This window comes from Mycobacterium asiaticum (assembly GCF_001668675.1).
GTDB lineage: Bacteria > Actinomycetota > Actinomycetes > Mycobacteriales > Mycobacteriaceae > Mycobacterium > Mycobacterium asiaticum_D.
The window spans coordinates 1-84315 of sequence record NZ_LZKQ01000045.1; the positions used below are offsets into that span (position 1 = coordinate 1).

Consider the following 84315-nt stretch of genomic DNA (forward strand, 5'->3'; position numbering starts at 1 on the left):
GTGGGGGGATGTTTCCTTGGGTTGGGCAGCGACACCGCCTGTTCGATCCGCATCCCCGCGGCGCTCTGCGGCGTCGTGGGGCTGAAGCCGACCTACGGCCGGGTTTCTCGCACCGGCGTGACACCGTTTGCCTGGTCGCTAGATCATGCGGGTTCGTTGACGCGCACCGTCGAGGACGCCGCATTGGTGATGAACGTGATGGCCGGTCACGACCCGAGCGATCCGGGCTCCGTCGACGTGCCCGTCCCGGACTTCTCGGCGGGCCTGGGTCACGACGTCGCCGGGACGACGGCCGGCATCCCGGTCAACTTCTTCACCGAGCACGTCGATCCGGAGATCAGGATCGCGGTCGAATCGGCATGCACCCGGCTTGCCGAGCTTGGCGTGCGTCTTCGAGAAGTCCACCTGCCCATGGCAGATGAGGTGATGGCGACCGAGTTCGCGATCCTGCAACCCGAGGCGAGCAGCTATCACCGGCAGATGCTGCGCGAGCGCGGGGACCGCTACACCGACGACGTGCGCCAGGCACTGCTGGCCGGCTTCTCCGTCTCGGCGACGGATTACCTAGACGCACAACAGAAGCGGGAACGCTTTCGCCAACAATGGCGGAAGATCTTCGACGATATCGATGTCCTGCTGACACCGACGGTACCGGTCGCCGCAATGGACGCAGCCAAGCCGGTGGTGCGGTGGCCCGACGGGGTTACTGAAGGTCCAGTGGACGCCTATATCCGGTTCTCGGCGCCGGCGAATCTGGCTGGACTACCGGCTCTTTCGGTGCCGTGTGGCTTTACCAGCGCCGGTCTTCCCGTCGGTCTGCAGATCATCGGCCGGGCATTTGACGAGCCGATGGTCTTGCGCATAGGGCACGCGTATCAGTCCGCGCAAGCCTGGGCGACGTTGGCCCTCGCCGCCTGATCTGCTGATGACCGGTTCGGCGAAACGCCCCACATACCGCCACGGCAGTGCGACCATTGTCCGCATCACTTTGGAGGTTGGTGATGAAGGGCGAATGGCTGTATCTGATCGCCGGCGGAGCGATGGTGTTGCTCGGTGCTTGGCGGCTGGTGAAGATCTTCGTCAAGCTCCAGGTCAGCCGCAGCAACCGCGCCTGGCCGAGCGTGCCTGGCGAGGTCACCCATTCTGAGACGGTCGACACCGGAGAGGAGGAGGAGTTCCGGGTCGAATATCGCTACGAGGTGAACGGGGTCCGGCACTACGGCGACGTTCTGCAAGTAGGGCATTCGTCCGCCTCGCGGGCCAAGAACAGGGTTCTGCTGCAACAGTATCCAGCCGGAGCCGATGTGGAGGTTCACTACGATCCGGCCGATCCCTCGACCGCGGTCCTGATCCCGGGCGGCGGACGAAACATGTTGGCGCCCATCGCCGCCATGCTGGTACTCATCGGCGGCGGGATGTGGATCTCCTACGCCGCAGTCGAACGACACCTGGCGGCCGAAGCGGACCGGGCCGAAGCGGAGGCGGAACTGCCGCGCGTGCCGTTCTACGAGCTCAACGCCCCGGGCGGTGTCGCGATCGATGCCGATGGATACGTCTATGTCTGTGACGGACCGGCCACAGCCCCATCCAGCACGCCGGGGTTCCCGATCGGTCCGCCGGGCATCCCTGGATTTCCGACCACGACCCGGGCCATGCCGGGTTTTCCGGGGCCTCCCGCGTTCGATGCACCGGCCGGGCGGTTGTTGCGCTTGGACCCGGGTTTGCTCAGCGCCACCAGCCAATTGCCCCGCGTGCTGGGAAACCCCGACGGCATAGCCCTCAACGGCGCGGGAGATTTCTATATCACCGACCGGGGAATGCTTTGGGTCTACACGATGGAACATCGTGCGGACCAGGGTGATACGAAGTTCACCGGCGCCACGCCCCTTCGCGGTGTGTTGTCGGGCAGCGTCGCGGTCGACGCCGCGGGGAACGCGTACGTCACCGAACCATCCTCCGGACGGGTGTTGAAGATGGCAGCCGAAACCAAAACGGCGACCGAGGTTTTCAAGGCTCCCGACAACGGTTCGGCCGCCGATGTCGCGGTGGACCGGTCCGGCACCGTATTTGTCACCGACGCCCGCGGTAACAGAGTGTTCAAGATCGCGGTCGACGGGACGCCCACCCCGTTGCCTTTCCCGGAGCTGTCCCAACCGCAGGGGGTGGCCGTGGACGGCGCCGGCACCGTGTATGTCGTCGATGGCGGTCACCACCGAGTGATGAAATTAACCGCGAATGCGCCGACCGCGACAGACCTACTACTTGAGGGCCTGGTGGATCCCTACGATGTCGCGGTCGACAACGCGGGCAACGTGTTCGTCACCGACCGAGGTGGCCACCGGATACTGAAATTCCCGCCCGCTCAATAGTCGGGCAGGTCCACGGCCTCTGCGGTGGTGAACCATTTCCGCTCGGCGATCGGCCGAAATGGCCAGCGCTGCATGTACTTCATCACCATCGCCGTCACTCGGATGTCCGACACCGACTTCGGTAGGTATCCGTCGATTCCGTTGGGCAGCTTCTGGCACCGTTCGACATACGGCCGCATCACCTTCTGGTAGCGCTGCAACGCGGCGGGCAGCGATTGTGTGCCGAGTTCACCGGCCAGCACGTACGCCCCGACCAGCGCAAGACTGGTGCCCATGCCACTGAGCGGCGACGCGCAGTAGCCGGCATCACCGACCAGCGCGACCCGCGCGGACGCCCAATCATTCATGTGCACTTGGGTGAACGCGTCGAAGTAGAAGTCCTCGGCGTGTCGTGCCGCGTCGATCAGCGCATCGGTATGCCAGCCGGCGTCGGCGAAGCGGGAGGCAAGCAGATCGCGCTGGGCGTTGAGGTCAGCACGGTCGTAACTGAACGGTTCCGATCGGAAGGCCAGGCCCGCTTTGCATTTCGTGGGGTCGTGCGACGGCCGCATCGACACGTTCAGCCCGGGTGCCTGGTACATCAGGTACCACCCGTCGAGCCCGACGGTGTCGGGTGCGGTGAACCAGGCGTTGTAACCCCCGAGGGGCCGGACGAATTCTTCCTCCGGGCCAAAGGCGAGTCTCCGCACGGCCGAATGGGGTCCGTCCGCCCCGACCACCAGATCCGCTTGAACGGTCGTGCCATCCGACAACATTGCAGTGACGGCATTCTCGGTTTCATCGAGCTCGGTGATCCACGTGTTGAAGCGGTATTCGGTCTCGCCGGCCGTCGCCTGATAGAGCACATCGGCCAGATCGCCGCGCAGGATCTCCAGCGCGCTCACCATCCCATTGCCGTGGAACGCCTCGACCGGCATCTCCGCGCGTCGCCGGCCATCGGACTTCACCCAGGCGATGCCGCGCTGATCCAGGCTGCGGGCGCGCATCTGATCGAGCAATCCCATCCGCTCGACGACCTGCCGACCGGCGCCACGCAGGTCGACGGTCTGACCACCGGGCCGGATGCCGTCGGCGATCTCGACGACGATGGTGCGGAATCCGCTGCGGGTGAGCCAGAACGCCAGTGACGGCCCGGCGATCCCCGCGCCGCTGATCAATACGGTGGGTTTTGTCATGCTTGCAGCCCTAGCGCTCGGTAGGTGTGCCGCACGAACCTCGGTTGTGCCGTCCGAAGTTTGGCCAGCGCCGGGTTGCCGGCGACGGCCTCGGCGGCGTTGACCGTGAGGTCGGGGCAGTACTGGATCAGGTACAGCAGGATCAGGTCGGCGCTCGGGTCGGCCTGCCACCACGTCCCGTAGGCGCCGGGCCAGGTGAACGTCCCGACGCCGCCCGGGCCGAACAACGGCGTGGCCTTGTCCGGGTCAGTGACCACCGACAGATTCAGCCCGAAGCCCCGTCCCACCCAGTACGGGGACCCCAGAAAGTTGTGCCGCTTCTGTTCGTCGGTCAGCCGGTCGGTGCGCATCAGGCGCACCGACTCCGCCGAAAGCACCCGGACGCCGTCGATGACCCCGTCGGCCAGCAGCATCCGCGCGAACCTCAGGTAATCGTCGGCGGTCGACCACAGCCCCCCGCCGGCATTGCAGAACTCCGGCGGCTTGACTTGCGGCGGCCCCATCACGTCGTGCCGCAACTTGTCATGCTCGTCGTGCCGGTACATCGTCGCCGCGCGACCACGCGCCTGGGGCGTGACGAAGAAACCGGTGTCGGGCATGCCCGCTGGGCCCAGGATGTGCTCGTCGAAGATCTCGTAAAGCGGCTTGTCCTCGATTCGCGAGAGAATCACACCGAGCAGGTCGATGGAGTGGCTGTACGTCACGCGTTCGCCGGGCTGATGCACCAGGGGCAAGGCGGCAAGTTCGGCCACCCAGGCGTCCGACCCCTGGTTGAACGGCAGCCGCAGGTATGCCTGTGAGATGGGCCCGGACACGGAGAAGCCGTACGCCAGGCCGCTGGTATGCGTGAGTAGATCCTCGATCAGGATGGGACGGCGGACCGGATGCGTCCGGTCCAGCGGGCCGTGCGGGTCGTCGAGCACCCGCAGGTCGGCGAGTTCGGGAACCCACCGCACGACGGGGTCGCGCAGGTCCAGTTTTCCTTGGTCGACGAGGCTCATGACCGCGGCCACCGTGACCGGTTTGGTCATCGAAGCGATGCGGAACAAAGTGTCGCGCCGCATCGGCAGTCCCGCCTCGACGTCGCGGTACCCGATCTCGTTGACCTGCAGCAGCTCTCCGCGGTGCCATACCACGGTGACCGCCCCCGCGAGCAGACCCGCCTCGCACACCTCGCGGATGGTCGTCTGATTGCCGTCGAGATTCACCCGCCATAGGTTAGCCGCTGCTCGTCCGAGACAAGCGAAACGGGCGCTCCGCAAAGACTCTGCAGGTGCTCGCAGTACCGTCCCGGGCCGTCGACAGTTACTTTGCCGTATCGGTTTCCAGGTCCCGCGTCGCATGCTAAATTCGCGCTCTCTGGCAAACGCGAACTGGGGAACGGGCTGTGAGGGCGGCGACGTGTGATCGAAGATGTCGTTGCTGGTGAACCCAGGGTGCGGGGATGCAGTCACCGAGACCCGCTACCATGGACTGGAGCCCGATGTTCGGGTTCCGGCCATACCGTACGACGAGGGTAGCGATCCGCTGCTCACTTTCACCGGTCGGACAACTCAGCAAAGGCTGGCCATGAATGGCTTGATCTCACAAGCGCAAATTTCGCATCGACCCTTCTCCCGTCGGCCCTTTAGCCGGGTGCCTGCCGTGCTCCTGTTCGCGACAGCACTTGTCGCGACGGTCATCACGGGATGCGGGGGGAAATCCTCCACTGGTAGCTCTTCGACCTCGGGCGCGGCCGGTTCCTCCGCCGCCTCGGCCACCTCGGGTGCGGCATCCGGAACATCCGGTACCCCGTCACCAGAAGCGCAGCAGCTCGTGAACGACTCCTCCAAGGCGACCACCGGGCTGCACTCCCTGCACGTCAATCTGCAAACCACCAACATCACCACGCTTCCGATGGAGATGGTCAACGCCGACATCACCAACCAGCCCCAGGGCAACGGTCAGGCCGTCGGCGATGCGATGATCCGCTTGCAGCCGAAAACACCCGCGGTCCCGAAGCAGTTCCTGGTCTCCAACAAAACCATGTACACCAAGGACGAGACCGGCAAGTACACGTCGGTTGGTCCGGCCGAGAAGATCTATGACCCGGGTGTCGTCCTGGACAAGGACAAAGGCATCGGTGCGGTGATCGGCAAGGTCAACGGTGCGCAGTCGGCCGGAACGGAAACAATCGACGGTGTGGCCACCCTGAAGGTGACCGGCACCGTCGATCCGGCGATCGTCGACCCACTGGTCCCGCAGATCGGCAGGGACGCCAAAGGTCCGCTGCCGGTGACGCTTTACATCGTCGACGTGAAAGCTCCGAACGCGCCCGGCACGCCGCCGAGCCCGTATCTGGTGCGGATGGTGCTCGACAAGGACCAGGGCCACGTGAACATCACCCTGTCCAATTGGGGAGCGCCGGTCACGATCCCGAATCCGACGGGCTAGCAACGGCGACAGGGCAGTCCGGATGGGAACCGGCGCGTGACGAGGCCGGTTCCCATCCGTCTGACCGCATGGGGAGGCAACCGTGATGAACTCGGTGCTGCCGCAACCAGAATTCTTTGAGGATCCTCCAAGGCCGCGCAAACACTCTTGGGCCAGCTTGCCGGAACCACTGGCCGGCAGTTGATCTCACCCATCAGACACCGGAGGAACACGAATGACCAATGACCTTCCCGAGGTCCAGGAACGCGGGCCCGCGCCACGCCCTGGGCCGCCGCCGGGCGGGCCACCAGTGATGCCGGATGTGTGGGTATACAACGGGCGGGCATATGACCTGAGCGATTGGATCGCCAGCCATCCCGGCGGCGCCTTCTTCATCGGCCGAACCAAGAACCGGGACATCACCGCGATTGTCGCTTCCTACCACCGGGATCCGGCCGTGGTCGAGCGCATTCTGGAGCGGCGGTACTCGCTGGGCCGCGATGCCACACCACGCGACATCCACCCCAAACACAATGCGCCCCCATTCCTTTTCAAGGACGACTTCAACAGTTGGCGTGACACTCCGAAGTATCGCTTCGACGATCACAAGGACCTGATGCACCGGGTCAAGGCGCGGCTCACCGAGCCGGCATTGGCCGCCCGGATCAAGCGGATGGACCGGCTTTTCAACGTCGTCGTCGTGTTGCTGGCGATCGCCTACTTCGGGGTGCAGGGGCTGCGACTGGCGGAACCGCGGTATATGCCGTTGTGGGCCTTCGTGATTGCGATGGTGGTGCTGCGCAGCTCGCTGGTCGGGTATGGGCATTACGCACTACACCGGGCGCAACGAGGCTGGAACAGGTTCTTCGCCAACGCATTCGACCTGAATTACATAGCGCTGTCACTGGTCGTCGCCGACGGACACACCCTGCTGCATCACCCATACACCCAGAGTGACGTCGACATCAAGAAGAACGTCTTCACCATGATGATGCGGCTACCCCGGTTGTATCGGATGCCGGTGCACACTTTGCACAAGTTCGGCCACACCGTCACCGGCATGGCCGTGCGGCTGGCCGATGTGTGGAACATGACGCGCAAGGTGGGCGTGAAGGAGGGGTACGGCAGCTGGCGTAACGCGTTGCCCCACTTCCTCGGGTCTTCGGCGGTCCGTGTGCTCCTGATCGCCGAGCTGGTGGTTTTCCTGGCTGCCGGTGACTTTTGGGCCTGGGCACTGCAATTCGTCGCGACGCTGTGGCTGAGCACCTTCATGGTGGTGGCCAGCCACGAATTCGAGGATGAACAGCAGGCGTGCCCGGCGGCGGGCGAGGACTGGGGTGTCGATCAGGTCGAGCACGCCAACGACCTGAAGGTGGTGGGCAACCGCTATCTCGACTGCTTCCTGTCGGCCGGCCTGAGTTCGCACCGCGTCCACCACGTACTGCCGTTCCAGCGCAGCGGCTTCGCCAACATCGTCACCGAGGACGTCTTACGCGAAGAGGCGGCCAAGTCCGGTGTCGCGTGGTTGCCCGCGAAGAGCTTCCTCACCGACCGGTTGCCCAAACTCAGCCGGACCTATCTGCTGTCGCCGTCGCGCGAAGCCAGACAACGCAATTGGGGCTTGGTGCGCGAGCACCTGTCGCCCGCGGCGTGGAAGGAGAGCGTCAGCTACGTGGCGGCCGGTTTCGTCGGGATCGGTTCGGTATGAGCACCCCGCAGTACGAGGCACAGGTCGACCTGGCACAGTTGCCGCCCGCTCCGCCGACCACCGTTGCGGTGATCGAGGGTATTGCCACCGGCGCGCCGGCCCGCGTGGTCGAGCAGTCCGACGCGGCCGACCGGGTCGCCGCGCTGTTCGTCGATCCGGAACAGCGGGAACGGATCCCGCGGCTCTACCACAAGACGCGGATCAGCACCCGCCGGATGGCGGTCGACCCGCTGGACCCGACCTTCGACGTCTACCGGCGGGACCCGGGGACCATCCGGGACCGGATGAACCTGTTCTTCCAACACGCGGTGCCGCTGGCGGTCGAGGTGAGCAGGCGAGCACTGGCGGGCTTGCCCTACGGACCTGACGAGATCGGGTTGCTGGTGTTTGTCACCAGCACCGGATTCGTCGCGCCGGGGGTGGACGTAGCACTGGTCAAGGAACTGGGGTTGTCCCGCTCGGTGTCGCGTGTGGTGGTCAACTTCATGGGCTGCGCGGCAGCCATGAACGCCACCCGGACCGCTGCCGCCTACGTTCGGGCCCACCCGAGCATGAAGGCGCTGGTGGTGTGCATCGAATTATGTTCGGTGAACGCGGTTTTCGCCGACGACGTGAACGACGTCGTGACGCACAGCCTGTTCGGCGACGGATGCGGGGCCATGGTCTTGGGGGCCAGTCAAGTGCAGCAGCCCCTGCCGCCGGGACACGTGGTGATCCGTAGCAACTTCACCCAGCTGCTCGACGAGGCCGAGGACGGCATCGTGCTCGGCGTGAATCACGACGGCATCACCTGCGAGCTGTCGGAGAACCTGCCCGACTACATCTACCGCGGGGTCGAACCCGTCGTCGCCGAGGTATTGCGGGACAACGGATTAGATAGAGCCGACATCGATCTCTGGGCAATCCATCCGGGCGGTCCCCGGATCATCGAACAGTCGGCGCGGTCCCTCGGGCTGCCCGCCGGCTGTGCCGCACAAAGCTGGGACATCCTGGCCCGGTTCGGCAACATGCTGAGTGTCTCGCTGATCTTCGTGCTGGAAGAGATGGTGCGGCAAGCTGACTCGGCAAAGTCCATCTCGACTGGTGTCGCATTCGCGTTCGCGCCGGGCGTCACCGTCGAGGGCATTCTCTTCGACATCATCCGGCGGTGACCGAAATGAACCCTCAACTCCACGACCGGGTGCTTTACCGCGAGTTGATGACCGACAACTTGCGCTGGGACGCCCTGCGGCTGCGCGATGGCGACATCATCATCTCCACACCGCCCAAGTGCGGCATGACCTGGACCCAGCGCCTGGTGTCGCTGATCGTGTTCGACGGACCGGACCTGCCCGGACCGCTGTCCACGGTGTCACCCTGGCTGGATCAGACGATCCGGCCCATCGATGAAGTGGTCGCGGTTCTCGACGCGCAACGGCACCGGCGATTCATCAAGACGCACACGCCGCTGGACGGTCTCGTATTCGACGACCGCGTGACCTACATCTGCGTCGGACGCGATCCGCGCGACGCCGCCGTCTCGATGCTGCACCAAACCACCAACATGGACCGAGACCGCGTGCGTGCGCTGCATGAGGCGGCGGTCCCCGCGCAACACCGGCTGGGAGCGCCCCCACCCGAGCCCGGCTCCGGCAGCGCCCCGATCGAGGAGTTCCGGCACTGGCTGGAGGGTCCGGCCCTGCCGCCGCCCGGGGTTGGCTTCACTCCGCCCAAGGGGATCGGCACGCTGGCCAATGTCATCGACCAGTTCAACAAGGCGTGGAAGCGGCGGCACCTGCCCAACGTTGCGCTGTTCCACTACGCCGACTACCAGGCGGACCTGGTGGGGGAGATGGTGCGGTTGGCCGCGGTACTCGGGTACCAACTCAGCCAAACACGCGCCCGGGAGCTCGCCCGTTACGCCACGCTGGGTGAGATGCGTTCTCGTGCTACAGAAGTCGCGCCCAACACCACCGACGGTATCTGGCACAGCGACGCGCAGTTCTTCCGGCGGGGAGAGAACGGTGAGTGGCAGGAGTACTTCACGTACGCGGAGTACCGGCGCTACAACGACCGGATCAACCAGCTCGGGGCACCGGACATGCTGGCCTGGGCGCACGAGGGCCGTCGTGGCTGGGACCCGCAGCGCTGATCCCCGGGTTCGAAGCCGACATTTCATGACGGTTTCGGTTGCGCAAAGGTATGGCAGCTTATCGGCGGCGGAAGGGCGGATTCCGCCTGCTCGGTTATAGTGTTGGGTCCTATGAACGGACGGAGCAGTGCCGAGAAGCGCTGGCGCACAGCGTTTCACGTGACCGCATCGGCGATTGTCGCTGCCGTCCTCGGACTCTGCGGTGCCCCCGTCGCTCATGCGGCTGCGGCCACGGCGACGTTTGTGGTGGAACACACCTGGCAGACCGGTTTCATTGCCCGCTACACCGTCGCCAACGTGAGCATCGCGCCGCTGAGCGACTGGCGGCTGGAATTCGACATGCCGGTGGGGCAATCCGTCTCGCACGCGTGGAACAGCACCGTCAGCCAAGCCGGCACGCACTTCGTGGTGACCCCGGCGAACTGGAATCGCGTCATCCCACCCGGCGGTACGGCCACGGGTGGAATGCGAGGCGTGCTCACCGGCACCTACTCGCCGCCGGTGAATTGCCGGATCAACGGGATGCCCTGCGCGTAGTCCCGGCCCGCTGTGGCAAATGGTGCTGATGTGACGAAATGCCCTGCCACCATGTGAAGTCCCCGTCTCGCGAGCGCAGAGCTATCGCTGGTTCGTGTTAGGCTCCCCGGCAGTCGACATCCTTTAACGGACCGTCCAGAGAGGCGGAGAAGGAGGTCTAGTTTTTCGCATGGGTGCTGCAGCAAGCCGGCAACCGCGGGAACTGATGTCAGCGGCCGATGTCGGCCGCACCATTTCTCGCATGGCGCACCAGATCATCGAGAAGACCGCGCTGGACGGTCCCGACGCGACCCGGGTGGTGCTGCTGGGTATCCCGACGCGCGGTGTGACCCTGGCCAGCCGCCTGGCGGCCAATATCGCTGAGTACAGCGGGGTCACCGTCGAGCACGGGTCGCTGGACATCACCCTGTACCGCGACGACCTGATGATCAAGCCGCCGCGGCCCCTGGAAGCGACCTCGATCCCGCCCGGCGGCATCGACGATGCGCTGGTCATCCTGGTCGACGACGTCCTGTACTCCGGCCGGTCGACCCGGTCGGCCCTGGACGCTCTGCGTGACGTCGGCCGGCCCCGGATCGTGCAGCTGGCCGTGCTGGTCGACCGCGGCCACCGTGAACTTCCCATCCGCGCCGACTACGTCGGCAAGAACGTGCCGACCTCACGCAGCGAGAGCGTGCACGTGCAACTCAGCGAGGACGACGGTCGAGATGGCGTGGTGATCACCCGATGACTCCGAGACACCTGTTAGCCGCGGGCGATCTGACCAGGGATGAGGCGACCGCGATCCTCGACGACGCGGATCGGTTCGCGCAGGCCCTGGTCGGCCGCGATGTCAAGAAGCTGCCGACGCTGCGGGGCCGCACCGTCGTCACCATGTTCTACGAGAACTCCACCCGCACCCGGGTGTCGTTCGAGGTCGCCGGCAAATGGATGAGCGCCGACGTGGTCAATGTGAGCGCATCGGGATCGTCGGTGGGCAAGGGCGAGTCACTGCGCGACACCGCGCTGACGCTGCGGGCGGCGGGCGCCGACGCGCTGATCATTCGCCATCCCGCCTCGGGTGCGGCGCATCTGCTGGCCGACTGGACTTCCCATGGCCCGGATGCCGAGAACCGTGGCGGCCCGTCGGTGATCAACGCCGGCGACGGCACGCACGAACATCCCACTCAGGCATTGCTCGACGCGCTGACCATACGCCAGCGGCTGGGCGGCATCGATGGCCGTCGCATCGTGATCGTCGGCGACATCCTGCACAGCCGGGTGGCCCGCTCCAACGTGATGCTGCTGCACACGCTGGGCGCCGAGGTCGTCCTGGTGGCGCCGCCGACCCTGTTGCCGCGCGGTGTCGAGGGCTGGCCGGTCACCGTCTCCAACGACTTCGATGCCGAACTGCCCGCCGCCGACGCCGTGCTGATGCTGCGGGTACAGGCCGAGCGGATGAACGGCGGCTTCTTCCCGTCGGTGCGCGAGTACTCGACGCTCTACGGTTTGTCCGCGCGGCGCCAGGCGTTGCTGCCCGGCCATGCCGTGGTGCTGCACCCTGGTCCGATGCTGCGCGGCATGGAAATCTCGTCGTCGGTGGCCGACTCGTCACAATCGGCTGTGCTGCAGCAGGTTTCCAACGGTGTGCATGTGCGGATGGCGGTCTTGTTCCACGTGCTGGTGGGGGCGGAGGAAGTCGCGGCATGAGTGTCTTGATCAGGAATGTGCGGCTGTACGGCGAGGGCGACCGCGTCGATGTGCTGGTCGACGCGCCCGGCTACGAAGGCCAGATCGCCGAAATCGGGCCGGGTCTGGACATACCCGACACCGCTGACGTCATCGACGCCACCGACCAGGTGCTGCTGCCCGGGTTCGTCGATCTGCACACGCACCTGCGCGAGCCGGGCCGCGAATATGCCGAGGACATCGAAACGGGTTCGGCAGCAGCGGCTTTGGGTGGATTTACCGCGGTGTTCGCGATGGCCAACACCAATCCCGTCGCCGACAGCCCGGTGGTCACCGACCACGTCTGGCACCGCGGCCGGCAGATCGGCCTGGTGGACGTGCATCCGGTCGGCGCGGTCACCGTCGGTTTGGCCGGTGTCGAGCTGACCGAGATGGGCATGATGAACGCCGGCGCCGCCGGGGTGCGGATGTTCTCCGACGACGGAATCTGTGTGCACGACCCGCTGGTCATGCGCCGGGCGCTGGAATACGCCACCGGCCTTGGCGTGCTGATCGCCCAGCACGCCGAGGAGCCCCGGCTGACCGTGGGCGCCGTCGCCCACGAGGGGCCGACCGCCGCCCGGCTCGGGCTGGCCGGTTGGCCGAGGGCCGCCGAGGAATCCATCGTCGCCCGCGACGCCCTGCTGGCGCGGGACGCGGGGGCGAGGGTCCACATCTGCCACGCGTCCACCGCCGGCACCGTCGAGATCGTCCGATGGGCCAAGGACCAGGGCATTTCGATCACCGCCGAGGTGACCCCGCATCACCTGCTGCTCGACGACAGCAGGCTGGCCAGTTACGACGGGCAAAATCGGGTCAACCCGCCGCTGCGCGAGGCGTCTGATGCGATCGCTTTGCGGCAGGCGCTCGCCGACGGGGTCATCGACTGTGTGGCCACCGATCACGCGCCGCACGCCGAACACGAGAAGTGCGTCGAGTTCTCCGCGGCGCGCCCCGGCATGCTGGGCTTGCAGACGGCGCTGTCGGTGGTGGCGCAGACCATGGTGCAACCAGGCCTGCTGAGCTGGCGCGACGTCGCCCGGGTGATGAGTGAGAACCCGGCGCGGATCGTCCGGTTGCCCGATCAGGGCCGTCCCCTCGAGGTGGGTGAGCCGGCCAATCTGGCCGTGGTCGATCCCGACGCGACCTGGACGGTGGCCGGCGCCGACCTGGCCAGCCGGTCGGCCAACACGCCCTACGAGTCGATGACGTTGCCCGCCAGGGTGACCGCGACGCTGCTCCGCGGGAAAGTCACCGCCCGGGATGGGAAGAGCCCGGCATGAACCGCGCCAGTGACCGTGCACAGCGAAGCTGCGGGCAGGAGCGGCGCGTATGAACTCAGGCACGCTGGTGGGATCGCTGATCTTCGCAGCGGTGTTGGTCCTGTTGCTCGCGGTGGCGATCCACCTGATGATGCGCGGCTGGCGGCGACGCGCCGAACGCCAGGTAGAGTTGGTGGGCGACTTGCCGGAGCTGCCCATCGATTTCGGCGCCGCGACCATCACCACACCGGGTCTCTACGTCGGCTGCACGCTGTCGCCGGCCGTGAACGACCGGGTCGTGGTCGGAGATCTGGGATACCGAAGCAAAGCGGTGCTGACCCGTTACACCCACGGAATTTTGGTGGAACGGATTCGCGCGCAACCGATTTGGATCCCTGAGGAATCGATAGTCAATATCCGCACCGAGCGCGGTCTGGTGGGCAAGGTCGCCGCTCGCAACGGACTCTTGGCGATCCAATGGCGGCTGCCGTCAGGCACCGAGATCTGCACCGGGTTCCGGGCGAACAATCGAGACGATTACGCGAAGTGGTTAGAGGAGAAGCCGAGCTAGATGAGTGGTGTAGATGAGTCGCGTCACGACGATGCAGAGCGAAGCGGTGTGGGGGCACCTCCCGCTCGCGGGGGAGAGGAGTGGCGCCTATGAGTCGCGTCACGACGATGCAGAGCGAAGCGGTGTGGGGGCACCTCCCGCTCGCGGGGGAGAGGAGTGGCGCCTATGAGTCGCGTCACGACGATGCAGAGCGAAGCGGTGTGGGGGCACCTCCCGCTCGCGGGGGAGAGGAGTGGCGCCTATGAGTCGTGCCACGACGATGCAGAGCGAAGCGGTGAGGAGGAGTGGCGCCTATGAGTCGTGCCACGACGATGCAGAGCCAAGCGGTGAGGAGGAGTGGCGCCTATGAGTCGCGTCACGACGATGCAGAGCGAAGCGATGAGGAGGAGTGGCGCCTATGAGTAAAGCCCTGCTGGTGCTCGAAGACGGCCGCGTCTTCACCGGCACGCCGTTCGGGGCGATCGGTCAGACGCTGGGGGAGGCCGTGTTCAGCACCGGCATGTCCGGTTACCAGGAAACGCTGACCGACCCCAGCTATCACCGTCAGATCGTGGTGGCCACCGCGCCGCAGATCGGCAACACCGGATGGAACGGCGAGGACGCCGAAAGCCGTGGCGACAAGATCTGGGTCGCCGGCTACGCGGTGCGCGACCCGTCCCCACGCGTCTCGAACTGGCGGGCCACCGGCTCGCTGGAAGCCGAGTTGGTGCGCCAGCGCATCGTCGGGATCGCCGGCATCGACACCCGCGCGGTGGTACGCCACCTGCGCAGCCGCGGCTCGATGAAGGCGGGGGTGTTCTCCGGAGCGGCCCTGGCCGAGCCCGAGGAACTGATCGAGCGGGTACGTGGCCAGCAGCCGATGCTGGGCGCCGACCTGGCCGGTGAGGTCAGCACCCCAGAGACCTACGTCATCGAACCGGAAGGTGCGCAGCGCTTTACCGTGGTCGCGCTGGATCTCGGGATCAAGACCAACACGCCGCGCAATTTCGCCCTCCGCGGGATTCGCAGCCACGTGCTGCCCGCGTCGGCGACCTTCGACCAGATCGCCGAGATCAAACCGGACGGTGTGTTCCTGTCCAACGGTCCCGGGGACCCCGCCACCGCCGATCACACCGTCGCGCTCACCCGCGAGGTGCTGGGCGCCGGAATCCCGTTGTTCGGCATCTGTTTCGGCAATCAGATCTTGGGCCGCGCGCTCGGGCTGTCGACCTACAAGATGGTGTTCGGCCACCGCGGGATCAACATCCCGGTCATCGACCACGCCACCGGACGGGTGGCGGTGACCGCGCAGAACCACGGGTTCGCGCTCGAAGGCGAGGCCGGGCAGTCCTTCGACACGCCGTTCGGCACCGCGACGGTCAGCCACACCTGCGCCAACGACGGAGTGGTCGAAGGCCTGAGACTCGCTGACGGGCGCGCGTTTTCGGTCCAGTACCACCCGGAGGCCGCGGCGGGCCCGCACGACGCGAATTACCTGTTCGACCAGTTCGTCGACCTGATGGCGAGGGAGAAATGATCACCACCCCCACCGCGAGCGTGCGTGTCTGTACAGCGACACGCCGTAGCGAGTGTGCATTCGCGCACCCTCGTGCCCGGAAAGGACGGCGCTAGTGCCCCGGCGGACCGACATCAATCACGTGCTGGTGATCGGCTCCGGGCCGATCATCATCGGCCAGGCGGCCGAATTCGACTACTCGGGCACCCAGGCGTGCCGGGTGTTGCGCTCCGAGGGCCTACAGGTGAGCCTGATCAACTCCAACCCGGCCACCATCATGACCGACCCGGAGTACGCCGATTTCACTTACGTCGAACCCATCACCCCGGCGTTCGTCGAGAAGGTGATCGCCCAGCAGGCCGAGCGCGGCAACAAGATCGACGCGCTGCTGGCCACCCTGGGTGGACAGACGGCCCTGAACACCGCGGTCGCGCTGTTCGAGAACGGTGCACTGGAGCGTCACGGAGTCGAACTCATCGGCGCCGACATCGATGCCATCCAGCGTGGTGAGGACCGCCAGCGGTTCAAGGACATCGTCACCAAGGTAGGCGGCGAATCCGCCCGTAGCCGTGTGTGTTTCACCATGGACGAGGTTCGGGAAACGGTCGACGACCTTGGGTTGCCCGTCGTGGTGCGGCCCAGCTTCACCATGGGCGGCCTGGGTTCGGGCATGGCCCGGTCGGTAGAGGACGTCGAGCGTATGGCCGGTGCGGGCCTGGCCGCCAGCCCGAGCGCCAACGTGCTCATCGAGGAGTCGATCTATGGCTGGAAGGAATTCGAGCTCGAGTTGATGCGCGACGGCCACGACAACGTGGTGGTGGTGTGTTCCATCGAGAACGTCGACCCGATGGGCGTGCACACCGGTGACTCGGTCACCGTGGCGCCCGCGCTGACCCTGACCGACCGGGAATACCAGAAGATGCGCGATCTGGGCATCGACATCCTGCGCGAGGTCGGCGTCGACACCGGGGGCTGCAACATCCAGTTCGCCATCAACCCGGTCGACGGGCGCCTCATCGTCATCGAGATGAACCCGAGGGTGTCCCGCTCGAGTGCGCTGGCATCCAAGGCCACCGGCTTCCCGATCGCCAAGATCGCCGCGAAGCTGGCCATCGGGTACACCCTCGACGAGATCGTCAACGACATCACCAAGGAAACCCCGGCCTGCTTCGAACCGACCCTCGACTACATCGTCGTCAAGGCACCCCGCTTCGCCTTCGAGAAATTCCCGGGCGCGGATCCAGCCCTGACGACCACGATGAAGTCGGTCGGCGAAGCAATGTCGTTGGGCCGCAATTTCATCGAGGCGCTCGGCAAGGTCATGCGGTCACTGGAAACCACCCGCGCCGGGTTTTGGACCAAGCCGGACCCGGTCGGCAATGTCGACGACGTGCTGGCCCGGTTGGAGACTCCGACCGAAGGCCGGTTGTACGACATCGAACTGGCGCTGCGGTTGGGCGCCTCGGTGGAGCAGGTCGCCCAGGCCAGCGGTGTCGACCCCTGGTTCGTCGCGCAGATCGACGAACTGGTGGCACTGCGCGCCGAACTCGTCGATGCGCCGGTACTGGACGCCGACCTGCTCCGGCATGCCAAGCACTGTGGACTGTCTGACCGTCAAATTGCCGCGCTACGACCGGAATTGGCCGGTGAAGACGGCGTGCGGTCACTGCGGGAGCGGCTGGACATCCACCCGGTGTACAAGACCGTGGACACCTGCGCAGCCGAGTTCGAGGCCAAGACGCCCTACCACTACAGCAGTTACGAACTCGACCCGGCCGCCGAAACCGAGGTGGCCCCGCAAGTGGAGAAGCCCAAGGTGCTGATCCTGGGCTCCGGGCCCAACCGGATCGGACAGGGCATCGAGTTCGACTACAGCTGCGTCCACGCGGCAACCACGTTGAGCCAGGCCGGTTTCGAGACAGTGATGGTCAACTGCAATCCCGAAACGGTGTCCACCGACTACGACACCGCGGACCGGCTGTACTTCGAGCCGTTGACGTTCGAAGACGTCTTGGAGGTGTTCCACGCGGAGGACCAGTCCGGTGCCGGTGGGCCCGGCGTGGTGGGTGTGATCGTTCAGCTCGGCGGCCAGACCCCGTTGGGGCTCGCTCAGCGGCTCTACGACGCGGGGGTGCCGATCGTCGGGACGCCGCCGGAAGCCATTGACCTGGCCGAGGATCGCGGCGCGTTCGGTGACGTACTGACCGCCGCGGGACTGCCGGCGCCGAAGTACGGCATGGCGACCACCTTCGACCAGGCCCGGCGCATCGCCGCCGATATCGGCTACCCGGTGCTGGTCCGCCCCTCCTACGTGCTGGGCGGTCGGGGCATGGAGATTGTCTACGACGAGGACACCCTCGAGGGCTACATCCACCGGGCCACCGAGCTCTCGCCCGAACACCCGGTGCTCGTCGACCGCTTCCTGGAAGACGCGGTGGAGATCGACGTGGACGCGCTGTGTGATGGCTCCGAGGTCTACATCGGCGGGATCATGGAGCACATCGAGGAAGCCGGTGTGCACTCCGGGGACTCGGCGTGCGCGCTGCCACCGGTGACGTTGGGGCGCAGTGACATCGAGAAGGTTCGCCGGGCCACCGAGGCCATCGCGCACGGCATCGGTGTCGTGGGCCTGCTGAACGTGCAGTACGCGTTGAAGGACGACGTGCTCTACGTCCTGGAAGCTAACCCGCGGGCGAGCCGCACGGTGCCCTTCGTATCGAAAGCCACCGCTATCCCACTTGCGAAAGCCTGCGCGCGAGTCATGTTGGGCGCCAGCATTTCTCAGCTGCGTGACGAGGGGATGCTCGCCGCGTCCGGAGACGGCGCCAGCGCGGCGCCCTACGCCCCGATCGCGGTCAAGGAAGCGGTGCTGCCGTTCCACCGGTTCCGCCGCACGGATGGCGCCGCCATCGACTCGCTGCTCGGTCCGGAGATGAAATCCACCGGTGAGGTGATGGGCATCGACCGCGATTTCGGTACCGCGTTCGCCAAGAGTCAGACCGCCGCGTATGGGTCGCTGCCGACGCAGGGCACCGTGTTCGTGTCCGTCGCCAACCGGGACAAGCGGTCGCTGGTTTTCCCCGTGAAGCGCCTGGCCGACCTGGGGTTCCGGGTACTTGCCACGGAGGGAACCGCGGAAATGTTGCGCCGCAACGGCATTCCGTGCGACGAGGTGCGAAAACATTTCGAGTCGCCGGTCGAAGGGCGGCCGGCGTTGTCGGCGGTCGACGCCATCCGGGCCGGTGAGGTCGACATGGTGATCAACACGCCGTACGGCAATTCCGGGCCGCGCATCGACGGCTACGAGATCCGTTCGGTTGCGGTGGCCGTCAACATCCCCTGCATCACAACGGTTCAGGGCGCCTCGGCGGCGGTGCAAGGCATCGAGGCAGGTATCCGCGGCGACATCGGGGTGCTGTCGCTGCAGGAGCTGCACCGCTCATTCGGGACGCGAAACTCTGCCGGTGACTAGTTCCGGACCCAGCTTCGGCACCCGGCTGGCCGAAGCCAGGTCGAGTCGGGGGCCGCTGTGCCTGGGCATCGACCCGCACCCCGAATTGCTGCGGGCTTGGGACCTGCCGACCACCGCCGACGGCCTGGCCGCGTTTTGTGACATCTGTGTGCAGGCGTTCGCCGACTTCGCGGTGGTCAAGCCCCAGGTGGCGTTCTTCGAGGCCTACGGTTCGGCCGGGCTGGCGGTGCTCGAACGCGCCATCGCCGAACTTCGGGCGGACGGCGTCCTGGTGCTCGCCGACGCCAAGCGGGGCGACATCGGTTCGACCATGGCCGCCTACGCCGCGGCGTGGGCCGGCGACTCGCCGCTGGCCGCGGATGCCGTGACGGCCTCGCCGTATCTGGGGTTCGGGTCGTTGCGGCCCCTCCTGGAGGTCGCCGCCGCGCACAATCGCGGCGTGTTCGTCCTGGCGGCCACCTCCAACCCCGAGGGTCCGACGGTGCAGCGCGCCGATGCCGGCGGCCGAACGGTGGCCCAGTTGATCGTGGACCACGTTGCGGCGGCCAACGCCGACGACCGGCCCGGCTCCGTCGGCGTTGTCGTCGGTGCCACCGTGCTGGACCCACCCGACCTCGCCGAGATCGGCGGGCCGGTGCTGGTGCCTGGTGTGGGTGCCCAGGGCGGTCGTCCCGAGGCGCTGGCCGGCCTGGGCGGCGCCGCCCCAAACCGGCTGTGGCCGGCCGTGGCGCGCGAGGTGCTGCGGGCCGGACCGGACGTCTCGGCGCTGCGCGCAGCTGCTCAACAGCTCCTCGAAGCCGTCGCCTACCTGGCGTGACGCGCCGCGCGACACGCGCGACACGTCGCAAAATTCCGTGATTCACGGCACTGGCTGCCGCGGTTGGGTGCGTTCGGCGCCGCCGCGCGCCGGACGCACCGCCTTTCCGATTGTCGGCGAATTACTAAATTCGCAGCTCAGCAGGCCTATTTCGGTCGGCGTCAGCCAACCGACAGACGACGCGGGCCGACTTGCCGGGACGTCGTGAAGGTTGCTGCGGGAGACGCGGAAGGCGCCGCGGATCGCCCCGACGTGGGACTCACCTGGACAAATGACCCCGATATCGGGGGGTCGGGTTAGATTTCGTCAGGAAGCGTGAGTACGGTCGTCTGCGCTGGCTGGAGTACCCGGCCAAGACAAATAACGATCGATGGTTATCGATGAGAGACGGAGGAATCGTGGCCCTTCCCCAGTTGACCGACGAGCAGCGCGCTGCCGCGTTGGAGAAGGCTGCTGCCGCACGTCGAGCACGAGCTGAGCTCAAGGATCGGCTCAAGCGTGGCGGCACCAACCTCACTCAGGTGCTCAAGGACGCCGAGAGCGACGAAGTTCTGGGCAAGATGAAGGTCTCTGCGCTGTTGGAGGCGTTGCCGAAGGTTGGCAAGGTCAAGGCGCAGGAAATCATGACCGAGCTCGAGATCGCGCCGACCCGCCGGCTGCGTGGCCTTGGCGACCGTCAGCGCAAGGCCCTGCTGGAAAAGTTCGGCTCCTAACCCCCTGACTATGCAGGCCAACCGGCCTGTGGTGGGGGAACCGACCCAGGAGCGCCGATGAGCGCCGGCGGGGGACCGGACGGTACGACGCCTGTTGGAAGAACAGTCGTCCTGTCCGGTCCCTCCGCGGTCGGTAAGTCGACGGTGGTCCGGTGTCTGCGCGAGCGGATCCCGAACCTGCACTTCAGCGTCTCGGCCACGACCAGGGCACCGCGGCCGGGCGAAGTCGACGGGGTGGACTACCACTTCGTCACCCCGGCCCGCTTCCAGCAACTGATCGACCAGGGCGAGTTGCTGGAATGGGCCGAAATCCACGGGGGATTGCACCGGTCGGGCACCCTGGCCGAGCCGGTGCGCACCGCCACCGGCTCGGGTCATCCCGTTCTCATCGAGGTCGATCTGGCCGGCGCCCGGGCCGTCAAAAAAGCCATGCCGGAGGCGACCAGCGTCTTTCTGGCCCCGCCCAGCTGGGAGGATCTGGAAGCCAGGCTGGTCGGCAGGGGGACCGAGACGCCCGAGGTCATCCGGCGGCGACTGGACACCGCGCGCGTCGAATTAGCAGCCCAGGACGACTTCGACGTGGTGGTGGTGAATCGCCGATTAGAGTCTGCGTGCGCCGAATTGGTATCCTTGCTGGTGGGAAACGCGCCGCAGCCGGCGTAAGCCCCTTAAGTTCTTACTCGTAAACCCGCTCTATGCCGCCAGGAGAATTTTTTCGTGAGTATTTCGCCGTCCGACGCCTCGTTGGCCGCCGTCCCCGACCAGTTCGATCCCGCAGCGGGAGGGGCAGGCGCCTACGACACCCCGCTGGGCATCACCAACCCGCCCATCGATGAGCTGCTGGACCGCGTCTCGAGCAAGTACGCGCTGGTGATTTACGCGGCCAAGCGGGCCCGGCAGATCAATGACTACTACAACCAGCTCGGCGAGGGCATCCTCGAGTACGTCGGCCCGCTGGTCGAGCCGGGACTGCAGGAGAAGCCGCTTTCGATCGCCATGCGCGAAATCCACGCTGACCTGCTCGAACACACCGAGGGCGAGTAACGGACCCGGGCTGGCCATGGACGAGGAGCGCAGCAAGCGGATCCCCAAACGGGTCGTAGTCGGCGTCTCCGGCGGTATCGCGGCGTACAAGGCCTGCACCGTTGTCCGTCAGCTCGCTGAAGCCGGCCATTCGGTGCGGGTCATCCCCACCGAGTCCGCGCTCCGCTTCGTCGGGGCCGCCACGTTCGAGGCGCTGTCCGGCGCACCGGTGCACACCGGCGTTTTCCAGGACGTTCCCGAGGTGCCGCACGTGCGGCTGGGCCAGCAGGCCGACCTGGTGGTGGTCGCGCCGGCCACCGCCGATCTGCTGGCCCGCGCCGTGGCCGGCCGCGCCGACGATTTGCTCACCGCCACCCTGCTGACCGCCCGATGTCCGGTGATGTTCGCCCCGGCCATGCACACCGAGATGTGGCTGCATCCGGCCACCGTGGACAACGTCGCCACCCTGCGCCGCCGCGGCGCCGTCGTGCTTGAACCCGCCTCCGGCCGTCTCACCGGCTCGGACAGCGGCGCCGGCCGACTGCCGGAGGCCGAGGAGATCACCACGCTGGCCCACCTGCTGCTCGAGCGTCACGACGCGCTGCCGCACGACCTTGCCGGGTGCCGGGTCCTGGTGACCGCCGGCGGTACTCGCGAGGCGATCGACCCCGTCCGCTTCATCGGTAACCGCAGCTCCGGGAAGCAGGGCTACGCCGTCGCCCGCGTCGCCGCCCAGCGCGGGGCCGAAGTCACCCTGATTGCCGGTCACACCGCCGGGCTCATCGATCCGGCGGGCGTCAACGTGGTGCACGTCAGCTCGGCCGAGCAACTCGGTGACGCCGTGTCCAAGCACGCGCCGGAGGCAAATGTGCTGGTGATGGCCGCGGCCGTCGCCGACTTCCGGCCCACCGAGATCGCCACCGCCAAGATCAAGAAGAGCCCCGACTCCCAGGTTGGGCCGCCGCCGATCGAACTGGTGCGCAACGACGACGTGCTCGCCAACGCGGTGCAGGCCCGCGCCCACGGCCAGCTGCCCAACATGCGGGCCATTGTCGGGTTCGCGGCCGAGACCGGCGATGCCAACGGGGACGTGCTCTTCCACGCCCGCGCGAAGTTGCGGCGCAAGGGCTGCGACCTGCTGGTCGTCAACGCTGTCGGCGAGGGCAGGGCATTCGAGGTGGACAGTAACGACGGTTGGCTGCTGGCGGCGAACGGGACGGAGTCTGCGTTGCAGCACGGCTCCAAGACGCTGATGGCGAGCCGTATCGTTGATGCAATCTCCACGTTTCTGCACGGGGACGTCGGATAGCGTGTGTCGGGCAGCGTTGCCCGACGGAATTTGCAAACGCCAGGCATAGCCGGTTGAGTAAGACCGAAGAAATAATTCGCCTAACTAACATCTGTGGCGAGCGGGATCTGGAAGGACGTACAGGGTGAGCGAGAAGGGTCGGCTATTTACCAGTGAGTCGGTGACCGAGGGGCATCCCGACAAGATCTGTGACGCGATCAGCGACTCGGTGCTCGACGCGCTGCTGGCGGGTGACCCGCGCTCCCGGGTGGCGGTCGAGACGCTGGTGACCACCGGGCAGGTCCACGTGGTGGGCGAGGTGACCACCTCGGCCAAAGAGGCGTTCGCCGACATCACCAACACGGTGCGCGCCCGGATTCTGGACATCGGTTACGACTCGTCGGACAAGGGCTTCGACGGTGCTTCCTGTGGGGTCAACATCGGTATCGGCGCGCAGTCGCCCGACATCGCTCAGGGCGTCGACACCGCGCACGAGGCTCGGGTCGAGGGTGCCGCCGACCCGCTGGACTCGCAGGGCGCCGGCGACCAGGGGTTGATGTTCGGCTACGCCATCAATGACACGCCGGAGCTGATGCCGCTGCCCATCGCGCTCGCGCACCGGCTGTCGCGGAAGCTCACCGAGGTCCGCAAGAACGGCACGCTGCCGTATTTGCGCCCAGACGGCAAGACGCAGGTCACCATCGCCTACGAGGACAACGTGCCGGTGCGGCTGGACACCGTGGTGGTCTCCACCCAGCACGCCGACGGCATCGACCTGGAAAAGACGCTGGACCCTGACATTCGCCAACACGTCCTCGGGACGGTGCTCGAGGAGTTGGCCCACGAGACGCTGGACTCGTCGGGCACCCGGGTGCTGGTCAACCCGACCGGCAAGTTCGTGCTGGGTGGACCGATGGGCGACGCCGGGCTGACCGGGCGCAAGATCATCGTCGACACTTACGGCGGCTGGGCCCGTCACGGCGGCGGTGCCTTCTCCGGTAAGGACCCGTCGAAGGTGGACCGGTCGGCCGCCTACGCGATGCGCTGGGTCGCAAAGAACGTCGTCGCCGCCGGCTTGGCCGAGCGGGTCGAGGTGCAGGTGGCCTACGCCATCGGCAAGGCGGCCCCGGTCGGGCTGTTCGTCGAGACCTTCGGTTCCGAGGCCGTCGACCCGGTCAAGATCGAGAAGGCCATCGGCGAGGTCTTCGACCTGCGACCGGGTGCGATTATCCGCGACCTGAACCTGCTGCAGCCGATCTACGCGCAGACCGCCGCCTACGGGCACTTCGGTCGTACCGATGTCGAGCTGCCGTGGGAGCAGCTGGACAAGGTCGACGACCTCAAGAGCGCGATCTAGCTCCTTGCCGAGCAGACGCGAAAGCCCCCGACACGCCGGGCGTGCGGGGGCTTTCGCGTCTGCTCGCGCAGGCTACTGGACCACTGGCGGCAGGGGGTGGTCCGCATCCAACCCGGGCAGGCCGTCGATGCTCTGCCGGTTGCGCACCACGGTGCGCTGATACCCCTCGTCGGGCTGCTTGGCGTGATAGGTGTCGAGCACCGGCCGCTCGTCGACGAGCTCGTAGTAGGGCACCGAGAACCCGCAGGCGTCCGCGATTCGCTCCAGGTCCACCACGATGGCGGCCCGCACACCGGGATGCAGGCGGTCGAAATGTGCTCGCACCCGGTCGAATTCGCTGTCGTCCGGGCGCACCACCCGGCCGCTGCCGAACAGCCGCAGGATACGCGAGTTGCGGGTGAACGAGATGAACATGATGGTGATGCGGCCGTTGTCACGCAGATGCGCGATGGTTTCCACGCCGCTGCCGAACAGGTCGAGGTAGGCAACGGTGTGGTCGTCTAGCACGGCGAACGTGTCGCTGTATCCCTTGGGCGAGAGGTTGACTCGGCCACCCTCGGTAGGCGCGGTCGCCACGAAGAACATGGCCTGTTCAGCAATGAAGTCGCGGAGCGAGTCGTCGATTCGCGAAAATTCTTTCGCCACCGTGTGAGCGTAGCGTTGGCCGGCGACTGACCCGGCTTGAGTGCGGTCAACTCGATCCGGCCCTGATAAAAGGCAAGCACCCGGGGATCCATCACGCGCCGCCAGATCGGCGGCAGCATGGCCAGCAGCACCATCGCGCTGTAGCCCGTGGGCAGTTGCGGCGCCTCTTCCATACCGCGTAGCGCCTGGTAGCGCCGCAACGGGTTGGCGTGATGGTCGGAATGCCGCTGCAGATGGAAGAGAAAGACATTGGCGATCACCGTGTTGCTGTTCCAGCTGTGCGACGGCCGCACCCGCTCGTAGCGACCGCTGGGCAGCAGCCGACGCCGCAGTCCATAGTGCTCGGTGTAATTGACTGTTTCCAGCAGGCCGATGCCTACCACCGCCTGACCGATGAGCCAGGGCAGGACGACGGGCCGGAACCAGACGGCCAGGATGGTGAGCAGGACGGCGCTGATCAGCCAAGCGTTGAGCACCTCGTTGCGTAACGTCCAGCGTGACTTACCGAGCCTGTTCAGGCGTTGAGCTTCCAGCTTCCACGCAGAACGCACCCCGCCGAGGGCCGACCGGGGGATGAAGGCGTATAGGCTCTCGCCGAATCGCGCGCTGGCGGGGTCCTGCGGTGTGGCGACACGGACGTGGTGTCCGCGGTTGTGTTCGACGTAGAAGTGCCCGTAGCACGTCTGCGCCAACGCGATCTTCGACAGGCGGCGTTCGGTCTGCTCGCGGGTGTGGCCGAGATCGTGGGCGGCGTTGATGGCCAGGCCGCCGATCAGCCCGACCGTCAGCATCAGACCCAGTTTGTCCACGAAAGTCATTGCGACCCAACCGCCCCCGCTCCAGAGCCAGCAGGCCAGGACCACCGAGCCGTACTGGTTGGGCAGGTAGAGATAGGTGATCCAACGGTAGTAGCGGTCGTTCTCCAGCCGCGCCAGCACGCTGTCCGGAGGACTACTGGCATCAGGCCCGATCCAATGATCGAGAACGGGGATGACCCCGAACGCCAGCAAGGGCCCGACCCACCAGAACGCGCCGATACCGCTGACCTTGACCAGAAGCCATGACACGACCACCAATCCCGGCACCGCCGCTCCCAACACCCATAGATAGCGCTTGGGATCGCGCCAACTTTCGCTCGAACGCACACTGGCCTGGTTTTCCCGGCCGACGCCCCCAAAGTGAATTCACACGGTTGTAACTTCCGCACTTCTAATGTCTCCCCACCCATAGAATGTGCTATTCCCATACCTATAGTACGATTAAACCTAAGTTTGGTTAACAATGGTTGGCTAGCTTGGGGGGCGGTTATGAGTGAGGCGGATGGGCAAAAGACCCAGGGGGTCCAGCGGGTCACCTTTTCTCGGCGGCGATTTCTAGGGGTAGCCGCCGGGATCGTCGCGGGTGCGGTCGGGACCGGCGCCATCGAAGTAGCGATGCGACGCGATCAGGTCGGTGCCCGGCCGAAGGCACACTATCGGGCCATCGTGGTCGGCAGCGGTTATGGCGGCGGAGTGTCCGCCCTACGACTGGGCCAGGCCGGCATCGAGACCTTGATTCTGGAACGGGGTAGGTGGTGGGACGCCGCCGACACCGACGGAAGACGTTTCTCGCGCATGCTGCCTGCCGACAACCGGGCGGGCTGGTTCACCGACGTGCCACCCAGTCTGGTCCCGTCGTTCCGCGGCGTGTCGATGGAGCAGGTCGCCAAGCATGCGCCGTCGCAGCAGCCGGTACAGGCGGGTATCTGCGACAAGGTGGTGCACGGCGCGCACACGGTGTTCCGCGGAATGGGTGTCGGCGGCGGGTCTTTGGTCAACGCGGCCATTGCCGCGATACCCACCACGGCGCAGCTGCGCGCCGCGTTCCCCGACATCGACCCGTCCGTTTTCCTGGGCACCTACATCGAGCGCGCGAAGAACATGCTGCGCATCAGCTATCGCGACATGGACTGGTTCGAACAGACGCCCTGGTTCCAATACGCAAGGGTCGGAAGACAATACGCCGCGGCGGCAGGCTACGGCGTCGACTACAACGGCAGCGCCTACTCGTTCGATTACATGAGAAAGGAAGAGGCGGGCCAGGTTCCACGATCGGCACTCGATTTCGAACAGCAGTACGGCAACAACTACGGCCGGATCGGCAGCGTCGATCAGACCTACATCGCCGCGGCGCTGGCAACCGGCAAGGTCACCCTCAAGCCGCTGACGGAGGTCACCGGGATCCGTCGGGAGCGATCCGGTGAGTACGTGGTGTCGACCCGCGAGATCGACCGATTCGGCAAGGAGCTGCGCCGCGACGAAATCGGCTGCGATGAGCTGTATCTCAGCGCCGGGGTGCTGGGCACCACCGAGCTGCTGCTGAGGGCGCGTGAGACTGGGACACTGCCGGACCTCAGCGAGGAGATCGGCCGTGGTTACGGCAACAACGGCGACATCATGGTCGCTCACATGCTGCAACCCGCGGATCCCGCCGGCACCCGCCAGTCGCTGCTGGGCATGATCAACCTCGACGGCCGCGACGACCCGGACAACCCGGTGTATGCCAGCATGTTCTCGCTGCCACTTCCGGTGGAGACCTATGCGCTGGGTTACTACGTCATGGTCCGCACCGGCGATCGTGCCGACATCGTCTACAACCGAGCCTCTGACACGATCGCCATCGACTGGCCAGAGGACCACACCGAACATTTACGCGTGCGGGCGGCAAGAGTGTTCGACAGGGTCACCCACGCCAACGGTGTGGACTACCGGGACGACCTGTTCGAGGGAAAAGTGTTCACACCCAACACCGTTCACCCCATGGGCGGGGTGGTGCGGGGCAAGGCAACGGATAGTTACGGCCGGGTCAACCGCTATGCCAAGTTGTACGTCAACGATGCGTCGTTGTTGCCGGGCTACCTCGGTTGCAACCCGTTCATGACAATCACCGCGCTGGCCGAGCGCAATATGGAAGGGATCCTGCAGGGCCGAAAGTAAGCACTCAGGCGGTGAACCGGTAGTCGTTCAGATCGAATCGCCTGCTGCGCCAATAGGCTTCGACGGTGGTGGTAGGCCGGATGGGAACGTCACCGTTTTTGTCGAAGTAGTAGCTGTTGGCCAGCCGGCAACTGTCCTGCCAGAAGATCTGCCGATGCCGCTTGCGCATCATCTCGGCGAAATACCGGCTGTTGGCCTGCTCGGTCACCTCGACGCGGGAGGCGCCCTCGCGACGCGCGCGGCTGAGGCAGCGCACGATGTGGTGGGTCTGGGTCTCGATCAGCGCGAAATACGAGGAGCCGACGTAGCCGTAGGGGCCGAACACGGTGAACATGTTCGGGAAGCCGGGAACGCTGACTCCCTCGTAGGCCTGCAGCCGATGCTCGTCCCAGAAGCGGCTCAACGACCGGCCGCCGCTCCCGGTCACGGCATAGGTGGGCACGTTGTCGGTGTCCATCACCTTGAAGCCGGTCGCCAGAATCAGCACATCGATCTCGTGGTGCTCGCCGTCGGTCGTGGCCACCGCAGCCGGCGTGATCTTGTCGATCGGTTCGGTCACCAGCCGCACGTTGTCGCGGTTGAACGTGGACAGGTAGGTGTTGTGGAAGCCGGGACGCTTACAGCCCACGGCGTATTGCGGCGTGAGCTTTTCCCGCACCTCGGGGTCGTCCACCTGCTGGCGCAGGTAGCGACGACCCTCGGCAGCCATCCTCTTGGCCAGCGGGAACACCGTGAAGTAGTGGGCGGAGATCGGGAACGTCAACTCCACGAACGCCTGGCTGAGCAACCGCTGCAGCAGTTTGCCACCCGGTATCCGCATCGCCCAGCGGGCCGCGGTCGGCAGTGGCACGTCGAACTTCGGGAAACACCAGATCGGGGTCCGCTGAAACACGGTGAGCTGGGAGACGATCGGCGCGATCTCCGGAATCACCTGCACCGCCGAAGCGCCGGTCCCGATGATCGCGACCCGCTTGCCGGTCAGGTCTTGGCTGTGGTCCCACCGCGCGGTGTGCATGGTGATGCCGTCGAACGAGTCGACCCCGTCGATGTCGGGCAGATTCGGCACGGTCAGCACGCCGCTGGCGCTGATCAGGAACCTGGCGGTGATCTCGCCACCCGGGTCGGTCTGTATCCGCCACCAGCCGCGCTCGTCATCGAATTCGGCGGAGATGACCTTGGTGTTGAAACGGATCCGCGATCGGATGCCGTACTTGTCGACGCAGTGCTCGGCGTACGCCTTGAGTTCACCGCCGGGGGCGTAGGTGCGCGACCAGTTCGGGCTCTGCTCGAAGGAGAACTGGTAGGAGAACGACGGGATGTCCACCGCGATGCCGGGGTAGGTGTTCCAGTGCCATGTGCCGCCGACCCCATCGCCGGCCTCGATGACCAGGTAGTCGCTCAATCCCGCTTGATCGAGTTTGATTGCGCTGCCGATGCCGGAGAATCCGGCGCCGACGATGACGACGTGGTGATCGGGCGCGATAGGCATGGCGGCATCCCTAAATCGTTAGAGGTTCAACCGCAGGATACTGCGCTAGCCGTGCGCGCCTTGGTTGCCCAAGAGGATTCCGGGGGCACCGCCGTTGCCGCCGGGCCCAGCCACCGCCCCGAACCCGCCGGCTGGTCCGCCCTTGCCACCGGGGCCCCCGTCGCCAATGTGCCTGATAGGCCTGAGCGTGGCCGCCGAAAATACCCGCAATTGCCGTGGAGACTTTCATCGGCGCCCGCCGCGAGCACGCTCGTCGTCGGAAATGCCGCGGCCGCGTTCGCCGTTTCGGTTTCCGTCCGGGAATTTCGCAGAATGAACATTCAATCGGATTTATTGATGCTGAACCATATTCACGGATACAACGCCTTCTTCAGCGCGGCGAGCCCGCGATTGGTGGCCTCCGCGGCGGCCGGCACCACCAGCGCGAAACTGGCGTAGCCGTGCACCATGTTCGGCTCGTTGCTCCACTCCACGGGAACACCGGCGGCCGTGAGCAATTCCGCGTAGCGTGCGCCGTCGTCGCGCAGTGGATCGTGTTCGGCAGTGCCGATGAAGGCCGGCGGTAGACCCGCCAACTCGCCGTTGCCCGGAGCCAGATTGGTCGGCAACGTGGTGTGGTCACTCAAGTCGAGGTCGGGGATGTACCACTGCAAGAAAGCGTCGATGACGTCGCCGTCCAGGATGGGTGCGGTGGCGTTCTGGGTGAACGACGGCAGCGTCCGGTCGCCGATGCAGGACGGATACCACAGCAGCTGGAAAACCACGTTGGGCCCGCCGGCGTCCCGGGCGAGCTGAGCCATTACGGCCGAAATGTTGCCGCCGGCCGAATCTCCTGCCACCGCAATGCGATTGGGGTCGCCGCCGAGTTCGGCCGCATTCTCGCCGACCCACCGCAAGGCTGCCCAGCTGTCGTCGACGCCGGCCGGGAACGGGTGTTCGGGAGCGAGCCGATAGTCCACCGAGACCACGATGGCCTCCGCGCCCACCGCGTGAGCTCGCGCGACGTGGTCGTGGGTGTCCAGGCTGCCGAGTGCCCAGCCGCCGCCGTGGTAGAAGACGACGACCGGCAGGTCGTCCTGGGCCGCGGTGGGTGGCCAATAGATCCGTACCGGGATGTCCTGATGCTCCCCATAACTGATGCGCCGGTCCTCGATCCGCAGGTCGGGCAACAGTTCGGGCGGCGCCTTCAGCGCAGCCAGGCGTGCGCGGGCGACCTCGACGCCGTCGGCCGCGGTGAAGGTCATCGGCACCGCGTCGAGCAGCATCTTCAGCAGAGGATCTATTTCGGCTCGGTCAGACGTGGACTGCGTCATGCAATTACCGTACGCAATCCTGGTCACTGCCCGTGTAGCGCAACGCGCAACGCCGCCAACCCGCGGTCCATCGCGTCGGTGGCGGCCGGTACCACGCCGGCGTAACCAACGTAACCGTGCACCATCGTCTCCGCGTTGTGCACCTGCACCGGGACACCGGCGCCCGCCAGCAACTCGCCGTAGCGGATCCCGTCGTCCCGCAGCGGGTCGTGGCCGGCGACGGCGATGTAGGCGGCAGGCAGACCGGAGAGGTCATCGGCGCGGCCCGGTGCCATGGCAGCCGGCGGGTTGGACATGTCGACATCGCCTGCGTACCAACGGGAGAAGTCGGCGATGGCCTTGGCGTCCAGGATCTGCGCGCTGGCGTTCTCGGTGAACGACGGCAGTGTGGGATCCCACATCGTGGAGGGGTACCACAGCAGCTGAAACACGATGTTCGGTGCGCCTTCGTCGCGGGCTCGCTGGGCGATCGCCGCCGCGATCGTGCCGCCGGCCGAGTCCCCGGCCAGCGCGATACGTGCGGTGTCGGCACCGATCTCAGGTCCGTGCTCGGCCACCCATTTCGTTGCGGCCCAAGCGTCCTCGATCGCGGCGGGGTAAGGATGCTCCGGCGCCAAGCGGTAGTCGACGGACACCACGATCGCGTCGGCGCCGACGGCATGCTGGCGCGACGTGCCGTCATGGGTGTCCAGATCACCCATCACGAAGCCGCCGCCGTGGAAGAACAACACCACCGGCGAAGAGTCGGATTCGCTTGGCGGCCAATAGATCCGAATGGCAATTGGCCCGCCCGGGCCGTCGATCTTGCGGTCCTCGACCCGTAGTTCGGGATGGATCGGCCGGCGCGGCAGGTCCCGCAACCGCTGCCGAACTGCGACGATTCCCTCCTCGGTTGATAGCCGAAACGGAACCGCATCCAGTACCTTCTGCAGGATGGGATCGACTCCGGGGCGCGCATCGGCGGTGTTGTCCAAACTGGGCATGGAGGTACCGTACGCATCGCGTCTGATGGTCGGTGCATGGGTGGCTGCCTGCTGGGCCGGCATCGCCTACGGCGTGTATTTGACGGTGATCGCGCTGCGCACGGCGCCGGGGAGCGAACTGACCGGGCACTGGGTGCTGCAACCGCTGTTCAAAGCGTCGATGGCGCTGTTGCTGGCAGTCGCCGCGGCAGCGCACTCGGTGGCTCGGGAGCGGCGGTGGCTGGTGCCTGCGTTGTTGTTCTCCGCCGCCGGGGACTGGCTGTTGGCGCTGCCGTGGTGGGCGATGTCGTTCGTGCTGGGATTGGGCTCGTTTTTGCTGGCGCACATCTGTTTCCTCGGTGCGCTGCTGCCACACGTCGCGCCGTCGCGTAGCCGCATCGCGGCCGCGGTGGTGATGGTGCTGGCGACGGCCTCGATGCTGGTCTGGTTCTGGCCCCACCTGAACACCGGCAAGGAGAACCTTACGATCCCCGTTACCGTCTACATCACCGTGCTCAGCGCGATGGTGTGCGCGGCGCTGCTGGCCCGGCTGCCCACCATCTGGACCGCGGTAGGTGCGGTGTGCTTCGCGGCGTCGGACTCGATGATCGCGATCAGCAGGTTCATCCTGGGCAACGAGGCCCTGGCGGTGCCGATCTGGTGGTCCTATGCCGCCGCGGAAATCCTGATCACGGCGGGATTCTTCTTCGGTCGCGATGACCTGGCCGAAAAGCCGGAAAGCGTTCCAGACGCTGCGGAGGGCTGATTGTCGGCCGGTGCAGCTACGGTGTGCCCACATTGACTAGAAAAGTGTTGGGGTCCAGCGTGTCTGGCGGTTCACTCGGCGCCACCGCAGAGGTGGAGCCGATCGCTCGGGTGCTGCCGATGCTCTCGGTGCCCCACCTCGATCGGGACTTCGACTATCTGGTGGCGCCGGAGCAGTCCGACGACGCCCAGCCGGGTGTGCGGGTGCGGGTGCGCTTCCACGGCCGGCTGGTCGACGGGTTCGTGCTGGAGCGCCGCAACGACACCGACCACCAGGGCAAGCTCGGCTGGCTCGACCGGGTGGTATCCGCAGAGCCGGTGCTCACGCCGGAAATCCGCCGACTGGTGGAGGCCGTCGCGGCACGCTACGCCGGCACCCGCCCGGACGTATTGCGGCTGGCGGTGCCCCCACGGCACGCCCGGGTGGAAAAAGAGCAGTTCGCGGCGGTGCCGCGGCCGCTGGTGGCGCCCGTGGACCCGGCGGGTTGGGAAACCTACAACCGCGGTGGCCCGTTCCTGGCCGCGCTGGCCGAGTCCCGGGCCGCCCGGGCGGTGTGGCAGGCGCTGCCGGGCGAGCAGTGGGTCGACCGATTTGCCGAGGCGGCCGCGCAGACCGTAGCGGCGGGACGATCGGTCCTGGCGATCGTGCCCGACCAGCGCGACCTGGACACGTTGTCGCACGCGGCCGTCGCTCGGGTGGGCCAGGACAGCGTGGTGGCCCTGTCCGCCGGACTCGGGCCCGCCGCCCGTTACCGGCGGTGGCTGGCGGTGCTGCGGGGCAGCGCGCGGGTGGTCCTCGGTACCCGCAGCGCGGTGTTCGCGCCGGTCAGCGAACTCGGGCTGGTGATGGTCTGGTCCGACGCCGACGACAACCTGGCCGAGCCGCGGGCGCCGTACCCGCACGCCCGCGAGGTGGCGATGCTGCGGGCGCATCAGGCGCGCTGCGCGTCGCTGATCGGCGGCTACGCCCGCACCGCGGAGGCTCAGGCATTGGTGCGCAGCGGGTGGGCGCACGACATTGTCGCGGCCCGGCCGGTGGTGCGGGCCCGGACACCGCGGGTGGTCGCGCTGGATGACAGCGGCTACGCGGACGAGCGCGACCCGGCCGCCCGGACCGCGCGGCTGCCGTCCATCGCGTTGCGCGCCGCGCGATCCGCGCTGGACGGCGGCGCCCCGGTGCTGGTGCAGGTGCCACGTCGGGGATATGTGCCTTCGCTGGCTTGCGCGCGCTGCCGGGCGATCGTCCGCTGCCGGCACTGCACCGGCCCGTTGGCATTGCAGGAGCGGGAAACCAGTGCGGCATGCCGGTGGTGCGGCCGCGTCGACCCGGCGCTGCGCTGCGCGCGGTGCGGATCCGATGCCGTGCGGGCCGTCGTCGTCGGCGCCCGGCGCACCGCCGAAGAGCTCGGTCGGGCCTTCCCCGGCACGCCGGTGGTGACGTCGGCCGGTGACGCCGTCGTCTCGGAGGTACCCGACAAGCCCGCACTGGTGGTGGCCACGCCGGGCGCGGAACCATGCGCGGCACACGGGTACGGGGCGGCGCTGCTGCTGGACACCTGGGCGCTGCTGGGCCGGCAGGATCTGCGCGCGGCCGAGGATGCCCTATGGCGGTGGATGAGCGCGGCCGCGCTGGTGCGCTCCCGGCGTGACGGTGGCGTGGTGACCGTGATCGCCGAATCTTCGCTTCCCACAGTGCAATCGCTGATCCGATGGGACCCGGTCGGTCACGCCGATGGCGAACTCACCGCCCGCGCCGAGGTGGGTTTGCCGCCGAGCGTGCATATCGCAGCCCTCGATGGCCCCGCCGACGCGGTGACCGCGCTCCTGGACGAGGCACGGCTGCCTCACCAGGAGGGATTGGACGCGGAGCTACTGGGCCCGGTGGACCTGCCCCCGGGCGCGCGCCGCCCGGCAGGCACGGCCGCCGATGTCACGGTGATCCGGATGCTGGTGCGGGTTCGTCGCGACCAGGGCCTTCGACTGGCGGCGGCGTTGCGGGCGGCGGTCGGTGTGCTCAGCGCGAGACAAAATCAGGCGCCCGTGCGGGTACAGATCGACCCACTGCACATCGGGTGACCTTGCGCATATCGATACACCTAGGAAACAATCAATGCCTACGATAGTAGAGCGCTATTATGCTTCGCCCCGCTAGCGAAGCTCGGGGAAGGGGGCGCAAATGGTAGCCGAGAACCTGACGACGGCCGACGAGTCGCTCGACATGATCACCGACGCGTTGCTGACCGCCTCGCGGTTGTTGGTCGGCATCTCAGCGCATTCGATTGCCCAGGTCGACGACAGCCTGACCATTCCTCAGTTCCGCACGCTGGTGATCCTGTCCAATCGAGGTCCGATAAATCTGGCCACTCTGGCGACTCTGTTGGGGGTGCAGCCCTCGGCGACCGGCCGGATGGTCGATCGGCTGGTCGGTGCGGGCATGATCGACCGGCTGCCGCACCCCACCTCACGGCGCGAGTTGCTCGCCGCGCTGACCAAGCGCGGCCGCGAGGTGGTCGCGAAGGTGACCGCCTACCGGCGCGCCGAGATCGCTCGCATCGTCGAACAGATGCCGGCGGCCGAACGCCAAGGACTGGTGCGCGCGCTGACGGCGTTCACCACCGCCGGCGGGGAACCCGACGCCCACATCGGACTCGACGAGATATAGGCGCCGGGCCGCGCGCTAGCCCTTCTGGCAGGTGAGCAGCAGGTACTCCCACTCCATCACGCCGTTCGCCAGGTATTCGTCGGCGAGCTCGATGAGTTGGGCGTCCAGCTCCGCGGCCAGCACCGCGTTGCCCCCGATATTCGCGTACGCCTCGATCGTCGGGCCGTAGTTGTTCTTGAAGTAGTCGTGCACGGCCCCGGCGGTGTCGAACCGCGTGACGGCCAGCTGGCCACGCGACGTCGTGACGTCGACCACCCGATCGCCCAGCAGCCCGCCGATATAGGCCTCCCGGCCCCACAGCGCCGAGGGCGGCAGAGCCGAAGACAGGCTGGGCCGGTACGGCCGGATGGTCGCCAGCATGCGGCCGAAGAATCCTTCGTGGGTCCAGCTGATCAGCCCGATGGTCCCGCCCGGCCGGCACACCCGCACCAACTCGTCGGCGGCGCGCTGGTGCTCCGGTGCGAACATCACTCCGATCGCCGAGATCACCGTGTCAAAAGTGTTGGCGCGGAACGGTAGTGCTTGAGCGTTGGCTTCCCGGTACTGCAGGTTCAGACCCTGCTGCGCGGCCCGCGCCGCCGAGCGCTGCAGTAACTCCGGGGTGAGGTCGGTGGAAACGACTCTCGCGCCGGCCGCCGCGGCGGGCAGCGAGATGTTTCCCGAGCCGGCGGCGACGTCGAGCACCCGCACGCCCGGCCCGATGCCCGCCGCGCCGACCAGGACGGGTCCGAGCGGCGCCATCACCTCCTCGGCCATCAGCGCGTAATCGCCGAGCGCCCACATCGCCCGATGTGTGGCGGCGAGCGACTCGTCCGGATGCGTGTCGGTTGCGATTGTCATCGATCCTCCTGAAGGCTAATGTTCTATAGAGAAACAGTATGCATAGGAAACATTGCGGGAACCTGTGAATCTCACCCGCCTAGACTGTGCCGGTGCGCATCGTCTTCGCCGGCACCCCCGAACCCGCGCTGCCCGCGCTGCGTCGTCTCATCGATTCGCCCCGCCACGACGTCATTGCCGTGCTGACCAGGCCCGACGCCGCGTCGGGTCGCCGGGGCAAGCCGGAACCGTCGCCGGTGGCTCGCGAAGCGCTCGAGCGGGGCATCCCGGTGCTGCGTCCGTCGCGCCCCAACTCCCCGGAGTTCGTCGCCGAACTGTCGGAACTGGCACCGCAGTGCTGCGCGGTCGTGGCCTATGGCGCGCTGCTCAGCCGGGAGCTGCTTGCGGTGCCGCCGCACGGGTGGGTCAACCTGCACTTCTCCCTGCTGCCGGCCTGGCGCGGTGCGGCGCCGGTGCAGGCGGCGATCGCCGCGGGGGACGCGATCACCGGCGCCACCACGTTCCAGATCGAGCCGAGCCTGGACTCCGGACCGGTGTACGGGGTGGTCACCGAGACCATCCGGCCGACCGACACCGCCGGTGATCTGCTTGCGCGGCTTGCGGATTCGGGCGCCGCATTGCTGTCCACCACGCTGGACGGCATCGAAGACCGGACGCTGACGCCACGCCCGCAACCGGTCGAAGGGGTGAGCATGGCGCCGAAAATCACCGTCGAGCAGGCCCGGGTGCGTTGGGACCTGCCGGCTCAGGTGGTCGAGCGGCGCATCCGGGCCGTCACGCCGAACCCCGGCGCTTGGACCCTGATCGGGGACCTGCGCGTCAAAATCGGCCCCGTGCAATCAGATTCGTCAGCCGAGCCGCTGCCGCCCGGTGCGATCCGGGCCGACCGCAAACGCGTATGGATCGGCACCGCTTCGGAACCGGTGCGGTTGGGGGAGATTCAGCCGCCCGGTAAGAAACCGATGAACGCCGCTGACTGGGCCCGCGGGGCCCGGCTCGACCCCGCGATCCGGGCGTCATGAGGCCCGGCCAGGACAAGCCGCACCGGAATCGGCCCGACCGCAAACCCTCGCGGCAGGGCCCGCAGAACCGAGCCCGGGGACCCCGCCGCAAGCCGCTGGATCCCGCCCGGCGCGCCGCGTTCGACGCGTTGCGAGCGGTCAGCGAGCGCAACGCCTACGCCAATCTGGTGCTGCCGGCGCTGCTGCGCGAGCGCGGAATCACCGGTCGTGACGCCGCTTTCGCCACCGAACTCACCTACGGCACCTGCCGCGCCCGGGGCCTGCTCGACGCCGTCATCGGCGCTGCCGCCGGGCGGGCGCCAGACACCATCGACCCGGTGCTGCTCGAGCTGCTTCGGCTGGGCAGCTATCAATTGCTGCGCACCCGGGTGGACGCCCACGCCGCGGTATCCACCACCGTCGATCAGGCTGGCATCGAATTCGATTCGGCGCGAGCAGGTTTCGTCAACGGCGTGCTACGCACCATCGCGGGCCGGGACGAGGAATCCTGGGTGACCGAACTGGCGCCCCGCAACGATCCGGTCGGGCACGCGGCGTTCGTGCACGCGCACCCTCGCTGGATCGCCCAGGCCTTCACCGACGCGCTCGGCGCCGCGGCCGGTGAACTGGATGCCGTGCTGGCCAGTGATGACGAACGGCCGCAGGTGCATCTGGCGGCCCGCCCCGGGGTGCTCACCGCCGCGGCGCTGGCCGACGCCGTCGGCGGCACCGTCGGCCGGTACTCGCCGTACGCGGTGTATCTGCCCGGCGGAGACCCGGGCGGGCTGGCGCCGGTCCGGGACGGCCAGGCTCTCGTTCAAGACGAAGGCAGCCAGTTGGTGGCACAAGCCGTGACGCTGGCTCCGGTCGACGGGGATGCCGGCCGCTGGCTTGATCTGTGCGCCGGACCAGGGGGCAAGACCGCGCTGCTGGCGGCCCTGGGGACGCCGGCCGGGGCCACTGTGACCGCGGTGGAGCCGGCACCGCATCGCGCGGATCTGGTGGCCGAGAACACCCGCGGGCTGCCCGTCGAGGTGGTGCGGGTCGACGGGCGCGTCAGCGATCTGGAACCGGGTTTCGACCGGGTGCTGGTCGACGTCCCGTGCACCGGGTTGGGTGCGCTGCGGCGTCGGCCGGAGGCGCGCTGGCGGCGGCAGCCGTCGGACGTGCCCGCGCTGGCCAAGCTACAGCGCGAGCTGCTGGCGGCCGCGATCTCGCTGACCCGGCCAGGCGGCCTGGTGCTGTATGCGACCTGCTCGCCGCACCTGGCCGAGACGGTGGGAGTGGTCGCCGACGCGCTGCGCCGGCACCCGGTGGAAGCACTGGACACCCGGCCGCTGTTCGAGCCGGCCGGGGACCTCGGGGCGGGGCCCTACGTGCAGCTGTGGCCGCACCGACACGGCACCGACGCTATGTTCGCAGCCGCGCTGCGCCGCCAGTAGTGTGTCGCTCATGTCTGGTATGGGGGGACCGCCCCTGATCGCGCCGTCGATGCTGGCAGCGGACTTCGCTCGGCTCGCCGATGAAGCCGCTGCGGTGCGGGGCGCCGACTGGTTGCACGTCGACGTGATGGACGGCCACTTCGTGCCGAACCTGACCATCGGGTTGCCGGTGGTGGAGAGTCTGCTGACGCACACCGACATCCCGGTGGACTGCCACCTGATGATCGAGAATCCGGACCGCTGGGCGCCGCCGTACGCCGAAGCCGGCGCGTACAACGTCACCTTCCATGCCGAGGCCACCGACAACCCGACCGGGGTCGCCCGGGACATCCGGGCCGCGGGGGCCAAGGCCGGGATCAGCGTCAAACCCAAGACGCCGCTGGGCCCGTATCTGGACATCCTGCCGCAGTTCGACACCCTGCTGATCATGTCCGTCGAACCCGGTTTCGGCGGGCAGAGCTTCATCCCGGAGGTGCTCAGCAAGGTGCGCACGGTCCGCAAGATGGTCGATGCGGGGGAGTTGCGCATTCTGGTCGAGATCGACGGCGGCATCAACGAGGACACCATCGAAGCCGCGGCCGAGGCGGGCGTCGACTGCTTCGTGGCGGGGTCGGCGGTCTACGGCGCCGACGATCCGGCCGCCGCGGTCGCAGCCCTGCGGCGTCAAGCCAGTCTGGCGTCCCCCCATCTGCGGGAAGTGAGCGGCTCGTGAGCAGCGTCGAGCAGGTCAAGAGCATCGAAGAAGCCATGCGCCTCGCGATCGAGCACTCCTACCAGGTCAAGGGCACCACTTATCCGAATCCGCCGGTCGGGGCTGTGATCGTCGACCAGGAGGGGCGGGTGGTCGGTGTCGGCGCCACGCAGCCGGCCGGCGGCGACCACGCGGAGGTCATTGCGCTGCGCCGGGCCGGCGGTTTGGCCGCCGGGGGCATCGCGGTGGTCACCATGGAGCCGTGCAACCACTTCGGCAAAACGCCGCCCTGCGTGAACGCGCTCATCGAAGCGCGGGTGGGCACGGTGATCTTCGGAGTCAACGACCCGAACGGCATCGCCGGTGGCGGTGCGGGACGGCTGACGGCGGCGGGGGTACAGGTGCGCTCGGGCATCATGGCCGACCACGTGGCCGCCGGCCCGTTGCGGGAATGGTTGCACAAACAGCGCACCGGACTCCCGCACGTGACCTGGAAATACGCCACCAGCATCGACGGCCGCAGCGCCGCCGCCGACGGATCCAGCCAGTGGATCAGCAGTGAGGCCGCCCGCGCGGATCTGCACCGTCGACGCGCCCTGGCCGACGCGATCATCGTCGGCACGGGCACCGTGCTCGCCGATGATCCGGCTCTCACCGCCCGGCTGCCCGACGGTTCGCTGGCTCCGCAGCAGCCGTTGCGGGTGGTGGTCGGCAAGCGGGAAATACCGCCGGAGGCCAAGGTGCTCAACGACGATTCACGCACGATGGTGATCCGCACCAACGACCCCGTCGAGGTGCTGCGGGCATTGTCCGACCGCACCGATGTGCTGCTGGAAGGCGGCCCGACGCTGGCCGGCGCGTTTCTGCGGGCCGGTGCGATCAACCGGATCCTGGCCTACGTCGCGCCGATCCTGCTGGGCGGTCCGGTGACGGCGGTCGACGACGTCGGCGTGACCAGCATGGCGCACGCGATGCGCTGGCAGTACGACAGCGTCGAGCAGGTCGGCCCGGACCTGCTGCTCAGCCTGGTGGCTCGGTAGCGACAGACGGCTGCGGCTCGGCGACCGGCTGCTCGATGGCTTCCGGTTCCTGCTCGTCCGCGTGCTCGCCGCGGCGGCTGATCAGCAGCCCCAGCAACGCCCCGAGCACACAGATCGCCACGGTGACCGTGAAGATGTCCCCGTACATCCTTTCGAATGCCTGCCGCGACTGGTCACCCTTGAGGGCCGCCACCTCCAACGGTGGCGTGTCGCTGGGGATCTTCGGGAAGCCGGCAAGGATCTGGTTGAACCGATAGAGACCCCACGCGGTCAATGCGGCCACACCGATCAGCATGCCGGTCATGCGCGCCACGACCACCGACGCCGAAGCGATGCCGTGCTGAGCAGCTGGAACCACCCGCAGTGCGGCCGAGGACAGCGGACCGATCACCAATCCCAGCCCCAGGCCGGCCACCAACAGGTCGGTGTGTACCGCGGGCAACGAAAACAGCCCGAAGATGCTGTGCTGCTTGGACATCAGATCGCCTCGCCAGAACGAGATCAGCCAGTATCCCGCGCCGGCGATCAGCAATCCGACAAAGGCCACGATGCGGTCGCCGACGCGGGTGGCGACCCAGCCGCCGAGCAATGCCCCGATCGGTAGGGCGATCAAGAACCACAGCAACAGGCCCGCCGCGCTGATCTGGTCCATCCCGAGCACGCCCTGGCCGAACAACTCCACGTTCACCAGCGTCACCATCAGCGCCGCGCCAGCACAGACCGAGGTACCCAGTGCGGCCAGGAATGGCCGGAAGTGCACCCCGGCCGGTTCGATCAGGCGGGTCTTGGCCCGCCATTCCCAAACGAAAAACAACACTCCCACCACGACCGCGCCGATCACCAACGGGATTCCGTAGCTCGGCAGCACCTGGTGGCCATCGGGATTGGGGTTGTACAACCCGATCACCGCGAGACCCAACGCGAGGGCCAGCAGCAAGCCACCGACCACGTCGACTTTCTGCGGATCAGTGCTGCGATCGTGCGACGGCAGGCTGAAGTGGATCATCACCATCGCGATCAGCGTCAGCGGCACGTTGACCCAGAACACGTCGCGCCAGTCGTGGAACAACCACACGATGAAGATGCCGTAGAGCGGACCCAGCACGCTGCCGAGTTCCTGCGCGGCACCGATACCGCCCAGGACTCCGGCCCGGTTCCGTTCCGCCCACAGGTCGGCGCCCAGCGCCAGCGTGACCGGCAACAAGGCACCGCTGGCGATGCCCTGAATCGTGCGGCCGACGATGAGGATGTAGAACGCCCGGTTGGGATTGGGATCGACCATGTACTCGCCGAACTCCGGATTCCAGTTGCCGAGCGCCACCGACAGCGCGGTCACCACCGAGCCGACGATGAACAAGGCCAGGCTGGCCTGCAAGACGAACTTGCGCCCGAACCGGTCGGAAGCCCGGCCCAGCAGCGGCATCGCCGCGATATAGCCCAACAGATACAGCGTCACGATCCAGGTGATCCGCTGCAGTTGGTTCAGCGGGATGCCGACGCTGTTCATGATGTCGCGCATGATGGTCACCACGACATAGGTGTCGAGGGCCCCCAGCAGCACCGCGAGGCTGCCCGCGGTGATCGCGACTCTGCGTCCTGTTTGCGTGATCATGAGCCCTCCGGCTTCGTGACCTGGACCTGTTGGCCCCAGTTGGACAACGTCATCTGCACCGAATTACCCGGGGTGCGTTCCAGTTTGGCTTGTGCCAGTTGATGATCGCCGTTCTCCTGTATCCACAGCGTGGTCGGGACCGGCCCGCTGGCGCTGAACGGCGGCGCAATCGCATTGACGGCCTCGGCGCTGACCTTTCCGCTGATGCGGATGGTCGGCTGGTTGTTGATGTTGTCGCGACCCTCGCCTTTGGCGTCGGTGAAGTTCGCGAGCACGTTGGCCACACCTTTGTCCTGACTCAGGATCTGCGATGGGTCGTAGATGTCGGACGCCTTGCCGAATGGGGTCCAGTTGTTCGGCGTCAGGGCGGCGTACAGGATCCCGTCGTAGACGACGAAGTCGGCGTCGATATTGGAACCGGCGAATGTGAGCTTGACGTTCCCCTTGGCCGCGGTGGGCTCGGTGTTCAGGTCACCGGACAGCGAGTTGATGGACAGCCCCGGGATCTTCCCGTTCACCGTCAGCACGATGTGCGCGCTCTTCACCGATTTACTGGCTTCGGTGGCCTGCTTGACCAACGTAGTGGGGTCGGGAAGCGGCCCGCCTTTGGCCTTCTTGCTGATCGTGCACCCCGAGACGAGCGTGATGGCGACGCTCAGGACGGCGAGGACGGCTAAGAGTCGTCGGGGGGTTTGCATAAGTTGCATCGTAGAGGGTGAGGATCGACTGCCCTGGGAGCCAGGCAGGTGCAGGGGTGACTCAACAGTCATTAACCTGGTGCGATGTTCACCGGAATTGTCGAGGAACTCGGAGAGGTGACCGGGCGAGATGCGCTGGCCGAAGCCGCGCGACTGATCATCCGCGGTCCCGTCGTCACCGCCGATGCCGGCCATGGCGATTCGATCGCCGTCAACGGGGTGTGCCTGACTGTGGTCGAGGTCCTGTCCGACGGCCGGTTCAGCGCCGACGTGATGGCCGAGACGCTGAACCGCTCCAATCTCGGTGAGTTGCGGCCCGGGAGCCGGGTGAATCTCGAGCGCGCCGCGGCGGTGAACAGCCGCCTGGGCGGGCACATCGTGCAAGGCCATGTGGACGGGACCGGCGAGATCGTGTCCCGTACGCCCTCCGAGCACTGGGAAGTGGTGCGGGTGCGGATGCCGGCCGCGGTCGCCCGCTATGTGGTGGAGAAGGGTTCGATCACCGTCGACGGCATCTCGCTCACCGTGTCCGGGCTGGGCGCCGACCCGTATGACTGGTTCGAGGTGTCCCTGATTCCAACGACGCGCGAGCTGACCACCTTGGGCACCTCGCCGGTCGGTACCCAGGTGAATCTTGAGGTGGACGTGATCGCGAAATACGTCGAGCGGCTGCTGCAGCGCGCCAACGACTCCACCAGCGCCTGACATTCGGCGAAATCACCTGGATGAGTGGTATCGCTCACAATTCGCGTCGGGACGGCCGCGTGCAGGCAGGCTGGTCAGCCACGGGCAATAACTGGGGCCGCGCGGTGGTTCATACTGAATGCAGTAGCGGGTCTCAAAGCAAGGTGACAACGATGACGAGGTTGGACTCCGTCGAACGGGCGGTTGCCGACATTGCGGCGGGCAAGGCCGTCGTCGTCATCGACGACGAGGATCGGGAGAACGAAGGCGATCTGATCTTCGCCGCGGAGAAGGCCACCCCCGAACTCGTCGCGTTCATGGTCCGCTACACCTCGGGTTATCTGTGTGTGCCGCTGTCCGGCGAAATCTGCGACCGGTTGGGCCTGCTGCCGATGTACGCCGTGAACCAGGACAAGCACGGCACCGCTTACACCGTCACGGTAGATGCGAGAAACGGTGTGGGAACGGGGATTTCAGCTTCGGACCGAGCCACCACCATGCGGCTGCTGGCCGACCCGGCAAGTATCGCAGAGGATTTCACCCGCCCGGGCCACGTCGTTCCGTTGCGGGCCAAAGACGGTGGCGTGTTGCGGCGCCCGGGCCACACCGAGGCTGCGGTGGACCTGGCCCGGATGGCCGGACTGCAGCCCGCCGGAGCGATCTGCGAGATCGTCAGCCAAAAAGACGAGGGCTCGATGGCCCAGACCGACGAGCTGCGGGTGTTCGCCGACGAACACCAGCTCGCCCTGATCACCATCGCCGACCTGATCGAGTGGCGGCGCAAACACGAGAAGCACATCCAGCGCATCGCCGAGGCCAGGATCCCGACCCGGCACGGTCAGTTCCGGGCGATCGGCTACGCCAGCATCTACGAGGACGTCGAGCATGTCGCGCTGGTTCGCGGCGATATCGCGGGACCGACCGCCGAGGGTGACGACGTGCTGGTGCGGGTGCACTCGGAATGCCTGACCGGTGACGTGTTCGGCTCACGCCGGTGCGACTGCGGGCCCCAGCTGGATGCGGCGATGGCCATGGTCGCCCGCGAGGGACGCGGCGTGGTGCTCTATATGCGGGGGCACGAAGGCCGTGGCATCGGTCTGATGCACAAACTGCAGGCCTACCAGCTGCAGGACGCCGGCGAGGACACCGTCGATGCCAATCTGAAGCTCGGATTGCCCGCCGATGCAAGGGATTACGGCATCGGGGCGCAGATCCTCGTCGATCTCGGGGTGCGTTCCATGCGGCTGCTGACGAATAATCCCGCCAAGCGCGTCGGGCTGGACGGCTACGGGCTGCACATCATCGAGCGGGTGCCGCTGCCGGTGCGGGCCAACGCCGAGAACATTCGCTACTTGATGACCAAGCGAGACAAGATGGGCCACGACCTGGCCGGTCTGGACGACTTCCACGAGTCTGTGCATCTGCCGGGTGAATTCGGCGGTGCTCTGTGAGCGTGCGCAAATGAGCGCCCAATGAGCGGTGGTGCCGGGGTTCCCGACATGCCAGTGGTGGACGCCTCGGGTGTACGGCTGGCGATCGTGGCCAGCACCTGGCACACCCAGATCTGCGACGCACTGCTGGCCGGTGCCCGCAAGGTGGCCACCGATTCCGGTATCGACAATCCCACGGTGGTGCGGGTGCTCGGTGCCATCGAGATCCCGGTCGTCGCACAGGAGTTGGCCCGCAGCCATGACGCTGTGGTGGCGCTCGGTGTCGTGATTCGCGGTCAGACACCGCATTTCGACTATGTCTGCGACGCCGTGACCCAGGGCCTGACGCGGGTGTCGCTGGATGCTTCCACCCCGGTGGCCAACGGGGTACTGACCACCAACACCGAGGAGCAGGCACTGGATCGCGCCGGGCTGCCCACCTCGGCCGAGGACAAGGGCGCCCAAGCCGCCGCCGCGGCTCTGACCACCGCCCTTACCCTGCGTGAGTTGCGGGCACAATCGTGACGACCGCCCACGAAACCGAGACCTGGGACCTGGTCTGCCGTCCCCGGCTGACGCCGCTGTTCGCTTACGTCGCGGCCGTTGTCATCCTGGCCGCCCACATCGTGGTCGGTCTGATGCTGAAAATCGGATCCACCGGCGTGGTCTTTCAGACGGCCGACCAGGTGGCCATGTGGGTGCTGGGCGTGGTGCTGGCCGGCGCCGTGTTGCTGTTGACCCGCCCGCGGTTGCGGGTCGGGCCGGCCGGAATTTCGGTGCGAAACCTGTTGGGAGACAGGCTGGTTCGGTGGCCAGACTTGGTCGGCGTGTCCTTCCCCGCCGGTAGCCGCTGGGCCAGGATCGACCTGCCCGACGACGAGTACATCCCGGTGATGGCGATCCAGGCGGTGGACAAGGAGCGTGCGGTCGACGCGATGGACGCCGTCCGCGAGCAGTTGGCGCGCGATCGACCTGACTTACCTACCCGCTGATGCATCGGCTCCGCCGGACTGGGGCGGCCGCCGTCCTGCTGGTCAGCGGCGTGCTGGTGGGTGCCTGCAGCCAACCACGTCCGGCGGCGCGTGACCTGCTATTGCAGGACGGAGCGCAAACACCGCGACCCGGGCGCCGGCGAAGTGGCGTGGCGGGCGTTCAGCGAAGTCTCCGGCCGTTGCCCATTTTTCTGACGGTCCGGCCCGACCACTAGCCTGGTTACGTGCCAGATCCCGCTTCATACCGTCCCGCGCCCGGGTCCATCCCGGTCGAGCCGGGCGTGTACCGGTTCCGGGATACGCATGGCCGCGTCATCTATGTCGGCAAGGCCAAGAGCCTGCGCAGCCGCCTGACGTCGTACTTCGCCGACATCTCGAGCCTGCATCCACGGACCCGGCAGATGGTGACCACCGCCGCCAAGGTGGAGTGGACGGTGGTCAACACCGAGGTCGAGGCGCTGCAGCTGGAGTACAACTGGATCAAGGAATTCGATCCGCGCTTCAACGTCCGTTACCGCGACGACAAGTCGTACCCGGTGCTGGCGGTCACCCTCAACGAAGAATTCCCCCGGCTCATGGTGTATCGCGGGCCGCGGCGTAAGGGAGTGCGGTATTTCGGGCCCTACTCGCACGCCTGGGCGATCCGGGAGACGCTGGACCTGCTCACCCGGGTGTTCCCCGCGCGCACCTGTTCGGCCGGAGTGTTCAAGCGGCACAACCAGATCGACCGTCCCTGCCTGCTGGGTTACATCGACAAGTGCTCGGCGCCCTGTGTGGGCCGGGTGAGCGCGGACCAACACCGGCAGATCGTGATGGACTTCTGCGACTTCCTGTCCGGCAAGACCGACCGGTACGCCCGCGAACTGGAACAGCAGATGCACGCGGCCTCCGATCAACTCGACTTCGAGCGCGCGGCCCGGCTGCGCGACGACCTGGGCGCGCTCAAGCGAGCCATGGAGAAGCAGGCCGTGGTGTTCGGCGACGGCACCGACGCCGACGTGGTGGCCTTCGCCGATGACGAGCTGGAGGCCGCGGTGCAGGTCTTCCACGTCCGCGGCGGCCGGGTTCGAGGTCAGCGCGGCTGGATCGTGGAGAAATCCGCCGACCCCGGCGATACCGGGGCCGAGCAGTTGGTCGAGCAGTTCCTCACCCAGTTCTACGGGGAGCAGGCCGAATTGGGCGGCGCGGCAGACGAATCGGTCAACCCGGTGCCGCGCGACGTGCTGGTGCCGTGCCTGCCGTCCAATCACGACGAGCTGGCCAGCTGGCTGTCCGGGCTGCGCGGCGCCAAGGTCTCACTGCGGGTGCCGCGCCGTGGCGACAAGCGTGCGCTGGCCGAGACCGTGCAACGCAACGCCAAAGAGGCACTGCAGCAACACAAGTTGAAGCGTGCCGGCGACTTCAACGCCAGATCGGCTGCCCTGCAGAACATCCAGGAAGCGCTGGGCTTGGCCGAGGCCCCGCTGCGTATCGAGTGTGTCGACATCAGCCATGTGCAGGGCACCGACGTCGTCGGCTCCCTGGTGGTCTTCGAGGACGGCCTGCCACGCAAGTCGGACTACCGGCACTTCGGCATCCGGGAGGCCGCGGGCCAGGGGCGCTCGGACGACGTGGCCTCGATCGCCGAAGTCACCCGGCGCCGGTTCTGGCGGCACCTCAACGAGCAGAAGGGCCCTAATCTGCTGACCGCAGAGGGTAAGTCGCGCCGGTTCGCTTATCCGCCCAACCTGTACGTCGTCGACGGCGGGGCGCCGCAGGTCAACGCGGCCAGCGCGGTGCTGGAAGAGTTGGGCATCACCGACGTCGCGGTGATCGGGCTGGCCAAGCGGCTGGAAGAGATCTGGGTGCCCTCGGAGCCGGACCCGATCATCATGCCGCGCAACAGCGAAGGTCTCTACCTGCTGCAGCGGGTCCGCGACGAGGCGCACCGGTTCGCGATCGCCTACCATCGCAGCAAACGATCCAAGCGGATGACGGCATCGGCGCTGGACTCCGTGCCCGGATTGGGCGAGCACCGCCGCAAGGCACTGGTCACCCACTTCGGGTCGATTGCCCGCCTCAAGGAGGCAACCGTCGACCAGATCACCGCCGTACCCGGTATCGGCGTGGCAACCGCAACCGCCGTCCTGGAGGCCCTTGCACCGACACCGCAACCGGACCCAGCGGGAGCCGAGGAATGACGAACGAGGACGTCCCGGCCGGCATCGACGTCGTCCTGGTGACCGGTCTGTCCGGTGCCGGACGCGGTACCGCCGCCAAGGTGCTCGAGGACCTCGGTTGGTATGTGGCCGACAACCTGCCGCCCCAATTGATCACGCGCATGGTCGATTTCGGGTTGGCGGCGGGCTCGCGGATCACCCAGCTCGCGGTGGTGATGGATGTGCGGTCACGCGGGTTCACCGGAGATCTGGACGAGGTGCGCAACGAACTTGCCACCCGCAACATCCGGCCTCGCGTGGTGTTCATGGAGGCATCCGACGACATGCTGGTGCGCCGCTACGAACAGAACCGGCGCAGCCACCCGCTACAGGGCGAGCAGACCCTGGCCGAAGGCATCGCGGCCGAACGCCGGATGCTCGCCCAGGTGCGGGCCACCGCGGACCTGATCATCGACACCTCGACCCTGTCGGTGCGGGGGCTTCGGGAAAGCATCGAGCGGGCCTTCGGCAGCACCGGCGGCGCGACCACCAGCGTCACCGTCGAGTCGTTCGGGTTCAAGTACGGGCTGCCGATGGACGCCGACATGGTGATGGACGTCCGCTTCCTGCCCAACCCGCACTGGGTCGACGAACTGCGGCCGCTGACCGGCCAGCACGGGCCGGTGCGCGACTATGTCCTGCGCCAGCCCGGCGCGGCCGAGTTCCTCGAGACCTACCATCGATTGCTGTCGCTGGTGGTCGAGGGCTACCGGCGGGAGGGGAAGCGGTATATGACGGTCGCCATCGGGTGCACCGGGGGTAAGCACCGCAGCGTGGCGATCGCGGAAGCATTGATGGCGCTGCTGCGATCCGATCCCCAGCTGACGGTCCGGGCACTGCACCGGGATCTGGGTCGCGAATGAGCTCCCCGGTAAGCCAGAGCATCGTCGCGCTGGGCGGCGGACACGGCCTGTACGCGACGCTGTCGGCCGCCCGCCGGTTGACGCCCTACGTCACTGCGGTCGTGACGGTCGCCGACGACGGCGGCTCATCGGGCCGGTTGCGCAGCGAATTGGACGTGGTGCCGCCCGGAGATCTGCGGATGGCGTTGGCGGCGTTGGCATCCGACAGTCCGTACGGGCGGTTGTGGGCGACGATCCTGCAGCACCGCTTCGGTGGCAACGGCGCCCTGGCCGGGCATCCGATCGGCAACCTGCTGCTGGCGGGCCTGTCCGAGGTGCTGGCCGATCCGGTCGCTGCCCTGGACGAGATCGGACGCATCCTCGGCGTCAAGGGCCGGGTGCTGCCGATGTGCCCGATCGCGTTGCAGATCGAGGCCGACGTCTCCGGTCTAGAGTCGGATCCGCGGATGTTCCGGCTGATCCGCGGCCAGGTGGCCATCGCGTCCACCCCCGGCAAAGTGCGGCGGGTGCGGCTGCTGCCGGCCGACCCACCGGCCACCCGGCAGGCCGTCGACGCGATCCTGTCCGCCGACCTGGTGGTCCTGGGTCCCGGCTCGTGGTTCACCAGCGTGATTCCCCACGTCCTGGTACCCGGACTGGTCGAGGCGCTGCGGGCCACCGCCGCCCGCAAGGCGCTGGTGCTCAATCTGGTGGCCGAACCGGGGGAGACGGCGGGTTTCTCGGTCGAACGCCATCTGCACGTGCTGGCCCAGCACGCCCCGGGGTTCGCCGTCGACGACATCATCATCGACGCCGAACGGGTGCCCAGTGATCGGGAACGGGACCAACTGCGGCGCACCGCAACCCTGCTACAGGCCGAGGTCCACTTCGCCGATGTGGCCCGACCTGGTACACCTTTACATGACCCGGGCAAGCTGGCGGCAGTCCTGGAGGCGGTGCGGGTGCGCGGCGGCAGCCCGGCGGTGCCCCCGGTCACTGCCACCGGAGAGATGCCGATCGACGGTGGGCGTCAAGAGACTGGCGTGCAGGGAGCGGGCGGCAACGGACCGAGGGGTGACGACGCGTGGCGATGACGACCGAAGTCAAGGACGAGCTGAGCCGTCTGGTAGTCAAGTCGGTCAGCGCGCGACGCGCGGAAGTCACCTCCCTGCTGAGGTTCGCCGGCGGATTGCACATCGTGGCCGGCCGCGTGGTCGTCGAGGCTGAGGTGGATCTCGGCAGCATCGCGCGTCGGCTGCGCAAGGACATCTTCGACCTGTATGGCTACAACGCGGTGGTGCATGTGTTGTCGGCCAGCGGGATTCGCAAGAACACCCGTTACGTGCTGCGGGTCGCCAGCGACGGTGAGGCGCTGGCACGTCAGACCGGGCTGCTCGACATGCGCGGCCGTCCGGTGCGCGGGCTGCCGGCCCAGGTCGTCGGCGGCAGCATCGCCGACGCCGAGGCCGCCTGGCGCGGAGCATTTCTGGCACACGGCTCGTTGACCGAACCGGGTCGCTCCTCGGCGCTGGAAGTCAGCTGCCCGGGGCCGGAGGCCGCGCTCGCGCTGGTCGGTGCCGCACGTCGGCTCGGCGTCAGCGCCAAGGCCCGCGAAGTGCGGGGCGCCGACCGCGTGGTGGTGCGCGACGGCGAGGCGATCGGTGCCCTCCTGACCAGGATGGGCGCTCAGGACACCCGGTTGATCTGGGAGGAGCGCCGGCTGCGCCGCGAGGTCCGGGCCACCGCCAATCGGCTGGCGAATTTCGACGACGCCAACCTGCGCCGTTCGGCCCGCGCGGCGGTGGCCGCGGCGGCACGGGTGGAGCGGGCGCTGGAGATTCTGGGCGACACCGTTCCCGAGCATCTGGCCTCGGCCGGCCGGCTGCGGGTCGAGCACCGGCAGGCATCGCTCGAGGAACTCGGCCGACTGGCCGATCCGCCGATGACGAAAGACGCTGTGGCGGGCCGCATTCGCCGACTGCTGTCAATGGCCGACCGCAAGGCGAAGGTCGACGGCATCCCCGACACGGAGTCGGCGGTGACTCCGGACCTGCTCGAGGACGCCTGAGTTTCGCCCGCTGCGGGGTCGCGAGCCGAACCTGGCTGCGATTTCGGGTGCCTGATTTCGCCGTGTCGTTCGACTCGCGGCCAAGACTGGGTGGCTTCGCCGGGTGGACGAGCGCTACGGTCGGGGGATGAAACGGCTCTCGAGTGTTGACGCGGCGTTTTGGTCGGCCGAAACCGCAGGCTGGCATATGCACGTCGGTGCGCTGGCGATTTGCGATCCCAGCGACGCGCCCGACTACAGCTTCCAGCGACTGCGTGAATTGCTGATCGAGCGGCTACCGGAGATCCCGCAACTGCGCTGGAAGGTCACCGGGGCGCCGCTCGGCCTGGACCGGCCGTGGTTCGTCGAGGACGACGAACTCGACATCGACTTCCACGTCCGCCGCATCGGTGTGCCGGCTCCCGGCGGCCGGCGCGAGGTCGACGAACTCGTCGGCCGGCTGATGTCCTACAAGCTGGACCGCTCCCGGCCGCTGTGGGAACTGTGGGTCATCGAGGGCGTCAAAGGCGGACGCGTCGCCACCCTGACCAAGATGCACCACGCCATCGTCGATGGTGTCTCCGGTGCCGGGCTGGGTGAGATCCTGCTGGACATCACGCCCGAACCGCGGCCGCCCCAGAAGGAAACGGTCGGCTTCGTCGGGTTCACCATCCCGGGGCTCGAGCGGCGCGCGCTCGGCGCCCTGATCAACGTCGGCATCATGACCCCGTTCCGCATCGCCCGGTTGTTGGAACAGACGGTGCGGCAGCAGATCGCGGCGCTGGGCGTCACCAGGCCGTCGCGTTATTTCGACGCCCCCAAGACCCGGTTCAACGCGCCGGTGTCGCCGCACCGGCGGATCACCGGCACCCGCGTCGAGCTGGAGCGGGCCAAAAAGGTCAAGGACGCCTTCGGGGTCAAGCTCAACGACGTGGTGCTGGCGCTGGTGGCCGGTGCGGCTCGCGAATACCTGGAAAAGCACGACGAACTGCCCTACAAGCCGCTGATCGCGCAGATTCCGGTGTCCACCCGCACCGATGACAACCAATCGGATGTCGGCAACCAGATCAGCTCGATGACGGCGTCACTGGCGACCGACATCGACGACCCGGCCGAACGGCTGCGGGCGATTCACAAGAGCACGCAGAACGCGAAGGAAATGGCCAAGGCCCTCTCGGCGCACCAGATCATGGGGCTCACCGAGACGACGCCGCCCGGGCTGCTGCAACTGGCCGCCCGCGCGTACACCGCCAGCGGCCTGTCGCGCAACCTGGCACCGATCAACCTGGTCGTCTCCAACGTGCCCGGTCCGCCGATGCCGCTGTATATGGCCGGCGCCAAACTCGAATCGCTGGTGCCGCTCGGACCGCCGGTGATGGACGTCGCCCTGAACATCACCTGCTTCTCCTACCAGGGATACCTGGATTTCGGGTTTGTCACGACACCGGAAGTGGCCAACGACATCGACGAGATGGCCAAGGCGATCGAGCCCGCGCTGGCCGAGCTGGAGCGCGCGGCCGAGAAGTTGGACGACTAACCGACCTGACCGTTGGCTGACGGCGGATTCGTCACGTACACCCAGGACAGAAATCGGGCGACCGCGTCGGCGGCCTTGTGCGCCCGCGGCGAGCCGAAGATGTCGAATGCGTGCTGGGCGTTGGGCAACTCGGCGTAGGCCACCGGCGATTTCGATACCGCGCGCAGCTCCTCGACGAACTCCTGTGCCTCTTGGACCGGGATCAGTGAGTCGTCGGTCCCATGTAGGACGAAAAACGGTGGCGCGTCGGGCTTCACATAGCGGATCGGTGACGCGTCGACATAGATGTCGCGGTGCGTGCTGAATTTCTTTTTGACAACCAGCTTTTCGAGGATCTCGACGAATGCCGCGCGCCCCGGCGCGTCGGTGGAGAACCAGTCGTAGCGGCCGTAGAACGGCACCGCCGCCACCACCGATGTGTCGGCATCCTCGAAGCCGGGCTGGAACTTGGGGTCGTTCTCGGTCAGCGCCGCCAGCGCGGTCAGGTGACCGCCGGCCGAACCCCCGCTGATCGCAACGAAATTCGGGTCCCCGCCGTAGGCCGCGATGTTCTCCTTGACCCAGGCGAGCGCCCGCTTGACGTCCACGATGTGGTCGGGCCAGGTGTGCACCGGCGACACCCGGTAGTTCATCGACACGCACACCCAGCCCCGCGATACCAGTTGCGACATCAGGGGATAGGCCTGCGGGCGGCGCCATCCGATCATCCAGGCGCCGCCCGGCACCTGCAGCAGGACCGGTGCCTTGCCGTCGCGCTCCAGGTCGCGGCGCCGCCAGATGTCCGCCAGATTGGACCGCCCGTGCGGGCCGTAGCGGACGATGTTCTCCTTGTCGACGAACCGGCGTCGCGCCATGGTGGTGCGCAACGGCGGATTGCGCCGGCCGGTCTGAGTGGGTTGTGTCGGCAGGGCGGCGAGCTCTTCGGCGTAGTCGGGACCCAGCTGATCGGAAAGGGCGGCTTCCAGGACCGGCCCCGGGGTGACCAGTCCGCGGTACCCGATCACTCCGAGCATCGCCCAGGACGCGGCCGTCAGTGCCAGCGCCACTTTGCCTTTGGGCCCGGCGAAATCCCCGCGCCGGCCACGCCGCAGCGCGTCCAGCGCCGAGGCGGCGCCGTAGATCAGCGGCACTTCCGATGCCGGCCAGCCGAACCAGAACACCGTGGGGGAGGCGTACGGGTTACGGGTGAGTGGCCGTAATCCGTTGGCGGCGTTGACAACCTCTACCGCGGCGCGGGTCAGCGGCCGGGGCCGACGCAGTTCGCGCAATACCCGTCGGACGTTCATGAACCACTCACCCGGGCTTTCAGCTCGTTGCGCAGGATCTTGCCGGTGCTGCCGCGGGGCAGCTCGTCTAGCACCGTGATCGAGCGGGGGACCTTGTAGTTGGCGAGGTTTTCGCGGACGTGCTGCTTCAACGTTTCCTCGGTGGCCGAGGCGCCGGATTCCAGCACCACGAACGCTGCCAATCGTTGACCGTACTGCTCGTCGTCGACACCGATCACCGACGCCTCGGCAACCTCGGGATGACTCGCGAGGGTCTTCTCCACTTCGATCGGATAGATGTTCTCCCCGCCGGAGACGATCATCTCGTCGTCCCGGCCGACCACGAACAGTCGGCCGTTCTCGTCGAGGTAGCCGACATCCCCGGACGACATGAAACCGGCGTGGAAATCCTTTGTCTTGCCGGATGTATACCCGTCGAACTGCGTGTCGTTACGGACATAGATCGTGCCGACCTCGCCGGTTGGCAGTTCGTTGAAATCCGAGTCCAGGATGCGGACTTCGGTTCCGCCCGCAGGACGGCCGGCGGTGTCGGGGGCCGCACGCAGATCCTCGGGCGTGGCCGTCGCAATCATGCCGGCCTCGGTGGCGTTGTAGTTGTTGTAGATGACATCGCCGAACTGATCCATGAAGGCGATCACCACGTCCGGCCGCATCCGCGACCCCGAGGCGGCGGCGAACCGCAATGACCTTCCGCTGTAACGGTTGCGGACCTCGTCGGGCAGCTCCATGATTCGGTCGAACATCACCGGCACCACCGCAAGGCCGGTGGCCTGGTGACGGTCGATGAGCTCCAGCGTCGCTTCCGGGTCGAACTTGCGCCGGGTCACGATCGTGCACGCCATCGACGCGGCGAAGATCAACTGCGAGAACCCCCACGCGTGGAACATGGGCGCCACAATCACGACGGTCTCCTCGGTGCGCCACGGGGTGCGGTCCAGGATCGCCTTCAGCGTGCCCAGCCCGGCGCCGCCGCCAGACTGCTTGGCGCCCTTGGGGCTTCCGGTAGTGCCGGAGGTGAGCAGGATCATCTTGCCCTTGTTGCCGGTGCGCTCGGGACGCTGCCCGGCATGATCGGCGATGAGCTTCTCCACCGTCAGGCCTTGCGGCTCGTCGGCCCAGGCCAGAATGCGGGTGGCGTCGGACCGGTCGGTCATCGCGCGGTCGACCGTCGCGGTGAATTCCTCGTCGTAGATGACCGCGTCGACGCCTTCGCGGTTGACCACATCGGCCATCGCCGGACCGGCGAAGGACGTGTTGAGCAGCACCACATCGGAGCCGATGCGGTTGGAGGCCACCAGCGATTCGACAAAGCCGCGGTGGTTGCGGCACATGATGCCAATGACTTTCGGTTGCCCGGTCGGCAACTTCTGCAGGGCCGTGGCCAGTGCGTTGATTCGTTCGTCCAGCTGCCGCCAAGTCAGGGTGCCGAGCTCGTCTATCAAGGCCGGACGGTCCGGGCAGCGTTGGGCTGCTCCGGCGAAACCGACCGTCATCGCCATTCCCTCGCGGCGCATCGCCGCGGCCATCTTGACGTAGCGGTCGGGCCGCATGGGTGCGATCACCCGGGCGCGCCGGAACGTGTCGATGATGCCGAGGGCTTGTTCGAATCGAGATGCCATGGCTCAGCCCAGGATCGGGAATCGACGCTTGGCGGCCAGCTTGTTCAGCCCCTCCTGCATGACCGACCGCACGTGCTCGTCGACCTCGTCGACGTCGGGGTTTTCGCCGAATTGCGCTTTGATGTCGATCGGTTCCAGCACCTGCATCACGATCTTGGCGGGCAGCGGGAGGTTGGGCGGTATCGCGGCGCTGAACCCGAACGGGAACCCGAACGACAGGGGCAGGATGTCGCTGCGCACCAGTCGTTTCAGGCCCAGCCGCTGGGCCAGCCAGGTGCCGCGACTCAGGTACAGCTGGGTCTCCTGGCCGCCGATGCCCACCAGCGGCACGATCGGCACACCCGCTTCGATCGCGGTTCGCACGTACCCCTTGCGGCCGTTGAAATCAATGGTGTTCTCGGCAGTGGTGGGCCGATAGGCGTCGTAGTCACCGCCGGGGAAGACGACGACCACGCCCCCGGACCGCAGCGCCTGCGCGGCGTTCTCACGATTGGCCCGGATGTAGCCGGTCTTGCGGAAGAAGTCACCGGTAACACCCATGAAGAGGATGTCGTGGCTCAGCGTCAGGACGGGGCGGTCGAAGCCGAACTTGTCATAGAAGCCCATGCTGAAGATCGGGACGTCCATCGGGAACTGGCCGCCGGAGTGATTTGCCACCACCAGCGCTCCGCCGTCGGGAAACGAGTCCAGGCCGTGCACCTCGGCGCGGAAGTACGTCTTGAGGATGGGCCGCATCACGCTGATCAGGCGCTGGGTCAACCCAGGGTCGAACTTGCCGATGTCTCCGACGTCCAGGCTGTCGCTCTCGCTCACTGAGGCTCCCTCGGGCTATCCTCGCGGCCCCCTTGCCGTCGAGTCCCTAGATGGTAGCGACCAGCGTTTGCTCGGCGTAACAAAGGCGGCACCGAGCAAAGGCCTCCCATTGTTGCGCACGGGGGAGCACAGTTGGGGCAGCACAGCGAAGAAGGGACACGGGAATGACCGGAGTCGGCGCTCCACCCATTTCGGTGATCGTTCGGCGGATCGACAAATGTCGCGACCAGCTCATCGATGAGTTGTTCGAGAAGATGCGAGTGGAAATCCAGGGGCTCGACTACGACGCGCGGATGACTGATCTGTGGCGGGCGAGCCTCACCGAGAACTTCATCGCAGCCATCAACTATCTGGATCGGGATGCGCCCACGGCCCTGCTGGAGGCACCGCCGGCGGCGTTGGCATACGCTCGCGCGGCCGCGCAGCGCGACGTCCCCCTGGCGCCGCTGGTGCGCGCCCATCGGCTGGGGCTCGCCGCGTTCCTGGAGGTGGCGATGCGGCACGCGTCGGCGCTGGAGCCCGCGCAGCAAGCGCCCACGATCATCGAGCTGGTCAACCGCTCCGGTCGCCTTACCGACTTGGTTGCCGACCAGTTGATCGCAGCCTACGAGGCAGAACACGATCTTTGGCTGAGCCGCCGCGGCGGGCTGCAACAGCAATGGATCGGCGAATTGCTCGCCGGTGCGCCGGTTGACGTTTCGCGCGCCGAGCGGGCGTTGCGTTATCGGTTGGACGTCCGGCACATCGCCGCGGTGGCGTGGGTGCCGCCCACGGTGCCTGGGGCCGAGGTCGTGGCGTTGTTCGACGGGGTTCGCTCGCTGATCACCGGGGAACTCGGGTCGGCGGTGGATTCATTGATGGTGCCGACCGACGAGCATGAAGCCAGGCTCTGGTTTGCGCCGGGCCGACCGCTCGACGCCGCGCGGCTGCGTTTTGCGCTCGCGTCGGCGAAGCTTCCGGTGCGCCTGGCGTTCGGTCGGGTTGAGCAGGGGCTGCACGGCTTCCGTGCATCGATGGAGCAGGCCCAGCGAGCCAAGACGGTGGCCGTCGCCGGATGCGATCGGTTCGGCGACCGGGTCGTCTTCTACCGCGATCTCGTCCCAATAACCTTGATGGCCAACGATCTAGAGGAACTCCGCCGTTACGTCGGCGATGTCTTGAACGGCCTTGCCGTCGACGACGAGCGCGGCGAATGGTTACGTGAGACGCTGCGGCAGTTCCTGTCCCTGAATCGCAGCTACGTTGCCACCGCCCAGGCGATGACGCTGCACCGCAACACGATTCAGTACCGTGTCGGGCAGGCAATGGAATTGTCCGGACAGAGCTTCGACGACCCGGACGCGGTGTTCAGGGTGCAGGTGGCGCTAGAGGTGTGCCGGTGGATGGCTCCGGGGGTGCTGCGCGCGGCCAGGTAGCCGCAGTTTTGTGCCGCGCGCACGAACGCGAGCCCAAGCTTCGTTATCCCGGCACCTGGTCGGCAAACGGCACCCGTCGATATCGTGCTGGGCATGACCGCCGTTACAAGCAATTATCAACGGCCACATGAGTTTTCGCTGACACCGTGGCCCAACATCGACCGGGCCGACCGCAAGCACCCGAACGCCGACCATCGCCAGGCGGCGTACTTCGTCACCATGCTCACTGCGCACCTCCGTCGGATAGATCGCCGGATCGTCAGATGTCGCGCCGCTATCCATTCCGCCGAGGTGGCCGGTGACATCGAAAACATCCATGGATTTCGCGGCTTGCTCGAAGACGAGCAGCAGGAGCGCGAGGCTGTCGAAGTCTGGCTGGGCAACCTCCGGCGGCGCTTTTGCTCGCCCGGCGGCGGCGAGCTGCCCTGAGCCCTCTGCGGGCGCGGATCTCGGGCAACCACCCGTTGAGCCGGTGGGCCGTCTGCAGGGCATCTGAGGGGTAGCCTGCAGGCGATTCCGCCGGTAACGGGCTGGGAAATGGTCCGCGTCCGTACGAGTACGGCTGGGCTGCCGCGGGTATTGCCACGCCGGATAGATTTGGACTCGCCGAAGTTTCCGAACAAGAAGCGAGGTCGCCATGGGATTCATGTCACCGGACCTTCCTGATGTCGACCGTGACAGCTGGCCGACGCTGCCTCGGGCGACCCGATTGCAGGTGGTGACCCGGCATTGGGCGGAGAACGGATTCGGCACGCCGTACGCGGTCTACCTGCTCTACCTGCTCAAGATCGTCCTCTACGTGGCGGTCCCCGCGGCCATCATTTCGCTGACGCCCGGGTTGGGCGGGCTGGGCCGGATCGGCGAGTGGTGGACGCAGCCGATCGTGTATCAGAAGGCCATCATCTTCACTCTGCTGTTCGAAGTCCTGGGGCTGGGCTGTGGCTCGGGTCCGCTCACCGGGCGGTTCATGCCGCCGATCGGCGGTGCCTTGTACTGGTTGCGCCCGAAGACAATTCGGCTTCCGCCGTGGCCCGGCAAGGTTCCGTTCACCAGTGGCGACTCCCGCAGCGTCGTCGACGTCGTGCTGTACGCGGTCGTCTTGCTCGGCGCGGTGTGGGCGCTGCTGGCTCCTGGCGACGGGCCGGTGACCGGCGCCGGTGACGTCGGATTGCTCAACCCGCTCCTGGTCGTCCCGACGATCGTCGCGCTGGCGCTGCTGGGATTACGCGACAAGACCGTCTTTTTGGCCGCCCGCGGCGAGCACTACTGGCTCAAGCTGTTCGTGTTCTTCTTCCCGTTCGCCGACCAGGTCGCGGCCTTCAAGCTCATCATGCTGCTGCTGTGGTGGGGTGCCGCGACCTCCAAACTCAATCACCATTTCCCTTACGTCGTGTCGGTGATGACGAGCAACAACGCCCTGCTGCGCAGCAGGCTGTTCAATCCGGTCAAACGCCGGATGTACCGCGACCACGTCAACGACCTGCGGCCGACCATCATCCCTAAGCTGATGGCCCACGTCGGCGGTACCACAGCGGAATTCATCGTGCCGACGGTGCTGGTGTTCATCGCCGGAGACCAGCCCTGGCGGTGGTTCCTCATCGGGTTCATGGTGGTCTTCCACCTCAACATCCTGTCCAACCTCCCGATGGGAGTTCCGTTGGAGTGGAACGTTTTCTTCATCTTCTCGCTGTTCTATCTGTTCGGCCATTACGGCTCCATCCGGGCCATCGACCTGAAATCGCCGCTGTTGCTGGCCTTGGTGCTTATCTCGGCGACCGTCGCGGTGGTGGGCAACTTCTTCCCCGAGAAGATCTCGTTCCTGCCGAGCATGCGGTACTACGCCGGCAACTGGGCCACCAGTGTGTGGTGCTTCCGCGAGGGCGCCGAGGACAAGATCGAGGCCAACGTCGTGAAAAGCTCTGCGCTGGTGGTCAATCAGTTGGCCAAGCTCTACGACGATGCGACCGCCGAGATCATGGCCGACAAGACTGCCGCGTTCCGGGCCATGCACACACACGGACGCGCGCTCAACGGCTTGCTGCCCCGCGCGATCGACGACGAGTCCGCCTACAAGATCCGGGAGGGAGAAATCGTGGCCGGCCCGCTGGTCGGCTGGAACTTCGGCGAGGGCCACCTGCACAACGAACAGCTGCTGGAAGCGGTCCAGCGGCGGTGCAACTTCGCCGAGGGTGAGGTTCGCGTGATCGTCCTGGAAGGCCAGCCGATCCATATTCAGAAGCAGTGGTACCGGATTTTGGACGCCAAGACCGGATTGATCGAGTCCGGCTATGTCGAGGTGGCCGACATGCTCAGTCGCCAACCTTGGCCGGAGCCCGGTGATGAGTTCCCGGTGCACATCACCACCGAGCCCGTCGTGCACGGCACCTCATGACCACCTCATGACCAGGGCCGTTGTCGTCGGCGCCGGGCCCAACGGTCTGGCCGCGGCGATCCACCTGGCCCGGCAGGGCATCGAGGTCCAGGTGCTGGAAGCCCAAGATGCGATCGGCGGCGGAGCGCGCTCGGGTGAACTGACGGTGCCCGGGGTCATCCACGACCATTGCTCGGCATTTCATCCGCTCGGTGTCGGCTCCCCGTTCTGGAAAGAGGTCGACCTCACGAGCTACGGCCTCACCTGGAAGTGGCCTGAAGCCGACTGCGCACACCCGCTGGACGACGGTAGCGCCGGCATGCTCTACCAGTCCGTCGTCAAGACCGCCAAGGGGCTGGGCGCCGACCGCCGTCGGTGGCGGGCCGCCCTGGGCGGTTTGGCATCCGGGTTCGACGACCTTGTCGAGGACCTGCTGCGCCCGGTGATCAACATTCCGCGTCATCCGCTGCGCCTGGCCCTGTTCGGTCCGCGCGCGGTGCTACCGGCCACCGCGGTGGCGGGATGGTTCCGCACCGAGCAGGCGCGGGCCCTGTACGGCGGCGCCGCGGCGCATGCCTATACCCGGCTGGACCGGCCGCTGACGGCATCGCTCGGGTTGATGGTTCTGGCCAGCGGTCATCGCTACGGCTGGCCGGTCGCCGAGGGCGGCTCCGGATCCATCACCCGGGCTCTGGGCGCGGCCCTGGACGCCGCCGGTGGACGCGTGAGCACCGGTGTGACGGTGCGCAGCCGCCGCGACATCCCGACCGCCGACATCGTCATGCTCGACCTCAGCCCCGTCCAGGTGCTGGACCTCTACGGCGACGCGATGCCCACCCGCATCAGACGGTCGTATCGCCGCTATCGCGAAGGGTCGTCGGCGTTCAAGGTGGATTTCGCGATCGAAGGCGACATCCCGTGGACGAACCCGGACTGCGGGCGCGCCGGCACGGTCCATTTGGGCGGCAGCTTCGACGAGATCGCCGACACCGAGCGGCGGCGGGCGGCGGGCACGATGGTGGAGCGGCCGTTTGTCCTGCTCGGTCAGCAGTACCTGGCCGACCGCTCGCGATCGGCGGGCAATATCAACCCGATCTGGGCATACGCGCATGTGCCGTTCCGCTACACCGGCGATGCCACCGCCGCCGTCGTCGACCAGATCGAGCGGTTCGCTCCCGGGTTCCGCGACCGCGTCGTCGCCACCGTCAGCACCGGGACCGCCGATCTGCAATCACGCAACCCCAGCTACATCGGTGGTGACATCATCGGCGGGGCCAACGACCGCCTGCAGATCCTGTTCCGGCCTCGCATTGCCCTCGACCCGTACGCCATCGGCGTTCCGGGCGTCTACCTGTGCTCACAGTCCGCGCCCCCAGGAGCCGGAATCCATGGACTGTGCGGGTATCACGCCGCCGAATCCGCGTTGCGGTGGCTTCAACATCGGCGCTGAAGCCCGCGCCGGCTCGCCGGAGCCGAAATGTGACGAACCCTTCACCGAATTGCGTACCCGCGCTTGCACTTCACCCCGCGAACCACCTCTAGCATCAGTATTACAACCGTGTCAGTTAACCCAGGAGGTTCGGGCCCGCCGCCTTGCGCACCGTCGCCCGCGCTTAATGTAGCGGCCGCTCAATTCCGCGGAATGGAGGAATTGAGGCGCCCCGGCTTGCCCGCTTTATCCGATTTAAGCGCGGCATATCTCTGCGTATTCAAGTAGTGTGTGAACCGTCGTCATCGGGCGCCGGGATAAGTCGGCATGCATGGTAATCGGCAAGCAATTGCCAGCCCCGGCTGCAGACGAAATAATAGTGCTTCAGCCCTGTTTGAACAGGCGCATTTCTGCCATTTCGCCGCCAGGCATGACGGAGACGACAAAGCGGGTTCCCGGGCCGGGCCGGCCGCGGGAACCCGCTTCGGGAGTCGGTCTCAGCCGGTAGGTCCCGCCGGACCAGCCGGAGTGGGCTGCCCGGGCACCGGGCCACCGGTGGGGGCGGGTTGGGTCGGGACACCTTTTCCGGTCCCCGACATATCGGTGATCGGGGCGCTCACCGGCAGCGGGACGCCGTCGGCTCCAAGCGCGATCAGCGGGCCGGCAACCGGGACGGGGGCGCCCACCGGCACCGGGGCGCCGACCGGGACGGGCGCGCCGACCGGGACCGGAGCCCCGACCGGAACCGGAGCGCCGACGGGAACGGGAGCCCCAACGGGAACCGGTGCGCCGATGGGGACAGGCGCGCCGACGGGGACCGGTGCGCCGATCGGGACGGGGGCTCCCACCGGCACCGGAACGGCCGCTGGCCCCGGCACCACTACCGGGACCCCGGCCATGTCGGTGATCGCAGCGCTGGCCGGGCCGCACGCTTCGGCGGTCGCGGCTCCGCCCGCCGGAGTGCCGGCGCCGCCCGGTCCACCCGCGGGTGTGCCCGCGCCGCCCGCTCCGCCGCCGCCTCCGCCGCCTCCCGCCGGTCCGCCGGCTCCCGCCGGCCCGCCGGCGCCTCCGCCGTACGCGCAGCACACGGTGTGGGTGCCCGCGGCACCCGCGCCGGCCGCAGCGGCGGGACCGCCGGCCGCGGGGGCGCCCCCAAGTTCACCCGACATGCCCTGGATGCATGCGTGGCCACCCGTGATCAGCGGGACCGCCGCTGCCTCCGGGCTCATCGAGATGGCGGCCCCGCACAACCCAGCGCTCGCGGCAATTACCTTGATGTTGAATCGATCAAAGATCGCCATCAACGTCACTCCTTAATTCGCGCTCACACATTTCACATCAGGTGGTCCAGCAGAACCGCATAGCCGTACCGAAGCCGTGCCTGACGACCGGCTCAATAATTAGGTGTGAGTGTGTAACGCAAGCCGCGCCGCGCCGCGCCGTTTCCAAACGGTGACGTTCGGCCATATCCGGCCACAGAAAATGGCGACACGGCTGCACCACGAATGGCGGTGGTCGCCAGCACTGGCGGAGCTGAATCGTCAAAGAAAGGACGCGGCCAAAACGTGAGCGGGGCCACAGCACCGGCACCAGTCGTTCATGGCGCAGCCAGGCGGTTTAGGTTCAAAGTCGATGGGGGGTCTTACCGGCCCAGCAATGGGTACCGCAACTGATCTAGGCTGACGACGAGCAGATCATCAGCGCAGATTTTGGACACAAGGAGAGACACGTGACGGTCCGAGTTGGCATCAACGGCTTTGGTCGAATCGGACGTAACTTCTACCGGGCCTTACTGGCTCAGCAGGAGCAGGGCGAGGCCGACATCGAGGTGGTGGCCGTCAACGACATCACCGACAACAAGACGCTGGCGCACCTGCTCAAGTTCGACTCGATCCTGGGCCGGTTGCCGCACGAGGTCAGCCTCGAAGGTGAGGACACCATTGTGGTGGGCCCGGCCAAGATCAAGGGATTGGCGGTGCGCGAGGGTCCCTCGGCGCTGCCGTGGGGCGATCTCGGCGTCGACGTGGTGGTGGAGTCCACCGGCTTGTTCACCAACGCGGCCAAGGCCAAGGGTCACCTGGAGGCCGGGGCCAAGAAGGTGATCATCTCCGCGCCCGCCACCGACGAGGACCTCACCGTGGTGCTGGGTGTCAACGACGACCAGTACGACGGCAGCCAGAACATCATCTCCAACGCTTCGTGCACCACGAACTGCCTGGGACCGCTGGCCAAGGTGCTCAACGACGAGTTCGGCATCGTCAAGGGGCTGATGACCACCATCCACGCCTACACCCAGGACCAGAACTTGCAGGATGGCCCGCACAAGGACCTGCGCCGGGCCCGCGCGGCCGCACTGAACATCGTGCCCACCTCCACCGGGGCGGCCAAGGCGATCGGTTTGGTGCTGCCCGAACTGAAGGGCAAGCTCGACGGGTACGCGCTGCGGGTGCCGATCCCCACCGGTTCGGTCACCGACCTGACCGCGGAGCTGTCCAAGTCCGCCAGCGTCGACGAGATCAACGCCGCGTTCAAGGCCGCCGCCGAGGGTCCGCTGAAGGGCATCCTGAAGTACTACGACGCGCCCATCGTCTCCAGCGACATCGTCACCGACCCGCACAGCTCGCTGTTCGACTCCGGGCTGACCAAGGTCATCGACAACCAGGCCAAGGTGGTGTCCTGGTACGACAACGAGTGGGGCTACTCCAACCGCCTCGTGGACCTGGTCAAGCTCGTCGGCAAGTCGCTCTAGCCGTGGGCGTCCCGACTCTGAAAGACCTTCTTGCCGAAGGTGTTTCCGGACGTGGCGTGCTGGTTCGTTCCGATCTCAACGTCCCGCTCGACGATGACGGCAACATCACCGACCCGGGCCGGATCACGGCGTCCGTGCCGACGCTGAAGGCGCTGCTCGACGCCGACGCCAAGGTCGTCGTCACCGCGCACCTCGGCCGGCCCAAGGACGGCCCGGACCCGAAATACTCGTTGGCCCCGGTCGCCGCCGCACTGGGTGAGCAACTCGGCCGGCACGTGCAGTTGGCCGGTGATGTTGTCGGCACCGACGCGCTGGCCCGGGCCGAGGGTTTGACCGACGGTGACATCCTGTTGCTGGAGAACATCCGCTTCGACAAGCGCGAAACCAGCAAGGACGATGGCGAGCGCCTCGCGCTGGCCCGGCAGCTCGCCGAATTGGTCAGTCCGGGAGGCGCTTTCGTTTCCGATGGATTCGGGGTGGTGCACCGTAAGCAAGCCTCGGTGTACGACGTCGCGACGCTGCTGCCGCACTACGCCGGCACGCTCGTCGCCGACGAGATCGAGGTTCTGGAGCAGTTGACCAATTCCACCGACCGTCCCTACGCTGTGGTCCTCGGTGGATCGAAGGTGTCCGACAAGCTCGGGGTGATCGAGTCGCTCGCCACCAAGGCCGACAGCATCGTCATCGGCGGTGGCATGTGCTTCACTTTTCTTGCCGCGCAGGGTTATTCCGTGGGCAAGTCGCTGCTCGAAGAGGACATGGTGCAGACCTGTCGCGACTTGCTGGAGACCTATCACGATGTGCTGCGACTGCCGGTCGACATCGTGGTCACCGAGAAGTTCGACGCCGACTCGCCGCCGCAGACCGTCGCCGCTGACGAGATCCCGGACGGACTTATGGGTTTGGACATCGGACCTGGTTCAGTCAAGCGGTTCACCACCTTGCTGTCCAACGCCAGAACCGTGTTCTGGAACGGTCCGATGGGCGTGTTCGAGTTCCCGGCCTACGCCGAAGGCACCAGGGGGGTGGCCGAGGCAATCGTCGCCGCGACCGGCAAGGGCGCGTTCAGCGTGGTCGGCGGTGGGGACTCCGCCGCCGCGGTCCGGGCACTGAAGATCCCCGAGGACGCCTTCTCGCACATCTCGACCGGTGGCGGCGCGTCACTGGAATACCTTGAGGGCAAATCGCTTCCGGGCATCGAGGTGCTCGGCAGCGAGCAGCCCGAGCAGAACTGAAGGGGAGAAGCTTCGTGAGCCGCAAGCCGCTGATCGCCGGCAACTGGAAGATGAACCTGAACCACTTCGAGGCGATCGCGCTGGTGCAGAAGATCGCATTCGCCCTGCCGGACAAGTATTTCGACAAGGTCGACGTTACGGTCATCCCGCCGTTCACCGACCTGCGCAGCGTGCAGACCCTGGTCGACGGCGACAAACTGCGCCTCACCTACGGCGCTCAGGACTTGTCGCAGCACGACTCCGGCGCTTACACGGGCGACATCAGCGGCGCCTTCCTGGCGAAGCTGGGTTGCAGTTTCGTCGTCGTCGGACACTCCGAGCGGCGCACCTACCACAACGAGGACGACGCGCTGGTGGCCGCCAAGGCCGCGGCCGCCCTCAAGCACGAGCTCACCCCGATCGTCTGCATCGGCGAGCACCTCGATGTCCGCGAGGCGGGAAATCACGTGTCTCACAACGTGGAACAGCTGCGCGGATCGCTGGCCGGCCTGTCCGCCGAGCAGATCAGTCAGGTCGTCATCGCTTACGAGCCGGTTTGGGCGATCGGCACCGGGCGGGTGGCCAGTTCCGCCGACGCCCAGGAGGTGTGCGCCGCGATCCGCGCCGAGCTCGCGTCGCTGGCCTCCCCGCAGATCGCCGAGACGGTGCGGGTGCTCTACGGCGGATCGGTCAACGCCAAGAACGTCGGCGATCTCGTCGCACAGCAGGACATCGACGGTGGACTGGTCGGCGGCGCGTCACTGGACGGCGAGCAATTCGCGACGCTGGCGGCCATCGCCGCCGGAGGACCGCTGCCGTAACGGGCCGCCGGCCTACGTGTGACTGGCCAGTGCCGCGTACTTCCCGGCGCGCGCCACGGCATAGGACCGCCACAATTGGCGGTCCATCGAGGCGAACACATGGTCGGCGATATGTTTCGCCAACAACAACTGTTCAGCGGTCAGCGACGCTGGGGCGCTGATCTCGATCGAGCCGCCCCCATCGCCGGTGAGGCTGGGCGGATCATGCCGTCCGCAAAGATAATCCAGCCGGCCACCGCTTTGCGCTTCCGCCGCGAGCGCCAGCGGTTGTGTCTGGGCGAAGAACTCCTCACCCGTCGATTCCAGGGCTACCAGCATCCACCAGCGCAACACCGGATCCCGGTGGCGCAACGCGATTTTGGCGAACTCGACCATGTTCTGCCGATGCAGATCCATATCGGCATCCAGAAACAGCCACTCGAGAGCGTCACTGGCCGTGTGGCCCAGCACCTGATCGAGTCCCAACGCTTCCCAATCGGAAAGGAACAGCTTGCTGTGCTGGGACAAGCGTGATGCCCACTCATTGACCGCCTCTTCCTCCGCGCAACCCGGGTGCGCATAGGTCATGGCGTACTTGGTCAGGTCGCGGTACCCCAGGATGTCCATCACCCACATCGGGATGAACAGACGAAGCCGGTCGGCCGGGCCGTGCTCGTCGCCGCGCAGCCAGTCGTAGAACGGATGCGCGCGCAAGCGCGCTTTGTGCTGCTCGATGTGACCAACCAGCTCGGCGTCCCGGTCATCACGCGGTTTGACCACGAGCGAGGGCGCCGTCCAGTCATCCCGGGCCAGCGAGACCACCTCGGGCTTCTGGGGGACGACTCCCGGTTCCAGGTACGTGGTGGCGTAGTCGTGGAATCCGGTGAATATGTCGTCGAAAATGCCGAACATGCGCTGACATGCGTCGCCGGCGCGTTCGCGGCGCTCGGGATCGAGCACGACCGCCTCGAACAGCCCTTCGGTGTTGGCGACGTGCCCGGATTCCAGGTCCAGGTGATACGGGCCGAAATAGCGGTACTCCAAGCCGGTCTGGCGGGACAGCTCGGCCGCGACGCGGGCGGTGTTGCTGAGCATCACATGTCCGGTCGCTTCGCCGGCTTCCGAGTGGCCGAACCGGATCAGTGCGTCGTCACCGTCGTCGACAGCCAGCCTGATGAACTCAATTCCACTGCGGCGGAACGTTTCCTGATCCGGTGAGAGGAACAACCACCACAGCATGTCGCTGGTGCGCCAACCCAGCCGGGAGTCCAGGTCGAGCTTGCGCCAATCTTCCAGGAACATTCTCGAGTGCTTCTCGTCTTCGAGAGTGCCGAGGTTGATCAGCCACTCGTATTCGTCCCGCGGTTCCGGGAAGCGCAGCACCCACCGGTTCATGTCCCGGAACTGCATGATGAAGAAGGCGCCGGCCGGCCCGATGGCCAGTCGGTCCCGTGCGGGCACGCGGTCGGCAGAAAGCCACTTGAAAAACGCATGTTCACGCGCTGCCGCCTGGCCCGCATCGCGCAGTTCCATCACATGTTTCATCGCAGGTCTTTCTTTGCTGGACTCGACCGCTGCTACTGAGTCGCTAACCGTCAACAGGCCTTTCGAAGTTGTGCTAATTATACGCCCGTTGAGTACAATCGTTTACTTGCCTCACCGCCTGCGCGACTTGTCGAATCCCGAGGTGAGTTCATCTCATCGCTGGTACGTGTTTGGTATCGGATTGGAAAAATGTGTGTTACTGCTGACGGGTGTTGACCGCGTGTCGGTGACCGGTCTATTAGGTGGATGAGTCGTCTCGGGGATGGAGGAACTCAACGAGATGGGCGGTCAGGACGACGTGCGAGGTGTGCTCACGGGGGAGACAACCGGCGACAGAGCAACCAACGGCGCCATCGAGTCAATCTTCGCCGGCGGTGCGAGCGGCCGGGACGCGGCGCTGCTGCGTGCGGTGTTCGCCCAGTCCGGCGTCGGGGTCGGCATCTCCGACATCATGGGCAAGATTCTGGTGGTCAACGACGCGTTCGCGAACATGTTCGGCTACGAGACCGAAGAATTCATCAGGACGTTTCAGGTCACCGATCTCACCCACCCGACCGACACGATGGAAGTGTGGGATCAATACGCGGCATTGATGCGCGGCGACGTCGAGATGGTCAGTCTGGAGAAGCCGCACCTGCATCGCGACGGGCACACCATCTGGAACACCGTGAACGTCTCGCTGATCCGCGACGCCAATGGCGTCCCCATCTACACGCTGGCCGTGTTCGGGGATGTGACTGACCGGCGTGAGCTCGAACAACAGTTGCGTCATCAGGCTTCACACGATCCGCTGACCGGACTGCCCAATCGCAGCCAGTTCTTCGACCGCCTCAGCGCCGCGTTCGAAGATCCGCAGTCGCGGGTCGGGATCTGCTATGTCGATCTCGATGGCTTCAAGGACGTCAACGACACGCTCGGCCACGACATCGGTGACAAGCTTCTCGTCGAAGTCGCCGAGCGACTGTCGTTGTGCCTGCAGCGGCCCGAACAATTCGTCGCGCGCCTCGGTGGGGACGAGTTCGTGTTCCTGTTGCCGGAGCCGGCCAGCACGGACGAGGTCACCGAGCTCGCCGACTCGGTGCTGCGTGTGCTCGAGTCGCCCTTCGACATAGATGGCAACCCGATCACCGTGTCCGCCAGCGTGGGAGTGATGGAACAGGAGGTCGCCATCATCTCCGAGGTCGACCTGATGAAGGGCGCCGACGTCACGCTCGCGCGGGCCAAGCAGGCCGGCGGCAACCGGTGGGTGATCCACGATCGCCACCACGAGAACACTCCGATGCACAAGGCCCTCGATCGCGGCGAATTCCGCCTCGTCTACCAGCCGATCGTGCGGCTTTCCGACAACGCTGTCATCGGAGCAGAAGCCTTGGTCCGGTGGGCGCACCCGACCCTGGGCACGCTGCTGCCGGACCGCTTTATCAATCTCGCCGAGCGCAACGGCATGATCGTGCCCCTGACGACGTTCGTGGTCGAGCAAGCATGCCGCCACGTGCAGGGCTGGCGGGCCAGTCAGGCGGTCGACTCGCCGCTGTTCGTCAGCGTCAATGTCGCCGTCCGCAACGTGTGCGATCCCAGCTTCCTTTCGGTGGTCAAGAACGCCCTGCACAACAACGGGCTGCCGCCGCATGCGCTGCAATTGGAGCTCACCGAGAACGCGGTCCTGGGCAAGGACGAGACATCGGTACGCAGGATGCAGCAGCTGTCGGCCATGGGCGTGTCGATCGCGATCGACGACTTCGGCACCGGCTTCTCCAGCCTGGCCTACCTGCGTGATCTGCCGGTCGATGTGGTCAAGCTGGCCGGCGAGTTCATCAACAACCTCGGCGGCAACATTCACGGCCGGCTGGCTGACGAACAGATCACCAGAGCCATGATCGACCTGGCTCACACGCTGGGGCTCACCGTGACCGCCGAGCAGGTGGAGACGCCCAGCCAGGCGGCTCGGTTGCGGGCACTGGGCTGCGACTCCGCGCAGGGTTGGCACTTCGGCAAGCCGGTAGCGCCGGAGTTGTTCAGGTTCTGACGGCCGCTCAGCGGTATTTGATCAGCAACGCCATGCCGATCACCGAAACCAGCCAGATTCCGGTGATGAACAGCGTCAGACGGTCGAGGTTCTTCTCCACCACCGTCGAGCCGGACAGGCTGGACTGCACACCGCCACCGAACAGCGTCGACAGGCCGCCACCCTTGGCGCGGTGCAGCAACACCAGCAACACCACCAACACGCTGGTGACCACGAGGGTGATCTGCAGGGCCAATTCCATACGGGCAGACTACCCAACGCCACCAAACCACCCGCGACGGCCGCACCAATCGGACTGAATCCATCGTCTCGGTCGCCTCCAAATAGCCGACTCGGCGGTTGCCCTCAATACTGGGACACATGGTCGAGGTTTCTGACACTGCGCTGGACCCCATTGGCGATGTCCACCGAACGGCGCTGGGACGCGAGGCGACCGAGCCCATGCGCGCCGACATCCGGTTGCTGGGCGCCATCCTCGGTGACACGGTGCGCGAGCAGAACGGCGAAGAGGTCTTCGAGCTCGTCGAGCGGGCTCGGGTGGAGTCCTTCCGGGTGCGGCGGTCGGAGATCGACCGCGCCGAGGTGTCGCGCATGTTCGACGGTATCGACATCCACCAGGCCCTGCCGGTGATCCGGGCGTTCACCCAGTTCGCACTGCTGGCCAACGTGGCCGAGGACATCCACCGGGAGCGCCGCCGCAGCATTCACGTCGCCGCCGGGGAACCTCCGCAGGACAGTAGCCTGGCCGCCACCTATCTGAAACTGGATGAGGCGGAACTGGATTCGGCCACGGTGGCCGAGGCTCTCAAGGGCGCGCTGGTGGCGCCGGTGATCACCGCCCACCCGACGGAGACACGGCGGCGCACGGTTTTCGTCACCCAGCACCGCATCACCGAGCTGATGCGGTTGCACGCCGAAGGCCACACCGAGACCGACGATGGACGCAGCATCGAACTGGAGTTGCGCCGGCAGATCCTCACGCTGTGGCAGACCGCGATCATCCGGTTGTTCCGGCTGCAGATCAGCGACGAGATCGCCGTGGGACTGCGGTATTACCCGGCGTCATTCTTCGAAGTCATTCCGCGGGTCAACGCCGAGGTCAGGGAAGCACTGCAGAAGCGCTGGCCCGACGCGAACCTGCTGTCCGGACCGGTGCTGCGCCCGGGCTCGTGGATCGGCGGCGACCGCGACGGCAACCCGAACGTCACCGCCGAGGTGGTCCGGCTGGCCACCGGCAGCGCCGCCTTCACCGCGCTGTCCCACTACCTGACCGAGCTCGACCACCTCGAGCAGGAGCTGTCGATGTCGTCACGGCTGCTCGACGTGACAGCCGAACTCGCCGAGCTGGCCGAAGGCTGCCAGGACAAGGCACGCGCCGACGAGCCGTACCGCCGGGCGCTTCGGGTGATCCGGTCCCGGCTGAGCGCCACCGCGGCCGCGATCCTGGACGAACAGCCGCAGCACCTTCTCGATCTAGGTCTGCCGGCGTATGAGACGCCCGAGGAGCTGCGGGCCGACCTCGACACCATCGACGCGTCCTTGCGCACTCACGGCAGTGCCGTGCTGGCCGACGACAGGTTGGCGTTGTTGCGGGAAGCCGTGCACGTGTTCGGGTTTCATCTCAGTGGGCTGGACCTGCGGCAGAACTCCGACGTGCACGAGGAGGTGGTCGCCGAACTGCTGGCCTGGGCCGGCGTGCACCCGGACTACGCCTCGTTGCCGGAAGACGAGCGGGTCGAACTGCTGGTGACCGAACTGAGCACCCGCCGTCCGCTGATCAGGGACCGCGCGCAACTGTCCGAGTTGGCGCGCAAGGAGCTCGACATCGTCAGCGCTGCCGCCCACGCCGTCGAAACCTACGGTCCCGCAGCGGTTCCCAACTACGTCATCTCCATGGCCCAGTCGGTGTCCGACATCTTGGAGGTGGCGATCCTGCTGAAGGAAGCGGGACTGCTGGACGCCTCGGGGGAGGAGCCGTACTGCCCGGTCGGCATCTCGCCGCTGTTCGAGACGATCGACGACCTGCACAACGGGGCGGCGATCCTGCAGGCCATGCTGGAGCTGCCGCTGTACCGGGCCATGGTCGCTGCCCGCGACGACGAGCAGGAAGTGATGCTGGGCTACTCCGATTCCAACAAGGACGGCGGTTATCTGGCCGCCAACTGGGCGGTGTACCGCGCCGAGCTGGCACTGGTCGAGGCGGCCCGCAAGAACGGAATTCGGTTGCGGCTCTTCCACGGTCGGGGCGGAACCGTCGGGCGCGGCGGCGGCCCGAGCTACCAGGCCATCCTGGCGCAGCCGCCCGGCGCGGTGAACGGCTCGTTGCGGCTCACCGAACAGGGTGAGGTAATCGCCGCCAAATACGCTGAGCCGCGAAGCGCTCGGCGCAACCTGGAGAGCTTGGTGGCCGCCACCTTGGAGTCGACGCTGCTCGACGTCGAAGGTCTCGGGGATACCGCCGAACCGGCTTACGCCGTGCTCGACGAAGTGGCCACGCTGGCCAAACAGGCGTACGCCGAATTGGTCCACAACACACCAGGATTCGTCGAATACTTCAAGTCCTCCACCCCGGTCAGCGAGATCGGGTCCCTCAACATCGGCAGCCGGCCGAGCTCACGTAAACCCACCGAGTCGATCGCGGACCTGCGGGCCATCCCGTGGGTGCTGGCGTGGAGCCAGTCGCGGGTGATGCTGCCCGGGTGGTACGGCACCGGATCGGCTTTCGAACAATGGATCGCGGCCGGTCCCGAAACTGAGGAAGAGCGGCTGGCGGTGCTGAACGACCTTTACCAGCGGTGGCCGTTCTTTCGCAGCGTGCTCTCCAACATGGCGCAGGTACTGGCGAAAAGCGATCTCGGCCTGGCCGCCCGCTATTCCGAACTGGTCGACGACGAAGCCTTGCGGCACAGGGTGTTCGACAAGATCGTCGACGAACACCGCCGCACCATCGCCATGTACAAGCGCATCACCGGCCAGGAGGACCTACTGGCCGACAATGCGGCGCTGGCGCGTTCGGTGTTCAACCGGTTCCCTTACCTGGAGCCGCTGAACCACCTGCAGGTGGAATTGCTGCGCCGCTATCGCTCGGGGGAGGACAACGAATTCGTTCAGCGCGGCATCCTGCTGACCATGAACGGGTTGGCCAGCGCGCTCCGGAACAGCGGGTAGCCGGCCGCCTAGACTGCAGCAATGGTGCACACCCACACGTCGACGACGCACTGGGGCGCGTTCAACGCCCAGGTCCGCGACGGCGACATCGTGGCGGTGAGCGCGCTGGGCCGCGATACCAATCCCGCTCCGCAGCTGCAGAATCTGCCCGGTGCCATTCGGCATCGCAGCCGCGTCGCCAATCCCGCCGTGCGGCGCGGTTGGCTGGAAAACGGCCCAGGCCCCAGCGATCGGCGCGGCGCCGACGAGTTCGTCGAGGTCGGCTGGGACGAGTTGATCGAGTTGCTGGCCACCGAGCTGCGCCGGGTCGTCGACCGGTACGGCAACGAGGCGATCTACGGCAGCTCCTACGGCTGGGCCAGCGCCGGACGGTTCCACCATGCCCAGAGCCAGGTGCACCGCTTCCTGAACCTGCTGGGCGGCTACACCGCGTCGCGGCACAGTTACAGCGCCGGTGCGTCGGAGGTGATCTTCCCGCACATATTCGGCGGCGAGTTCTACGACATGATGAGCCGGTCCACCACCTGGGACGTCATCGTCGAGCACACCGACCTGCTGGTGGCGTTCGGCGGATTGCCGCTGAAGAACACCTCGGTGATGCCCGGTGGCACCACCCGCCACCCCGACCGCGACCACATCGCCGACTATCGCGCCGGGGGCGGTCGGTTGGTGTCGGTCAGCCCGCTGCGCGACGACATCACCGCGATCGCTGGGCATCTCGGCGACAAGTGCCAATGGATCCCGGCCATACCGGGCACCGACGTGGCGTTCATGCTGGGGCTGGCCTACGTACTCATCACCGAGTCACTGGTCGATCGCGCCTTCCTGGACACCTATTGCACCGGATACGAGCGGTTCGAACGCTACGTCCTGGGCGGTACGGACGCGGTGGCCAAGACGCCGGAGTGGGCGGCGCATCTGGCCGGCGTGGACGCGGACGCGCTGCGGGACCTGGCCCGGCGGATGGCGGCGGGCCGCACCCTGATCACCACCAGCCTGTCGCTGCAGCGGATCGAACACGGTGAGCAGACAGTGTGGATGGGCGTCACCCTGGCCGCCATGCTCGGCCAGATCGGGCTCCCCGGAGGGGGTTACGGCCATGCTTACGGCTCCAACGGCGTCGGCAACCCGCCGCTGGCCTGCGGCCTGCCGACACTGGCGCAGGGCGCCAATGCGGTGCGCTCGTTCATCCCGGTGGCGGCCATCAACGAGTTGTTGCTCCGGCCGGGTGGCAAGCTGCCCTTCAACGGTCAACTGCTCGATCTACCCGACATCAAGTGCGTCTACTGGGCGGGCGGCAACCCGTTCCATCACCACCAGAACCTGCCCCGGCTGCGCCGGGGGCTGGCTCGGGTGGACACAATCGTTGTGCACGAACAGTTTTGGACCGCGATGGCCAAACACGCCGACATCGTCGTGCCCACCACCACCAGCTTCGAACGCGACGACTTCGGCGGCAGCCGCACCGATTCCACGCTGATTGCCATGAAGGCGATGGTCCCGCCATACGCGAACGCCCGCGACGACTACGACACCTTTGCCGCGCTGGCGCACCGGATGGGCTTCGGCGAGCGGTTCACCGAGGGCCGCACCGGATACGAATGGCTGGAGCACATGTACGGCAAGTGGGCGGCCGAACAGGATTTCGCGCTGCCGACCTTCGCCGAGTTCTGGCGCGCCGGCGAGCTCGAATTACCGACCCAAACCGGCCTGACATGGTTCGCTGGCTTCCGCGCCGATCCGGTCAATTGTCCGTTGGGGACCCCGAGTGGGCGCATCGAGATCTTCTCGGAAACCATCGACGGGTTCGGGCTGGAAGACTGCGCCGGCCACCCCAGCTGGTTCGAACCGATCGAGTGGTTGCGCGGCCCGCGTGCCACCCGATTTCCGCTGCACATGATCGCCAACCAGCCGCGCACCCGGCTGCACAGCCAACTCGACCACGGCGCGGCCAGTATGGCATCGAAAATCCTCGGCAGAGAACCAATCCGGATGCATCCGGTAGACGCGGCGGCGCGCGGTCTGGCCGACGGCGACATCGTGCGGGTGTTCAACGATCGGGGAGCCTGCCTGGCCGGGGTGGTGGTGGACGACGATCTGCGGCCGCAGGTGGTGCAACTGTCCACCGGGGCGTGGTTCGACCCCGCCGACCCGGCCGATCCCGACTCGATGTGCGTGCACGGCAACCCGAACGTATTCACCAACGATGTCGGGACATCCTCGTTGGCGCACGGTAGTACCGGCCAGCATGTGCTGGTGCAGGTGGAGAAGTTCACCGGTGAACCGCCGGCGCTTCGTGCCCACGAACCGCCGCCGCTGGCTCAGGCCGGCGAATAGCTCACCGGGCACGGTCCGTCGGCGCGTGCGTCGCCGACGGGCACATCCCACGGCAGACCCGTCCCCTCCGCGAACGGCGGTGCAGGGACCGGCTTTTCGGGCGGCACGGTCCTAGTGGACCGACCGATTTCGTAGCCGGTCCAGCACGCCACGCACGACGTGTTCGGTCGCCGAGAGCGGCGTCATCATCGTTTCGCCGAGGCCGACCACGTAGTCGAACCGTTCGATGATGGCCTCCACCGGCTCGAGCAGCACGACCAACCGCTTGGCGAGGTCGTCCAGGCTGGACAGCGTTCTGTCCAGATGGTTCAGGCCGGCTTCCATCCGCTCCACCGTGTCGTTGAGCGAACCCAGGCACTTGTTGAGTTCAACCAGGGAAGTGCTCAGACCGTCGAGGACGTCCTCGACCTGTTCCACTGTCTTGTCGGCATTCAACGCCGCCTGGGTAAGCGTCTTCACTCTTTGCCGAGCCGGGGTCGAGCGGCCGCCGCTTCTGTCTGCCATGACGGTCATTATTACCGCATTGACATCGGTGAACCTACCCCCGGCAGCAAATGCCCGATGTCAACCGGAGAGTTTGCCCGCGGCGTCCCGATCAAGCAGCCAACGGGTGGCTTCCCGGCCTACGGCGCCGGCGGCCGGGACAGAGACGGGATCGGCGCCGCCGAGGGCAGCGGCCACCGCGTCCGCTTTCCCCGCACCGGAGACGATCAGCCACACCTCCCGGGAACGCTGAATCGCGGGCAACGTCAAGGTGATTCGCAACGGTGGCGGCTTCGGGCAGTCCTCGACCGCGACCACCAGGCGGTCAGTCTCGCGCACCGCGGGCGTGTCCGGAAACAGTGAGTTGATATGTCCCTCGGGTCCCATGCCCAGCAGGTGGACATCGAAATTGGGCGCCGTCTCACCGGGCGCGGCATTAGCCGCCAGGATCTGCTCGTAGGCCAGCGCGGCCGCATCGATATCGGGACCGAATTCGCCGTTGCTGGCCGCCATTGGATGCACCTGGCTCGCCGGCACCGGAACGTGGTCGATCAGCGCTTCCCGGGCCTGCTTCTCGTTGCGCTCGTCGTCGTCCTCGGGCACGTAGCGCTCGTCGCCCCAGAACAAGTGGACCTTGGACCAGTCGACCTGCTGTGTGTCGGCGAGGTAGCGCAGCAGGGCGATACCGTTGCCGCCGCCGGTGAGCACGATCAGCGCTTGCCCGCGAGCCTGAACCGCGGCATTGATAGCGCTGACCAACCGTTCACCCGCCGCCTGCACCAGGGCCGCACTGTCGGCGAATACTTCAACCTCTGCGCTCACTGGTACTGCACCTTCTCGATGCCTTGCAGTGCGGCGTGGAAGATCTCGTCGGCGTCCAGTCGGCGCAGGTCTTCGGCCAGGCATTCACCGGTTTCCCTGCGCGGCAACGGAACCAGCGCTTCGGGCTTGGCTGTGCGGCTCAAGGTTGCGGTGGTTCCTTCCTGCGGCCGGCTCAACACGATGGTCTCGCTGTTGCGCACCAACTCCACCTTCAGCTCGCCGACCTCGCGGCGCACCGGGCCGTCGATGCAGTGGGCCAGCCAGCCCGCCAGGATGTCGAGGGCGGGTTCGTCACGCAGACCCGAGACCAGCGCCGACTCGATCGGCTCGTGCGGCGGCAGGTCGATGGCCGAGGTGAGCAGCGCCCGCCAGTAGGTGATGCGACTCCACGCCAGGTCGGTGTCGCCCGCGGTGTATCCGGCCAGCCGGCTCTTGATCGCCGACAACGGATCGACGCCGTTGGTGGCGTCGGTGATGCGGCGAATCGCCAACTTGCCCAACGGATCCTGCGCCGGGACTGCCGGGGCGATGTCGGGCCACCACGCCACCACCGGGATGTCGGGCAGCAGGAAGGGGATCACGACGCTATTGGCGTGACCGGACAGCGAACCGGACAGCTTGAGTACGACGACCTCGCCGGCGCCCGCGTCGCCGCCCACCCGGATCTGGGCGTCCAGACTCGGCTTGTCGGCGTACGGGTCGCCGCGCATCGCGACGATGACGCGGCTGGGGTGTTCATGGCTGGCCCCGTTGGCGGCTTCGATGGATTCTTCGAGCACCGCCTCGCTGTCCGGCGCGATGATCAACGTGAGGACCCGGCCCATGGTGACAATGCCGGCCTTCTCGCGCATGTCGTCGAGCTTTTTGTTCACCGCCGTGGTGGTGGTGTCAGGCATGTCGACAATCATTTGCGCCGCTCCTCGCGCTGTCCTGTGCGCGGGATCACGGCCGCCGCCATTCCCGGCCGGTCCGGCGCAGCATCTCGAATGCCGACTCCGGACCCCAGGTACCTGCCTCATACGGGTCCGGCTTCCCGTGCGATGCCCAGTTGTCGAGCGCGGGATCCAATATCTCCCAGGCCAATTCGACCTCCTCATTGACCGGGAACAGCGACGGCTCGCCGAGCAGCACATCGAGGATCAGCCGCTCGTAGGCCTCCGGCGATTCCTCGGCGAACGCCGAGCCGTAGGAGAAGTCCATGTTGACGTCGCGGACCTCCATCGCACTGCCCGGCACCTTCGACCCGAACCGCAGCGTGATGCCCTCGTCCGGTTGCACCCGGATGACCATCGCATTGGTGCCGAGCTCGTCGGTCATGGTGGCGTCGAACGGCAGGTGCGGCGCGCGCTTGAAGACCAGAGCGATCTCGGTGACCCTGCGTCCCAGGCGTTTTCCGGTGCGCAGGTAGAACGGCACCCCGGCCCAGCGTCGGGTGTCGACCTCGAGGGTGATCGCGGCGAAGGTCTCGGTGATGGAGTCCTTGGAGAACCCTTCCTCATCGAGCAGCCCGACCACTTTCTCCCCGCCCTGCCAGCCGGCGGCGTACTGGCCGCGGCTGGTGGTCTCGTCGAGGGGTTCGGCGAGCCGGGTCGCCGACAGCACCTTGATCTTCTCGGTCTGCAACGCATGAGGATTGAAGCTGACCGGCTCCTCCATCGCGGTCAGCGCCAGCAGCTGCATCAAGTGGTTCTGGATCACGTCGCGGGCGGCGCCGATGCCGTCGTAGTAGCCGGCCCGGCCGCCCAGCCCGATGTCCTCGGCCATGGTGATCTGCACGTGGTCGACGTAATGCGCGTTCCAGATCGGGTCGAACAGCTGGTTGGCAAAGCGCAGCGCCAGGATGTTCTGCACCGTCTCCTTGCCGAGGTAGTGGTCGATGCGAAAGACCGATTCCTCCGGGAAGACGGAGTTGACCGTCTTGTTCAGGTCCTGCGCACTGGCCAGGTCATGCCCGAACGGCTTCTCGATCACCACTCGGCTCCACCGGCCGCCCTGCGGCCGAGCCAGTCCCGACTTGTGCAGCTGTTCGCACACCTGTGGGAAGGACTTCGGTGGGATGGCCAGGTAGAACGCGTGATTGCCGCCGGTGCCACGTTCGGCGTCGAGCTTCTCCAGCGTCTCGGCGAGCCGCGCGAACGCGTCGTCGTCGTCGAAAGCGCCTGGTACGAAACGGAATCCCTCGGCCAACCGGTCCCAGTTCTCCTGCCGGAACGGGGTCCGGCAGTGTTGCTTGACGGCGTTGTAGACCACGTCGCCGAAATCCTGGGTGCTCCAGTCGCGGCGCGCGAAACCCACCAGGGAGAACGTCGGGGGCAGCAAGCCGCGGTTGGCCAGGTCGTAGATCGCCGGCATCACCTTCTTGCGGGCCAAGTCGCCGGTGACGCCGAAGATCACCATGCCGCACGGACCGGCGATTCTGGGCAGCCTTTTATCCCGCTTGTCCCGCAGCGGGTTATGCCACGCTTGGGTCATTTCTTGGCGGAGTCCAGCTGCGCCTGAGTCTCCTTGAGCAACTCGCTCCAGGACTCCTCGAACTTCTGGACGCCCTCGTTCTCCAGCACGATGAAGACGTCGTCCAGGTCGATGCCGATGTCCTGCAGCTTGTCGAACACCCGCTGGGCTTCGGAAGCGGTGCCGGTCACCGTGTCGCCGTTGATCACGCCGTGGTCGGCCACGGCGTCAATTGTCTTCTCCGGCATGGTGTTCACGGTGTTGGGCGCCACCAGTTCGGTCACGTAGAGGGTGTCGGAGTAGTCGGGGTTCTTGACGCCGGTGGACGCCCACAACGGCCGCTGCACGCGGGCGCCGTCGGCCTTGAGCGCCTCGAACCGCTCACCGCCCTCGAAGACCTCCTGGTATGCCGCGTAGGCCAGGCGGGCATTGGCGACGGCGGCTTGTCCCAGCAGCGCCCGCGCCTCGTCGGAGTCGATCTTCTCCAGCCGCTTGTCCACCTCGGTGTCCACCCGGGACACGAAAAACGAAGCGACAGAATGGATCTTGGACAGGTCGTGGCCGGCCTGCTTGGCCCGTTCCAGCCCCTCCAGGTAGGCGCCCATCACCGCGCGGTAGCGCTCGACGGAGAAGATCAGCGTGACGTTGACCGAAATTCCTTCCGCCAGCGTCGAAGCAATGGCGGGAATGCCGGCCTCGGTCGCGGGAATCTTGATCAGCAGGTTCGGCCGGTCGACGATCTTCCACAGTTCGATGGCCTGCTGGGTGGTCTTGTCGGTGTCGTGCGCCAGCCGCGGGTCGACCTCGATCGACACCCGGCCGTCGACGCCGTCGGAGGATTCCCACTGCGGCCGCAACACGTCGCAGGCGTTGCGGACGTCGTCGGTGGTGACGGTGCGGATGGTGGCATCCACGTCGGCGCCGCGCTCGGCAAGTTCGGCGACCTGATCGTTGTAGGTATCGCTGTCGGCCAGCGCTTTCTGGAAGATCGAGGGGTTGGTGGTCACCCCGACGACGCTTTTGCTGTCAATCAGTTCCTGCAGATTGCCCGACTTGATCCGGTCCCGCGAGAGATCGTCCAGCCATACCGATACGCCTGCTTCGCTCAACGCCGCGAGGTTTGGATTCTGGGTCATCTTCAATCACCTTTTCTCAATTATCGAGTGCTTCTTCCGCGGCGGCAGCGACGGCTTCCGCTGTGAAGCCGTACTCACGGAACAAGGTCTTGTAGTCGGCGGATTCGCCGTAGTGCTCGATCGACACGATCTTCCCGGTGTCGCCGACGAGCTTGTGCCAGGACTGCGCGACGCCGGCCTCCACGGCCACCCGCGCCGAAACCGACGGGGGCAGCACGCTGTCGCGGTAGTCGCTGGGCTGCGATTCGAACCACTCGACGCAGGGCATGGACACCACGCGCGCGACGATGTCCTTGTCCGCCAGCAACTTCTGCGCCGCGACCGCCAGCTGCACCTCGGAGCCGGTGCCAATCAGGACGACATCGGGCTCGTCGTCTTCCCGGCCACCGGCCTCCTGGCCCAGCACGTAGCCACCACGCGCCACGCCGTCCAGGCTGGTGCCCTCGAGAATCGGCACATTCTGGCGGGTCAGAATCAACCCGGCCGGTCCGCTGCCGTTACCCCGCGCCAGAATCGTGCGCCAGGCATATGCCGTCTCGTTGGCGTCGGCCGGGCGCACCACCGACAGGTTCGGGATTGCCCGCAGCGCCGAAAGATGCTCGATGGGTTGGTGAGTCGGGCCGTCCTCGCCCAAACCGACCGAGTCGTGCGTCCACACGTAGATCGTGTCGATATCCATCAACGACGCCAACCGCACCGCGGGGCGCATGTAGTCGGAGAACTGCAGGAAGGTGCCGCCGTAGGCACGGGTGGGACCGTGCAGCACGATGCCGGACAGAATCGCGCCCATGGCGTGCTCGCGAACACCGAAGTGCAGCGTCCGGCCATACCAGTGGGCGGTGTAATCCTTCGTCGAAATCGACGGCGGGCCAAACGAATCCGCGCCCTTGATGGTGGTGTTGTTGCTGCCCGCCAGGTCAGCCGACCCACCCCAGAGCTCAGGGAGTTTGGGGCCCACCGCATTGAGCACCTCGTTGGAGGCCTTGCGGGTGGCTATCGCATCGTCGCCGGCGTCCCAGTGTGGCAGGTCGGCGTCCCAGCCCTCGGGCAGTTCCTCAGCCGTCAACCGGTCCAGCAGCGCCTTGCGCTGGGGTTCGCGCTCGGCCCACGCATCGAAGTCCTGCTGCCACTTCTCGTGGGCCTCTTTGCCGCGGTCCACCAGCTTGCGGGTGTGCGCGATTACCTCGTCGCGCACCTCGAAGTTCTTGTCCGGGTCGAAACCGAGGATTTTCTTGACCTCGGCGACCTCTTCGTCACCGAGCGCGGCGCCGTGCGCCTTGCCGGTGTTCATCAGGTTCGGCGCCGGGAAGCCGATGATGGTGCGCAGCGCGATGAACGACGGCCGATCGGTTTCGGCCTTCGCGTTGGCGATCGCCTCCTCGATGCCCACGACGTTCTCGCCGCCCTCGACCTCCTGGACATGCCAGCCGTAGGCCCGGTAGCGGGCGGGGGTGTCCTCGCACAGCGCGATGTTGGTGTCGTCCTCGATCGAGATCTGGTTGCTGTCGTAGAACACAATCAGATTGCCCAGTTGCTGCACACCGGCCAGCGACGACGCCTCCGAGGTCACACCTTCTTCGATGTCGCCGTCTGAGGCGATCACGTAGATGTGGTGGTCGAACGGGCTGGTGCCCGGTGCGGCGTCCGGATCGAACAGGCCCCGCTCATACCGCGCCGCCATCGCCATCCCGACGGCCGAGGCCAACCCCTGGCCCAGCGGGCCGGTGGTGATCTCCACACCCCTGGTGTGTCGGAACTCCGGGTGCCCTGGGGTCTTGGACTTCCAGGTCCGCAGCGACTCGATGTCCTCCAGCTCGAGACCGAAGCCACCCAGGTAGAGCTGCAGGTAGAGCGTCAGGCTGCTGTGTCCGGCCGACAACACGAACCGGTCGCGGCCCAGCCAGTGCACGTCGCTGGGATCGTGGCGCATGGTGCGCTGGAACAGGGTGTAGGCCAGCGGGGCCAGGCTCATCGCGGTCCCGGGGTGACCGTTGCCGACCTTCTGGACGGCGTCGGCGGCCAGGACCCGGATCGTGTCGACCGCAGCCGAATCGATCTCGGTCCAGTCATCGGGGTGGCGCGGTTGCGTAAGGGCGGAGATCTCTTCGAGTGTGGTCATTCAGTCCTCAGTCCTGGGGTCATCAAACTGATCAATCCCACCCTAGTGCGGGATGGGTGGCCGCTGCAGGCCCAGTTTTGTGTACCCCGCGGAGGCGATGTGAAAATATCGTGTCGGGGTGGTGAGCTGTGCAGTCGGCGCCTGGACTGGGTCGAATGCCGAAATAATTGGTCCGAATCGACCCTGCAGGTCGGTGGCTGAGCCTGCGCGGTCTACCATCGTGTGTAGTAGAAGCTGCGCGCGGCTGCGATTTTCCCGAGGAGTTATTGCGTGAGCGTTCGCGGGCGCGTCGCGTCGGGCAGGACAACAAGCCGGATCACCGGCACCTTGCTGGCGTATCTGGCGCTGACCAAGCCACGGGTCATCGAACTGCTGTTGGTTACCGCCATCCCGGCGATGCTGCTGGCCCACCGTGGCAGCGTCAACCCGGTACTCATCCTCAACACGCTGGTCGGAGGCATGATGGCGGCCGGCGGCGCCAACACGCTGAACTGTGTGGCCGACGCCGACATCGACAAGGTGATGAAGCGGACCGCGCGGCGGCCGCTGGCCCGGGCTGCCGTGCCGACTCGGCACGCGCTCGTCTTCGGCTTGCTGCTCAGCGTCGGCTCGTTCGTCTGGCTGTGGTGGACCACCAACCTGCTTTCGGGTCTGCTGGCCGTGGCCACCATCGCGTTCTACGTGTTCGTCTACACGCTGCTGCTCAAGCGGCGCACCTCGCAAAACGTGGTGTGGGGCGGTGCGGCCGGCTGCATGCCGGTGATGATCGGCTGGTCGGCGGTGACCGGCACCATCGGCTGGCCGGCGCTGGCGATGTTCGCGATCATCTTCTTCTGGACGCCGCCACACACCTGGGCCCTGGCCATGCGGTACAAGGAAGACTACAAAGTCGCCGGGGTGCCGATGCTGCCCGCCGTGGCGACCGAGCAACAAGTCACCAAACAGATCCTGATCTACACCTGGCTGACGGTGCTGGCGACCATGACGCTGGCGCTGGCGACCGGCTGGCTGTATGCGGCCGTGGCCCTGGTGGCCGGGGTGTGGTTCCTGGCGATGGCGCATCAGCTGTACGCCGGTGTGCGCGCGGGGGAAACGGTCAAGCCGCTGCGGCTGTTCCTGCAGTCGAACAACTACCTGGCTCTGGTGTTCTGTGCGCTGGCGGTCGACTCGGCGATCGCGCTGCCGACGCTGTTGTGATGAGCGCGGGGCGGGTAGGCGCCCGGCCCCTCAGAACCAGAGCGATTTGAAACCGTTCGGCCGCCCTCAACGCTGCCGACAGCCGTCGTAATTTGCTTGTGTCACAACACATTTTCTGCTGTGGGCTGGATGCTCGTCCGTGCCGCTCCGCCGGTGATCGCGGCACTGGATCGGTTGCGACACTTCCCGTCGCGATATCGAATCTGTTTGTAACAGCTCAGTTCTAACCACCACCCCGTCATAGGGAGGAGTGTCTGGCATGACTTTGTTCGTCATTTTCCGGGGGCTGGACACTTCCTGTGCCTGTGGGGGGGCATTTGACACCGGCTCGGCGGCGGCTGGCTGATCTTGGCCGCGCCGATCTGGATGGCATCGCCTCCAGAGGTGCATTCGGCGTTGCTGAGCAGTGGTCCGGGACCGGGGCCTTTATTGGCCGCGGCGGGAGCATGGACCTCATTGAGCGCCGAATACGCCTCAGCTGCAGAAGAACTCATCGACGTGCTGGCGGCCGCGCAGGGCTCGGCGTGGGAGGGGCCGAGTGCCGAAACATATGTGGCCGCCCACGCGCCGTATGTGGCCTGGTTGACCAAAGCCACCGCGGACAGCGGCGCAATCGCCGCCCAGCACGAGACGGCGGCCGCCGCCCACACGACCGCGCTGGCGGCGATGCCGACCTTGCCGGAACTGGCCGCCAACCACGTCATCCACGGCGTGCTGGTCGCAACGAATTTCTTTGGCATCAACACCATTCCGATCGCGCTGAACGAGGCCGACTACGTCCGGATGTGGATTCAGGCCGCGACGACAATGGCGACCTACGAAGCCGTGTCCGGTACGGCGGTGGCGGCCGCGCCGCGGAGCGTGCCGGCACCACCGATCGTGAAATCGGAGGCTGCGAGCGCCGCTACGTCAAACCCACTGGAACAGCTTCTGCAAATCCCGCAGCAACTCTTCCAGTTCGCCCTGCGCCTGGCCGGCATGGACTGGGACCCGGTCAACGGCACCATCAACGGAATCCCGTACGCCTCGTACACGACACCGGGCCAGCCGGGCTATTGGGTCTCCCGGCTGTTCCTGTTCGTACAGGACTTTCAGGGTCTGCAGGACTGGATTCAGCTGTTCCTGACCAATCCGATCGCCGCCCTGCAGTCACTCGGCGGCATCACCCCCGCCCAGATCGTCGTGTACCTGGTGGCGCACCCGGTGCTGGCAGCGGTGCTGGGTTCCTCGCCGTTGTGGTCGTCGTTGTCGGCGCTGCCGGCGGCGGCGGCCAGTGCCGCCGCGGCTGCGGCCGTCCTCGCGCTTCCGCTTCCCCTGGCCGAAGTGCCAGCGCTGGTCCCGGCGCTGGCTCCGGTGGCCGCGGCGGGCACTGCGCCGGCGGTCGCGATCGCCCCGACCCTGGCCGGGTCCGTCGGCGGTGGCGCGCCGGCGGC

70 protein-coding genes and 2 pseudogenes are annotated in these 84315 nt (G+C 66.8%); 49 read left to right on the forward strand and 23 right to left on the reverse strand.

Going from position 1 to position 84315, the window contains the following annotated elements; genetic code table 11:
• On the forward strand, window positions 1-918 hold a 918-nt coding region (locus A9X01_RS03950), incomplete at its 5' end, for an amidase (protein WP_253848917.1).
• Window positions 919-1001: 83 nt separating this feature from the next.
• Window positions 1002-2369 (forward strand): DUF3592 domain-containing protein, encoded by a 1368-nt coding sequence (locus A9X01_RS03955; protein WP_065119386.1) that lies wholly within the window; start codon window positions 1002-1004, stop codon window positions 2367-2369.
• On the opposite strand, the gene A9X01_RS03960 is transcribed toward A9X01_RS03955, so the two are convergent.
• On the reverse strand, window positions 2363-3544 hold the full coding sequence (locus A9X01_RS03960) for an FAD-dependent monooxygenase (protein ID WP_065119387.1): 1182 nt from the start codon (window positions 3542-3544) through the stop codon (window positions 2363-2365). The genes A9X01_RS03955 and A9X01_RS03960 overlap by 7 nt on opposite strands.
• Window positions 3541-4752 (reverse strand): serine hydrolase domain-containing protein, encoded by a 1212-nt coding sequence (locus A9X01_RS03965; protein ID WP_065119388.1) that lies wholly within the window; start codon window positions 4750-4752, stop codon window positions 3541-3543. The genes A9X01_RS03960 and A9X01_RS03965 overlap by 4 nt, the downstream gene beginning before the upstream one ends.
• Window positions 4753-5113: 361 nt before the next feature.
• On the opposite strand from A9X01_RS03965, the gene A9X01_RS03970 reads away from it, so the two are divergent.
• The 17 genes from A9X01_RS03970 to metK all read left to right on the forward strand — a co-directional run bounded on the left by A9X01_RS03970 (window position 5114) and on the right by metK (window position 24037).
• A complete protein-coding gene (locus tag A9X01_RS03970; protein ID WP_065119443.1) occupies window positions 5114-5977 on the forward strand; it encodes an LppX_LprAFG lipoprotein in 864 nt (287 codons plus the stop codon).
• A gap of 214 nt (window positions 5978-6191) precedes the next feature.
• A complete protein-coding gene (locus A9X01_RS03975; RefSeq protein ID WP_155771919.1) occupies window positions 6192-7664 on the forward strand; it encodes a cytochrome b5 domain-containing protein in 1473 nt (490 codons plus the stop codon).
• A complete protein-coding gene (locus tag A9X01_RS03980; RefSeq protein ID WP_065119390.1) occupies window positions 7661-8815 on the forward strand; it encodes a type III polyketide synthase in 1155 nt (384 codons plus the stop codon). Before A9X01_RS03975 ends, A9X01_RS03980 begins: the two co-directional genes overlap by 4 nt.
• A gap of 5 nt (window positions 8816-8820) precedes the next feature.
• Complete coding sequence (locus tag A9X01_RS03985) at window positions 8821-9795, forward strand: sulfotransferase domain-containing protein (protein ID WP_065119444.1); 975 nt, start codon at window positions 8821-8823, stop codon at window positions 9793-9795.
• Between the two features lie 111 nt (window positions 9796-9906).
• On the forward strand, window positions 9907-10332 hold the full coding sequence (locus A9X01_RS03990) for a cellulose-binding domain-containing protein (protein WP_065119391.1): 426 nt from the start codon (window positions 9907-9909) through the stop codon (window positions 10330-10332).
• Window positions 10333-10501: 169 nt separating this feature from the next.
• Entirely contained in the window at window positions 10502-11062 is a 561-nt protein-coding gene (gene pyrR / locus A9X01_RS03995; RefSeq protein ID WP_065119392.1) for a bifunctional pyr operon transcriptional regulator/uracil phosphoribosyltransferase PyrR, read from the forward strand.
• A complete protein-coding gene (locus tag A9X01_RS04000; RefSeq protein ID WP_065119393.1) occupies window positions 11059-12021 on the forward strand; it encodes an aspartate carbamoyltransferase catalytic subunit in 963 nt (320 codons plus the stop codon). Before pyrR ends, A9X01_RS04000 begins: the two co-directional genes overlap by 4 nt.
• Window positions 12018-13322, forward strand: a complete 1305-nt coding sequence (locus tag A9X01_RS04005) for a dihydroorotase (protein ID WP_065119394.1) — start codon at window positions 12018-12020, stop codon at window positions 13320-13322. Before A9X01_RS04000 ends, A9X01_RS04005 begins: the two co-directional genes overlap by 4 nt.
• Before the next feature lie 49 nt (window positions 13323-13371).
• A complete protein-coding gene (locus A9X01_RS04010; protein ID WP_065119395.1) occupies window positions 13372-13872 on the forward strand; it encodes a PH-like domain-containing protein in 501 nt (166 codons plus the stop codon).
• A gap of 397 nt (window positions 13873-14269) precedes the next feature.
• Window positions 14270-15388: a glutamine-hydrolyzing carbamoyl-phosphate synthase small subunit gene (gene carA, locus A9X01_RS04015; protein WP_065119396.1), complete on the forward strand. Its 1119-nt coding sequence runs from the start codon at window positions 14270-14272 to the stop codon at window positions 15386-15388.
• A gap of 94 nt (window positions 15389-15482) precedes the next feature.
• A complete protein-coding gene (gene carB / locus A9X01_RS04020) occupies window positions 15483-18839 on the forward strand; it encodes a carbamoyl-phosphate synthase large subunit (RefSeq protein ID WP_065119397.1) in 3357 nt (1118 codons plus the stop codon).
• On the forward strand, window positions 18832-19656 hold the full coding sequence (gene pyrF, locus A9X01_RS04025; protein WP_065119398.1) for an orotidine-5'-phosphate decarboxylase: 825 nt from the start codon (window positions 18832-18834) through the stop codon (window positions 19654-19656). The genes carB and pyrF overlap by 8 nt, the downstream gene beginning before the upstream one ends.
• Before the next feature lie 398 nt (window positions 19657-20054).
• Window positions 20055-20369 carry an integration host factor, actinobacterial type gene (gene mihF / locus A9X01_RS04030; protein ID WP_036355303.1) on the forward strand — a complete coding sequence of 105 codons (315 nt, stop codon included), beginning with the start codon at window positions 20055-20057 and terminating at the stop codon, window positions 20367-20369.
• 57 nt (window positions 20370-20426) lie between these two features.
• A complete protein-coding gene (gene gmk / locus A9X01_RS04035; protein ID WP_065119399.1) occupies window positions 20427-21032 on the forward strand; it encodes a guanylate kinase in 606 nt (201 codons plus the stop codon).
• A 54-nt stretch (window positions 21033-21086) separates the two neighbouring features.
• The gene (gene rpoZ / locus A9X01_RS04040) at window positions 21087-21413 is read left to right on the forward strand and encodes a DNA-directed RNA polymerase subunit omega (protein ID WP_065119400.1); all 327 of its coding nucleotides are present in this window, start codon (window positions 21087-21089) and stop codon (window positions 21411-21413) included.
• A gap of 16 nt (window positions 21414-21429) precedes the next feature.
• Window positions 21430-22701 (forward strand): bifunctional phosphopantothenoylcysteine decarboxylase/phosphopantothenate--cysteine ligase CoaBC, encoded by a 1272-nt coding sequence (gene coaBC, locus A9X01_RS04045; protein WP_065119401.1) that lies wholly within the window; start codon window positions 21430-21432, stop codon window positions 22699-22701.
• Between the two features lie 124 nt (window positions 22702-22825).
• Window positions 22826-24037 carry a methionine adenosyltransferase gene (metK, locus tag A9X01_RS04050; protein ID WP_065119402.1) on the forward strand — a complete coding sequence of 404 codons (1212 nt, stop codon included), beginning with the start codon at window positions 22826-22828 and terminating at the stop codon, window positions 24035-24037.
• A 72-nt stretch (window positions 24038-24109) separates the two neighbouring features.
• Here the strand turns inward: metK and A9X01_RS04055 are convergent, their stop codons facing one another.
• Both A9X01_RS04055 and A9X01_RS28755 read right to left on the reverse strand, forming a co-directional pair.
• Window positions 24110-24622: a pyridoxamine 5'-phosphate oxidase family protein gene (locus A9X01_RS04055; RefSeq protein ID WP_253848920.1), complete on the reverse strand. Its 513-nt coding sequence runs from the start codon at window positions 24620-24622 to the stop codon at window positions 24110-24112.
• Entirely contained in the window at window positions 24538-25827 is a 1290-nt protein-coding gene (locus A9X01_RS28755) for an alkane 1-monooxygenase (RefSeq protein WP_253848921.1), read from the reverse strand. Before A9X01_RS28755 ends, A9X01_RS04055 begins: the two co-directional genes overlap by 85 nt.
• 162 nt (window positions 25828-25989) lie before the next feature.
• Between A9X01_RS28755 and A9X01_RS04060 the strand changes: the two genes are divergently transcribed.
• Window positions 25990-27657, forward strand: coding sequence for a GMC oxidoreductase (locus A9X01_RS04060; protein ID WP_065119404.1), 1668 nt, complete (start codon window positions 25990-25992; stop codon window positions 27655-27657).
• Between the two features lie 4 nt (window positions 27658-27661).
• On the opposite strand, the gene A9X01_RS04065 is transcribed toward A9X01_RS04060, so the two are convergent.
• The 4 genes and pseudogenes from A9X01_RS04065 to A9X01_RS04075 form a co-directional block, all read right to left on the reverse strand.
• On the reverse strand, window positions 27662-29140 hold the full coding sequence (locus A9X01_RS04065; RefSeq protein WP_155771921.1) for a flavin-containing monooxygenase: 1479 nt from the start codon (window positions 29138-29140) through the stop codon (window positions 27662-27664).
• A 175-nt stretch (window positions 29141-29315) separates the two neighbouring features.
• Window positions 29316-29427: pseudogene (locus tag A9X01_RS31020) on the reverse strand (PE family protein); the annotation flags it as partial.
• Window positions 29428-29496: 69 nt separating this feature from the next.
• Window positions 29497-30459, reverse strand: a complete 963-nt coding sequence (locus A9X01_RS04070; protein ID WP_065119406.1) for an alpha/beta hydrolase — start codon at window positions 30457-30459, stop codon at window positions 29497-29499.
• 23 nt (window positions 30460-30482) lie between these two features.
• On the reverse strand, window positions 30483-31442 hold the full coding sequence (locus A9X01_RS04075) for an alpha/beta hydrolase (protein WP_065119407.1): 960 nt from the start codon (window positions 31440-31442) through the stop codon (window positions 30483-30485).
• Between A9X01_RS04075 and A9X01_RS04080 the strand changes: the two genes are divergently transcribed.
• The 3 genes from A9X01_RS04080 to A9X01_RS04090 all read left to right on the forward strand — a co-directional run bounded on the left by A9X01_RS04080 (window position 31441) and on the right by A9X01_RS04090 (window position 34848).
• Window positions 31441-32187, forward strand: a complete 747-nt coding sequence (locus tag A9X01_RS04080; protein WP_065119408.1) for a lysoplasmalogenase — start codon at window positions 31441-31443, stop codon at window positions 32185-32187. The genes A9X01_RS04075 and A9X01_RS04080 overlap by 2 nt on opposite strands.
• Before the next feature lie 119 nt (window positions 32188-32306).
• On the forward strand, window positions 32307-34262 hold the full coding sequence (locus A9X01_RS04085; RefSeq protein WP_065119445.1) for a primosomal protein N': 1956 nt from the start codon (window positions 32307-32309) through the stop codon (window positions 34260-34262).
• 100 nt (window positions 34263-34362) lie between these two features.
• A complete protein-coding gene (locus A9X01_RS04090; RefSeq protein ID WP_065119409.1) occupies window positions 34363-34848 on the forward strand; it encodes a MarR family transcriptional regulator in 486 nt (161 codons plus the stop codon).
• 15 nt (window positions 34849-34863) lie between these two features.
• On the opposite strand, the gene A9X01_RS04095 is transcribed toward A9X01_RS04090, so the two are convergent.
• A complete protein-coding gene (locus tag A9X01_RS04095; protein ID WP_065119410.1) occupies window positions 34864-35688 on the reverse strand; it encodes a class I SAM-dependent methyltransferase in 825 nt (274 codons plus the stop codon).
• A 92-nt stretch (window positions 35689-35780) separates the two neighbouring features.
• Between A9X01_RS04095 and fmt the strand changes: the two genes are divergently transcribed.
• Genes fmt through ribD form a run of 4 tightly spaced genes read left to right on the forward strand, consistent with a single transcriptional unit; the run spans window position 35781 to window position 39862 of the window.
• A complete protein-coding gene (gene fmt, locus A9X01_RS04100) occupies window positions 35781-36710 on the forward strand; it encodes a methionyl-tRNA formyltransferase (RefSeq protein WP_065119446.1) in 930 nt (309 codons plus the stop codon).
• On the forward strand, window positions 36707-38131 hold the full coding sequence (locus tag A9X01_RS04105; protein ID WP_065119411.1) for an RsmB/NOP family class I SAM-dependent RNA methyltransferase: 1425 nt from the start codon (window positions 36707-36709) through the stop codon (window positions 38129-38131). The genes fmt and A9X01_RS04105 overlap by 4 nt, the downstream gene beginning before the upstream one ends.
• A gap of 1 nt (window position 38132) precedes the next feature.
• Window positions 38133-38843: a ribulose-phosphate 3-epimerase gene (gene rpe / locus A9X01_RS04110; RefSeq protein ID WP_099051023.1), complete on the forward strand. Its 711-nt coding sequence runs from the start codon at window positions 38133-38135 to the stop codon at window positions 38841-38843.
• Complete coding sequence (ribD, locus tag A9X01_RS04115; RefSeq protein WP_301336920.1) at window positions 38840-39862, forward strand: bifunctional diaminohydroxyphosphoribosylaminopyrimidine deaminase/5-amino-6-(5-phosphoribosylamino)uracil reductase RibD; 1023 nt, start codon at window positions 38840-38842, stop codon at window positions 39860-39862. The genes rpe and ribD overlap by 4 nt, the downstream gene beginning before the upstream one ends.
• Here ribD and A9X01_RS04120 read toward each other — a convergent pair.
• Both A9X01_RS04120 and A9X01_RS04125 read right to left on the reverse strand, forming a co-directional pair.
• Entirely contained in the window at window positions 39843-41474 is a 1632-nt protein-coding gene (locus A9X01_RS04120) for an MFS transporter (protein WP_065119412.1), read from the reverse strand. The genes ribD and A9X01_RS04120 overlap by 20 nt on opposite strands.
• Window positions 41471-42181 (reverse strand): LppX_LprAFG lipoprotein, encoded by a 711-nt coding sequence (locus A9X01_RS04125; RefSeq protein ID WP_301336921.1) that lies wholly within the window; start codon window positions 42179-42181, stop codon window positions 41471-41473. Before A9X01_RS04125 ends, A9X01_RS04120 begins: the two co-directional genes overlap by 4 nt.
• A 75-nt stretch (window positions 42182-42256) precedes the next feature.
• On the opposite strand from A9X01_RS04125, the gene A9X01_RS04130 reads away from it, so the two are divergent.
• From A9X01_RS04130 to A9X01_RS04170, 9 genes are all read left to right on the forward strand, one after another.
• Window positions 42257-42877, forward strand: coding sequence for a riboflavin synthase (locus tag A9X01_RS04130; RefSeq protein ID WP_065119414.1), 621 nt, complete (start codon window positions 42257-42259; stop codon window positions 42875-42877).
• Window positions 42878-43029: 152 nt separating this feature from the next.
• Window positions 43030-44307, forward strand: a complete 1278-nt coding sequence (locus A9X01_RS04135; protein WP_065119415.1) for a bifunctional 3,4-dihydroxy-2-butanone-4-phosphate synthase/GTP cyclohydrolase II — start codon at window positions 43030-43032, stop codon at window positions 44305-44307.
• Between the two features lie 21 nt (window positions 44308-44328).
• Window positions 44329-44811 (forward strand): 6,7-dimethyl-8-ribityllumazine synthase, encoded by a 483-nt coding sequence (ribH, locus tag A9X01_RS04140; RefSeq protein ID WP_065119416.1) that lies wholly within the window; start codon window positions 44329-44331, stop codon window positions 44809-44811.
• A complete protein-coding gene (locus A9X01_RS04145) occupies window positions 44808-45278 on the forward strand; it encodes a PH domain-containing protein (protein WP_065119417.1) in 471 nt (156 codons plus the stop codon). The genes ribH and A9X01_RS04145 overlap by 4 nt, the downstream gene beginning before the upstream one ends.
• A 224-nt stretch (window positions 45279-45502) precedes the next feature.
• Complete coding sequence (uvrC, locus tag A9X01_RS04150) at window positions 45503-47458, forward strand: excinuclease ABC subunit UvrC (RefSeq protein ID WP_065119418.1); 1956 nt, start codon at window positions 45503-45505, stop codon at window positions 47456-47458.
• A complete protein-coding gene (gene rapZ / locus A9X01_RS04155; protein WP_065119419.1) occupies window positions 47455-48339 on the forward strand; it encodes an RNase adapter RapZ in 885 nt (294 codons plus the stop codon). The genes uvrC and rapZ overlap by 4 nt, the downstream gene beginning before the upstream one ends.
• Entirely contained in the window at window positions 48336-49412 is a 1077-nt protein-coding gene (locus tag A9X01_RS04160) for a YvcK family protein (RefSeq protein WP_065119420.1), read from the forward strand. The genes rapZ and A9X01_RS04160 overlap by 4 nt, the downstream gene beginning before the upstream one ends.
• The gene (gene whiA, locus A9X01_RS04165) at window positions 49409-50386 is read left to right on the forward strand and encodes a DNA-binding protein WhiA (RefSeq protein ID WP_080696807.1); all 978 of its coding nucleotides are present in this window, start codon (window positions 49409-49411) and stop codon (window positions 50384-50386) included. The genes A9X01_RS04160 and whiA overlap by 4 nt, the downstream gene beginning before the upstream one ends.
• A gap of 127 nt (window positions 50387-50513) precedes the next feature.
• Window positions 50514-51902 (forward strand): WS/DGAT/MGAT family O-acyltransferase, encoded by a 1389-nt coding sequence (locus A9X01_RS04170; RefSeq protein ID WP_065119448.1) that lies wholly within the window; start codon window positions 50514-50516, stop codon window positions 51900-51902.
• Here the strand turns inward: A9X01_RS04170 and A9X01_RS04175 are convergent.
• The 3 genes from A9X01_RS04175 to A9X01_RS04185 are packed head-to-tail and all read right to left on the reverse strand — an operon-like array spanning window position 51899 to window position 55542.
• Window positions 51899-53188, reverse strand: a complete 1290-nt coding sequence (locus A9X01_RS04175; protein WP_065119421.1) for an alpha/beta hydrolase — start codon at window positions 53186-53188, stop codon at window positions 51899-51901. The genes A9X01_RS04170 and A9X01_RS04175 overlap by 4 nt on opposite strands.
• Window positions 53185-54807 (reverse strand): acyl-CoA ligase FadD12, encoded by a 1623-nt coding sequence (gene fadD12 / locus A9X01_RS04180; protein ID WP_065119422.1) that lies wholly within the window; start codon window positions 54805-54807, stop codon window positions 53185-53187. The genes A9X01_RS04175 and fadD12 overlap by 4 nt, the downstream gene beginning before the upstream one ends.
• 3 nt (window positions 54808-54810) lie before the next feature.
• On the reverse strand, window positions 54811-55542 hold the full coding sequence (locus A9X01_RS04185; RefSeq protein WP_155771922.1) for a 1-acyl-sn-glycerol-3-phosphate acyltransferase: 732 nt from the start codon (window positions 55540-55542) through the stop codon (window positions 54811-54813).
• Between the two features lie 242 nt (window positions 55543-55784).
• Here A9X01_RS04185 and A9X01_RS04190 point away from each other — a divergent pair, with 242 nt between their 5' ends.
• The 4 genes from A9X01_RS04190 (at window position 55785) to A9X01_RS04205 (ending at window position 60856) form a co-directional block, all read left to right on the forward strand.
• A complete protein-coding gene (locus tag A9X01_RS04190; protein WP_065119424.1) occupies window positions 55785-57035 on the forward strand; it encodes a PucR family transcriptional regulator in 1251 nt (416 codons plus the stop codon).
• Window positions 57036-57128: 93 nt separating this feature from the next.
• The gene (locus tag A9X01_RS04195; protein WP_065119425.1) at window positions 57129-57464 is read left to right on the forward strand and encodes a hypothetical protein; all 336 of its coding nucleotides are present in this window, start codon (window positions 57129-57131) and stop codon (window positions 57462-57464) included.
• A gap of 208 nt (window positions 57465-57672) precedes the next feature.
• Window positions 57673-59427, forward strand: a complete 1755-nt coding sequence (locus tag A9X01_RS04200; protein WP_065119426.1) for a DUF3556 domain-containing protein — start codon at window positions 57673-57675, stop codon at window positions 59425-59427.
• 7 nt (window positions 59428-59434) lie between these two features.
• A complete protein-coding gene (locus tag A9X01_RS04205; protein WP_065119427.1) occupies window positions 59435-60856 on the forward strand; it encodes a phytoene desaturase family protein in 1422 nt (473 codons plus the stop codon).
• A 476-nt stretch (window positions 60857-61332) separates the two neighbouring features.
• On the opposite strand, the gene A9X01_RS04210 is transcribed toward A9X01_RS04205, so the two are convergent.
• On the reverse strand, window positions 61333-62145 hold the full coding sequence (locus tag A9X01_RS04210; RefSeq protein ID WP_436405228.1) for a beta-xylosidase: 813 nt from the start codon (window positions 62143-62145) through the stop codon (window positions 61333-61335).
• A 419-nt stretch (window positions 62146-62564) separates the two neighbouring features.
• Here A9X01_RS04210 and gap point away from each other — a divergent pair, with 419 nt between their 5' ends.
• The 3 genes from gap to tpiA are packed head-to-tail and all read left to right on the forward strand — an operon-like array spanning window position 62565 to window position 65619.
• The gene (gene gap, locus A9X01_RS04215; protein ID WP_065119429.1) at window positions 62565-63584 is read left to right on the forward strand and encodes a type I glyceraldehyde-3-phosphate dehydrogenase; all 1020 of its coding nucleotides are present in this window, start codon (window positions 62565-62567) and stop codon (window positions 63582-63584) included.
• 2 nt (window positions 63585-63586) lie between these two features.
• Window positions 63587-64819: a phosphoglycerate kinase gene (locus tag A9X01_RS04220; RefSeq protein ID WP_065119430.1), complete on the forward strand. Its 1233-nt coding sequence runs from the start codon at window positions 63587-63589 to the stop codon at window positions 64817-64819.
• A gap of 14 nt (window positions 64820-64833) precedes the next feature.
• A complete protein-coding gene (gene tpiA, locus A9X01_RS04225; RefSeq protein WP_065119431.1) occupies window positions 64834-65619 on the forward strand; it encodes a triose-phosphate isomerase in 786 nt (261 codons plus the stop codon).
• 12 nt (window positions 65620-65631) lie between these two features.
• On the opposite strand, the gene A9X01_RS04230 is transcribed toward tpiA, so the two are convergent.
• Window positions 65632-67143 carry a hypothetical protein gene (locus tag A9X01_RS04230; protein WP_065119432.1) on the reverse strand — a complete coding sequence of 504 codons (1512 nt, stop codon included), beginning with the start codon at window positions 67141-67143 and terminating at the stop codon, window positions 65632-65634.
• Window positions 67144-67423: 280 nt separating this feature from the next.
• Here A9X01_RS04230 and A9X01_RS32150 point away from each other — a divergent pair.
• Both A9X01_RS32150 and A9X01_RS32155 read left to right on the forward strand, forming a co-directional pair.
• Window positions 67424-67897, forward strand: a pseudogene (locus tag A9X01_RS32150) (PAS domain S-box protein); the annotation flags it as partial.
• The gene (locus tag A9X01_RS32155; protein ID WP_436405229.1) at window positions 67877-69169 is read left to right on the forward strand and encodes a putative bifunctional diguanylate cyclase/phosphodiesterase; all 1293 of its coding nucleotides are present in this window, start codon (window positions 67877-67879) and stop codon (window positions 69167-69169) included. The pseudogene A9X01_RS32150 and the gene A9X01_RS32155, both read left to right, overlap by 21 nt.
• Before the next feature lie 7 nt (window positions 69170-69176).
• Here A9X01_RS32155 and secG read toward each other — a convergent pair whose 3' ends face one another.
• Entirely contained in the window at window positions 69177-69410 is a 234-nt protein-coding gene (gene secG / locus A9X01_RS04240) for a preprotein translocase subunit SecG (protein WP_036355638.1), read from the reverse strand.
• Window positions 69411-69529: 119 nt separating this feature from the next.
• Here secG and ppc point away from each other — a divergent pair, with 119 nt between their 5' ends.
• Both ppc and A9X01_RS04250 read left to right on the forward strand, forming a co-directional pair.
• Complete coding sequence (gene ppc, locus A9X01_RS04245; protein ID WP_065119434.1) at window positions 69530-72337, forward strand: phosphoenolpyruvate carboxylase; 2808 nt, start codon at window positions 69530-69532, stop codon at window positions 72335-72337.
• A gap of 21 nt (window positions 72338-72358) precedes the next feature.
• Window positions 72359-74674, forward strand: a complete 2316-nt coding sequence (locus A9X01_RS04250; protein ID WP_065119435.1) for a molybdopterin guanine dinucleotide-containing S/N-oxide reductase — start codon at window positions 72359-72361, stop codon at window positions 74672-74674.
• Between the two features lie 111 nt (window positions 74675-74785).
• Here the strand turns inward: A9X01_RS04250 and A9X01_RS04255 are convergent, their stop codons facing one another.
• Genes A9X01_RS04255 through tkt form a run of 6 tightly spaced genes read right to left on the reverse strand, consistent with a single transcriptional unit; the run spans window position 74786 to window position 81685 of the window.
• Window positions 74786-75187: an ATPase gene (locus A9X01_RS04255; protein WP_065119436.1), complete on the reverse strand. Its 402-nt coding sequence runs from the start codon at window positions 75185-75187 to the stop codon at window positions 74786-74788.
• Between the two features lie 51 nt (window positions 75188-75238).
• Window positions 75239-75979, reverse strand: coding sequence for a 6-phosphogluconolactonase (pgl, locus tag A9X01_RS04260; RefSeq protein WP_065119437.1), 741 nt, complete (start codon window positions 75977-75979; stop codon window positions 75239-75241).
• Entirely contained in the window at window positions 75976-76887 is a 912-nt protein-coding gene (gene opcA / locus A9X01_RS04265; protein WP_065119438.1) for a glucose-6-phosphate dehydrogenase assembly protein OpcA, read from the reverse strand. Before opcA ends, pgl begins: the two co-directional genes overlap by 4 nt.
• 34 nt (window positions 76888-76921) lie before the next feature.
• Window positions 76922-78451: a glucose-6-phosphate dehydrogenase gene (gene zwf / locus A9X01_RS04270; RefSeq protein WP_065119439.1), complete on the reverse strand. Its 1530-nt coding sequence runs from the start codon at window positions 78449-78451 to the stop codon at window positions 76922-76924.
• Window positions 78448-79566, reverse strand: coding sequence for a transaldolase (gene tal, locus A9X01_RS04275; protein WP_065119440.1), 1119 nt, complete (start codon window positions 79564-79566; stop codon window positions 78448-78450). The genes zwf and tal overlap by 4 nt, the downstream gene beginning before the upstream one ends.
• Window positions 79567-79582: 16 nt before the next feature.
• A complete protein-coding gene (tkt, locus tag A9X01_RS04280) occupies window positions 79583-81685 on the reverse strand; it encodes a transketolase (protein ID WP_065119441.1) in 2103 nt (700 codons plus the stop codon).
• Between the two features lie 270 nt (window positions 81686-81955).
• On the opposite strand from tkt, the gene A9X01_RS04285 reads away from it, so the two are divergent.
• On the forward strand, window positions 81956-82882 hold the full coding sequence (locus A9X01_RS04285) for a heme o synthase (protein WP_065119442.1): 927 nt from the start codon (window positions 81956-81958) through the stop codon (window positions 82880-82882).
• 348 nt (window positions 82883-83230) lie between these two features.
• Window positions 83231-84315, forward strand: a 1085-nt coding sequence (locus tag A9X01_RS04290) for a PPE family protein (RefSeq protein ID WP_081282200.1), incomplete at its 3' end; no start/stop codon positions are given.

What these genes read in the sequence shown, in the direction of transcription:
- A9X01_RS03955 (WP_065119386.1), top strand. Translation starts at nt 1,002, where the DNA reads ATGAAGGGCGAATGGCTGTATCTGATCGCCGGCGGAGCGATGGTGTTG.
- A9X01_RS03960 (WP_065119387.1), bottom strand. Translation starts at nt 3,544, where the DNA reads ATGACAAAACCCACCGTATTGATCAGCGGCGCGGGGATCGCCGGGCCG.
- A9X01_RS03970 (WP_065119443.1), top strand. Translation starts at nt 5,114, where the DNA reads ATGAATGGCTTGATCTCACAAGCGCAAATTTCGCATCGACCCTTCTCC.
- A9X01_RS03975 (WP_155771919.1), top strand. Translation starts at nt 6,192, where the DNA reads ATGACCAATGACCTTCCCGAGGTCCAGGAACGCGGGCCCGCGCCACGC.
- A9X01_RS03980 (WP_065119390.1), top strand. Translation starts at nt 7,661, where the DNA reads ATGAGCACCCCGCAGTACGAGGCACAGGTCGACCTGGCACAGTTGCCG.
- A9X01_RS03985 (WP_065119444.1), top strand. Translation starts at nt 8,821, where the DNA reads ATGAACCCTCAACTCCACGACCGGGTGCTTTACCGCGAGTTGATGACC.
- A9X01_RS03990 (WP_065119391.1), top strand. Translation starts at nt 9,907, where the DNA reads ATGAACGGACGGAGCAGTGCCGAGAAGCGCTGGCGCACAGCGTTTCAC.
- pyrR (WP_065119392.1), top strand. Translation starts at nt 10,502, where the DNA reads ATGGGTGCTGCAGCAAGCCGGCAACCGCGGGAACTGATGTCAGCGGCC.
- A9X01_RS04000 (WP_065119393.1), top strand. Translation starts at nt 11,059, where the DNA reads ATGACTCCGAGACACCTGTTAGCCGCGGGCGATCTGACCAGGGATGAG.
- A9X01_RS04005 (WP_065119394.1), top strand. Translation starts at nt 12,018, where the DNA reads ATGAGTGTCTTGATCAGGAATGTGCGGCTGTACGGCGAGGGCGACCGC.
- A9X01_RS04010 (WP_065119395.1), top strand. Translation starts at nt 13,372, where the DNA reads ATGAACTCAGGCACGCTGGTGGGATCGCTGATCTTCGCAGCGGTGTTG.
- carA (WP_065119396.1), top strand. Translation starts at nt 14,270, where the DNA reads ATGAGTAAAGCCCTGCTGGTGCTCGAAGACGGCCGCGTCTTCACCGGC.
- gmk (WP_065119399.1), top strand. Translation starts at nt 20,427, where the DNA reads ATGAGCGCCGGCGGGGGACCGGACGGTACGACGCCTGTTGGAAGAACA.
- coaBC (WP_065119401.1), top strand. Translation starts at nt 21,430, where the DNA reads ATGGACGAGGAGCGCAGCAAGCGGATCCCCAAACGGGTCGTAGTCGGC.
- A9X01_RS04055 (WP_253848920.1), bottom strand. Translation starts at nt 24,622, where the DNA reads ATGTTCTTCGTGGCGACCGCGCCTACCGAGGGTGGCCGAGTCAACCTC.
- A9X01_RS04060 (WP_065119404.1), top strand. Translation starts at nt 25,990, where the DNA reads ATGAGTGAGGCGGATGGGCAAAAGACCCAGGGGGTCCAGCGGGTCACC.
- A9X01_RS04070 (WP_065119406.1), bottom strand. Translation starts at nt 30,459, where the DNA reads ATGACGCAGTCCACGTCTGACCGAGCCGAAATAGATCCTCTGCTGAAG.
- A9X01_RS04080 (WP_065119408.1), top strand. Translation starts at nt 31,441, where the DNA reads ATGGAGGTACCGTACGCATCGCGTCTGATGGTCGGTGCATGGGTGGCT.
- A9X01_RS04075 (WP_065119407.1), bottom strand. Translation starts at nt 31,442, where the DNA reads ATGCCCAGTTTGGACAACACCGCCGATGCGCGCCCCGGAGTCGATCCC.
- A9X01_RS04085 (WP_065119445.1), top strand. Translation starts at nt 32,307, where the DNA reads ATGCTCTCGGTGCCCCACCTCGATCGGGACTTCGACTATCTGGTGGCG.
- A9X01_RS04090 (WP_065119409.1), top strand. Translation starts at nt 34,363, where the DNA reads ATGGTAGCCGAGAACCTGACGACGGCCGACGAGTCGCTCGACATGATC.
- A9X01_RS04095 (WP_065119410.1), bottom strand. Translation starts at nt 35,688, where the DNA reads ATGACAATCGCAACCGACACGCATCCGGACGAGTCGCTCGCCGCCACA.
- A9X01_RS04105 (WP_065119411.1), top strand. Translation starts at nt 36,707, where the DNA reads ATGAGGCCCGGCCAGGACAAGCCGCACCGGAATCGGCCCGACCGCAAA.
- A9X01_RS04120 (WP_065119412.1), bottom strand. Translation starts at nt 41,474, where the DNA reads ATGATCACGCAAACAGGACGCAGAGTCGCGATCACCGCGGGCAGCCTC.
- A9X01_RS04125 (WP_301336921.1), bottom strand. Translation starts at nt 42,181, where the DNA reads ATGCAACTTATGCAAACCCCCCGACGACTCTTAGCCGTCCTCGCCGTC.
- A9X01_RS04130 (WP_065119414.1), top strand. Translation starts at nt 42,257, where the DNA reads ATGTTCACCGGAATTGTCGAGGAACTCGGAGAGGTGACCGGGCGAGAT.
- A9X01_RS04135 (WP_065119415.1), top strand. Translation starts at nt 43,030, where the DNA reads ATGACGAGGTTGGACTCCGTCGAACGGGCGGTTGCCGACATTGCGGCG.
- ribH (WP_065119416.1), top strand. Translation starts at nt 44,329, where the DNA reads ATGAGCGGTGGTGCCGGGGTTCCCGACATGCCAGTGGTGGACGCCTCG.
- rapZ (WP_065119419.1), top strand. Translation starts at nt 47,455, where the DNA reads ATGACGAACGAGGACGTCCCGGCCGGCATCGACGTCGTCCTGGTGACC.
- A9X01_RS04160 (WP_065119420.1), top strand. Translation starts at nt 48,336, where the DNA reads ATGAGCTCCCCGGTAAGCCAGAGCATCGTCGCGCTGGGCGGCGGACAC.
- whiA (WP_080696807.1), top strand. Translation starts at nt 49,409, where the DNA reads ATGACGACCGAAGTCAAGGACGAGCTGAGCCGTCTGGTAGTCAAGTCG.
- A9X01_RS04170 (WP_065119448.1), top strand. Translation starts at nt 50,514, where the DNA reads ATGAAACGGCTCTCGAGTGTTGACGCGGCGTTTTGGTCGGCCGAAACC.
- A9X01_RS04175 (WP_065119421.1), bottom strand. Translation starts at nt 53,188, where the DNA reads ATGAACGTCCGACGGGTATTGCGCGAACTGCGTCGGCCCCGGCCGCTG.
- fadD12 (WP_065119422.1), bottom strand. Translation starts at nt 54,807, where the DNA reads ATGGCATCTCGATTCGAACAAGCCCTCGGCATCATCGACACGTTCCGG.
- A9X01_RS04185 (WP_155771922.1), bottom strand. Translation starts at nt 55,542, where the DNA reads ATGCGGCCCATCCTCAAGACGTACTTCCGCGCCGAGGTGCACGGCCTG.
- A9X01_RS04190 (WP_065119424.1), top strand. Translation starts at nt 55,785, where the DNA reads ATGACCGGAGTCGGCGCTCCACCCATTTCGGTGATCGTTCGGCGGATC.
- A9X01_RS04195 (WP_065119425.1), top strand. Translation starts at nt 57,129, where the DNA reads ATGACCGCCGTTACAAGCAATTATCAACGGCCACATGAGTTTTCGCTG.
- A9X01_RS04200 (WP_065119426.1), top strand. Translation starts at nt 57,673, where the DNA reads ATGGGATTCATGTCACCGGACCTTCCTGATGTCGACCGTGACAGCTGG.
- A9X01_RS04205 (WP_065119427.1), top strand. Translation starts at nt 59,435, where the DNA reads ATGACCAGGGCCGTTGTCGTCGGCGCCGGGCCCAACGGTCTGGCCGCG.
- A9X01_RS04230 (WP_065119432.1), bottom strand. Translation starts at nt 67,143, where the DNA reads ATGAAACATGTGATGGAACTGCGCGATGCGGGCCAGGCGGCAGCGCGT.
- secG (WP_036355638.1), bottom strand. Translation starts at nt 69,410, where the DNA reads ATGGAATTGGCCCTGCAGATCACCCTCGTGGTCACCAGCGTGTTGGTG.
- ppc (WP_065119434.1), top strand. Translation starts at nt 69,530, where the DNA reads ATGGTCGAGGTTTCTGACACTGCGCTGGACCCCATTGGCGATGTCCAC.
- A9X01_RS04250 (WP_065119435.1), top strand. Translation starts at nt 72,359, where the DNA reads ATGGTGCACACCCACACGTCGACGACGCACTGGGGCGCGTTCAACGCC.
- A9X01_RS04255 (WP_065119436.1), bottom strand. Translation starts at nt 75,187, where the DNA reads ATGACCGTCATGGCAGACAGAAGCGGCGGCCGCTCGACCCCGGCTCGG.
- opcA (WP_065119438.1), bottom strand. Translation starts at nt 76,887, where the DNA reads ATGATTGTCGACATGCCTGACACCACCACCACGGCGGTGAACAAAAAG.
- zwf (WP_065119439.1), bottom strand. Translation starts at nt 78,451, where the DNA reads ATGACCCAAGCGTGGCATAACCCGCTGCGGGACAAGCGGGATAAAAGG.
- tal (WP_065119440.1), bottom strand. Translation starts at nt 79,566, where the DNA reads ATGACCCAGAATCCAAACCTCGCGGCGTTGAGCGAAGCAGGCGTATCG.
- tkt (WP_065119441.1), bottom strand. Translation starts at nt 81,685, where the DNA reads ATGACCACACTCGAAGAGATCTCCGCCCTTACGCAACCGCGCCACCCC.